Raw genomic sequence first — 113,362 nt, 5'->3', positions numbered from 1 at the left:
CACCCTCTCTGGTGCCTGCTCGACATGCATGATTCCGCCGTTCTCGCCTGGGTCTTATTCGCCGTTCATGTGACCCTCCAGCTCATCTTCATCGTGCGCGCGCTGCTGCGCCCCCATCGCGAGCCGTCCTCCCGGCTTGCCTGGGTGCTGGTCATATTGATCGCGCCGCTGCTCGGTGTGCTGGCCTACATCCTGTTCGGCGAGGTCAATCTGGGCCGCAACCGCATCCGGCGATTGAAGCAGGCGTTTGCGCAACTGCCGCCCGCCGAGACGGTGGCCGGCCCTTCGGTGGAGGCGAATGTGCCCGACCGGTTCGTGCTGCTGTTCCGGGTCGGCCGTTCGGTGAGTCATTATCTCCCGGTCGCGGGAAACCGGGCGACATTGATGGCGGATTCCGCCGCCTCAATCGCGTCCATGGTGAAGGACATCGATGCCGCGCGCGAGAGCGTGCATGTGCTGTTCTACATCTGGCTGGCGGACGGCAGCGGCCTGAAGATGGTGGAGGCGCTGAAGCGCGCGGCCGCGCGGGGCGTCACCTGCCGGGCGCTGGCGGATGATCTCGGCTCGCGCGCCCTTATCCGCTCGGCGCACTGGAAAGACATGGCGGCGAGCGGGGTGAAGCTCGGTGCGGCGCTGCCCATCGGCAACCCGCTGCTGCGCCCCTTCAAGGGCCGCATCGACATGCGCAATCACCGCAAGATCCTGGTGATCGACAATGCCATCACCTACTGCGGCAGCCAGAACTGCGCCGACGCGGCGTTCGCGGTGAAGGCCAAGTTCGCGCCCTGGGTGGATGTGATGGCGCGGTTCGAGGGGCCCGTGGTGCGGCAGAACCAGCATCTGTTCGCCAGCAATTGGATGGCGCAGAGCGACGAGGACCTAAGCCCGATGTTTGCCGAGCCCCTGCCCCCGCCGGTGCCGGGTTTCATCGCCCAGGTGATCGGCTCGGGGGCGGACGTGCGCTATTCCGCGATGCCGGAGACGTTCATCTCGCTGATGAACGCGGCCCGGCACGAGCTGGTGATCACGACGCCCTATTATATCCCGGATGAGCCGATCCAGGCTGCCTTGTGCGCCAGCGCGCGGCGCGGCGTCGCCACCACCATAGTGTTTCCCAGGCGCAACGATTCCTGGATCGTGGCGGCGGCGAGCCGCAGCTATTATCGCGAACTGCTGGATGCCGGCGTCGAGATCCGCGAATATGTCGGCGGCCTGCTGCACGCCAAGACGCTCACCTGCGATGGCGAGGTGGCGTTGATCGGCTCGGCCAACATCGACCGCCGCAGCTTCGAGCTGAACGCGGAAAACAACATCCTGCTGCACGATGAAGCCTTCACCAAGACGCTGAGGGCACGCCAGCAGGTGTTCCTGGATGCCGCCCCGCCGGTGACGCGCGCGCAGGTGGACGCAACCAGCAAATGGCGCCAGCTCTGGGACAATTCCATCGCGACGCTCGGCCCGGTGCTCTGAGCGGGGATCGCTGCGGTATTCCCTCCCCGCAAGCGGGAGAGGGAGCTATCGCGCATTACGCGACGCTCCTTGAGGCCGAGATACCGGGCCAAGCATGACGCGGAAAAGGAGATTGAACCGCGAAGGCCTGACGGCGTTGTCTGGAAATGGCAGTTTTCGAGATCACCCCAGCCCAATTGGCGCCCGCAAGCTCGCATTCCCTCGCGCTGGCGCCGCCCGCACGGCTCCGGATCCTCACCTACAATGTGCGCCGCTGCTACGGCCTGGACGGGCGCTATGCCCCCGAGCGCATCGCGCAGGTGATCGCGGAGAGCGGCGCGCAGGTGGTGGCGCTCCAGGAGGTGGACGTGAACCGCGCGCGCAGCGGCGGCGTGGATCAGGCGCAGGCCATCGCCTCGGCGCTGCGCATGAATTTGCATTTCCACCCCGCTATCCGGGTGGTGGAAGAACTCTATGGCGACGCCATCCTCTCAACCCTGCCGCTCAGGCTGGTAAAGGCGGGCGCCTTGCCCGGGGGCCGCTTGCGCACCGAACCGCGCGGCGCGCTCTGGGTGGAGGCACATCTGCCGGGCGCCAGGGTGCAGATCATCAACACCCATTTCGGCCTGCTGGCGCAGGAACGTCTAGCCCAGGCGGACGCCCTGTTGGGGCCGGACTGGCTCGGCCACCCCGCCTGCACCGGGCCGGTGGTGCTGATGGGCGATCTCAATTCGCCGCCCGTCTCCCGCGCCTACCGGCGCCTTGCCGCGCAGTTACAGGACGTGCAGCGGATGAACGGGCAGAGCCCGCTGCCCACCTTCCCGAGCCGCCTGCCGGTGCTGCGTCTCGACCATGCGTTCGTGGGTGGCGGCGTGACTACCGACACCGTCAGCATCCTGCGCACCGGCGCGGCGCGTGTGGCGTCGGACCATCTGCCGCTGTGCGTCGACCTGCTGGTGCCGGCGACTGAGATGGCGCTTGGCGAAATGGCGCTTGCCGCGCCAGTCGTTGCGGGGGTTGCGATATGACGTCCTGGCAGGATCGGCGCGAGCACGCGTCATTCTGGGGCGGCACCTGGCGCCGCCTCGTTGCGCTGTTCCGGACCCGTGCGTTCCAGATCGCGGTGGCGCTGGCCGCCGTGTCGCTTGGCGTGTTCCTGCTGCACCGCTCGCTCAGCCGCTACAGCTTCAGTGAACTCCAGGCGGCGGTTTCCGCCGTCCCGGCCTGGCGCATTGCGGCGAGTATTGCGTTCGCGGCGGGAAGCTATATCTGCCTCAGCTTTTTCGACTATCTCGGCCTGCGCTATGCGGGAAAGCCCCTGCCCTATCCCAAGGCGGCGCTGGCCTCGTTCGTCAGCCTATCGCTCGGCCATAATATCGGCCTTGCCGCGCTCTCCTCGGGCGCCGTGCGCTATCGCTATTATTCCCGCTGGGGGCTCAGCGCCGGCGACGTGGCGAAGGTGATCGTGTTCTGCGGTACCGCCGTGGGCCTGGGCCTGACCGGCCTCGCGGGCATCGCCCTGCTGCTGCGGCCGGAGGCGGCGCAAGAGATGGCGGGGCTGTCCCGCGCCACTGCCTATGGCCTTGCCCTCGCCTGTCTCGCCGCGCCGGCCGGCTATGTGGCGCTGGCCGCGTTCTGGCGCGCGCCTCTGGTGATCCGGACTTGGCGCCTGGAATTTCCCTCCGTGAAGCTGGCACTGGCGCAGGTCACGGTGGGGATCGCCAATTTCGTCTGTGTCGCGGCATGCCTTCATCAGGCGCTGGCGGGGGTGCGGGAGGTGGGTTTTGCCGACGTCACCGCCGCCTATGTCATCGCCAATGCGGCGACCATGGTGACCCATGTGCCGGGCGGGCTGGGGGTGATCGAGACTGTTGTGCAACATCTGCTGCCGGGCGCCAATCTGGTGGGCGCCCTGCTGCTGTTCCGCTTCACCTATTTCCTGGCGCCGCTGGTGCTCGGCACCCTGGCCCTGATGGCCAGCGAAGCGGTGATGCGCAAGACGGACTAGGCTCCGTCACCGAACCTTGCGCTTGCGCCGCTTCAGCATCCACAGCGGCTCGAACGGGCGCGACGGGTCGAGCAGGGCCGTGGCGAACACCGGGCGCACTGGACCCTCGGTGTCGATGGCCGGGAACGCGCGAAGCCCGCGGGTACCGGTGTTCAGCCGCTCGATGGCGCGCACCAGCGAGCCCTCCTTGGCGATAACCTGCCCGACCTGCTCCGGCGCGACGCCGAGATGCTCGCCCAGCAGGCGATCGCGCACCGCCGCGATTGCGGCGCGTCCGTCTTCGTCCTGGGCCTCAATCGACATGTCCAGCTCGGTGTCGAGGCCGATGGAGCGGTTGTTCAGGTTGGAGGAGCCGACCCGCAGGAAACGATCGTCCACCAGGATCAGCTTGGAATGGATGAGCACCGCGCAGTCATTCTCCGGCGAGGGCACGACGGGGTGGTAGATGCGGAAGCGGTCATAGCGGTCGGCGCGGGTGAGGCGGCGGATCATCCGGTCGCGGTTTTCGCCCATGATGAGGCGCTCGGGCAAGGTATGGGCGGCACGGCTGACCACAGCGACCACGTCCGGCCCATCCTGCTCCCTCAGCTTCTGCTCCAGCACGTCGGCGATGAAGTCGGCGGTGAGATACTGCGCCTCAAGAAAAATCGTGTGCCGGGCCGCCCGCAGCGCGTCCGCCGTGAGGCGGGGGGATTCCCCCACCGCCTTGCGCTTTCCCCATTCCGGCATGGCGCGGGAAATGCCGACGTCCATCTCCCTGAAGTCTGGCTCAAGGCCGCGCGGCCAGTAATCCACCTCGTCGGGGCAGAAGGCGAGGTCCTCGCCCGTGCCCTCGTTCCAGCGGATGTGGGCGAGCGTGCACACCGCACGCGCCGCCTCGCCGTCCACCAATAATTGGGTGTCATGCACCGGCCCGTAGGGGGCGCCGGAGGGGGTCATGCGGCGCGGGTCCTGGTAGATGTGCTCGGGGGTGTCCCAGCGGTCCACCGTCAGATCCATGCCGCCCACGAAGGCCAAAGCGCCGTCGATGCAGACCACCTTCTGGTGGTGCGCGGCGTAAAAGGGATGCGTGGTGTCGAGGCGAAGCTGGATGCGCGGATGCTCCTGCCAGGTGTCGCCGATCAGCAGTTCTGAAGGCGCGCTCGGGGCGTGCACCACCGCGCTGCTCCAGACCAGGATGCGCACCTCAAGCTCGGGCCGCGCCTCCACCAACTGGCGCAGAAGCTGCCCGAGGGTGATGTCGTTGTCGGGGTGAAGCCGGATCCGCCCGTCGAAATCCCAGCCCAGGATCATGATGGACCGCTGCGCCTCCTGCAGGGCCTTCTCAAGCTGGGCGAAATAATTGCAGCCGTCGACCAGCACACTTGCGCGGTGCGCCCGCGCGAGGCGCCAGCAATTCCAGCCGGGGGAGAGGATCGGCCCGTCGAGATCGCGCGTCCGCACGGGCGCCGTCCCCTTCAGAACCTGTGGCGCGAGGGCGGGGAAGGTTTCCTGGGTCCGTCGCAACAGGGGAAAATTCAGGAACGAGGAATGCGCCACGGATCGCCTCCGGCAAAGTGCCCATAAAAAGGTGTCATGGGGGGAAGTCGGGAATTGCGGCTTGGTTCCAGGTCGGCGATTGGCGGCGCGGCGTGGAACGGCGAACGCCCCACGGTTGTTGTCACGCTCGTCGCGTCCTGCGCCCCGCGCGGATGGACGCGCAAATCCAGGGATTGAAGCGATGGCGTCGCGAGCGATTTGGAAGGGCTTTCTCAGCGTCGGCGCACTGACCTGCGGCGTGGCGCTCCATGCCGCCACATCCGCCTCGGAGCGTATCTCGCTGCACATGGTGTCCCGCAAGACCGGCGGGCGCCTGCGCCGTCAATATGTCGACGCGGAGACCGGGCAGCCGGTAGAAAGCGACAGTCAGGTGAAGGGCTACGAGGTGGCGACCGGCGAATACATCGTCATCGAACCGGAAGAAATCGCCGACATGGTGCCGGAGAACACCAAGACCATCACGGTGGACGCCTTCCTGCCCTGCGCGGAGATCGACGAGGCCTATCTGGACCGGCCCTATTTCCTCTCCCCCGCAGACGCCGCCAGCGCCGAGGCATTCGACCTGATCGCCGCCGGCATGGCGGAGAAGAAGGTCGCGGCGCTGGGCGAGGCGCTGCTGTTCCGACGCCTGCGCCGGCTGCTCATCCGGCCCGGCGCGGACGGCACCTTGATCGCCGAGACCCTAAACTTCGACTATGAGGTCCGCCGCGCCGAAGAGGTGTTCGCGGACATTCCGAAGGTCAAGGTAACGGGCGAGATGCTGAAGCTCGCCACCCACATCATCGGCACCAAGAAGGGCAAATTCGACCCCTCGGCGTTCGACGATCGCTATGAGGCCGCCTTGGCGGAACTGGTGAAGGCGAAGCTCGAAGGACGGAAGATCCCGCCGCCCAAGAAGGCGCCGCGCGGCAAGGTCGTCGACCTCATGGCGGCCCTGCGCGAAAGTGCGAACCTCAAGGACGAGCCCGCCGGCAAAACCGCAGCAGCATCGAAGCGCACACCGAAAAAAGCGGCAGCGAAAAAGCCCGCCATGCCGCATCGGAAGGCGGGCTGACAATGGCGCTCGAACTCTACCGCAAGAAGCGGAATTTCTCTGCCACCGCCGAGCCGAAGGGCGGGCGGGCGCGCAAGCACGGCAACAGCTTCGTCATCCAAAAGCATGACGCCACGCGCCTGCATTACGATTTCCGCCTGGAGATGGACGGCGTGCTGAAAAGCTGGGCCGTGACGCGCGGGCCAAGCCTCAACCCCGGCGAGAAGCGGTTGGCGGTGCATGTGGAAGATCACCCGCTGGAATATGGCGGGTTTGAAGGCACCATCCCCAAGGGGGAATATGGCGGCGGCACCGTCGTCCTGTGGGATCGGGGCACCTGGACGCCGATCGGTGATGCCCAAAAGGGCTACGCCAAGGGCCATCTGGAATTCGAGCTGAAGGGCGAGAAGCTCGGCGGGCTCTGGCATCTGGTGCGCATGCACGGGAAGCCCGGTGAGAAGCGCGAGAACTGGCTTCTCATCAAGGGCGAGGATGCTTTCGCCCGCCCCGATGATGCCGGCGATATTCTTGAAGAACGCCCGGAATCCGTGAAGACCGGCCGCGACATCGCCGATATCGCCGGCGAGACACCCGGCTGGTCCTCCAAGACCGGCCGGATCATCAAGGCCAAGGCAAAGACCACGACCGAACCAAAGCCCGCCGCCAAGACGGCCATAGCGAAAGCCGCGCCCTCCCCCGCGAAGATCAAGGGCGCGAAGCAAGCCGCCATGCCGGAATTCATCGAGCCCGCTCTGGCGACGCTCGCCACACACCCACCCGCCGGCGCGCGCTGGCTGCATGAGATCAAGTTCGACGGATATCGGCTTCAGGCGCATATCGCGGACGGCGGCGTCAAGCTTCTCACCCGAAGCGGGCGTGATTGGACCGACAGATTCGGCAAGGCCGTGATCGCCGCCCTGCTGGAATTGCCTCTGGAAACCGCCATCATCGACGGCGAACTCGTGGTGGAGACGTCCACCGGCGCATCGGACTTTTCCGCGCTTCAAGCCGACCTCAGCGAAGGCCGGAGCGACCGCTTCAGCTTCTACCTGTTCGATCTGCTCTATCTCGACGGCGACGACCTCACCGCTGTGCCGCTCGTGGAGCGCAAGGCATCGCTGGAGCGGATGATGCCGGCGCACAAGAGCCTGCTTCGCTACAGCGGCCACTTCGAGGAAAGCGGCGACATGGTGCTGCGCCATGCCTGCCGGCTGAGCCTTGAGGGCGTGATCTCAAAGGTGCGCGACGCGCCCTATCGCGGCGGCCGCGGCAAGACCTGGATCAAATCGAAATGCACGGCGCGTCAGGAATTCGTGGTGGCCGGCTTCGTGCCCTCCACGGTTGCGCCCCGGACCATCGGCTCGCTTCTGCTCGGCGTGTATGAGGGCAAGACGCTGCATCATGTTGGCCGCGTCGGCACCGGTTTCACCGACGCCCTCGCCAAGGATCTGTTCAAGACGCTGGAGCCCCTCTCCCGTGCCTCCAGCCCGTTTGGCGCGCGCCTCACCGCCGAGGAGGCGCGCGGCGCGCGCTATGTGCGGCCCGAACTGGTGGCGGAGGTGGAATTCGGCGCCTGGACCGCCAGCGGCCATCTGCGCCATGCGGCCTTCCGTGGGCTGCGCGAGGACAAGGCTGCGGAGGAGATCGTGCACGAAACCCCGAAAGCGCCAGACAAGGCTGCTGCGAAACCGGAAGCAGCGCCCGCCAGCAAGGTGAAGCTCACCCACCCAGATCGTGTCTATTGGTCCGATGCCGGCGTCACCAAGGCGGGGCTTGCCGATTATTATTCCGGGGTGTGGCGGCGCATCGCGCCATTCATCGTCAACCGGCCCTTGGCGCTGGTGCGCTGCCCCGAGGGGACCGCCGGGCAATGCTTCTTCCAGAAGCATGTGTGGCGCGGCGCCAGCAAAGCGATCCAGCTCGCGCAGGACCCCAAGGATAAGGCCGCAGAACCGCTCATCACCGTGATGGACCTCGACGGCCTCATCGGCCTGGTTCAAGCCGGGGTGCTGGAAATCCACCCCTGGGGATCGACCCTCGATGCGCTGGAATTACCGGACCAGATGATTTTCGATCTCGACCCCGGCGAGGGCGTCTCTTGGCAAGAGGTGATCGACGCCGCGCTCGATGTGCGCGCGCGGCTCAAGGCACTGGGGATGGAAAGCTTCGTGAAAACCTCTGGCGGCAAGGGACTTCACGTCGTCTCGCCCCTGAAGCCCAAGGCGGCGTGGCCGGCGGTCAAGGCGTTCACCAAGGGGCTCGCGGAGGAGATGGCCTCGGACGATCCCGAGCGTTATGTCGCGACCATCGCCAAGGCGAAACGGCGCGGCAAAATCCTGATCGACTATCTGCGCAACCAGCGCGGCCAGACGGCGGTGGCGCCCTATTCCACCCGTGCGCGGGCCGGCGCCAGCGTCTCCATGCCGCTCGCCTGGGATGAATTGTCAGGGGACATCGGGCCGGCCCACTTCACGGTAATGAACGCCCCGGCGCGGCTTTCGCACCTGGATCAAGACCCTTGGGGCGAGTTCCGGACCCACGCGAAACCATTGCCGGCCGCACGCCGTAAAGGGAGGGCATGATGGCGCCACGGGCATTCTGGAAAGGCTATCTGAGGCTATCGCTGGTGACTTGCCGCGTTGCCATGACCCCCGCGACCAGCGACCGGGACAAGGTGCGCTTCCACACCCTCAACCGCGACACCGGCAATCGCATCGTCACGCGTTATATCGACGAGACCACCGGCAAGCCGGTGCGCGAGGAAGACGAGGCGCGCGGCTACCAATCCGGCGAAGATAATTATGTGCTGATCGAGGACGACGAGCTGGACGCCATCGCCCTTGAAACCGTGCGCACCATCGATATCGAAAACTTCGTCCCGCGCGACAGCGTCAGTTGGCTCCATCTCGACAAGCCGCATTATGTGGTGCCCGACGACAAGGTGGGCGCGGAGGCATTCGCGGTGATCCGCGACGCCATGACGAAGACCGGCACCGCCGCCCTCTCCCGCCTTGTCCTCTATCGGCGCGAGCATGGCGTGATGCTGGAACCGCGCGACAACGGCTTCATGCTCTGGACCCTGCGCGATGGCGACGAGGTTCGAGACTTCGAGGGGGAAGTGGACGCGGGCGGTCTGCCCGACACGGCGTCCCTGGAGCTTGTGCGCAAGCTCATCGACAGCCGGACCCGCGCCTGGTCTCCGACCTTGGTGAAGGACCCCATGCAGGAGGGCATGAAGGCCCTCATCGCCTCCAAGAGCCGCAAGCGCCCTTCCCGCGCGCGCAAGGCAAAGCCGAGCGAGCCGCCGCAGGACAATGTCGTGAACATCATGGACGCCCTGCGCCGAAGCCTCAAAAGCGGCGACGGCAAGCGGTGATTTCAGACGTCTTGGTGTTCACCCCGGCGGCGGACGAGACACCACGGCCGGCCACATGATCGCGGCTCGGTGGTGATCGAGGCCGTGTGCTCGCGCTCCGGCACCCGCCTTCTCATGGTGAAGACCCTCACGTTCCAGGACATCCTATCGTTCTTGTCGCGAGCGGCCCGTCGCATATCTTCTACGACGCCGACATCACACAGTCAGCGTCCCGGCATCGTGCCGGCCGATCCGCCTGACGCTTTGGCACGTAACGTCAATCCTGGCCGACGCGCGCTCCGCGTCGGCCTTTCAATTGTTTTTGAAACAACGACCCGCTTGGAGTGCGCCGGGCGATGTGGCAGTGGTGCTCTCCGCGTGGCATCGCCCTGCATGATCGACGAGAACTCGGAGCTTTGAAAATGGCCGGTTCATCCGAATACACACCGCCGAAGACCTGGACCTGGAACAAGGCCAGCGGCGGCCAGTTCGCGAACATCAATCGTCCGATCGCCGGCCCGACGTCCGACAAAGACCTGCCCGTCGGCAAACATCCGCTTCAGCTCTATTCGTTGGCGACACCGAATGGCCAGAAGGTCACGATCATGCTGGAAGAGCTTCTGGCGCTCGGCCACAGCGGCGCAGAATATGATGCCTGGTTGATCCGGATCGGTCAGGGCGACCAATTCGGCAGCGGGTTCGTGGAGGTCAATCCCAACTCAAAGATTCCGGCGCTGATGGACCGCAGCGGCCCCGAACCGGTCCGCGTCTTCGAATCCGGCGCGATCCTCATGTATCTCGCCGAGAAGTTCGGCTCGCTTCTGCCCACACAAGGCGCGGCGCGCGCGGAGTGTCTCTCCTGGTTGTTCTGGCAGATGGGGAGCGCGCCGTATCTCGGCGGTGGTTTCGGCCATTTCTACGCCTATGCTCCAACCAAGATCGAATATGCCATCGACCGGTTCGCCATGGAGGCGAAGCGGCAGCTCGACGTGCTGGACCGCCGCCTCGCGGAGAGCGAATATCTGGCCGGCAGCGAATATACGATCGCCGATATCGCGGTGTTTCCCTGGTACGGCGGCATCGTCAAAGGCTGGCTGTACAACGCGGCCGAATTCCTCTCGGTCGAGGAGTACACGCACATCCAGCGCTGGGCCGACGCCATCCTCGAACGACCCGCGGTGCGGCGCGGCCGTATGGTGAACCGCACCTCCGGCGATCCTTCCAGCCAGTTGCACGAGCGCCACGACGCCAGCGACTTCGAGACCCAGACCCAGGACAAGATCGGCGCCGCGACATAAACTGACAGCCTCTCCCTGCCAGCTTGATCTGGAGTAGCGCCGGAGCATCGAGCAGCCGGCCGCTCCGGGCGTCCAGAAGGCTCCCTTCCGGCAGGCTGACGCGATCGAACCCAAAGGCGTGCAGCAGCCACCAGAAACGCGTCGCCCACGAAAGCTTGCCGCGATCGCCAGACTGACGTGATCGCCCTCATCGATGCCGAGCGTCCGCAAGGCCGCCGCAAACGCGGCGAAGGTCGGCCGCATCAGGGTGAGACATGGCCGGGTGCAGAGCCTTTTCTTAAGGCTCCTGCCCCCTCCCCAGCCCTCCCCAGCAAGCGGGAGAGGGAGCCACCGCGCATGACGCAACACGCCCGCACGGGGTCGCCGTTTCGCGCTGAGAAAAAGCGCGACCTTTCGGGCCGGCCGTCACGCCATCCTGCCAGGAGAAAGTTTAAGCTAGGAAGGCCGCTGGCGGTGCGTATGCTCGCGCGCTCCCCGGATGGCACGAAAGCCGATTCACACCTGATGCCTATGAAGACGATCATCATCATCGGCGCCGGCTTCAGCGGTGCCATAACGGCGGTAAATCTCGCCCGATTGAGCACGGTTCCGCTGCACCTCATCGTCATCGACAAGAGCGATATCCTGTGCCGGGGCATCGCCTACCACACCCGCAGCGGTAGCCACCTTCTCAATGTCGCCGCGCGCAATATGTCGGCGCTGGCGGACCAGCCCAACCATTTCGTCGAGTGGCTACAGACGCGATCCGAATATCTCGACGTTCCGCCTGCGGAGCTTCGCGAGAAGTTCATTCCGCGCCGCGTTTATGGCGACTACATCCAGGGTCTTTTCCAGGCCTACTCTTCTATCCTCTCAGCCCAGAAGGGGATGTCTTTCGAGGTGCACCGCGAAGAGGCCACGGCACTTGCGCTGGACGGCGACGGGGCCAGTGTCACCCTGCGGTCCGGCGCCGTCCTGCACGCGGATCACATCGTGCTGGCGGTGGGCAACAAACCTCCAACCGACTTCCCGCTACGCGGCCTGGATCCCCACAGCAAGCGCTACATCGCCAATCCCTGGATCGGTTGGGAAAAGCATCTGCCCGCAATCGAAGACGATGTTTTGCTGGTCGGCACCGGCCTGACCATGGTCGACACGGTCTTGTCGTTGCTCGACATGGATTGGCAGGGAAAAATCCGTGCCGTTTCGCGCAACGGCCTGCTTCCGCTGCCGCATTTTCGTGGATTCGATTACCCGGATTTTCTCGACGGGCACGACATGAACATCTCCCTGCGGGAGATGTTCACCCTGTTCAAGACGCATTATCGCGCACTTAAGGCCCAGGGTCTCAACCCGGCCATTCTGGTCGACAAGCTGCGCGCCCGAACCCAGCAGATCTGGCAGGGCTTTTCCTTGGCCGAGAAAAAGCGGTTCAACCGCCATCTGCGGACCCGCTGGAATGTGAACCGACACCGCATCGCGCCGGACGTGCATGACCGCCTTCAGCGGGCTATCGCGGATGGCCGGCTGGAGATCATCAAAGGACGCCTAAAATTTGCGGTGGAAGTCCCTGAGACCCTGTTCGTCACAGTCGAAAGCCAAGGGTGTCAACGCGCCATCGGCGCCGGCACGGTGATAAACTGCACGGGCCCCCGAGAGAGCTTGCTGCCCCCGGAGAACCCGCTGTTCGCGGCACTCCTGGCGAATGGGATGGTTCAGCCGGATGAGTTGAACCTTGGGATTCGCGTGGCATCGAATTACGCGGTCATTGATGCCAACGGCGTGCCGTCCACGGTTCTTTTCGCCATCGGCTCGATCCTGAGGGGAACCCTTTGGGAAAGCGTCGCAGTCCCGGAGCTGCGCCTTCAATCATTCCGAGTATCCGAGCATATTGTCATGCATGAAAGCATCTCGGAAATATTGGACGATACGATCGAATACCAGATCTAAAGAAGGCCTTCGGCGCGACTAATAAAATGCGCTGCCTTCTTTAGATTTTTTATTCGTGATCTTCCGGCTCTATTTCCTGGTGCCGGCGGTGTTTCACCAACCTACCGGACACCCTGACCGTGGTGCTCGCCATCGCCTGGTTCACCTCGGCGGCGGTGATGTATTCAACCCTCTCGGGGCTGAACTCCCTGTCCACCGGGCAGGCAGAGGCGGGCCTATCCGCCCGCTTTTCGCGCGCCCCGACGCTCCTTGATTTCGCCGGCGCCTCCCAGCGCCCTGGCCGGTTTTCAGAAGCCGTTCTCGTGCTCATCGATTACCCAGCTTGAATATACCGTCGGCGCTCTGGCGCTTCCGGGAGCGGCGCCCGCCTTGCAGGAGGCCCAGCGGCTATTGGAAGCCTTGCCGCCCTGGGAGACCGCTTCGCCATTGTCGTGCGTGACACGGAAGCTTTGACCGCGGCCGCGTGACTATCCCGAGCAAAGGTCGGTGCGATCGTCCCTAACTGGAGATCCCGCATCGCATCGGCGCCTCAGTCGCACTTGAAATCATGCTCGCAGAGCAGGCTTCGGGCGGTCAGTTCCAGGATTTGGCGGCGCTCTTGCGCCGTCAGGCGCGGCACCTTCTCAAGCTCGGCGATGGGGTCGGCATAGCCCATGTCGAAGGGGTTGTCGGAACCGATCGTGACACGATCCGCGCCCACGAGATCGATCAGGAACCGCAGCGACTGGGGATGGTGGGTGATGGTGTCGAAATAGAACCGCCGCAGCAGGTCCAGAGGATCGGTTTTGGAATGCTCGCGGACCATCGGCCGGTTGGCGTGGGCGCACTGGAAGCGGCCCATTTGGTATGGGACGTAACCTCCCGCGTGGGCGATCAGCATCTTCAGGTCCGGCAGGGCATCCAACGTTCCGCTGAACATCAGATGCGCCACCATGATTACTTCGTCGAGCGGAAAGCCGATGGTGTTGAAAAGCTGATAGCCCTCCATGCCGCCCTTCGCGGTGCAGGCATAGGGATGAGCAAAGATGAAGCAGCCCAGCCGCTCCACCGCCTCAAGCACCTTACGGAATTTGGGGTCGGCCAAAAGCTCGCCCTCAATGGACGTGCCAAGCTCAACCCCCTTGAAGCCCAGTTCGGTGACGGCACGCTCAAGCTCCGCGACCGCCAGATCGGGGTCCTGCATCGGCAGGGTCGCAAGGCCCCTGAGACGGTCCGGATAGCGCGCGACCATCTCGGCGATGCCGTCGTTCTGAAGCCGAGAGGCCTCGCGCCCGATCTCCGGGGTGAGCCAGTAGAAATAGGTGGGCGGGGCGACGGAGATGGCCGACACCGCGACCTTCATGCGGTCCATAGCGGCGATCTTCGCGTCGATATCGTAAAGCTCCCGCTCGATCTCGGTCAGGCGCCCGTTATTGTCCCAGTAGAGTATCCCGTCCTGCTCGCGCACCTTGATCCCGTTGCCGGACTTCGCCTTGGCGCCATAGCGTTCCGGATCGCGCAGCATGGCGTCGAGGACGCGCTTTGGAAATACGTGGCTGTGCAGGTCTATGGCGATCATGGAACATGCTTTCGCGCCGCGGCGCTGCTTGGGGGCACCTCCTTGCGGAGGGCGCGCTATGCCTCGTTTGCCTTGGCGCTCGGGCGATGCGCATCTGCGCCCGGCACCCGGCGTGCGAGAAAGTCCGTAACGAGATCGCAGAACGCCTCCGGTGCCTGGAACGGCGGGAAGTGCGCGGCATCTTCCATCACCACGAATTCGGACTGCGGCACGAGGTGGTGCACCGCCTCCGACATGGACGGCGGCAGGAGACGGTCGTGCCCGCCCGCGACCACGAGCGTCGGGCAGGTGATGCGGGGCAGAAGCGCCCGGTTGTCGGTGCCCATCATGCCGGACGCGATGGAGATATAGCCCTTGGGATCGTTGGCGGCGAACATGGCGAGGTAGCGGTCGTAGCGGGCATCGCGCGGCTGGCCCTCGAACGCCATGTCCACCACGGTGGGCAGCAGGACCCCGATGCCCTTCTCCGCCACCTGATCGAGCCGGGCCTGGGTCCGGACCCGCGACTCCTCTCCCAGGACCGGCGCGGTGCCGCAAAGAATGAGCCCCGCGACCCGATCCGGCTCGAGCGCCGCATAACGCGCGGCGATGAGCGACCCTATCGCGCATGCGATGATGATCAACCGCTCTACGCCCAGATTAGCCACTAGATCTACCAGTTCGTCGACATGGTCGTCCACTGTCCACGGCCCCTCGGCGACGGGCGTTTTTCCGGCCCCGCGCAGATCGCATGTGACGCAACGGAAGTCTTTCGACAATAATGGAATGCAGTCATCCCAGAACTCGGAGCGCGCGCCCCAGGGATGAATCAGCAGCATCACCGGTGCGTCTGGCGGCCCGACAGAATTGGTATGTATCGCTGGCATATCCCTTAACCCAAGACCCTGCTTCGCTAATGCGAGGCGCACCTAAACACTATTGTGTACCACTGCATACAGGAAAAATGTCTGACCCAGATCGCGGGACGGATATGAGCCGTGAGAGCCGACCCGGCCCGGTTTCCGCCAACGCCCAAGACGCGCCGGGCAAGACTTGCGGGGGCATGCATCCGATGCGTGTAAGCGATTAGGAAAACGACCCGCCCTGATCGCCTCTAGCCGAATGAATCAAGCAACACTCGGGTGTATTCATCCGATTTGCAGCCGCATCATTCTGCCAACAGCTGCAACCCCTTATAGAGATAGATTTTATTGAATTTTATCCAATGGTCACGTCCACTGCCTGGCTCAGGAAAGCATGCGATTACGTGTCAAATCTGCACCATGTAGGGATAAAATTGCCGCCGCGCGCTTGAGTCTGTGGCCAGCGTTTACTAAGGGGTAGCGCGTCGCGTATTTAGAAAGATGACATTCTAAATCCGGCCAACGGATTCGTCGCGGGGACATTTCATGCGCCAGGACCTCTTTTGCCGTCGTTCGCGTGTAGCCCGCGCGAGCCTTCTTGGCGGCGTCTCGCTCTTGGCGACACTCGCGAGCCTGGCCAACCCCACACTCGTCCAGGCCCAGGCTTGCATGGTCTCAACCGGCGGCTCGTTCGCCGCAACCGCAGCCTGCATCGATTGGACTGCCGGGAATTTGTCGATCACCAGCGCCGGCACGCTGACCGGCGCCACGTTGACGTCCTCCCCGACCATCACGATGGCGGATGTGTTCACAAGCGCCAACGTCGGGACTTTCATCAACAGCGGATCCTTGACCCTCAGCGGAGTCACCGGAACGTCTGACGCTGCAATACCGTCGGTATTTGCTGGCCTTCTGAACAACGGTGGATCGATCTCTTCGGCCACGAACACCGGAAACATCACCGTTACTGCGAGCATGTACTTCGGAACCTTCAAGGTTGCCGCGGCAATCGCCAATCTTGGAGGGACGATTCAAGCTGTCAGCAACGCTGGCTTGCTCCGCAGCGACGGAAATATGGACGCGTTCGGCGGCGGCGGCGGGGGCGTCAATGTCGGTATGATGGGGATTTATAATTCCGGCGTCATTGGCATCCTTACAAATGCAACCGGTGGAACCATTACCGCCGTCAACTCTTTCGATTCGAATCAGTCGGACACGAGGGGAATAGTGAATGCCTCGGGCGGCACCATAGCCGCGCTCGTAAATGAAGCAGGGGCGACGATTACCGCTGCCATCGGCATCCTCAGCGCCGGCGCGATTGGAACCTTGACGAATGTCGGCCTGATCAATGCGGTTGGTAGTAGCCCAACGGAAGTAGCGGCGATTAAGATTGCTGTCGGTGGCACGATCGGAACAATTGTCAATGATGGTACGCTGATCGCCAACACAGGTATCCTTATCGAATATCAGCCCGGCGCTCAAAGCGTCGGTTACATTGAAAACAATGGTGTTATCCAGGGTGAAAATTCTGGAATCTATATCGGTGCGAATGCGGGAACGTTGACGAACAACGGAACGATCAGCGCTGGCGCCGATATTGTGCGCGTGGATACAAGCATATCCCTCGGCACCCTAGTCAATAACGGACTCATGCAGTCTGCATTTTCGTCGGCCCTTCATGGTCAAGGGTCTATCGGCACAGTTACCAACAACGGCACCATCACTGCCCAATATTACGCGGTATTGCTGGATAACACATCGACGATTCAAAGCTTTTCCAACAAAGGGGCAATTACCGCGATTGGGGGAACTTATACCGCCCCCTCGTCCGGCGCGTTTTTTGCCACTGGCGTCGTTGGGGCTCTGACGAACGAAGGCTTGATTTCGGGTGTCAGCCAAAACGGCGTGGCAAATTTTGGGTCCATCGGAACGCTGAACAATAGCGGCACCATCGAGGGGATCGGGACGATCGCCGGCGTGAGCGGCGGCGTCTGGAACGTCGGAACGATTTCAAGCCTGACCAACGAAGCCGGCGGCGTGATCTTGTCCGACTTTGCCGCAGCTATTCGGAACTCCAGTACTTCGCCGAGCGACAACGGCACCATCGGCACGCTTACGAACAGCGGCATGATCCGCAGTGCGAACGCCACCGCCATCGAGAACTTCGGCACCATCGGCCTGATCGACAACCGCGGTACAATCCAGGGCGCTGTAAGTGCCATCTACAACGAGGCTATCCTCGGGCAGCTTACGAACAGCGGACTGATCGCCGGCGATATCGTCAACAACGCGGCGAGCGACCTCACCATTAGTGGCGGAACCGGCACGATCTTCGGTACGCTGACCGGAGCAAGCGGGAGCGTCACCTCCTCCGCCATCGGCAACATTTCCAGCACGCAGGCCAACATCGTGTTTGTCGGCGGCAACCTGTTGCTGAACGACAGCATCGACGTCACCGGCCATTCGGCAATCAATTCCGGCGCAACGCTCAAGATCGCCAATGACCTCACCCTTCAAGGGACATATGAGCAGACCGCCGGCCTGCTGGATCTCAACGGTAAGACACTGAACCAGGGGGACGTGACGTTCTCTGGCGGAACCATCACGTCCGGTCTTTCGAACGCCACCGGTCTGTTCGCGCAGTCGGGCGGTGTCCTGAGCGCAAGCGTCTCTGCCGACACCTACCAGTTCACTGGCGGCACGGTCACTGCCGGCGGCACCATCACCGCCAGTACGGATTTCGATTTGCAGGCGGGCGGCGACATGACCGCCGTGCTGGCGGGCAGCGGCGACCTGACCAAGTCCACCACCAGCACGCTGATCCTCTCGTCAGCCAACACCTATACCGGCACAACGTCCGTCACATCCGGCATCCTGCGCGCCACCAATGCTTCCAGTCTCGGCGCCACGTCATCGGGCACGACGATCAGCGATGGCGCGACCCTGCAATTGTCCGGCGGCATCGCCATCGGCACTGAAAACCTGACCCTTTCGGGCACCGGTGCCAGCGGGGCAACGGGTGCGCTCCAGAGCATGAGCGGCATCAACAGCCTGGCAGGCGACATTGCGCTGGCCGCCAACAGCCGGATTTCGGTAGATGCCGGCACGCTGACCCTGTCGGGGACATTCTCCCAGATCGGCGCCACTCCGCTGGGACTTGATATCCTCGGGGCCGGCACGCTGGTCCTGTCGGGCCAGAGCACTCTGGCCGCCAATGAACTGAGCGGCGACAGCACCGTCACGGGCGCAAAGCTGGTGGTGAACGGGTCGTTCGGCAGTGCTGCGAGCCTTCTGACCGTCAGCGGCGGCGGCACCCTTGCGGGCGCGGGCACCATCGGCGGCTCGGTGAACATCACCGACGGCAGTCTCGCACCCGGCAACAGCCCCGGCACGCTGACCATCAACGGCAACCTCTCGCTTGCCAGCAGCTCGGTTCTCAACTTCGAGTTCGGGCAGGCCGACACGGTCGGCGGGTCGCTCAACGATCTCGTCGTGGTGCAGGGCAACTTGACCCTGGACGGCACATTGAACGTGAGCCAAGCCCAGGGCGGGACGTATGGGCCGGGCGTCTACCGGGTGATCAGCTACAGCGGCACGCTCACCGACAACGGTCTGGATTTGGGAACCATGCCCGTGGGATCCACCAATACGGTGCAGACCTCGGTCGCCGGACAGGTCAACCTGCTTACCACCGGTTCCATTACTCTGAATTTCTGGGACGGCGATCTCGGCCCCAAGAACAACGGCGTGATCAACGGCGGCAACGGCACCTGGACCGCGGCGACCAGCGGCCCCCATTCGGACAATTGGACCAACGACGACGGAACGGTAAACGGCGCTTATTCTTCGCCCTCTTATGCCGTGTTCATGGCGACGCCCGGTGCGGTAACGGTTGATACCACGGGCGGTCCGGTGACGGTCTCGGGCATTCAGTTCGCGGTGGGCGGATATCAGGTATCCGGCGGCGTCATCACTCTTGCTGCATCGTCCGGCCAGACGGTCATCCGCGTGGGTGACGGAACCGCCGATGGCGCGAGCTATGTCGCGACGATCAGCTCCGTCCTTGCGGGCACGACCGGGCTGGAGAAAACCGATCTCGGCAAGCTCGTTCTGACCGGGGCCAACACCTTCACGGGAGCGACGACGGTTTCGAGCGGCGAGCTGGCGATCGGCGGCGGCGCCTCATTGTCCGACACGGCCGCCCTCACGGTCGCCGCAAGCGCACTGCTGACGCTGATGAATGCGAACGAGACGGTCGGCTCGCTCGCCGGGGCCGGCGATGTGGCCCTGAACAGCTATTGCCTGATCACCGGCGGGTCCGGGGGCAGCACGAGCTTCTCGGGCGCCATCAGCGGGTCGGGCTGCCTGGAGAAGACGGGCGCGGGCGTGATGACGCTGTCGGGTGCCAACACCTTCACTGGCGAAACCACGGTTTCGGGCGGCGAGCTGGCGCTGAGCGGGGGGGCTTCGCTCTCCGACACGGCGCTGCTGACCATCGGCGTGGGTGCGCTCCTGACGCTGACCGACGCCGATGAGACGGTGGGGGGGCTGGCCGGGGCGGGTGATCTCGCGCTCAACGGCTATTGCCTGACCACCGGCGGCAGTGGTGCGTCCTCGAGCTTCTCCGGCGGGATCAGCGGCTCGGGCTGCGTGACCAAGACCGGGACCGGGACGCTGACGCTGACCGGTGTGAACAGCTATAGCGGCGGCACCACGATCTCCGAGGGTGCGATCGAGATCGACAACGCGCTGGCGCTCGGCACCGGTGCGCTGGCGCTCCAGGGCGCGGGCGCGCTGAACGTCACGACGAGCTTCGCCTATGCCAGCGCGATCTCGCTGACCCCCATCGAGGGGTCGGGCGGCGGCACGCTGGGCGTGGCCGAGACCCAGACGCTGACGCTGACCGGGGTGATCTCGGGTGCGGGCGATCTGACCAAGACCGGCGCCGGCATCCTGCTGATGACCGGCCTCAACACCTACACCGGCGCCACCAATGTGGCGGACGGGGAGCTTCGGATCGGCGGCGGGTCTTCGCTGTCCGACACCGCGCGGCTGAGCGTGGCGGCGGGTGCGCTGCTGTCGCTGACCGATGCCAACGAGAGCGTGGGCTCGCTGGCGGGCGGCGGCGAAGTGGCGCTGAACGGCTATTGCCTCACCACCGGCGGGGACGGCAGCTCGTCCAGCTTCTCCGGTGCCATCACCGGCGCGGGCTGCCTGACCAAGACCGGTGCCGGCACGCTGACGCTGACCGGCGACGGCAGCAATTATAGCGGCGGCACCAATGTGGCCGAGGGCACGGTGCAGGTGTATGGCGCCTCGGCGCTGGGCACCGGCCCGCTGGCCCTGACCGGCTCGGGCGTGCTGCGGGCCAGCAACACCTTCACCTATGCCAGCGCGATCAGCCTGGCGACCGGCCTGACCGGCGGGTTCGAGGTGGACGGCACGGCGGAGAACCCGGCGGTCGAGACGCTGACCCTGACCGGACCGATCACCGGGCTGGGCAATCTCAACAAGACCGGCCTCGGCACGCTGGTGATCTCCGGCATCAACACCGGGTCCGGGGCCACCAACGTCACCGCCGGCATCCTGATCGCCGAGGGCGGCAACGCGCTCGGCGATGCCAGCGCGGTGAGCGTCGCGCTCGGCGCGCAGCTGATCATCCGGCCGAGCGGGGCGACCGAGACCGTGGGTTCGCTCGGCGGCGCCGGCGCGATCACGCTGGACGGGGCGACCCTGGCGGCGGGCGGCGACAACAGCAGCACCACTTTCTCCGGGGTGATCTCGGGGTCCGGCGGCCTGACCAAGGCGGGCACCGGGGTGATGACGCTGTCGGGCGCCAACGGCTACACCGGCGACACCAATGTGACGGGCGGCGGCCTGGTGGTGGCGGGGAGCCTGGACAGCGACGTCTATGTCTACGACCAGGCGACGCTGTCGGGCTCGGGCAGCATCAGCAAGACGGTGCATGTGCTCTCGGGCGGCACGTTGGCCGGGGTGCAGGGCAGCGGCCTGAGCATGGGCGCGCTGGACCTGCAGGGCGGGTCGAACGTGAACGTGACGCTGGGGGCGCCGAGCGAGGCGACCACGGTGTTCACGGTGGCCGGCAATGTGACGCTGGACGGCACGCTGAACGTGACGCCGACGCCCGGGTTCGGGATCGGCATCTACCGCATCATGACCTATGGCGGGACGCTGACCGACAACGGGATGGAGGTCGGCGCGCTCTCGGGCGGTCTGTCGGGCGGCATCCAGTCGAGCATCCAGGGGCAGGTGAACCTGTTCGTGGAAGGCCCCGACAGCCCGATCCTGTTCTGGAACGGGTCGAACACGACGCCGACCCAGAGCGTGCTGGGCGGCACGGGAACCTGGACCGCGGGCAGCCAGACCAACTGGATCAATGCCAGCGGGACCATTCCGCGGGCGTGGAACGGCGGGTTCGCGGTGTTCCAGGGCGCGGCCGGCACGGTGACGGTGGACACCACCGATGGCCCTGTCATGGCCATCGGCATGCAGTTCGTGGAAACCGGCTATGTGGTGACCGGGGGTCCGATCGCGCTGACCGGCGGTGCGCCGGTGATCCGGGTCGGCGACGGGACGGAAAGTGGCGCCTCGACCGTTGCCACGATCCAGAGCGTGCTGACCGGCGTGGCCGGTCTTGAGAAGGCGGACTTCGGCACGCTGATCCTGACCGGCGCCAACAGCTATACCGGCGGCACCACGATCTCCGGCGGCACGTTGCAGCTGGGCGACGGCGGCACCTCGGGCGCGGTGCTGGGCGACATCGTCAACAACGCCGCCCTGGTGTTCAACCGGAGCGACGATACCAGCTTTGCCGGCGTGATCTCGGGCACCGGTTCGGTGCTGAAGACCGGCGCCGGCACGCTGGCGCTGACCGGGACCAACACCTATTCCGGCGGCACCAGCATCAACCAGGGCACGCTCCAGGTGACGAGCGCATCGGCGCTCGGCACCGGCGCCCTGACGGTGGGCGGCACCGGCGTGCTGCGCGCCAGCGGCAGCTTCGCCTATGGCAACAGCGTGACGCTGGCGGCGAGCGTCGGCACGTTCGAGGTCGATGCCAGCCAGGCGCTGACCCTGTCGGGCGTGGTGGGCGGCACGGGCGGCCTGACCAAGACCGGGGATGGTCTGCTGATCCTGACCGGCGCCAACACCTATAGCGGCGTCACGACGATCTCGGCGGGCACGCTGCAGATCGGCAATGGCGGCGAGACGGGTGCGATCGTCGGCGACGTGGTGAACAATGCCAACCTGGTGTTCAACCGCTCCGACACCTATGCCTTCACCGGTGCGATCACCGGCGCCGGCCAGGTGACCTTCACCGGCGGGGGCACGGTTGAGTTCTCCGCGCCCTACCAGGGCCCGGTGGCGGTCGACAACAGCTTTGTGCAGCTCCAGGCGGGCTCAACCACGGTCTCGCCGTTCACGGTGAACGCGGGCGGCGTGCTGGGCGGGACGGCGACCATCGGCGGACTGACGGTGAACACCGGCGGCACGGCGGCGCCGGGCTACTCGCCGGGCACCCTGACGGTCAACGGGGCGGTGACCTTCAACGCCGGCTCGGTCTATGCGGTCGATGTGAACACGGCGGGGGCCCACGACCTGATCATCGCCACCGGCACCGCGACCCTGTCCTCCAGCGCCCATGTCGAGGTTCTGGCGGAATACGGGCGCTATCCCGCGCTGAGCCAGATCACCATCCTGACCGCCGCGGGCGGGGTGAGCGGCACGTTCAGCGAGGACGTGACCTCCAACTTCGCGTTCCTGACGCCGCAGCTGACCTATGACGCCACCAACGTCTACCTGACGCTGACCTATACCGGCATCGACTTCGTGGAATACGCGCAGACGCCGAACCAGGCCAACGTGGCTGTGGCGGCGCAGGCGCTGGGCGCGGGAAGCCCGGTGTTCGAGGCGATCTTCGGGCTGGCGGCGAACGAGGTGCCGGCGGCGTTCAACCAGCTCACCGGCGAGATCTATCCCTCGATCAACACGGTGATCCAGCAGGAATCCACGTATCTCAGGGATGCGGTCGGCGCTCGGCTGCGCCAGTCGGTGACGCCGCAGGGCGCTTCCGCGCTGAGCTATGCGGCGCAGGCGGCGGGCCCGGCCAACACCAAGCTGAGCCAGGACCTGACCCCGACGCTGTGGATGCAGGGCTACGGCGGCTGGGGCAATGCCTTCGGCAACACCAATGCGGCCTCGATCTCCAGCACGGTGGGCGGGTTCTTCGCCGGTCTCGACGTCAGCGTGCTGGACAATGTGCGGGCCGGCGTGGTGGCCGGGTTCAGCCAGACCCAGTTCGACGTCGACGCCCGCAACTCCTCGGGCACGATGGATAATTACGACATCGGGTTCTATGCCGGCGGGCAGTTCGGGGCGTGGGCGCTGCGCGGCGGAGCGTCCTACACCTGGCACGACATCAGCGTGTCGCGCTCGATCGTGTTCCCCGGCTTCTCGGGGTCGACCAGCGCCGGCTACACGCTGGGCACGACGCAGGTGTTCGGCGAGGTGGGCTACGACTTCAACATCGGCGCCTATGCGTTCGAGCCGTTCGCGGGCCTGGCCTATCTCAACATCTCGGGCGGAAACCTCGCCGAGAGCGGCCTTGCCAGCAACGGCGCGGGGCTGAACGTGAGCACCGACAGCCAGAACACGCTCTACACCACGCTGGGCATCCGCGCGGCGACCTCGCTGTCGCTGGGCGGGCGGACCCTGACGCCGAGCGCCACTCTGGGCTGGCAGCACGCCTTCGGCGACACCACGCCGACCGCCACCATGTTGTTCCAGAGCGGCGCGACGCCGTTCGCCATCTCCGGCGTGCCGATCGCCGAAAACACCCTGCTGCTGGGCGCGGGCCTCGCCTACGCCCTCTCCGACCTTGCCACCTTGCAGGTCAACTACACCGGCCAACTCGCCGGCGACGCCTCCCAGAACGCCTTCACCGCCCAGTTCTCACTCAAGTTCTGAGCGGGGCGACACAATCTCAATACAGACCCGCCGTGGAAACACGGCGGGTCTGGCAAACAGCCGATACAATTATCGTCTCATGACCCGCAAATTTTGAGACGCTTGCGACCAATAATAAACCAAACACTTAATCGTCTCATTTCTTTTTCTGTATAGCGATTGGCGTATCGCCGGACTTGAGGCCGCTTTGACGTTCGTCTTGCCCTTGAGCGGACCAGACAGGAAGCGCGACCGTTCTCGGAACAGAACCTTTTATTATTGCTGACGCAATTATTGATCCCGCCGACCATGCGGCGCCGAGATCGTTTCCGACCTCACTTGGGCGTCTCTTTTCATCGGACATGTCGGCATGAGCCGGACTGGGACGTCCTCGTCTCAACGGATGGCAAAGGCCGTGCTCTTGCCTTCGCTGGGCCGCGATGGGTCCAATCAGATGAAGCCGGACTTAGAGGAACACCCATGGCAAAGAACACGATCTGCGTCTGGTATGACAAAGACGCCGAGGCTGCGGCCCGCTTTTATGCCGAGACCTTTCCCGACAGCGCCGTGAGCGCCGTCCACCGTGCGCCCGGTGATTTTCCCTCCGGCAAGCAGGGGGATGTGCTCACCGTCGCGTTCACGGTGGCCGGCGTCGCGTGCCTCGGCCTCAACGGGGGTCCCGCCTTCAAGCACACCGAAGCCTTCTCGTTCCAGATCTCCACCGATAGCCAGGAAGAGACCGATCGATACTGGAACGCCATCGTCGGCAATGGCGGGCAGGAGAGCGCCTGCGGCTGGTGCAAGGACAAATGGGGCATATCCTGGCAGATCACGCCGCGTGTGCTGATGGAGGCGCTGGCGGCCGGCGGCGACGAAGCCAAGCGAGCATTCGCGGCGATGATGGAGATGGGGAAGATCGACGTCGCGGTGATTGAGGCGGCCCGGCGCGGTTGAAACCGGCCTTAGATTACGGAGCGATCGCGGCGCCCGCCGGCCGGCGGTTGTCGTTGGCGCCGTAGATCGTATCGGGCGCCGGGCTCCAGAGCCGCAAGGTGTCGGCTCCGGACCCGGGATGCTGCTGGCTGTGGACGCCGGGCCTTGGAAATTGAATGGCCTCCACGGCGCTCCAGGGCCGCTGCACCACCACCTCGTGCCCCTTCTCCCTGAGCAGGCGCACCGTATCGGGCGACAGCGCATAGGGCTCCGCGTAGATCACGTTCGGCAGCCATTGGTGGTGGATGCGCGGGGTGTCCACCGCTTCCTGGATGTTCATGCCGTGGTCGATGACGTTGACGATGGTCTGAACCACCGCTGAGATGATGCGCGAGCCGCCCGGAGACCCCAGCACGAGGAAAGGCTTGCCCGCTTGCAGGACGATGGTCGGGCTCATGGAGGAGAGCGGCCGCTTGCCGGGTGCGATGGCGTTGCGCGCACCCTGGACCAAGCCGAAGGCATTGCCGGTGCCGATCTTGGTGGTGAAATCATCCATGGTGTCGTTGAGGAAAACCCCGGTGTCCGGTGCCATCACCCGCGCCCCGAAATAGGCGTTGAGCGAGGTCGTGACGGCAACCGTATTCCCCGCCGCATCCGCGACCGAATAATGCGTGGTTTCGGTGCCCTCGTGGGGTGCGGCGCCCATGTCGTCCTGCGATGAGGCCGCCGCCCGCTGCGGGTCGATGCGGGCGCGGATCGCCGCCGCATAATCCTTTGACAGAAGCCGATCCAGCGGATTTGTGCCAAAGGCCGGATCGATCAGCACGGAATTGCGATCGATGAAGGCGTGGCGCATGGCCTCCGCCATGAGATGGACCGTATCCGCCGCGCCGTGGGTACCGGTAAGCTTGTAGCCTTCGAGGACGCTCAATATCTCGCAGATCGCGGTGCCTCCCGCGCTGGAGGGCGCAGCGGTGAGGAGTTCGTAGCCGCGATAGGCACAGCGCAGCGGCGGCCCGACCCGCACCGCATAATCGTTGAAATCCTTTTCGCCCAGTATGCCCCCCGCCGCCGTGCTCGCGGCGGCGACGCGGCGCGGAAATTCCCCCGCATAGAAGGCGGAAGGCCCCTGCGTAGCAATGCTGGACAGGGTCTGCGCGAGGTCGCTCTGGACCAGACGGTCACCGGCTTTCAGCGGCTCGTCATTGCGGAGGAAAATCGCCGCGAGAACCAGATTGGCGCGAAAATCCGCCGTTCCCGTCCTGAGGATGGCGGCATCGCCGGGCGAGAGCAGGAAGCCCTCTCGTGCCAGCGCGATGGCGGGCGCCATGACTTGTGCGCGGGACATCGAACCCCACCGCTCAAGCGCCGTGTCGAGCCCGAGCACCGTGCCCGGCACGGCCACCGCCCGCCACCCCCTGAGGCTGGCACCGGGGATGATGTTGCCATTTCCGTCGAGATACATGCCGGGCCGGGCCGCGCCCGGAGCGGTCTCGCGGAAATCGATGAAATTTGCAGTGCCGTCTGCCTGCCGCACCACCATGTATCCGCCGCCGCCGAGATTGCCGCAGCAGGGATGGACCACGGCGAGCGCGTAGCCCATGGCCACGGCGGCATCCACCGCATTCCCGCCCTGGCGCAGGATATCCGCCCCTACCTTCGCCGCCAGCGCCTGCTCGCTCACCACCATGCCGTCTCGCCCCTCGACCGGAACCGGCGAGACGGCAAAAGCCTGGAGGCTTGAGGCGAGCAGGATGACCGCCACGCGGACGAAATGGAGGATGGCGCTGAAACACGTCATGAGGAAAACCGTCGCGGAAGGCCCGATGCCTTGGAATGTGATGATCGCCTCAGCCCTTCGGGGACCGTTGCGTTATTCCCTCTCCTGCTTGCGAAAGGTTGGCTTGCGCTGGCGGCTGGTGTTTGTGCGGACGTCATAGGGGTGTATCCCCCGCCACGGAGCCGGGGGCTGAGGCGGCAGGCGGATTTTCCGTAGGGGATAGGCACGTTGCTGGTGCTCGCATCAGGCAATGCGCGCAGCGCGCTGTGCGCAGGTTGTAGGCGATGGCAATGAGGTGGAGGTGGAAAGCGCCTTCTGTAAGGCCTCAATAGCGCATGCGCCGCAGCCCAATGCCCTTTGAGGACCGCGAATGTCCGCCCGAGGATGCGCCCGATCAGCCGGTTGCGCACCCTCTGCCAATGCGGCAGCGCCGCTTGGTGCTTGTTGCGGCGATGCTGCATGCGGTCCTTGATGTCGGGGATCTTCAGCTCTGCACGGCGCGCATGCTTGTCATAGGCCTTATCGGCGTAGACCGCGCCCTCGTCGCCCAGCACCACATCGTCCGCGACCTCGCTCTCCACCGCCTTGGCCGGCGCTAGACGGCGGCTACACTCGATCAGAGCCAGGATGCGCTCCAGCCGCCCATTGCGCCCAAGTCCCGCTGCAAGAAATCCATCCGCAAAGCTCAACTGCTAAATCCCATCCACTCCCGTTGGCGCGGAAGTGAATCATAAATCAAAGAAAAAACCAGTCTTCCAGAGATCTCGCTTGCGGGAGAGGCGATGGCAAGCGTGGTCAATTCCCCTCACACCTTCACAGGCTTGCGCGGACGCTTTGGGGCGCCGCTTGATCCCGGCACGGGGCCACCGATCTTCGCGGGGCGCTGGGGGCCGCAGGCCCAGTCGCCTTCTGGGATGCCGATGTCGCTGCGCTTGAGGAGATAATCCAGGCCGCCGATCCGGTACCAGCGATAGCCATAGCCTTGCAGGCACAGGCGATGGCGACCGTTCTTGCCCGCGGTGGAATGATCGTCGGAGCGCACCTCGATCAGCGAGTTCGCCTCCGGCTCATTACCGACCTTGATCTCCACCTCAAGCGGCGCATGGGCGAAATTGTGCACCAGTAAGACGCCGTTGTTGCGCCAGTCGTAGCGTATGGCCAGAACCGAGGGGTGCCCGGTATCCAGGATGGTGAAGTCGCCCCAGCCGATCTCCGGCATTTCCTTGCGCATGCGGATCATGCGTTCCATCCAGTTGAGGAAGGAGTTGGGCTGGCGCCGCTGCTCGGCGACGTTCACATGCTTGAACCCGTAGGGTCCCTCTGAGATCACCGGCAGCAGCGGCGTGTCGCCTCGGGTGAAGCCGGCCTGCGGCTCGGCGGACCACTGCATGGGCGTGCGGGCGCCGTTGCGTTCCGGCAGGGTGAGGTCGTCGCCCATGGCGATCTCGTCGCCATAGCGCAGCACCGGCGTGCCCGGCAGCGAGAACATCATGGAATAGGCCAGTTCCAGCCGTTCCCGGTCGCCGTCCAGCATGGGCGCGAGGCGGCGGCGGATGCCCCGGTCGTAAAGCTGCATGTCCTTCTCGGGGCCGAATTCCGCGAACACCTTCTTCTGCTCGTCCGGCTTCAGGCGGCCGAGATCCAGCTCATCGTGATTGCGCAAGAACTGGCCCCATTGGGCGGTGGCCGGGCGCCCCTTCGTTGCCGTCATCGCAGCCTTCAGCGGGCCGGCGTCGCCAGAGGCCAGTGCATAGAAGGAGGACTGGTTGACCTGGAAATTGAACATCATGTGCATGCGGTCGCCGTCGGCGCCGAAATAGTCGAAGTTCACCTCCGGCAGCACGTTGGCTTCGGCCAGCACGATGCAATCGCCCTGGCGCCATTGCAGAAATTCGCGAAAGGTCCGCAGCAGGTCGAAGCGTTCCTTCGCCTTCTTCACGTCCGCGCCCTTCTCGGCGATCACGAACGGCACGGCATCCATGCGGAAGCCGGAGACTCCAAGCTCGATCCAGAACCCCATGATCTTCAGGATTTCCGCCACCACCTGCGGGTTCTGCGTGTTGAGGTCCGGCTGGAAATCGTAAAAGCGGTGGAAATAATAGGCACCGGCCTGTTTATTGAGGGTCCATGTGGACTTTTGCACGCCGGGAAACACCATGCCCTCTTCGGCGTTTTTGGGCTTGGTCTTCGACCAGACATACCAGTCGCGATATTGCGAGGCGGGATCGGCGCAGGCCTGCCTGAACCAGGGGTGTTCGTCGGAGGTGTGGTTCACCACCAGATCGATCAGCACCCGCATGCCGCGCTGCTTGGCGGCGTGGGTGAATTCCACGAAGTCGCCCAGAGTGCCGTAGCGCGGATCGACGCTGTAATAGTCTGAGATGTCGTAGCCGTCGTCGCGGCAGGGCGAGGCCTGGAACGGGGCGAGCCAGACGGCATTGACCCCGAGGCCCTGGAGATAATCCAGCCGGCGCATCAGGCCGGGGAAGTCGCCGATGCCATCGCCGTTGGAATCCATGAAGGTCCCGACATTCAGCGAGTAAAGAACAGCGTTCTTGTACCAGAGGTCGTTGATCATGAACCGCTCCCTGTGTTGCGCCGCAACGGGCAACACGGCGGGGCGGGCCAGGGTTCCGCGAAGGGTTCCTGCGGGGTGGGAAGAAGGAACGGGGGTGGGTCGCTCCAGGCCCCCGCAATGCCCCCTCCCAACCCTCCCCCGCAGGCGGGAGAGGGCTTTCGCGTTGGTCTGGCGGTGAGTGCGTCCCCTCTCCCGCTTGCGGGGGAGGGCTAGGGAGGGGGGCTGCGGTGCGCTAGAGAATGCGCCCGCGCAGAGCTGGCAACAGAAGGATCACATGGCCTTCGGCAGCACCGCGATGTCGCGGACGGTGCCCTTCACGCCGGTGATCTTGGCAGCGGCCGTGCCCTTGCCGGTGGCGAGATCGACGCTGTAGAGCGTGTCGCCGGACATCAACCACGCGGAATTACCGCCATTGCCGTCCGAGACGATATCGAACGCCGCGCCGGTGCCGGACATGCCGAGCTTGCCGACCGTGTTGAGCACGCCGTCATTCGGCGGGGCCTGCTTCAGCACCGTGCCGGTGGCGTCGATGTCGAACAAGGCGGTTTCCTTCGCGCCCTTCATGGAATTTGTGTAGGCGCCGGCGACCACGCTGGGCTTCATCTCCTTCATGGCATCGGTGCCGGCGAAGTTGAGATTGCCGTCGCGCGTGACCTTGCCGTCATCCACATTGGCGCGGAGATTGGTGCCGTCGCTGCCCATGATGCGCAGGCGGTCGGCCACCGGGTTGAAGTCCACCGTCGCCATCACGCCGGCCGGCAGCATGCTTTCCAGCTTGGACTTCTGCGTGGCCTTGCCCGTGGCGGTGTCTACCGTGACCACGGCGCCGTCGTCGATCACCGCATAGAGCATCCCGTCGGCGGGGCGCACGTCGATGCCCACGACCTTGCCGGAAATGCCGGTGATCTTCCAGGTCTTCTCAACCTTCTTGGCGCTGGTATCGACGATGGCGATGGTATCGTCGCCCACCAGGGCCGCGACGGTTTCGGCGCGTGCGCCGGCGACAGCCACGGTGGCGAGCAGCGAAGCGATCAGGGTCTGTCTCAGCATGTTCGTGTCTCCCGAAATGATGCCGGCCTGTTCGCCGGTCAAAGGGGTTACACAGCGAGACGGCGGGCGGATGCAGCTGAGGTGAAAAAAACTTCGATTAAAAAATTCACCGCGAAAACCGCTTCGTGATGCATCCCGCGCGCCCTCTCGCGTGTAGGATTCCGCAGAGGCAATAAGGACGACATATGCAGATGGCATCGGCGAGCGCGACACCGGAGGGCTTCGACATCGAGGCCGCGCTCCTGGCATGCGCGCGCGGCGAGCGGACCGCGCTGCAATCCATTTATCAGCGCGAAGCCGCCCAGATGCTGGGCGTGGCACGCCGCCTGCTGCGCCGGCAGGCGCTGGCGGAAGAGGCGGTGCATGACGCCTTCGTGCTGGTGTGGCGGCAGGCGGCGAGCTTCGACCGGACGCGCGGCGGCGGGCGCACCTGGATCTACGCGATCCTGCGCAACCGCTCGCTCAACATCCTGCGCGGCGAGAAGCGCACCGACCTGATCGAGGATTACGAGCCGCTGGGCCTGGAAAGCGAGGACGAGAGCCCGGAGGGCACCGTGCTTCGCCTCTCCGAGAACGGCCGCCTCAAGACCTGCCTTGAGACGCTGGAGCCGCTGAAGCGCACGGCCATCGTGCTCGCCTATACCAACGGCCTGACCCACGGCGAACTGGCGGGGCGCTTCGGCGTGCCGCTCGGCACCATGAAATCCTGGATGCGCCGCTCCCTCCTCTCGCTCCGGGAGTGCCTGGCATGAGCGCGCAGAGCCTCTCACCGGATGATTTCGATCGCCTCGCCGCCGAGCATGTGCTGGGCCTGCTGGGCGCCGACGAGGACAGCTTTGCCGAGACCCTGCTGGCGTCGGACCCTTTGTTTCGCGCGGCGGTTGATTCCTGGCGCCAGCGGTTCGCAGAACTCGACACCACCGCGCTGCCGCTTGAGGCCCCCGACGCGCTGCTTCAGCGCATCACCGCCACCCTCGACACGGTGCCGGCGGCGCCGCAATCGGCGGCTGAACAATCCATTTCCCAACCCGACATCATTGTCGGGACGCGGACTCCTGCGGTGCCGCCGCCCCCCGCGGCCCTTCTGCCGCCGATCCCACATCCCGCCGGCGCGTTCGCCGCTTTGTGGCGCAGCCTCGGCTTCTGGCGCAGCGCCGGATTTGCTGGCGCGGCGGCGACCGTTTTGCTGGCGCTTGGCGTGACCATCGGGCCGCTCGGCAAGGGACCGGCGCCGACCTTCGTCGCGGTGCTGATGAGCCCGCAGGGCGAACCGGCGGCCGTGGTGAACGCATTCGCCAATGGCACGGCGGAACTGATTCCCTTGCGCACCATCGCCGTGCCCGAAGGCCGGACCCTTGAGGTCTGGACCCTGTGGGACCCCGCGCGCGGCCCGGTCTCGCTCGGACTGAGCGGCGAGGCGCGCACCATCCGCCTCGACCTCAAGAACCTTCCGCGCACCGCACCGGACCAATTGTTCGAGATCACCCTGGAACCGAAGGGCGGCTCACCCATCGGCCGACCCACCGGGCCGGTGCTGATGAAGGGGACCACCAGCGTGGCGCTCTGAGGCGTGCTTGCGTGATGCGGGCTCCCTCTCCCGCTTGCTGGGAGAGGGAATGACGCAACGGTTCTCGATGGCCCAAGCGGGCCTTCTTATAGGTGTTGATCCGAAAGCGGGCTCAGGGTTGGTGGGTCCACAATCTGACCTCTCCCGAAAGCAACGCACGCATCCAAGGCAGAGACGTGGTCTACGCCTCCATCACCAGGCAGCCCCTGTCGTCGAAAGCGACGAACGGGTTGAACGCCACTTCCCAGATATGCGCGTCAAGGTCGGCGAAATAGCCGGCGTAGCCGCCCCAGAAGGTCTTTTGGGCGGGCTTCACGATGCGCGCGCCGAGCGCTGCGGCGCGGGCGAGAAGCGTGTCCACATCCGCTTCGCTGTAGAGGTTGCAGGCGAGGGAGATGCCGGCGAAAGCCGTCGGCGGTGTATCCGCTACACCCGAGTCGGCGGCAAGGTCGGCGCGCGGAAACAGCGACAGGATCACCCCGCCCGCTGCGAAGAAGGCGACGCCTTTCGAGTCCCAGGCGCGGCGCGGCAGGCCGAGGCCGGTATAGAAGGCGATGGCCCGCTCAAGGTCCGCGACGCCCAGCGTTACCAAAGTGAGCCCAAGTGTGGGCGCCGGAAGTGTGGGCACCGGATTGGCGGAAGACGGCGTTTCCTCCATTTGAAATCCTTTCAGAACAGGGACAATTGCTCGCCCGGTTGGGCCGGCATGCGGAAATGCGCGGTGGTCAGCTTCAGCCCCCGCCCGGTGAGGCCGAGCCGGCGCGCCGCGATTTCGAAGCGCCGGCCGATGGTCCAGGCATAGGGGCCGATCCCGCGCCCACGCGTACCGAAGCTTGAATCATAGTCCTTGCCACCGTGCATTTCGCGCACCAGCGCCATCACATGACGCGCCTTGTCGGGAAAATGCGTCACCAGCCATTCGCGAAACAGGTCCGCGATCTCCAGCGGCAGGCGCAAGGTCACATAGCCGGCCTCTGTGGCGCCGGCAGCGTGGCCCGCGTCGAGAATGCGCTCGATCTCCATGTCGTTGAGCGCGGGGATCAGCGGGGCGCTGAGAATGGCGGTGGGGATGCCGGCATCGCTGAGCCGGCGGATGGTCTCCAGGCGGCGGCCGGGCGAAGCGGCGCGCGGCTCCATCAGCCGGGCCATCCTGTGGTCCAGCGTCGTCACCGAGATCGCGACCTTCACCAGCCCGCGCTGCGCCATGTCGGAGAGAATATCGATGTCGCGGGTGATCAGCCCTGACTTGGTGACGATGCCGACGGGATGGCCGAACTCGCGCAGCACCTCGAGGATGCGCCGCGTCACCTCGTATCGCTTCTCGATCGGCTGGTAGGGGTCGGTATTGGTGCCGATGGCGATGGTGCGCGGCTTATAGGCGGGATGGGCCAGTTCGCGTGCCAGCAATTCGGGCGCATCGGGCTTCACGAACAGCTTGGTCTCGAAGTCGAGCCCGGCGGAAAGCCCGTGATAGGCGTGGGTCGGACGGGCGAAGCAATAGATGCAGCCGTGCTCGCAGCCGCGATAGGCATTGATGGACCGATCGAAGGCAATGTCGGGGGACTGATTGCGGGTGATGATGGTGCGGGCGCGCTCCTCGGTCACTTCGGTCGTGAACGGCGGCAGGTCTTCCAGGCTCTGCCAGCCATCGTCGAACAGGATGCGCGCGGCGGGCTCGTAGCGCCCCGCTGCGTTCGAGGTTGCGCCCCGTCCGCGCCGCCGCTCCACCTCGACGCTGCTGCCCCGATCCGGGCTGCCGCCGGGGTCTTCCAGCGGTGGCTTGGGCGGCACAATGGCGCGCTCATCCCTAAGCCGGCCAAGGATGCGCTCCGCCTGCGTCTTTTTTTTCGGATCCGGCGTGGCAGGGCCACGCAGGCGTGCAGTTCCGTTGCGTTGCAACAGAGGTTGGGCGACCTTTACGGTGCGCGCAGTGAAATGCTTCGATTCATGAGGTGAATCCATGATTTCAATGTAATGGAAGGATCGAACAAAACAAGAACAAACAGATAAAATCGCGGCGCCCAGACGCGCTTGAAATCACTTGGATTTGGTATACTGTCGACCAGAGCGAGTTGCCACAGGTGCCCTTCTCAGCTAAAGGGCCAGAGCGACCGCACGCTAGGGGAAATGCCGCAATGTCCGATCACGGCACGCTGGAATATGCCACCGCCGAAGGCAATGATTACGAACAGCACCTTCGCAGCTATGAGTTGTTCATCAGCCTCACGAAATGGTGCACCATTTCGATCGTCGTGCTGATGGTGCTCATGTGGATCTTCCTCCTCTGAGAAGCGCCCCTCGGGCTCCGGAGACGTTTTCATGAAAATCGCTGTCCCCGCCGAGGTGGATCTCGGCGAGCCGCGGGTCGCTGCGACCCCGGATACGGTCAAGCGCCTGGTTGCCCTTGGGGCGACCATCGCGGTTCAGACCGGCGCCGGCCTCAACTCAGGCATCGTCGATGCGGATTATGTTGCCGCTGGCGCGGAAATCGCCCAGTCGGCACAAGACGCGCTGTATGGCGCGGACGTCGTGCTGAAGGTGCGCCGGCCGACCGAATCGGAAATTTATGCCTATAAGCCCGGCGCGATCGTGCTCGGCATCATGGACCCCTATGGCAATGAGTGGGCGCTCCAGTCGCTCGCCAATGCGGGCCTCTCGGCCTTCGCCATGGAACTGATGCCCCGCATTACACGCGCGCAGGTCATGGACGTGCTCTCGTCCCAGGCCAACCTTGCCGGCTATCGTGCCGTCATCGATGCCGCCGCCGAGTTCGGGCGCGCGCTTCCCATGATGATGACGGCGGCGGGCACCATCCCGGCCGCGCGCTGCTTCGTCATGGGCGCGGGCGTCGCCGGCCTCCAGGCCATCGCCACCGCCCGCCGCCTCGGCGCCGTCGTGACCGCGACCGACGTGCGTCCCGCCTCCAAGGAGCAGGTGGAATCGCTCGGCGCCAAGTTCGTCGCCGTCGAGGACGATGAATTCAAGCAGGCTGAGACCTCCGGCGGCTACGCCAAGCCCATGTCGGCGGAATATCAGGTGAAGCAGGCCGCCCTGGTGGCCGAGCACATCAAGAAGCAGGACATGGTGATCACCACCGCCCTGATCCCCGGCCGCCCGGCGCCGAAGCTGATCTCCGCCGCCATGGTGGCCAGCATGAAGCCCGGCTCGGTGCTGGTGGATCTCGCGGTGGAGCGCGGCGGCAACGTCGAAGGCGCCGTCGCCGGCCAGATCACCTACGTGAACGGCGTGAAGATCGTCGGCTACCTCAATGTCGCCGGCCGCATCGCCGCCTCCGCCTCCCAGCTCTATGCCAAGAACCTCTATGCGTTCCTGGAAACCATGATCGACAAGTCGTCCAAGACGCTTGCCGTGAAGTGGGACGACGAACTGGTCAAGGCGACGCTGCTCACCCGCGACAACGCCATCGTCCACCCGAACTTCGCCCCCAAGGTTGAGGGAGCCGCACAATGACCACCGTCGCAGCCCAGACAGCGGTGGATGCCGCTTCCCAGGCCCGTGCCGCAGCCGATATCGCGCGGCAGGCCGCCGAGGCCGCGCAGATTTATGCCGACCAGGCCGCAACCGCGTTGGGCGCCGCCGCCCACGCCGCCACCGGCGGGGCGATCGACCCGTTCGTGTTCCGCCTCTCCATCTTTGTGCTGGCGGTGTTCGTCGGCTATTACGTGGTGTGGTCCGTGACCCCCGCGCTCCACACCCCGCTGATGGCCGTCACCAACGCCATCTCCTCGGTGATCGTGGTCGGCGCGCTGCTTGCGGTGGGTGTTTCCACCGTCGGCACCGACGGCCACTCCTGGGGCGCGCGCATCTTCGGATTTATCGCCCTTGTCTTTGCCTCGGTGAACATCTTCGGCGGGTTCCTCGTGACCAGCCGAATGCTCGCCATGTACCAAAAGAAAAAGTGAGGATCGCGCGATGAACGCAAATATCGCCGCCCTGCTTTATCTGGTCTCGGGCATTCTGTTCATTCTGGCGCTGCGTGGGCTCTCGCATCCCACGACGTCGCGCCAGGGCAATATGTTCGGCATGGTGGGCATGACGCTCGCGGTGCTGACCACCCTCGCACTCTCGCCCCCTTCCGACCTGTTCGGCTGGGTTCTGGTGATCGCCGGCATCGGCCTCGGCGGTGCCATCGGCGCCGTGGTGGCGCGGCGCATCGCCATGACGCAGATGCCGCAGCTGGTCGCGGCCTTCCACTCGCTGGTCGGCCTCGCGGCGGTGCTGGTGGCGGCGGCGGCGCTCTATGCCCCGGCGGCGTTCGGCATCGGCGTGCCCGGCGACATCCATGGCGCGAGCCTGGTGGAAATGTCGCTTGGTGTCGCCATCGGCGCGATCACCTTCACCGGCTCGATCATCGCCTTCGCCAAGCTCAACGGCAACATGTCCGGCAAGTCGATCATGCTGCCGTCGCGGCACCTGATCAACATCGGCCTCGCCGTCCTGCTGGTGGTGCTGATCATCGCCTTCGTGAAGACCGGCTCGATCACGCTGTTCTGGATCATCACCATCGTCTCGCTGGTGCTGGGCGGCCTGCTGATCATCCCGATCGGCGGCGCCGACATGCCCGTGGTCGTCTCCATGCTCAACTCCTATTCGGGGTGGGCGGCGGCCGGCATCGGCTTTACGCTGGGCAACACGGCGCTGATCGTCACCGGTGCGCTGGTGGGCTCCTCGGGCGCCATCCTGTCCTACATCATGTGCAAGGGCATGAACCGCTCCTTCATCTCGGTCATCCTCGGCGGCTTCGGCGGCGAGGTTGCCGGCGGGGCTGCGGGCGCGGTGGAAACCCGCCCGGTGAAGCATGGCTCGGCGGAAGATGCCGCCTACATCATGAAGAACGCCCAGAAGGTCATCATCGTGCCGGGCTACGGCATGGCGGTGGCCCAGGCTCAGCACGCCCTGCGCGAGATGGCCGACAAGCTGAAGGCCGAGGGCGTCGAAGTGAAGTACGCTATCCATCCGGTGGCGGGCCGCATGCCGGGGCATATGAACGTGCTGCTGGCGGAAGCCCAAGTGCCTTACGATGAGGTGTTCGAGCTTGAGGATATCAACTCGGAATTCGCCCAGGCGGACGTGGCCTTCGTGATCGGCGCCAACGACGTCACCAACCCGGCGGCGAAGACCGACCCCACCTCCGCGATCTACGGCATGCCGATCCTGGATGTGGAGAAGGCCAAGACAGTTCTGTTCATCAAGCGCGGCATGGGCTCGGGCTATGCCGGCGTGGAGAACGAACTGTTCTTCCGCGACAACACCATGATGCTGTTCGGCGACGCGAAGAAAGTCACCGAGGAAGTCGTCAAGGCGTTCTGATCACGCCCTCATAGTACCGCCTCAAGAAAAGGGCCGCCCGGCAACACGCCGCGCGGCCCTTTTTTATGCGGCTTATGCTGGTTTCCGATAGAGGGACTCTTTTGCGGTTGCGCGGCCCGTGTAAGATAAACGAATCACTGCATTCGACGAGGGGGACTCGCGATGGCAAACATGAAGATCCACAGCCTGAGCATAGACGTGGTTCAGGACAAGGCGGTGATTTCCTTCGTAAAACCTGGCGTGACGCCAAGTCTTCTGAAGTTGACCAATGTGCATGTCAGTTGCCCGCTTCCCGCCGCCGGCGAGCAAGATGCCGACCTGCGGCAAGCGACAATCGCGCAGGCGCGCCTCGCCCTTCAGGAAGCCATCCGCATCCTGGACCATTCGCACGCCTGAGGCTTTTCAGGCTGCCTGAGCCGATCATCGCTGCGGCGCGGTTCGGCTCGCCTGCGAGCGCCCCGACGGGTGGGCTCTGCAAAAACCGATCACGCGTCTTCAGCTTTCAAGCCACCTTCAGCTTGCGCTCGACATAGCGGCTTTCCTGCGTGCGCCCACCGTAGCCGTAGGCGTCCGCCTTCACCTCGCGCACATAGATGTAGCTCTCGTGGTGAAGCGGGCCGAGCAGCCCTTCCATGGCAGCGAAGACTGCGGCGAGATAGGCCGCCTTCTCATCCTTGGTATTGGTGCCGTCCACCACCACGATATCCAGCCAGAAGCTCGCCAGGTTCGCCGCCGCAAGGCTGCGAACACCGACGAACCAGTGTTCCGCCGGCTGGAACGCGATGGCGATGGAGGTGAGGGTCGGGTCCTTGCGCAGATGCTGCGCCGTAAGCTCCGAAAGCGTCTGCGCCACCTGCTCGGCGCGGGCCGTATCTGATGTGCCTGAGAGGGTGACTTGAAGAATGGGCATCGGTGCGTCTCCGTTTGTGTGAGAGAAACCTAAGCCCGGCACACACTTGAGAAAAATTGATTTATTGAAATCGACGATTTCGATATGCTCATAGAATGATCCGCAATCTTGATCTCGATCTGCTCCGCAGTTTTGCCGCCGTCGCGGAGCTGGGCTCCATTTCCGCCGCCGGCCAGCGGGTCGGGCGCACCCAGTCCGCCGTCAGCCTGCAGATGGACCGGCTCGCGGAATCCCTCGGCTTCGCCCCGCTGGAACGCAAGGGGCGCGGCGTGGTGCTCACCGCCCGAGGCGCCTCCTTCCTGGACGATGCGCGACGCCTGCTGGACCTGAACGACAGGATCTTGGGCCAGCATGTCCATGGCGCCTATGCGCAGCCGCTGCGGCTCGGCTTCCTTCAGGATCTTGGGGAAGTGGCGATGCAGCGCATCCTGGCGCGGCTCGGCGGGCTGTTCCCGCAGGCGCCCATAACCGTCCGTGTCTGCTCCACCATCATCATGCTGGACAAGCTGCACGCCGGCGATCTCGACCTCGCGGTGGGGTTCCGGATGGACACAGATCTACCCACCACTATTCTCGCCCGCGAGCCGATGCACTGGATCGCCGCCCGCCACCTGCGCCTCGCGCCGGAGGAGCCGGTGCCGCTGCTGCTGTTCGAGGCGCCTTGCGTGTTCCGGGCCGCCGCCGTGTCGTCGCTGACCGCTGCGGGACGCGGGTTTCGCGTCGCCTTCACCAGCCCGAGCCTTCCGGGCCTGATGGCGGCGGTGGGCGCGGGGCTCGGCGTCACCGTGCGCTCGCCGCGCGCGCTGCGGCCGGATCTCGCCATCATTACCGATCAGAGCATGCCGGTGTTGCCGGACGTCGAGTTCGCCCTATACGGCCGCACCGAAGTCGCCTCCCCCGCGCTCAGGCAGGTGGAAGAGGTGATTTTCGAGGAAGTGAAGCGGGAACGTACGCTGTTCGCGGCGGCGTGAGGCTGACTGGGTACTGCTCCCCGGCTGCCCCTCCCCACCGCTCCCCGCAAGCGGGAGAGGGTTGGGAGGGGCGAAGCGCAGCGCGGAGAGCCTGCAGACTACCGCCGGCGCACCATGCCGACGATGTCCTTCACGTCACCGATGGTCTTGTCGGCGATGGCACGGGCACGGTCGGCTCCGTCGAGCAGGATCGCGTCGATGGCGGAGACGTCACCCATCAGGCGCTTCATCTCGCCGCCGATCGGGCCGAGCTTTTCCACGGCGAGGTCGACCAGCGCCATCTTGAAGGTCGAGAATTGCCCGCCGCCGTACTGGTCCAGCACGCTCTGCTTGGACGCATCCACCAGCGCGGCGTAGATGCCCACCAGATTGTCCGCCTCCGGCCGCGCCTTGAGCCCAGCCTCCTCCGAGGGCAGCGCGTCGGGATCGGTCTTCGCCCGGCGCACCTTGCCGGCGATGGCGTCGGCATCGTCGGTGAGATTAATGCGGGAGAAATCCGAGGCGTCGGACTTGGACATCTTCTTGGCGCCGTCGCGCAGGCTCATCACCCGCGTCGCCGGGCCGGCGATCAGCGGCTCGGTGAGCGGGAAATAGCTGTCCCCCAGTCCGTTCGCGGCGATCGAGGGCGCGAAGTCGGTGTTGAACTTCTGCGCGATGTCGCGGGTGAGTTCCAGATGCTGCTTCTGGTCCTCGCCCACCGGCACATGGGTGGCGCGATACAGCAGGATGTCGGCGGCCATCAGGTCAGGATAGGCGAACAGGCCCACGGAGACGTTCTCGCGGTCCTTGCCGGCCTTTTCCTTGAACTGCGTCATGCGGTTCAGCCAGCCCATGCGGGCGACGCAGTTGAAGATCCACGCGAGTTCCGCGTGGCCCGACACCTGGCTCTGGTTGAACACGATGTGGCGCTTGGGATCGATGCCGCAGGCAATGAACGCGGCCGTCACCTCGCGGGTGTGCCGCTTCAGCTCCTCGGGGTCCTGCCATACGGTGATGGCATGCAGATCCACGACGCAATAGATGCAGTCGTGGCTGTCCTGAAGCGCCACGAACCGCTTGATGGCACCGAGATAATTGCCGAGGTGCAGGTTGCCCGTGGGCTGAACACCGGAAAAGACGCGTTCCGCGACCGCCGCCATGGCGACCTCCTCAAAGGCAGCCGGGTTGGATGCGGCCGCCGGTATCTGTGACATGGGCCGGACGACCCGAGGGCCGCCTCATGCCATGCGCGATGCAGTGCGGCAAGGGGCGCCCCATCTGGCTGCCACAACTGGGAGGAACGGAACGCCTAGCGGGCGCGATCGGCGCGATCGAAGAAGTCACCGATAACCTTATGAGAGCGCATGTCCCAAAGCAGCGGCGCGTGGCCCTGGTCGTCGATGGTGAACACGTCGAGGCCCCGTCGCCGCTCAGCCATGACTTCCACGGTGGTCGTGGACAAAACATCCGAAAGGGCGCCGTGGATCACCATCACCGGATGGCTGGCCATCGCATCGAAACCGGGCCAGAATTCCGGCAGCGGCTTGGTGGGATCGAAGCTCTTGAACGCGTCCGCCATGGCCGGGTCATAGGCGAGGCGCGGAACGCCGGCATCGTCGCGGTAGATCTGGCGGGCGTACCGCTCCCAGTCGGCGGCCTTGAGATTGGGAAACAAGAAGCCCTGATTGGCGATGAGTTCCGCCGTCAGCCCCTCCCAACTGGGCGCCGGAGCCTGGCCGACATAACCGGAGATGCGGGCGATCCCGGCGGTTTCCACCACCGGGCCGATATCGTTGAGCACGCAGCCGGCCATGAGGTCCGGCTGGGTCAAGGCAAGCTGCATCATCACCAGCCCGCCGCGCGACGTGCCGATGAACAGCGCCCGCGAGATGCCGAGCGAGGTGAGGCCGGCGATGGTGTCCTGCGCCTCCTGCACGATGTTGTAGCTGGCGAAAGAGGCATAAGCCGACCCGCCGCGCCCGCGAAAATCGAAGGCGAGAACCTGCCGGCCGCGCGCCGCGAGCGCCACGCCCAGCGCCTCGAAATCGGTGGAGGAGCGGGTCAGGCCGGGCAGGCAGACCACCGGCAGGCCCGGGCCGGGCTCACCCCATGCGCGACCGAACAGCGCCCGCGCATCGGCGCTGGGATAAGCGAAAAAGCGGCAAGGGCTCATCGACGGCCTCCCATTATGATTGCGTTTATCGCCCGCCCTATTCGGGCCGGCTTGCACGCCGCAGCGCGAGCCACGCGACACCATAGGTCGCCATGCCCGCCGCCACCAGAACCCCGAGGCGCACCGCAACGAGAACGCCCCCCGCCGGGGCCGGGGCCGGCCAGGCGAGGCCAAGGCCCGCCACCACCGCCGCCATGAGAAAGCTGGCGCCCAGCAGGCCCAGCATCTGCCACCATTCCCCCGCACCCAGCATGAGGTGGCCGCGATGGTGCAGCACAAACGCCATCCGCAAGGAGGAGGCGCCGGACGAAATCGCCAGGCCGAAGGCGGCGGCGGCCGGGCCGAACGCGAAGCCTAGGCCAGCCGCCAGGGCCAGGGTGGCAACGAGCGAGGCGAGGCCCACGCGCTCCACCTGCCGGGTCAGGCCATGGCTCACGGCGGTGGCGCTCAACACCTTTTCCAGGCCCTGCGCCGGCAGGGCGAAGGCCAGGGCGGCAAGCAGCGTTGCCGTGACCTGCGCCTCCTCCCCCGTGAAAGAGCCGCGCTGGTAGAGCACGGTGACAATGGGATGGGCGAGCACGATCAGACCCGCCGCCGCCGGCAGGGCGAAGGCCAGCGCGGCGATCATGGCCCGCGTCGCCTCCAGCGCCGCCCCGCGCGCGCCGTTCGCTGCCGTGGTGAGAAGCGGCACCAGGATCGCCCCCGCGCTTGCCCCGACGAGGCCGAGCGGCAGGTCCACCAGGCGCTGAGCATAGGTGAGCGAGGAGACCGCGCCGGGGATGGCGGACACCACCGCCGCCACCAGCAGCAGGCGCATCTGCGGCAGGCCGGCGAACAGCAGGGCCGGGCCGGAGGCGCGCAGCACGGCGCGGGCAGAGGGCCAATCGAAGCCGGCACTTATGCTTAGCGCGGCGGGCGCACCGCGCGCGGCGATCATCATCAGCCCCAGTTGCGCCAAACCCGCCAGCACGGCGCAGGCGGCCATCACCATGGCGGCCGTCGGGGTCGCCACCAGCCCTTCCAACAGCAGCGCTGCGATGGCGAACAGCACCACCGCATTTCCCAGCAGGGGCGCCAGGGCCGGCAGAAACACGCGGTGCGCGGCATTGGCGATGCCGCCCAGCACCGCCGCCGCACCGGCGAGCGGCAGATAGAACAAGGCGATGCGCCCGCAGGCGGCGGCAAGATCAGCGCGCGGCCCGTCGATGCTGAAGCCGGGGGCCAGCACCAGGATCAGCAGCGGCATGGCAAGCGCACCGGCCACCGCCGCCGCCAGCAGGATCAGGCACAGCAGCACCAATGTCGCGTTGGCGCGGGCGGCGGCGGCGCGGTCATCGGGCGCGGAGGCCAGCGCCGGCAGCAGCGCAGCGTTGAACGCGCCCTCCGCCAGCAGGCGGCGGGCCAGCAGCGGCAGCGACAGCGAAGCCATCAGCGCGTCGGCCAGCGGCCCCGCCCCCAGCACCGCCGCAGTGCCGATATCGCGCGCGAAGCCGAACAGGCGCGAGCCGAGGGTGGCGGCGCTGACGGTTGACGTTCTGGCGATCAGCGAGCGTTTCGTGGCGGCCATGACGATCCCAGGGCGCGCGATCCCGGCACGGGGGCGGATCGCCCTGATAGAGCCCGGTCCCCAACGGGGCAAGGCTTCAGCGCATGCGGCGCGCCAGCCGTGGCGTTTACCGCGAGCGGCGCGCAGACTCTTGCGTTGACCGGGCTCGGCGCGGCATGGGGCGGCCGCTGAGGGCGCGCACCAGGCTGGTCTTCACGCTCGCCACATGCTCGCGCATCAGCACTTCGGCGCGATAGGCGTCGCAGGCGAGGATGGCGTCGTAGATGCGGTGGTGGTCGTCGTGCCGCCGCCGCACATCCATATGCTCGAACGACACCACATTGCGGTGGGAGGAATGCGGCACGCTGTGGCACAGCCGGATCATGTCACCCAGCATGCGGCAGCGCCCGGCACTGTGGATCGCCTCGTGGAAGGCGGTGTTGATGGCGCTGTAGGCGATGCGCTCCGCTTCGCCCAGTTCGGCGTGCGCCAGCAGATCATCGCCCTCCGCCAGCGCCCGCTCGATGGCCGCGCGCTCCGCCTCCGGCAGGTCGCGCTCGGCGGCGAAGCGGGCCGCCAGCGCCTCCATCATGGCGCGGATTTCATAGGCATCGACGATCTCGGCGGTGGAAAAGCGGCGCACCGCATAGCCCCGGTTCGGGGCATATTCCAGCAGGCCCTCGCTGGCCAGCGACTGAAGCGCCGAGCGCACCGGCGTGCGCGACACCCCGAGCAATTCGGAAAGCCGAACTTCGTGCAGCCGGCTGCCGGCCTCGAACTCGCCCCCCAATACGGCGGTGCGGATGCGCTCCGTAACGGACAGCGAACGCGTGGCCGCACGCGGCTCTGCGTCCTCGTCGACGTCCACATTGGGGAGGGCGGCGTCCGTCATGGCCGGCGTGTGTCCATTTCCGCTCCACACGCAAACATCGCGGCGAAGCGATTTGAAGCATACAATCATGCCATCGCGATGCACCCGTCAAGCAGGATTGGAACCGCCATTTTCCATACAGCTTATGACCTGGCGGCGCCCAACAGGCCCAAAAATATGGCACACACAGCATATTAAACGAGCCCATTTTGTATACATTATGACTTGACCTAGCTCTGATTGTACTCAAAATTCACGTCCTCTCGGTGCGACCTGGACGAAAGCGAATGGCTGAACACCCGCAAGCCGCTCTCCCGACGAAACGCGACTGCCCGACCAGATGGGGCTCGCATTCGCTTCGGTTTGTGGTTCGGCTTGCGCTGGCGGGCGGCATCAACCAGCCTGTGGGCCTCACGGCCCCATCGATGCTGCCGGTCTGAGGTGATGCCTGTGCCCCCGCCATCGGGCGTCCCCTCACGACGGCCCGAACCAGCAAGACGGGGCGACACCAGCGGGTGCGAGGAACGCACGGCATGAACCGTCGCGCCAAGACCGCCATCGAGGCGGGAAAGCCTGTCATCGCCGTCAATCCGGGCGGCTTCGCCCTGCCCGCCGTGGATGCCATCGCCGCCTGCGGCGCAGACTGCCTGTTCATCGATTGCGAGCGCACCGCGGTCAGCATCGAGAGCGTGCCGATGCTGGCCCGCGCCGCCCAGGCGCACGGCATGAGTGCCATCGTGCGCTCCTATTCCAAGGATGCCGCCACCCTCACCCGCTATTTCGACTGCGGCATCGACGGCCTGGTGCTGCCGAATGTGGAAGCTCCGGAGGAATGCGCCCGCCTGCGCGCCATCGCCCGCGCCGCCACCAAGGGGCGGGAGGGCACGCTGCTGCTGATCGCCCAGATCGAGAGCGTGGAAGGCCACAAGCGGCTCGATGAAATCGCCGGCGCGCCGGGCATCGATCTGATCCTGGTGGGGCCGAACGATCTCGCCCATTCCATGGGCTATCTCGGCGATCCCGCGCGCCCCGAAGTTGTCGCCGCCCTGGACGACATCACCAGCCGCCTCGCAGCCGCAAGCGTGCCCTATGGTCTCCCGGCCACGGCGGAAACCGCCGGCTATTGGACCAAGCGGGGCGCGCGCTTCTTCTACACCTCGCTGGAAAACCTGCTGCGCCCGAGCCTTCAGGCGCTGCGCGCCGCCGCCACGCCTTAAATCCTGTTTCCTCATCTGCATTGCGGAGAACAAGAATGACAATGGAACCTAAGGATCGCGCGCCGTATTCCGCGGTCGTGGACCGCCCGCCCCTGAAGCTGCCGGGGAATGCGCGCGTCGTGCTGTGGACCATCGTGAATTACGAGGTCTGGGACATCAACCGTCCCATGGCACGCCAGATCATCACCCCGCCCACCGGCCAGACCATGCTGCCAGATGTTCCGAACTGGAGCTGGCACGAATACGGCATGCGCGTCGGCGCGTGGCGCTTCTTCAAGCTCTACGAGAAGCTCGGTATCCGCCCCACCCTCTCGATCAACGCCCGCGTCTGCGAGGATTATGAACGCGTGGCGCGGCAGGCGGTGGACGCCGGCTGGGAATTCATGGGCCACGGCTATGACCAGATGCCCATGGCCAAGCACGAGAACCCGCGCGACATGATCTTCCGCTCCATGGACATCCTGGAGAAGTTCACCGGCAAGCGCCCGCGCGGCTGGCTTGGACCGGGCCTGACGCAGATGATGGACACGCCGGAAATCCTGGTGGAAGCGGGCGTGAAATATATCGGCGACTGGGTGTGGGACGACGAGCCAGCGACCATTCAGACCGCCAAGGGGCCGCTGGTGACGCTGCCTTATACGGTCGAGCACAACGACATTCCGATGATGGCGATCCACCACCACGAATCGGAATATTGGTTCACCCGCTTCAAGGACGCCATCGACCGGCTGCACGCCGAGGGCGAGGAACGCGCCAAGGTGCTGGCGGTGGCGATCCACCCCTACATCTCCGGCCAGCCGCACCGCATCAAATATCTCGAAGCCATCTACGACTACGCCGCCAGCCTCGGCGGAGTGCTGATGTGGAACGGCGACGATCTTTTGGACTGGTACACGGCCGAGAAGGCGAAAGGTTACCCGGTATGAGCGTTTCGTCTTCCTTCGTCATTCCTGTTCCCGAAACGGTCTCGCTGCCGGTTGTCGGCAGCGCGGCGCGCTTTCCGGTGCGGCGCGTCTATTGCGTCGGCCGCAACTATCTCGCCCATATCCGCGAGATGAAGGAGGCGGACGACGAGCGCGACCCGCCGTTCTTCTTCCAGAAGCCGCGCGATTCCATCGTCGAGGACGGGGCGAGCGTGCCCTATCCGCCTGACACCGAGGATTTCCAGTACGAGATCGAACTGGTGGTCGCCATCGGCACGGCGGCGCGGAACATCAGCGTCGCCGACGCCTTCGGCGCGATCTACGGCTACGGCATCGGCATCGACCTGACCCGCCGCGACCGCCAGCGCGAATGCGGCAACAAGAAGCTGCCGTGGGAACGCGGCAAGGGCTTCGACCGCTCCGCGCCGTGCGGCCCGATCTATCCCGCCGGCACCGGCGGCGACCCGATGGCCGGGCTCATCACACTTGCGGTGAACGGCGCCGAGACCCAACGCGGCGACCTGGCCCAGATGATCTGGAACGTGCCGGAGATCGTCGCGAACCTGTCGCTCTCCTATGATCTGGAACCGGGCGACATCATCATGACCGGCACCCCCGCCGGCGTCGGCCCCGTGGTGCCCGGCGACGTCATCGTCGGCGCCATCGACGGCTTTGGTACGCTGACGATCACGATCGGTGAGCGGGAGATCTGATATCTGCTAATGGTCCCACCCGGTATGCCGGGTGGGATGCGGCGCTGGATTTAAGACGCACACCTGCGGCTTCATGTACCTCCATTCCGGCGTTCCGCTTCAGTAGGCTCGCGCATGCCGTTCAGTCGGCGCGCGGCCAAATGCGGGGAAGCACATGAAGGTCGTCATTCTGGGCTCGGGGGTCATCGGCGTCACCCTTGCGTATTATCTCGCCGAGAGCGGCCACGAGGTGGAGGTGTTGGACCGGCAGAGCGGGCCGGCGCTGGAAACCAGCTTCGGCAATGCCGGCGAGGTTTCTCCCGGCTATTCCGCCCCCTGGGCCGGGCCCGGCATGCCCTTCAAGGCCATCAAATGGCTGACCATGGAGCATGCGCCGCTGGTGGTGCGCTGGACCCGCATGAACCCGGCCATGGCGATCTGGGGGCTCAAGCTGCTCCGCAATTGCACCTCCCATCGCTATGAGGTCAACAAGGGCCGCATGGTGCGCCTCGCCGAATATAGCCGCGACTGCCTGATGGCCCTGCGCCAGCGCACCGGCATCCATTACGACGAGCGCATGCAGGGCACGCTCCAGCTGTTCCGCACCCAGGCGCAGCTCGACCATATCCATGGCGACACCGAGGTGCTTGAGCGCTACGGCGTGCCCTATGAGGTGCTGGACACGATCGGCTGCATCGCGGTGGAGCCGGCGCTGGACCGGGTGCGGCACAAATTCGTCGGCGGCCTGCGCCTGCCCGGCGACGAAACCGGGGACTGCTTCAAGTTCACCAATGCGCTGGCGGACCTGGCGAAGGCGAACGGCGTCACTTTTTCGTTCGGCCGCACCATCACCGGCATCGAGCATGCGGCAGGCAAGATCACCGGCATCGCCACCGACAAGGGGCGGGTGACGGCGGACGCCTACGTGGCGGCGCTCGGCTCCTACTCCACGAAAATGCTGAAGCCGCTGGGCATCTCCGTGCCGGTCTATCCGGTGAAGGGCTATTCGCTCACCGTGCCCATCACCAATCCCGACGCAGCGCCGGAATCCACCATCATGGACGAGACCTTCAAGGTGGCGGTGACGCGCCTTGGCGACCGAATCCGGGTGGGCGGGACCGCGGAACTCGGCGGCTTCGACCTGACATTGCGCGAGGAGCGCCGCGCCACGCTCGAGCATGTGGTGGGCGACCTGTTCCCCGATGGCGGCAATGGCAAGGAGGGCAGCTTCTGGACCGGCCTTCGCCCCATGACGCCGGACGGCCCGCCGATCCTCGGGCACAGCCGCTATCCCAACCTCTACCTCTCCACCGGCCACGGCACGCTGGGCTGGACCATGGCCGCCGGCACCGGGCGCCTGATGGCGGACGTCATCTCCGGCCGGAAGCCGGAGATCGACACGGACGGCCTGACGCTCGCCCGCTATGGGTGAGGCGAGGCACGGTCCCTTCCAAGCCCTTCCCGCTCGCGGGGAGGGCTATCGCACTGGTTTCTGCTTGTGGTCCCTCACTTCGCCCCCGCCCCGCGCACCATGCCCCGGCTGACGTGCCTTTCCGCCCACTTCGCCAAACGCACGAACGGCAGGCCGAGCAGCAGATACATCCCGGCGACCAGCAGGCCGGTGCCGAAATAATCGTAATAGGTGGTGGAGATCTGCTCATAGGTCTTGGTCAGCTCCACCAGCGAGATCACGGAGACCAGGGATGAATCCTTGATCAGGGAGATGAAGTCGTTGGTGGTGGGCGGCAACACGATGCGCGCGGCCTGCGGGATCACCACATGGCGCAGCGACTGGCGCTCGGTCATGTTGAGGGCGATCGCCGCTTCCATCTGGTGGCGCGGAATGGCGAGCAGGCCGGCGCGGTAGTTCTCCGCCTCATAGGCGGCATAGTTCAGCCCCAGCGCCATGACGCCGGCGACGAACGGATCAAGCTGGAGGCCGACCTTCGGCAGACCGTAATAGATGAACAGCACCTGGATTAGCAGCGGCGTGCCGCGCACAACCTCGATGTAGATCTGTGCGAGCCGGTCCAGCGCCGTCCCGCCATAGACCCGGCAGAGCGCCAGGGTCGCGCCGAGGCCGACCGCGATGAACATGGCCAGGATGGAAATCTCCATGGTCATCACCGCCGCCCAGAGTAGCTGCGGCATGAAGCGCATGTAGCGGCCGATCTGCGCCTGCCAGCCCTGGGGCTGGGTGGCCTCGACGAAATGGTCGTAGGCCGTGGGCTGCGCCTGCATCGACCGGGTGTCGCCGGTGATCTGCGCCATCATCGGGGTCCAAAGCGCCCATTTATCGAGGATCTTGCGCATCTCCCCGTCCTGGATCATCTGCGACAGGCCGGAATTGAGCGAGGCGAGAAGCTGCGGGTTTCCGCCCTTCTTCACCGCGATGCCGTATTCGATGCGCCCCACCGGCGCGCCGGTGAATTGCAGTTCGCGGTCGGGCTGGGCGTAATAAACCGCGATGGGGAAATCCATCACGGTCGCATCGATGCGCTTGAGCTTGAGGTCGGTGTAGGCGTCGATTTCCTGCTCGTAGGAGCGCACGTCGATGCCGCCGTAATTGCGCAGCACATATTCCATCTGGCTGGACTTGAGCGTGCCGACGCTCTTGCCCTTCAGCGCCGCGATGTCGGGGATTTCCGGGTCGCCCCGGCGGATCACGATCTGCCCGTAGGTGGTGTAGTAGGGAATGGTGAAATCCGCAGCCGCCTGGTGCTCGGCGGTGATTTCCAGGCCGTTGATGACCGCATCGTACAGGCCGGCATTGAGGCCGGGGATGAGGTTGCTCCAGTCGTTCTGCACGAACGCGGTCTTGCGGCCGAGTTCGATGCCGATCTGGGTCATGATGTCCACCTCGAACCCGACGACGAGGTCCGGGTCCGCGGGGTCCTTGAAGGTGTAAGGCGCGCCGGAGGTGGCATCGCCGCCATAGCGCAGCGGCGGCCCGGAGAAGGGCGCAGTGCCCTGGGCGAACGCACTTCCTAGGGAGAAGCACACGGAAACAAACGTCAGCAGAGCAGCGAAGGCGAGGCGCATGGCGATCCCCGGATCAGGAAAGGACAGGACGAGATGTCAGGCGAAGCGGCGCAGGAACTGCCGGGTCCGGGGATCTTTGGGATTTTCAAAGATCTCGTCCTCGTCTGAGATCTCGATGATCTCGCCCTTCTCCATGTAGACGATGTAGTCGGAGGCATCGCGCGCGAAGCGCATTTCATGGGTGACGACGATCTGCGTCATCCCCTCCTCGTCCAATTCCTTCATCACGTCGAGAACCTCGTCCACCAAGCCGGGATCGAGGGCGGAGGTGGGCTCGTCGTAGAGCATCACCTTCGGGGACATGGCGAGCGCGCGGGCGATGGCGCCGCGCTGCTGCTGGCCGCCGGACATGTTGATGGGGTAGCGGTCCTTCTGCTCATGCAGCCCGACCTTGCGCAGCAGGCGGTCGGCGATCGCCTCGGCCTCTTCCTTCTTCGTCCCCTTGACCACCATGGGCGCCATCATGACGTTCTGGATCAGGGTCTTGTGAGGGAAGAGGTTATATTGCTGGAACACCATCCCGACATTGCGGCGCAGCCGGTGGGCGATTTCGCCGGGCAACGGGGGGGAGCCTTCCTTGCGTTCCATGCGGACGCCGCAGGCTTCCACCACCCCGGAATCGATGGTTTCCAGCCCGTTGAGGCAGCGCAGCAGCGTGGACTTGCCGCACCCCGACGGGCCGATAATCGACACCAGATCGCCCTCGGCGATCTCGAAGCTGACCCCCTTGAGGATCGGCGTCGTGTCGAACGATTTGCGCACGTTCTCCGCGCGGACGATCGGCTGCATGATTTTGTCCCCCCTTGCGGCTCTGAAGCCGCCCGGCATCACACGGCGTATCCACGCCGTATGACACTGAGGTGACAATCTCCCCGTACCTCTCTCTCAAGGCAAGGCCGCGTCTCTTTCACCCATCGGCGCGTCAGGCTGCGGGCATGCGGACCGGCGCGCGGGCCTCCAGGCGCACCGCGCCATAGGCAACCCCGATCGCGGCAAGCGGCACCAGCGCCGCGACCCAGGGGATGGCGGCCAAGCCCGGGCCGTGATCGATCACCGCGCCGCCCAGCCACGCGCCGATGGCATTGCCGAGATTGAAGGCGGCGATGTTGAAGCTGGAGGCGAGGCTCTGCCCGGCCCCGCTGGCCTTTTCCAGAACCCATATCTGCAGCGGCGCGACGGTGGCGAAGGCTGAGGCACCGAACAAGGCGATGCCGATGACGGCCGCGACCTGGCTGTGGATCGCGAAGCTCATGAGCCCCAGAACCACGGCGAGCAGCAGCAGCGTGCCGAACACGGTGGGCACGAGGCTTCGGTCCGCGAGGCGCCCGCCCACCAGATTGCCGATCACCAACCCGCCGCCGAACACCAGAAGGATCGGCGAGACAGCAGCTTCCGAGAAGCCGGTGATGCGGGTCAGGATCGGGGCGATATAGGTGAAGCCCGCGAACACGCCGACCCAGCTCAGCACCGTGGTCAGCAGGCCGAGCAGCAGCGCCGGGCGGGCAAGGACCGCGATGTCGGCGCGGAAATTGCTCGGCTCCTCCTTCGCGGTATCGCTCGGGACCAGCAGCGCGATCACCGCCACCGCGAGGATGCCGATGGCGGCCACGGCCCAGAAGGTGGCGCGCCAGCCGAACGCCTGCCCAAGCCACGTACCGAGGGGCACCCCGAGGATGTTCGCGACCGTCAGGCCGGTGAACATGATGGCGATGGCGCTCGCCTTGCGCTCCTTGGGCACAAGGCCGGTCGCCACCACCGAGCCGACGCCAAAGAAAGTGGCGTGGGCGAAGGCGGTGAGCACCCGCGCCGCCATCAGCGTCGCGTAGTCCGGCGCCAGGGCGCAGGCGAGATTGCCCAGCGTGAACACCACCATCAGCCCCACCAGCACCGCCTTGCGAGGCCAGCGGGCGGTGAGCACGGTGAGCAGCGGTGCACCCACCACGACACCCAGGGCATAGCCGGAGATCAGCAGGCCGGCGGCGGAAATGGAGACATGCAGGTCCGCGCTCATGTCGAGCAGCAGGCCCATGATGACGAATTCGGTGACACCGATGCCGAAGGCACCGGCGGTGAGGGCGTAAAGCGCGATAGGCATGGACGTCGTCCTGGGTCAGCACGGGACCGTTCGATCCCTTCGCGATGCTACATGGACGCGCCGTCGCCTCTGATCTAGCCTGATGGAATGCACATCATTTATGATTTGAATTCATAATGGCCCGCCTCGACGTCAATCGCTCCGGCGAGTTGGAGGTGTTCATCCGGGTGGTGGACCTCGGTGGCTTCTCCGCCGCCGCCCGCGCGCTGCGCATGAGCCCATCGGCGATCAGCAAGCTGATTTCACGGCTGGAGACGCGGCTGGGCGCGCGGCTGGTGCAGCGCTCGACCCGGCGGCTTCAACTGACGCCTGAGGGCCGCGCCTTCTACGAGCGCGGCATGGGCATCCTGGCGGAACTCGATGCCGCCGAGCGCGCGGCATCCGCCAGCGAACTGGCCGCCGGGCACCTGAAGGTGAGCGCCCACATGCCGTTCGGCATCGGCTTCCTGCTGCCCGCCTTGCCGGCGTTTCTCGCCGCCCATCCGCGCGTGACGGTGGAGGCGGTGCTTACGGACAAGGTGGTGGATCTGCTGGAGGAGCGCACCGACGTCGCGGTTCGCTCGGGGCCGCTGAAAAGCTCCCGCCTCGTGGCCCGCAAGCTGGGGGAGACCCGCATGGTGATCGTCGGCGCCCCCGGCTACCTGGAGCGCGCGGGCATCCCGCAAGTGCCGGAGGATCTCGCCCGGCACAATCGCCTCACCTTCTGCTACGCCCGTGAGAATGACGGCTGGCCGCTGCGCACAACGGCGGGCGAGGTGCGCCACATGCCTGCCGGAAACGTCCAGGTCAGCGATGGCGAAGCCTTGCGGCATCTCGCCGTCGAAGGCATGGGCCTGGCGCGTTTCGGGGTCTTTCAGGTGGCGGACGATATTGCGGCGGGGCGGCTGGTTCCGGTTCTGGAAGCGTTCAATCCCGGCGATACCGATCCGCTTCATGCGGTCTATATGGGCCAGGGCGGCCCGCTTCCCGCACGGGTGCGCGCCTTCCTCGATCATTTGGCCGCCGATGTCGCGCCCCGCTTCAGCGCGCTGGGCCTCGCCGACCCTGAGACGCTAGCGCGCCAAGCGCCGCGCTAAGGTGCGAATTGCACTTGGGAAAGCAAAACATCAGGCGCAACATTACGTAACGTAATAAAACTTCTGACGTTGCCCAGCATATCTGGTGCGCATCGTGGCGCGGAAATCATTATTACGGGTCGGACCGCCCTACTCCTACACTGATGCGATGAGACTTCGGCGCGCCGGCACGGTGTGACCGGAGCGGGACGACTGTGGCCATCAGAGCCCAGCGTTCATTTGGGAGGACACGCCATGTTCATTCGCGACACTTTCATTCGCGCCGCATTCTTTCGCACCGTCAGCGCCCTGGTCGCGGGCCTTGCGCTTTTCGCTGCCGTACACGCCGCCCGCGCGGAGCAGCCGGTCTCCATCGTCGTCGGCTACACCGCCGGCGGCACCACCGACACCATCGCCCGCGTCATCGCCCAGCGGCTCCAAGAGAAGCTGGGCAAGACGGTGATCGTGGAGGACAAGCCCGGCGCCGCCGCGCAGATCGCCTCGCGCTATGTCGCCAAGTCGGCCCCGGACGGTTACACGATCCAGATCGCCACCCAGACCTCCCACGCCGCCGGCCAGCGGCTCTATGCCAACCCCGGCTATGATCCGCTGAAGGACTTTACGCCGATCACGCTGGTCGCCTACACGCCGCTGGTTCTGGTGGCGAACAAGCAGTTCGCGCCCAATTCGGTCGCGGAACTGGTCGCCTACATCAAGGCCCATCCCGGCGCGGTGAACTATGCCACCGGCGGGCGGGGCGATGGCGCCGACATCGCCGGCGTGTTCTTCAACAAGACGGCGGAGGTGAACGCCCAGGCCGTGCCCTATCAGGGCGACGGCGCCGCCATGCCGGCGCTGCTGGGCAATCACGTCTCCTACATGTTCGTGAGCGCGCCCACCGCCATGTCCGGCATCGAGACCGGCCTGATTAAGCCGTTGGCCGTGACCGGAACCTCGCGTATCGCGGCGCTGCCCAACACGCCGACCATGCAGGAAGCCGGGATCAAGGATTTCGACGTGGAACTCTGGTGGGGAATGTTCGGCCCCGCCGGCATGGCACCGGATCTGGTGGTTTCAATCAACAAGGCGGTGAACGCTGTACTCCAGGAGCCCGAGACCCTGAAGAAGCTCAATGACCTCGGCTACGTGGTGAAGGGCACCACGGCGCCGGAATTCGCAGACTATGTGAAGTCCGAGAACGTGAAATGGGCCGAAGTCCTGAAAAACCAGGGCATCGCTACGAAGTGATGGAAAGCTCCAGGATGCGGCTTCGCAGCTGGAGCCTTCCACCTCAATGTATCCCATACAAACTGCGCACATCCCGCCGGCATCACATGAGGTGCCAGACGGGGAGCGATTTCCCCGGCGGCGAGATCACCCCTCCCTCGGGTGAGGCGGCGGGGCGAACCCAGCAAAAAGCCCTGTCCTCCCGCCTAAACGCTAGTCTGCGGAACGCGCGCGAGCGGGAGAGATGGCGCCCGCGTTTACGTGAAGCCGCAGCGCCGGGCGACGGCGGGCGGCGATCCAGGCGCCGTCGGCGTCGATGAAGCCGGGACCCGAGGTGAAGCCGGCGGTCGCCAGACGGCGGCGTACGCTCTCGAGGCTGTCTTTCGCGGAACGCGTGATGCGCACGATCAGCCATCCGCCGACCCGCAGGACGCCGCACGCCGCCTCGATCGACCTTGCAAGCCGCTCGCCGTCTCCCTGCACGATTACCGCGTCCGCCGCGCCGCCCGCCGGGCGGCTGAGACGGTCCGCCGCCACATCCACATGCACGAAGCCGGCGCGCCACAGTTCGAGCGCAGTCTCGAGGCCGCCCCGGCCGATCACGGCCACATGGGCCTGCACACCCAGCCGCGTCAGCGCCGCAATGGCGCGGACCGGGAGGCGGGCGTCCTGAACATCAGCGTGAGGCCGTACTTCCTGGCTGCGGGAGCCTAACCGGGACACTCGGGGCATTGCGCCCATCTCCTCTTCAGCGACGCGCACCAGCGCATCTCAGGCCGCAAGCATGCAGGCAAGGGCGATAAAGCCGCCATCGGAGAGCCGGCCCCGCGCCATAAGAAGCCCATAAGGACCACGCTGCGCGCAGAGGCACTATGCGCAGGCATGCTGCACGGCGCCTGCCTTTGGCCGCGAGCTATGCTAAGGAGCACATATCAAACGTGGACACCGAATGCCTGCCACCACCCTGCCCCGGCACGTCCTGATTCCGCTCATCGTCGCCTGTGCGCTGTTCATGGAGCAGGTGGATTCCACCGTCATCTCCACGTCCCTGCCGGCCATCGCCAAGTCGCTCAATGAAGATCCGGTTTCGCTGAAGCTGGCGCTGACCTCTTATCTGCTCAGCCTCGCGGTGTTCATTCCCGCCAGTGGGTGGGCGGCGGACCGCTATGGCGCGCGAACCGTGTTCCGCGCCGCCATCGTCATCTTCACCATGGGCTCGGTGCTTTGCGGGTTCTCCACCAGCCTCGCGGATTTCGTGCTCTACCGCGTGATCCAGGGCATGGGCGGGGCGATGATGGTGCCGGTGGGGCGGCTGGTCATCCTGCGCTCGGTGCCGAAGGCGGAACTGGTCTCGGCGCTCGCCTGGTTGACCGTGCCGGCGCTGCTCGGGCCGGTGCTTGGCCCGCCCTTGGGTGGCTTCATCACCACCTACTTCGACTGGCGGTTCATCTTCTTCATCAACGTGCCCATCGGCATTCTCGGGGTCGCTCTCGCCACCCGCTTCATCGAGAATGTGCGGGAGGAAGACGTTCCACCGCTCGACCTCAAGGGCCTGATCCTCTCCGGCATCGGCCTGTCCGGCATCGTGTTCGGGCTCGCGGTGATGGGCGAGGAGATGGTGCCGTGGTGGATCGCGATCCTGGTCACTGCGATCGGCATCGCCACCTTCGGCCTCTACATTCTGCACGCCCGCCGCACCCCCCATGCGGTGCTAGACCTGGGGCTGCTGCGCTTGCCGACATTCCGCTGCGGCGTCATCGGCGCCTCGGTGTTCCGCATCGGCGTCGGCGCCATGCCGTTCCTTTTGCCGCTGATGTTGCAGGTGAGCTTCGGCCTGTCCCCGCTCGCCTCCGGCCTGCTGACGTTTGCGGCCTCGGCGGGGGCGATGATTATGAAGGCGACCGCCGCCCCGATCATCCGCCGGTTCGGCTTCAAGCGCGTGCTGGTCTACAACAGCCTGATCGCCTCGGCCTTCCTGGCGACGACGGCGTTTTTCACCCCCAGCATGCCGCATCTGGCAATCACCGCCATCCTGCTCGCGGGCGGCTTCTTCCGCTCTCTGGAATTCACCGCGCTCAACGCCATCGCCTATGCCGACGTAGACCAGCACGACATGAGCCGCGCCACATCCTTCGTCAGTGTGGCCCAGCAGATTTCCTTCTCGATGGGCGTGGCGGTGGCCGGCATGATCCTGGAGGCCATGCGGTTTACCCGGGGCGGGTCGCAGGAACTTATTCTGTCGGACTTCGTGCCGGCGTTCCTGATCGTCTCCTTCATCAGCGCCACATCGGTGTTCAGCTTCCTGATGTTGCCGAAGGACGCCGGGGCGGAGATGGCCGGCCGCAAGGCGAAGCGGGAAAACACCATGCCCGACCCGCGCGGCGAACTCCCCGACCACTGATCTCGCGAAACTCAGTGGCGCTTGGAGGTGTAATAATCGCCCCAGGCGAGCACGCCGGCGAACGAGAGGAAGGTCGCGACGATCGCGGCGCAGATGATCATTGTGGAAGCGGGCATGGCGGTTCTCCTGTCGCCAATAGCTTTGGCCCGCGCAGGCGCCGCGTCGTTGATCTGTCTCAATTCGCAGCCTGACGCAGCGATATCCCCTGGCGAAGCAACCTTTTGCCCCCCATGTTCATTGTATTGGGGGAAAGCAACAAAGGAGGAGCGCAATGAACGCTTCGCATACGCCAGAACTCACCCGGAAAGCGGCCAAGAGGCCGGCCACACCAGCCTCGGCCGAGCCGCTGATCCCGCCGATCCACAGCACGCCGAGCGGCGGCATGACCGGCGCGACCGGGACGCCCACCGGCATGTCCGGCGGCATTTCGAGCCGCGATCTTGAGAACACCCAGGGCGGTTCGGTGAAGATTTCGGGCGGCGTCGGCTGACGCCACCCAAACCGGTCTTACAGGTACGTCTCATATTCAAGCGGGAGGATGGTGCGCGAAAACGCGGCCAGCTCCTCCTGCTTCATCACACCATAGATGCGCCGATATTCCGCCCCGAACGCCCGCTCGATGAAGGGCGAGGCGCTGAAGCGCGCCACCGCGTCCGCCATGGACGGTGAGAGGCTCGGCGCGTCGTGATCATAAGCATTGCCGGTGAGCGGCTCGGGCGGCTCGATGCCGGCCTCGATGCCCTCCAACATGCCCGCCAGAATAGCAGCGAGCACGAGGTGCGGATGCGCTTCGGCGCCGGCAATGCGGTGTTCCAGGCGGGTCGCTTCGGGCGGGCCGTTGGGTACGCGCACCGCGACGGAGCGGTTGTCGTAGCCCCAGGTGATGCCGGTCGGGGCGTAGCTGCCGGGGACGATGCGGCGATAGCCGTTAAAGCTCGGTACAAACAGCAGGGTCGAATCCGCCATGGTCGAGAGCAGGCCGCCGGCGGCATGGCGCAGCAACCGCTCACCCACGCCGTTGCCTGCCGCGAACGCATTGGCGCCGGACTGATCTTTCAGGCTGACGTGCACATGCATGCCGTTGCCGGCGAAATTCAGCAGGGGCTTGGCCATGAAGGTTGCGCGCAGGCCGTGCCGCCGCGCCACGCCGTCGATCAGGCGGCGCAGGAGAATGGCATCGTCCGCCGCCCCCAGCGCGTCGTCCTTATGATAGAGATTGACCTCGAACTGGCCGGGCGCCGCTTCCGAAATCACCGTATCCGTCGGGAGCCCCTGGGTCGCCGCCGCCGTGCGCATGTCGTGCAGCAGGGGGGCGAATTCGTCGAGGTCAGACATGGAATACATGTTTTGCCGCGCCTGGCCCTCGGTGGAGAACACCGGCTGGGGCGGCAGGCCGGGCTCGCCCGGCTTCATCAAATAGAATTCCAGCTCGAACGCGGCGCAGGCGGTGTAGCCGCGTGCCGCCAGCCGATCCACCACGCGGGCCAGTTGCTGGCGCGGGTCGAGCATCCACGGGGCGCCGTCCGGCTTGTGCATGGTCATGAGGACCTGGGCGGAGGGGCGCGGCGACCAGGGCACGGGCTTCAGGGTTCCCGGGATCGGCCAGCACAGGCCGTCCTTGTCGCCAGTCTCGATGTGAATTCCGGTGTCCATCACCTCACAGCCCCAGATGTCGAGGCCGAAGATGGACAGGGGAATCGGCACGCCGCTTTTCCACACCTTGCTCATGGTGTGGCCGGGCAACCATTTTCCGCGCAGCACGCCGCTGGTGTCGGGCAAGAGCACTTCGACGATTTCCGGCATTCCGAAAGTCTTCAAGTAAGCGGCGGCTTCGTCGCCCCCATTGCTCTTATCCATGTCCTCAATGCGCCGACTGCGTTCCGATAGATGCATGATACTCCAACACGTCCAATTTCGAAGCCTATATCCAAGCGCGTCCCAGACTCAAGGACAAGCTGTAGCTATGCTTTTATTTTAACCGATTGGCTTGATTTCAGCGGAATGTTGTTTGATGCCTGCGGTTCAAGCTATTCTTACCCCTCGTCAAGCCGAGAGTCGGTCGGTTCGATCTCGCTCTTCTCCAAAAGCGTTTCCAGGCCCTCGGAGCTTATTCCCCGCATGGTGTTACGTGACTCGAAACAGACGTCGTTCCTCGCGCGTCTGAGCCAGCCCGCACTTCTGGGTGTCGGCTTCGCCATACTGATTGCCATCAGCGCTGCGTCCATCTGGCTGGTGAATCAGGCGCGCAGCGATGCCACCGAGGTTGCCCATACGCTGGAGGTGCAGAATTCGCTCGCGGAAATCCAGATTTTCATCCGGCGGTCGGAAAGCAGCCAGCGCGGCTTCCTGTTGGCTCGCAACCCCTCGTATCTCCAGCTTTTTGAGGACTCCAAGCGAGACCTCAACCCGGAAATCGCCGCCCTCACCAAGCTGACGGCGGACAATCCGCGCCAGGTGGCCGCGCTTGCCGACGCCATTCCTAAGATTAGCACTAAGATGGACGAATTGAACCAGACCGTCGACCTTGGCCGGCAGGCGCGCTGGGACGAGGCCCTGGAGATCGTCAAGACCAATCGCGGCGAGATCCTGATGCGCGACATCACAGCGACCCTCGACAAGATGAAGGCCGAGGAAGGCCGGTTGCTTGAGGCGCGCACCGTTTCGGCCAGCGAATCAGCACAATGGCTGCTGCTGGTGAACATTGTGGGCGTCATCGCCATCATCAGCGTCGCCTCCATTTCGGTTCATCTGTCGCAGCGCACCACCAAGGAACTGCGGGCCGCGCACCGTCAGGTCGCAAGCATCAACGAAGGGCTGGAAAAGCGGGTCGCGGAGCGCACGGCAGACCTTCAGGAGGCAAACCAGGAAATCCAGAGCTTCGCCTATATCGTCAGCCACGACCTGCGATCCCCACTGGTGAACATCATGGGCTTCACCAGTGAGCTTGAAGAGTTGCGCACCGATCTGTTCTTCCGCCTCCAGACGCTGCGGGACAAGGCCGGCGACACCAACACCGCGCAGGACGAAGCGCTGGGGAAGGATTTCGAGGAGGCCTTCGGCTTCATCAAGGCGTCGATCATCAAGATGGACCGCCTCATCAAGGCGATCCTCGATCTCTCCCGGCAAGGGGGAAAGGAATTCCGTCCGGTCTCCGTGGACGTGACCGATCTGGTGAAGAACATCGCCGCCACCGTCGCCCATCAATTGATGGAGCGCGACGCCACGATCGAAATCGCCCCCCTGCCCGCCATCGTCACCGACCGGCTTTCGCTGGAGCAGATTTTCACCAACCTCATCGACAATGCGGTGAAATATCTGCGCACCGACGTGCCCGGCCGGATCTCGGTCAACGCGATCGAAACCTCCGGCTACATCACGTTTTTGGTTTCCGACAACGGACGCGGTATAGATCCCAAAGACCGTGGCCGGGTGTTTGAACTGTTCCGCCGTTCCGGCCCGCAGGACCGGCCGGGAGAAGGCATCGGACTGGCCCATGTGCGCACCCTGGTGCGGCGGATGGGCGGGTCGGTATTGCTGGATTCCGAACTGGGTCGTGGGACCACTTTCAAGGTTACGTTGCCGCGAACCATCGCCATGCAGCGTCAAGAGGACTGAGACCTATGGTTGATCATGTCACAATCATCATGATCGAGGACGATGACGGGCATGCGCGCCTGATCGAGAAGAACATCCGCCGGGCGGGCGTTCTCAACGAGATCAAGCCGTTTTCGGACGGCACCAGCGCGCTCGCCTATCTGTTCGGCCCGGACGGCTCCGGCTCGGTGAGCGCCGGGCGCGCGATGCTGGTGCTGCTGGATCTCAACCTGCCAGACATGACCGGCGTGGATATCCTCAAGCGCATCAAGGAAAACGAGCACCTGAAGCGCTCCCCGGTCGTCGTGCTCACCACCACCGACGACAAGGTGGAAATCCAGCGCTGCTATGATCTCGGCGCGAATGTGTATGTGACGAAGCCGGTCAATTACGAGAATTTCGCCAATGCGATCCGCCAGTTGGGCCTGTTCTTCTCGGTCATCCAGGTGCCCGAGGCGAAATGATGCCATTGGTTTCGGGGCAAGTTGACGAGTCGCTGGGAGAGAATGCGACGGCGCTTTCCTCGCAGGACAGCGCCGTCGCCCCCACGGTCCGCGTGCTCTATATCGACGACGATCCCGGCCTGGGGCGCCTGGTCGGCCGCAAGCTTCTGCGCCTGGGTTACGAGGTCGAACTCGCCACCTCCGGGTCGCAGGGCCTCGCCCGTCTCGCCGCCGGCGATATCCATGTGGTGGCGCTGGACCATTTCATGCCGGGACAGGACGGCCTCGAGACCCTGGCCGCGATCCGCGCCCTGCCCGATCCCCCACCCGTGGTCTATGTCACCGGCACGCAGGAAAGCCGCATCGCCGTTGCCGCCCTCAAGGCCGGAGCGGTGGATTATGTGGTGAAGGAAATCGAGAACGATTTCATCGAACTGCTGCGATCCGCGCTGGATTCCGCGATCCTCACCGTGCGCATGCGCAAAGCGCATGAAGCGGCGGAGCAGGAAATCCGCGCCGCCCGCGACCGGTTCGAGGCGCTGGCGGCGGAACGCGCGCTGATGTTGCGCGAGATGAACCACCGGGTGGGCAATTCGCTCCAGATCATCGTCTCGATGCTGCATGTGCAGGCCGCCGCCGCCGCCAACCCGGACGTGCGGGAAGCCCTCGATGCCGCGCGGGGCCGCGTCTCGGCGGTCGCGCAGGTGCACCGGCGCCTTTATACCTCCGAGCAGATCACCAGCGTCGCGGTGGACCAGTATCTCACCGCCCTGGTGGACGATCTGCAGATTTCCGCCCGGCACGGCGAAGATGGGATCGCGCTCTCGGTGACGGCAGACCCTATCAACATCGACCCGGACCGTGCGGTGGCGGTGGGCGTCATCGTCACGGAACTGGTAATCAACGCCTCGAAATACGCTTATCCGCAGGGGGGCGGCCCGGTGCGGATTGCCCTGCTGAACGGCGATGACGCCATCCATCTCTCGGTTGAAGACGACGGCATCGGCCTGCCGGAAGACCTCGACGCCAACACCGGTGGCCTCGGCAACCGGATCGTGCGCGCCATGGCCGCCAAGCTAGGCGCGGACCTCACCTTCGCGCCGCGCCACCCGGGAACCCGGGTCAGCCTGTCGTTCCCCGCTGACGCGGGCGCGTCCGGCTACTGAGCGACCGCGCCGCTCGGCGTTCAGCCTTTGCTGGTGGCGAGCCCCGCCTGCTTCCAGCCGAGAATGCCGCCCTGCATATGCTCCTCGAAATCAAGCCCGGCCGCCTGCGCCATGGCGGCGGCCCGCTGTGAACGCTGACCCGAGCGGCAGGAAAACACCAGCCGCCGGCCCTCGGGATCAGGCAGGACCGCGGCATCGAATGTTGTCAGCGGAAACGGCAGCGCGCCAGGGATGCTTTCCGCGTTGGTCTCGTCGGTCTCCCGGACATCCACCAGCAGAATGCTGCCATCGTCCAGGCCGGCCTTCACCTCCTGGGGGGTGAGATGGGTGATTCGGCCGCCGAAGGGATTGGGTTCGCTCATCTTATTGGTCCTTGGAACGTCGTTCTTGGAAGATCTCGGGCGCGACGCCGCTTTGTGCCTATCCTCACCGGGGCGCGCGCGGGCGCAAGTGCGGTGTCGCGGATGCATTGGCGCACCCACAGGATCGGCGGCACGGAGCGAAGTTCGCGGTAACAATTTTGTTATATCACGCGACCGCGCACGCACCGGCTACGCTTGGACCTGACCAAGAAGGAGGCCGCGAGCTCACGCCGCAGGATCGCAAAATTACACTTTGAAATCAGATCTTTAGAGAAAGCGGCGCGCCGTCGATGGAATACAAACGATTGTTAGATCGTATACGATGAGACCCGAATACCTCCCATGAACTCGAACTAAGCAGCGCGCTCATCTGTTGTTCATGTTCCGGTTGGTATTGGGAAAACACCAAATAGAGCAGTGCTCGACCGTTGGTTGTCGGCATTGAGGGCCTTGCAAGCATGCTTTTGGACCACCGAATGGTGGTGCTGTTTCGCATATTGTGTGGCTTCTGAAGGACTATTGATCGGTTTCGTTCCCCCGCACGGTTCCGGTCAGTGGAAAGGCGTCGGCGCAAGTCGACGCCTTTTTCTATTCTGGCGGTGCCACGAGCCGCCAATTCTTTCGTCCTTCCTGCGGGCTGTGACCTTCCGCCGTTTCCCTCCCCCGCCGAAGCCCTTTAATCTTTGCCGTATGTCCAGCATGCGCCTGAGCATTCCCAGCCTCGACGACCTTCGCACCGGCGGCAAGCGGGTGATCGCGCAGGCGCTCGCAGCCACCGAGTCGCGGCGGGGCACCACCGAGATGGTCGCCCTTCTCGACGCTGCGACACGGGCCGGAAAGGCCCATGTGCTCGGGCTCACCGGGCCTCCGGGCGTCGGCAAATCCACCCTCACCAATGCGCTTGTGCGCCGCGCCCGCGCCGACGGCGAGACCATCGCCGTGCTGGCGGTCGATCCCTCCTCACGCCGCACCGGCGGCGCGCTGCTGGGGGATCGCGCGCGCATCCAGACCGACCCGGAAGACCGAGGCGTGTTCGTGCGCTCCATGGCGGCGCGCGATCGGCTGGGCGGCCTGTCCGACGATGCGGTTGCCGCCGTCGTCCTGCTGCGCGCGGTCTTCGACCGGGTGATCGTGGAGACCGTGGGGGTCGGCCAGTCCGAGGCGGACATCGACCTTGTGGCCGATACGGTGGTGCTGTGCATCCAGCCAGCGTCCGGCGACAGCCTTCAGTTCATGAAGGCCGGTGTGATGGAACTCCCCGACATCATCGTGGTGACGAAATCAGACATGGCAGATATCGCGCGCCGCGCCGCCGCCGATGTCAGCGGCGCCCTCTCGCTGGCCGGCGGGGTGGGCGCGTGGCGTGTGCCGGTGATCCGCCTTTCGGCCGCGAACGGCGAGGGCCTCGATGAATTTTCCGCCGCTCTCACCAGCCATTGCGCGCATCTCGCGGACGCCGGCCGCCGCGATGCGAGACGCGCCGAGCAGGAGGCGCGCTGGGTCGAGGAGGCCATCCGCATCCGCTTCGGGACTGAGGGACTGAAGCGCGCACGCGGCGTCAGCCTGCCGGAGGCAGGCCCCTTTACCCGCGAGGCGGCCCTCGCGGCACGGCTCGTGCCGCAGGTTTAACGCCCTCGTAAGCTTAATGAGCGAAAACCTTTGGCAGGGCGCGCCCCGTTGCGCGCCGTGTCGAGGGCGATGTCATGGCTGTTCATTCGGCCGGCCGGTGGTCGGCATGCCTGCTTGCCATATCCTTTCCCGCGCTCTGGATGATGCCGGGCGCCGCGCTCGGGCAGTCGCTGCCCTCGGACGCCTTCCTGTCGCGGGCGGCGGTGGAGCGCGCACAGCCTCCCTTGCTCGGCGCACCGGCACGCGCACTGCGGGTCGCCACCCTGGATTGGCCGCATGCCATCTTCGATGCCACCAGCGAGGTAAATGCGGACGACGCCTATGCCTTCCCCCCGCCCTTGGTGCTGAACAGCAATCCGCAGATGGCCTCCGCCGTGGCGGCGGAAGTGGGAGCGCAAGTCGGCGCGGCCGACGAGCCGCTGATTTTCGGCCCCCCGCCCGCCAGCGATTTCGCCTATGCCGAGCTTGCGCTCGACATCGTCATGAGCCTGCCCAACATGGACAATCTCGCGGGGGAAACGGCGGAAATGGAGCCGACCCTGTTCGGCCCGGACTTCGACGGGATGGAGAGCGCGGCCCTTGGCCCCGGACTGCTGCCGGAGCCGGACGCGTCCGAGCCCACCGAAGAAGACCTGCGCCGCCTCTCACGGCAGGACATGGACGGCGCCGGCCTGTTGACGCTCGATATCGACATCGCCCCGCTCTATCACGACCCGCGCGTGGTGTTCGGCGCGGACGAGCGGCGGTTTCCGGCGCTGGCGTTCGAGTACGCCGCGCTGCCCGCCCGCCTGACCCTCGTGCCGCTGCCCGCCTCGGCGCCGCTGCGCGAGCGCGACGCGTTGCTGGAGCCCATCGGCCCCTCCCCCGCCGCGCGCCTCGGCCTTGACGGTCCGCCGCGCGCACGGGCGGAAAAGTGCCTGGCGGAAGCGATCTATTTCGAGAGCCGGGGCGAGACCAAGCGCGGCCAGATCGCGGTGGCCCAGGTGGTCATCAACCGGGTGTTCTCCGGCTATTACCCCAACGATGTCTGCAAGACGGTCTACCAGAACTCAGAGCGCCGCAACGCCTGCCAGTTCACCTTCGCCTGCGACTATGTGAAGGACGTGATCCGCGAGCCGGACATGTGGGTGCAGGCAAAGCAGATCGCCGCCGACATGCTGGACGGAAAGCTCTGGCTGGAGGGTGTGGGCCGGGCGACCCACTACCACGCCTATTGGGTGCGACCGAGCTGGGTGCGCGAGATGCGCAAGCTCGACCGCATCGGCGTGCACACCTTCTATCGCCCCAAACGCTGGACGGCTGAGGACGCCAATCTCTAAAAACACCATCGCCGGGCCTGCCCGGCAATGGCATCGCAGCAAATAAGGCACGCTATAGCCCGTACCATTGCCGGGATCCCGGCAATGGCATCGTGGCAAATAAGGCGCGCTATAGCGCGCCTTGCGCCTCAACCACCGCGACGGCGGTCATGTTGACGATGCCGCGCGCCGTCACCGAGGGGCCGAGGATGTGGGCCGGCTTCGCCGTGCCCATCAGGATCGGACCCACCGGAAGCGCATCGCCCAGCACCTTCAGCATGTTGTAGGCGATGTCGGCGGCGTCGAGGTCGGGCATGACCAGGACGTTCGCCACGCCCGACAGGCGCGAATGGGGATAAACCCGCTGGCGGATGTCCTCCACCAGCGCCGTATCGGCCTGCATCTCACCATCCACCTCGAGCGAGGAGTCCTTTTGAAGGATCAGCTCGAGAGCGGCCCGAACGCGCTTGGCGCAGGACGTGTCGTTGCTGCCGAAGTTGGAATGCGACAGCAAGGCGATGCGCGGCTCGATGCCGAAGCGGCGCACATGAGCCGCCGCCAGGATGGTCATTTCCGCGAGGTCCGACGCGGTGGGCTCGGTCTGCACCTGCGTATCGCAGAGGAAGAAATTGCCCTTAGGGGTGATGAGCAGCGACAGGGCCGCAAGCTCATGCACGCCCGGCGCCATGCCGATGATGTCGCGCACATGCCGCAAGTGGCGCGCAAAGCGCCCTTCGATGCCGCACAGCATGGCGTCCGCCACGCCCTTGCGCACCGCAAGCGCGGAAATCACCGTTGACGAGGTGCGAACGAGGGTGCGGGCGACGTCGGGGGTAATGCCGCGACGGCCGGCGATTTCCGAATAGGTGCGAACGAAGTCGCGGTAGCGCGGGTCGTCCTCGGGGTTCACCACCTCGAAATCGATGCCGGGCCGGATCGACAGTCCGAAACGCTGAAGGCGGGTTTCCAGCACACTGGGGCGGGCCACCAGAAGGGGATGGGCGATGCCCTCTTCCACCACGGCCTGGACCGCGCGCAGCACGCGCTCGTCCTCGCCCTCGGCATAGATCACCCGCTTCTTGTCCTGCTTCGCGCGCTGGAACAGCGGACGCATGATGAAGCCGGAACGGAAGACGAAGTGGTCGAGCTTGTCGATATAGGCTTCAAAATCGGCGATCGGCCGGGTCGCGACGCCGGTTTCCATCGCCGCCTTCGCCACCGCCGGTGCGATGCGCAGGATCAGGCGCGGATCGAACGGCGAGGGAATGATGGAGTCGGGGCCGAATGCGTGAGTCTCGCCGTCATAGGCCCGCGCCACAACGTCGGACGGGGTCTCGCGGGCGAGTGCGGCGATCGCTTCCACCGCCGCCATCTTCATTTCGGCGTTGATGTCGGTCGCGCCCACATCCAGCGCGCCCCGGAAGATGTAGGGGAAGCACAGGACGTTGTTGACCTGGTTCGGGAAGTCCGAGCGGCCGGTGCAGATCATGGCGTCGGGCCGCGCGGCGCGGGCTTCCTCGGGCATGATCTCGGGGGTCGGGTTGGCGAGCGCGAGAATCAGCGGACGATCCGCCATGCGCTTCACCATCTCCGCCTTCAGCACGCCGCCCGCGGAGACACCGAGGAAGATGTGCGCGCCGTCGATCACCTCACCCAGGGTGCGCTTGTCGGTCTTCTGGGCATAGACCGCCTTGTAGGGGTCCATGAGGGTCTCGCGGCCTTCATAGACCAGCCCCTCGATGTCGCAGACCCAGATGTTCTCGCGTTTGGCGCCGAGCGTCACCAGCAGGTTGAGGCAGGCCATGGCCGCCGCGCCCGCACCCGAAGCGACGATCTTCAGGTCGCCGATCTGGCGCTTGCCGATCTCCAGGGCATTGCGGACCGCAGCCCCGACGATGATGGCCGTGCCATGCTGGTCGTCGTGGAACACCGGGATCTTCATGCGGGCGCGCAGGCGCTTCTCGATCTCGAAGCACTCCGGCGCCTTGATGTCCTCAAGGTTGATGCCGCCGAAGGTTGGCTCCAGCGCCGCGATGGTCTCGACCATATGGTCGACTTCGGTCGCTGCCAGTTCGATATCGAACACGTCGATGCCGGCGAATTTCTTGAACAGAACCGCCTTGCCTTCCATCACGGGCTTGGAGGCAAGCGGGCCGATATTGCCGAGGCCAAGCACCGCCGTGCCATTCGTGACCACGGCGACGAGATTGGCGCGGATCGTGAGTTCGGCGGCCTGCATCGGGTCGGCGACGATGGCCTCGCAGGCCGTGGCGACGCCCGGCGTGTAGGCGAGTGCAAGATCGCGCTGATTGCCGAGCGGCTTGGTTGCCTGGATCTCCAGCTTCCCGGGTTGCGGGAGGCGATGATAGATCAGCGCGCCGGACTTCAGATCATCGGAAACGTTCGACATGTTCGACGGCACGTCTTCCCCCAACCTTTTTTGTGGCCACCCTGGCGTTCTCACGCCGGCCTTGGGACGCAATACTCCCAAACGGGGCGGCACGGTAGCCACCCCGTGCAGGGATGTCACTGTTGTTCCCCATGGGGATTTCCCCATTCGCAGCCATTTCGCCCGCCACCGCATTGAGCTTTCTCGTCGGACAAGGCAGGGTCTCCCCGCAGTGCGAGCCGGAGTGCGCCATGAAGAAGCTAGTCATCGGCCTTGTGGCCCTCCTCATCATTGTCGGGGGCGGCTTTTTCGGGGTCATCCAATACGGCCGCTATCGTGCGCACAGCGAAGTCGAGGCGGCCTTCAGCGCGCTGCGCGTGTCGGGCCGGCAGGCGACCCACGGCCCCGTGGGCTACGAACTCTGGTCGCGCACGCTGACCGTGCCTGATATCGCGATCCGCGAGAAGGACGGCGCCAGCCTCACCATTGCCAGCCTGATCGCCGCCGGCATCGGCCAGCCGAAGGACGGCCGTATCGCGGCGCGCAGCATCACGGCCAATGCGGTTGCCATCGAGGTGCCGGACAGCGTCTCCAGCACCAAGGCGGCCTACGCGCTGCCCAGCGTGAAGATCGAGGATTACGAGGGTCCGGCAACCCTATTGCCGCAGGACGGCACCGGCAGCACCGCCGCTTTCGCCCTTGCCTTGCGCCAGCTCGCCGCTTTGTCCGCCGCCAGCATCACCGCGCCTGAGGCCACCGCCAGCATCACCCCCACCGGCGCTGGCGCGACCATCCCGGCGACCAGCGTCACCTACACCAATCTCAAGGCCGAAGGGCTGGCGAAGGGGCGCGTCAAGGCGATCGGCTTCGACCGCATGTCGCTGGAAACCACCGCCCCCGCCGCCGCCCCGGACCAGGGCCTGAAGGGCCGGCTAGACGGGTTCCTGGCCAGCGACATCGACACCGCCCCGCTGCTCGCCCTAACCGAGAAGAAGCCGCCGCCCGCCGGAGTCGCCACGATCTATGGGCGCGTCATCGCCAAGGGCTACGCGCTCGCCCATGGGGATGGATCGACGCTTGCGGTGGGCGAAATGCTCGCGGAAAATCTGGGGTTTGATCCCTCCATGCTTTCGCTGGAGCAGATCGACCAGTTGCGCACCCTCAGCCAGCGCGGCGATGCGCTGAAGCCGGAAGAGGCTGCACGCCTCTACCGCGCCACGGCCGATCTCGCGAAAGCCGGCGCCTTCACCACATTCGCCATGAAGGACATTGTCGTCACCGACCCGCTCGGCAAGGCGAAGGTGGGCGCGATCACGCTGTCAGACTTCAAGGGTGGCCGCATCGCGAGCTTCACCATCGACAAGCTCTCCGGCGAATCCACCGGTCAGAAGCCGGTGAGCCTCGACCAGATCCTACTGCGCGGCCTCGCGCTGCCGCCGATGCTGGAAATGTCCGCCAAGTCCGCATCCGACGGCGCCGTTTCAACGCTGGATGCTGCGCTCGGCCTGTTCCGCGCCCTCGACGGCATCGAGTTGTCCGGCCTCACCGCCGGGCGCGAGGACAGCGACGTGCCGGTGACGATCCAGAGCTTCAAACTGAATTGGAGCCAGTTGATCGGCATGGTGCCGACCCGCATCGCGCTGAAAGGCACGGGCATCAGCGGGCCGGTTTCCGAGGCCGATCTTCTGCCGCTGGGATATCTCGGCAGCGCCGGCGTGACGCAGGCCACCGCCGATATCGAGTATGTCCTTGCCTATGATCCGGCGGCACGCACCGTCAGCCTCTCCCCGGCCACTGTGCGGGTCGAAAAGGCGTTCGCGGTGGGCCTGGAGATGCAGGTAACGCAGGTTCAGAGCCGCGCCTTCGAGGACCCCATCGCCGCGCTCGATGCCGCCCAGCAGATCGGCGTCGGGCCGATGAAGCTGGTGGTCACGAACCTCGGGATCGCCGATCTGATTCTCAAGCAGAATGCCGCGGCGGCCGGGGTCGAGCCGGAAGACCTGCGCACCGAGGTGATCTCAGCGATCCAGAAGACCGCGCGCGAACTCGCCCCGCTCTATCCCGATGCCGGGACGGTCGGCGACGCGCTGGCGGCTTTCGTCAAGGCGCCCGGCACGCTCACGATCACCGCTACTCCCAAGGGCGACCTGAAGGTCATGGATCTGATCGCCGCCGATCCCCTGGGCTCGGCGGCGAACTTCAAGATCACCGCGACGGCAACCCCCTGACCTCTCGGCTATCCTGCCCGGCCCAAGGCCGGGCAGGCCGGATCAGGCCGCGTCGGACGGCGCGCTGAGCGCCTCGGCGAAGCTGGAGAAGAACTGGTCCGCGAGCTTGCGCGAGGTGGCCTGGATCAGCCGGCTGCCGAGCGAGGCGAGCTTGCCGCCGATCTGCGCGTCCGCGACATAGGTCAGGAGGGTCTCTCCGTCCTGCTCCGCCAGCGTGACCTTGGCCTCGCCCTTGGCAAAGCCGGCCACGCCGCCATTTCCCTGGCCGGTGATGCGCAGGCTCTCGGGCGCCACGATGTCGAGCAGTTCCACCGTGCCGGAGAAGGTCGCAGAAACCGGGCCGACCTTGATCTGCACCTTGGCGGTGAAGGCGTTCTCGCCGGTCTGGTCCAACTCCTTGCAGCCGGGAATGCAGCGGCGCAGCATCTCGGGATCGAGCAGCGCCGCCCACACGGTCTCGCGCGGCGCTGGGATGCGGTATTCGCCTGAAATGTCCATGGTTCCTCCGATCGGTCAGACCGCGCAGTAGCGGTCCTGTATATCCTTGTCCGCGAGCAGCGCCCCGGCCGAACTCTGGTGCACGATCTCGCCCTGGTCGATGATGATGGCACGGCTCGCGAGCTTGAGCGCCCACTCCACATTCTGCTCCACCAGAACCAGCGTCGTACCCTGGTCGCGCAGCCGACGGAACAGCGCGCCCATCTCCTCCACCAGCACCGGCATGATGCCTTCGGACGGCTCGTCCAGGAGGATCATCTTCGGCCGCGAGATCATGGCGCGGGCGATCGCCAGCATCTGCTGCTCGCCGCCCGACATGGTGGTGCCCTGCTGATTCAGGCGTTCCTTGAGGCGCGGGAAGCTCTCGGCGATCTCATCGATGGCGGCGCGCTCGTCGGTGCGGCCGGCGGCGACAAGGCCGATCTGCAAATTCTCGCGCACGGTGAGGCTCGGCACGATGCGCCGTTCCTCAGGGACATAGCCGAGGCCGTGGCGGAACCGCTCGTGGGCGCCTAGCGGCAGCAGTTCCCACCCCTCGAACCGCACCGAGCCGGCGGCACGCGGCATCAGGCCCATGATGGCGCGCAGGGTCGAGGTCTTGCCGGCACCATTGCGGCCCACCAGCGCCAGGATTTCCCCCGCCTCCACATTGAACGAGAGTTGGTGGATGACGTGGCTCGGCCCGTACCAGGCGTCGAGGTTCTTGATTTCAAGCATAGCCATCGTTCTGTCCCAGATAGACGCGGCGCACTTCAGGGTCGGTCTGCACTTCGCGCGGGGTACCGTCGGCGATCAGCCGGCCGTGATGGAGCACCAGGATGCGGTCGGACAGGCCGAGGATCATCTTCATCTTGTGCTCGACCAGGAGAATGGTCCGCGCGGCCGCAAGCTGTTCCAGCAGCGCCACCATCTCCTTGGTCTCCTCCGGACCCATGCCGGCGGTGGGCTCGTCGAGCAGCAGAAGCTCGGGGTCGGCCACCAGGGCAATGGCGATCTCCAGCGCCCGCTGCTCGCCATGGGCGAGATCGCGCGCGATGCGGTGGCGCTTGCCATGCAGCCCCACCTGCGCGAGCGCCGCATCCGCCTTTTCGTCGAGTTCCGGAAAGCTTTTGCGGTTCGAGATGATGTTGTAGCGGGTGCGCAGCGCCTGGGCGGCGACGCGCACATTCTCGTGCACCGAAAGCTGCGGGAACAGGTTGGTGATCTGGTAGGAGCGCGCAATGCCGAGATGGGCAAAACGATGCTGCTTCAGCCCGGTGACGTCCTGCCCCTTGAAGTGAATGGTGCCGGTGGAGGGCGGGAGCACGCCGGAGAGCACGTTGAAGAAGGTGCTCTTGCCGGCGCCGTTCGGGCCGATCACCGCCGTTACCTTGTTGCGCTCGAAGCAGGTGGTGACGTCCGCCAGGGCGACGAAGCCACCGAAGGTGCGGCCCACATTCTCCACCGCCAGCAGCATGTCGCGGCCGCTCGCCGGTGCTGGGCGTTCGATGCTCGCCACCCCGCTTGCCAATGCGCCGGTCATTGCTTGGTCCTCCAGGACATGAAGGTGCCCCACAGCCCCTTGGGCAGGAACAGCACGAAGAAGATGAAGATCAGACCCACGAACAACTGCCAGTGGGAGGTCCAGAGCGAGGCCACGTCCTCGATCAGCAGGAACACCAGCGCCCCCACGAACGGGCCGAAGAAGCTGCCCGCGCCGCCCAGCATGGTCATCATCACCACCAGGCTGGAGCTATGAATGCCCAGCACGTCGAGCGGAACGATGGAGAGGTGCAGCGCCGAGAGCGTGCCGGCCAGCCCGCACACCGCGCCGGAGAGCACGAAGGCGAGGAGCTTGGTGCGCTCCACATCATAGCCGCAGGCGCGCGCGCGGGTTTCGTTCTCCCGCACCGCCTCGATGGCCGCACCGAAGGGAGATTGCAGCACCCGCGAGACGAACCACAGCGCGAGCGCGGCGAACACCATCAGGAAGTAGTATTTCTGAAGCGGGTCCAGCAGGTTGATGGTCAGCCCGAAGATATCGACCTTGGCGACGGTGAAGCCGCGCAGACCATCCTCGCCGCCGGTCCAGCGCGGGGTTTGCAGCGCCGTGTAATAGACGAGCTGGCCAAGCGCGAGCGTCACCATGCAGAAATAGATGCCGCGGGTGCGGATCGAGAGCGCGCCGATCACCAGCGCCAGCAGCGCCGCCCCGGTGACGGCGATCAGCATGGCGGGAAGCCAGCCCAGCCCGAAATGGACGATCGAAATTCCTGTGAGATAGGCGCCAGCGCCGAAGAAGGCGGCATGGCCGAAGGACAGCAGCCCGGTGTAGCCGAACAGCAGATTGAAGCCGACGGCGAACAGGCCGTAGATCAGCACGTTCACCGCCAGCGCCTGCGAGGGCAGGATCAGGGGCAGGATCGCGAGCACCAGGATGGACAGCGGCACGCGCCAGCGATCAAGGCGGGCGCCGATGCTGTGCGGGGTCGCTGCCGGCAGCGTGGGGGCGGTAAGGTCTTTAGCCACGAGGTCTTGGCTGGACATTTCAGGACCTCCGTTCACGCGCCGACGCCCGGGCGGCCGAACAAGCCCTGCGGCCGTATCAGCAGGATCGCGGCCATGAGGGCGAACATGACGATGGTCGCCATCTCCGGGGCGAACAGCGCGGTGAGACTGACGGTGATGCCCACCAGCAGCCCCGCCACCACGGCGCCGAGCAGCGAGCCCATGCCGCCGATGACGGTGACGACGAAGGCCTCCGCCAGCACCAGGGAGCCCATTTCCGGGCTCACATTGCGCATCGGCGCGGCCAGCACGCCGCCCATGGCGGTGATGGCGACGCCGAGGCCGAACACCAGCAGCCAAAGCTTGCCGATATCCACGCCCAGCACCTTCATGATGAGCGGATCACGGGCGCCCGCGCGGACGATGAGGCCGAAGCGGGTCTTCTCCAGCGCCAGCCAGAGGCAGAGCAGCACGACCGCCACCACGCCCATGACGAACAGGCGGTAAAGCGGGAAGTAGCCCACCCCGAGATCCACCACCCCGGACAGGATATCGGGGGTGGCGAACGGCACGCCATCGGTGCCGAACACGATGCGCACGCCTTCCACCAGCACATAGCCGAGGCCGAAGGTGAGCAGCAGCGGGTCGTCGATGGAGCGTCCGTAGAGCGGGCGGATCAGGAAGCGTTCGATCAGCATGCCGAACGCGCCCACCGCGATCGGCGCCACCAGCAGCGCCCACCAGAAGCTCCCGGTGAGGGTCGCCACATAGACCCCCGCATAGGCGCCCACCATGAACAGCGCCCCGTGGGCGAAGTTCACGATGCCGAGCATGCCGAAAATAATGGTCAGCCCAAGGGCCACCATGATGAGGATCGCCCCAAGGGCTGCGCCCGAAAAGAGCTGCATCAGGATGAGTTCGAGGTCCATGGGGCAATCCGCCTGGGAAAAATCCGCTTCGGGAACACGGCTGCGTGACGTTTCTCGCCACGGGGACGGCCGGGTTGCACCGGCCATCCCGCTTCAGTGTCGCTCGGTCATTCAGTGCTGCGCCCGGCCGAGGCGGCCGGGCGCAGGCGCGATCAGGTGGGGAAGCCGAGTTCCGCGCAGGAGCGCAGCATGCTCTCGGAGCCCGGATCATTGGCGAGAATGGCGAACACGTCGGTCTCGCCCTTCATTTCCGACTTCGCCTTCGAGCGCAGCACCAGAACCGACTGCACCGACTGGTGGTCGCAGGTGCGGAACCATTGCGGCCCCTTGGCCACGTCGTACTTAAGGGCTTCGAGCGCGGCGATCACCTTGTCGGTGTCGGTGCCGCCAGCCTTCTCGATGCCGAGCAGCAGGGCGGAGACGCCGGTGAAGCCGTAGGCGCCATAATCGGTCGGAACGGCGCCGTCATAGGCGGCCTTGTAAGCGGTGTTGAACGCCTTGGCGCTGGGAATGGTGCTCTCCAGCTCCCAATAATAATTGGCGCCGCCGATGACGCCCTCGAACACGTCAGGGCCCACCGCGAGGCGCTGATTGTAGAGCAGCACCGGAACAACGATCTGCATCTGCTTCTTCAGGCCGAAATCATTGGCCTGCTTGATCGAATTGGCCTGGTCGCGGCCGAAATTGCAGATGCACAGGATGTCGGCCTTCATGGCGCGGATGCGCGGCATGAGGGTGGAATAGTCCGCCGCTCCGATCGGGTGCAGCAGTTCGCCGACCACCTCGGCGCCGATCTCGGTGGCGGCGCGCTTGAAGCCGCGCAGCATCTCGTGGCCATAGGCATAGTCGGCCACCAGGAAGGCCACCTTGCTGCCCTTCTTGAAGGTCGCCTTCGCCACGGCCGCCGTGGTCATGTGCGGGGTCAGCGCCTCGTGGAAGGTGTATTTGGAGAAGTCCTTGACCTCGTTGATGGTGTCGGACTGGCTGATGGAGACATAGAGGACGCCGCGCGCGCGGGTCACTTCGTTCACCGCAAGCTGCACCGCGCTCGACAGCGAGCCGACCACCGCGTGGACCTTATCCTTCTCGATGAGTTCGAGGGTGCGGGTCGCGGCCTCGCCCGCGTTCAGCTTGTCGTCGCGCACCAGCAGCTCGATCTTGCGCCCGGCGATGCCGCCCTTGTCATTGGCGAGCTTCACGGCGAGTTCGGCGCTTTTCACCTGGTCCTTGGCTTCCGCGCCATAGGGGCCTGTGACCGGGACGGGAAAGCCGATGCGGATGGTATCCGCCTGGGCGCGCACGATGGCGGGCGCCGCCAGCAGCCCGATGCCAGCGCCCATTCCGGCGAGTATCGTGCGGCGTGATACGCCGAATTTCAGATCCTTGTTCGTTGTCATTGTGTCCTCCCAAGAGTGGTCTGTTTTGCTTTGTTTGACGGGGTGCTCAGAAGCGCCCCATGGCTTTGAGAATGCGCGCCGGCGTCATGGGGATTTGCGTGAGCCGCGCACCCAGCGGATCGAGCGCGTCGTTCACCGCGTTGAGCGCGGCGGCGGATGCGGCGGCGGTGCCCGCCTCGCCGCATCCCTTGGCGCCAAGCTCGGTGTCGAGGGTCGGCGTTTCCACATGGTCGATGAGGATGTCCGGCATCTCGCACGACATGGGCACGAGATAATCGGCAAGCGAGCCATTGGTGAGCTGGCCGCTCTCGCTATAGAGGCATTCCTCGAAGAAGGCGGCGCCGAGGCCCTGCACGACCCCGCCGCGCACTTGCTCCTCCACCAGGAGCGGATTGATGATCCGGCCGCAATCCTCCACCACGAAGTGCTTGAGGATCTTCACGAGGCCGGTCTCGGTGTCGACCTCTACATGGCAGCCGTGGATGCCGTTGGTGAAGGCGAAGGGGTAGCCCTTGGGCGCGAAATGATGGGCGACGGTGAGTTGCGCATCGGCGCCGTCCGGCAGCGTGTCGGAGCGGAAATAGGCGATGCGCGCCACCTCGGCGAGGCTGACACGAACCGCGCCGCCTTCCCGGTCCACCACCTCGCCATTCACCAGGTCGAGATCACCGGGTTTGGCCTGGAGGATGCTGGCGGCGAGGGCGAGCACATTGTTCTTGAGCTTGCGCGACGCCTGAAGCGCGGTCTCCCCGCCGATGCCGGCGCCCCGGCACGCCCAGGTGGCACCGCCATGGGGTGTCACCGCCGTATCGCCGGTCATCACGCGGACGATCTCGCGGGAAACACCGAGATAATCGGCGACGATCTGCCCGATGATGGTCTCGGTGCCCTGCCCCTGCTCGGTGACGGAGATCATGCACCGCACCTCGCCGGAGGGGGTGATGGAAATAACCGCCCCGTCCTGCGCGGAGATGCGGGCGCCACCGATGCCGTAGAAGGCCGGGCTCGGATTGGTGATCTCCACGAACGTGGCGATGCCGATGCCGCGCAGGATGCCGCGCGTGCGCAACTCCGCCTGTTCGGCGCGCAGGCGGTCGTAGTCCATCAGCACGCGCAGCTTAGCGATGCAGGCCTGGTGCGAAAGCTTCTCGAATTTGTAGCCGCCGAGCGAAGTGTGCGGATAGGCATCGTCCCGCAGCACGTTGCGCGCGCGGATCTCCATGGGGTCGATGCCGGTGGCCCGCGCCGCCTCGTCCAGCAGATGCTCGGTGACGGCGCAGGCGATGGGGTGGCCCACCGCGCGATACTGGCTGGTCTGCACCTTGTTCTGGAACACCACCTTCAGATCGGCGCGATAACCTTGAAGACCATAGGGCGCGCCGATCAGGCGGATCACCTGATTGCCTTCCACCACGCTGGTGCGCGGAAAGGTGGAGAAGGCGCCGATGCCGGTCTCGTCTTCCACATCCATGGCGAGGATGGTGCCGTCCGCCGCCACCGCCGCGCGGGCGCGCACCCGGTGGTCCCGGGCGTGGATGTCGGAAACGAACGCCTCCAGCCGGTCGGCGACATATTTCACCGGACGGCGGCACAGCATGGACAGGCCGATGACCGCCATGTCCTCGTTATAGACATGCAGCTTCACGCCGAAGGAGCCGCCAACGTCAGGCGCCACCACCCGCACGCGGGATTCCGGGATGCCATAGTGCCGGGCGTACAGATCCTGGAACTGGAACGGCGTCTGCGTGGCGTGATGCACGGTAAGGCGATGCTCGCTGGCATCATAATCCGCGACCAGCGCACGCGGCTCCAGCGGCACGCCGGTGTGGCGGCCGAAGGCGAGATCCGCTTCAATGACATGCGCCGCACCGGCGAAGATGTCGTCCACGCCGCCGGAATCCACCGCGCCGCGAAAGCACAGATTGTCCGTGAATTTCTCGGTGATCCTGGGAGCATCGGGCGCGAGCGCCGTGTCGAGATCGGCGAGGACGGGGAGTTCGTCATACTCGACCATGACGAGTTCGGCTGCGTCTTCCGCCTCCGCCCGGCTGTCGGCGACAATGGCGACCACCGCCTGCCCGCTCCACACCACCTTGTCGATCGGCAGGGGCAGTTGGGGGGGCGACTTCATGCCCTTGAAATGGTCGAGCGTGCCGGTCCAGGGGGTGCAGAGGCGGGCGATGTCCTCGCCGGTTGCCACCAGCCGCACGCCCGGTGCCTGCCGCGCCTCGTCAGCATCAATGGAGACGATGCGGGCATGGGCATAAGGCGAGCGTACGAAGGCGGCATGCAGCATGCGCGGCAGCACGAGATCGGTAACATAGGCGCCCCGCCCCGCCAGCAGCCGCTTGGCATTGGGGCGCGACATGGCCCGGCCCACATGGGCGGGACGATCGAAAGTTATGGGCGCGTTCATGGTGCCACCGCCCGTTCGCGCGCCGCCCGTTCGATGGCGTCGACAATGGCCTCGTAGCCGGTGCAGCGGCAGTAATTGCCGGAGAGCGCGTCGCGGATCTCCTCGCGGTCCGGAACGCCGCCCTTTTCAAGGATGGCATGGCCGGTGACGAGCATGCCCGGCGTACAGAAGCCGCACTGCAAGGCGTTGCGCTCATGGAAGGCGCGCTGCAAGTCGGCGATAGCGCCGCTTTCGGTCAGACCCTCGACGGTTTCGATTTCGGCCCCTTCCGCCTGCACCGCGAACACCAGGCAGGAATGCACCGGCTCGCCGTTCATCAGCACGAGGCAGGCGCCGCAGGCGCCCATCTCGCAGCCGGTGTGCGTGCCGGTGAGTTGGAGATCGGTGCGCACGAAATCCGCCAGCGTGGTGCGCGGCGCCACCATGCGGCTGACGCTGGTGCCGTTGACCGTGAGGGTGAGGGGCAGATGCGCGCTCATGCGGCCTCTCCCAGGCGCTGGAGCAGGCGGCCCAGCAGAACACGGGCGAGGTGGCGGCGCATGGCGGCGGGTATCTGCTCGTCGTCCAGCGGGGCGATGTCGTCCTCCAGCGCGTTCTGCGCGGCGATAATGGTCTCCGCATCGAGCGGGCGGCCGGTGATTGCCGCCTCGGTATTGCGGGCCCGCACCGGCGTCGGGCCGACCGAGAACAGTGCGATCCGCACCGCAACGGGCGTGTCGCCGTCCATTTCCGCGAGAATGCCGGCGCCGACCATGGCGTAGTCGCCGCGCCGGCGGGCCAGTTCATCGAACGCCCAGCGATGCCGGGGACCGACGCTCGGCACATGCAGCGCGGTGAGGATGTCGCCGGGCTCCAAGGCGGTCTGGTAGAGGTCGAGGAAGTAATCCTCGGCGGGCACGCGGCGCAAACCGCCCGCGCCGAAAATCTCCATCTCTGCGCCCATGGCCAGCATCATGGCCGGAAATTCAGACGCCGGGTCGGCGAGCGAGACCGAACCGCCAAGCGTGCCGCGATTACGAATTGCGGGGTGCGCGACGAACGGGGCGGCGGCCTTCAGCAGAGGTGCATGGCGGGCGATGAGCGGGTCGGTCAATGCCTCGGCATGACGGGTCAGCGCGCCGATGCGCAGCACGTCGCCCTCAAGAGCAACACCGCGCATGGCTGCGACGCCGGCCAGGTCCACCAGCACGGCCGGCGCCTGGAGGCGCATGGCCAATGCCGGCACCAGGCTCTGGCCGCCGGAGATGTAGCTGGCGTCGCCATCGACCGCAAGGAAGGCGGCACGGGCCGCTTCCAGCGTCGTAGGACGCTCGTAGCTGAATGCGCGGGCCTTGATCTGCCCCTCCCAAAGTTTCCTCACGCGGCATCATTTTGTGACCGCTTGGTTACAAAATTGGGCGACCACACCGATCCTGTCAATAGCGTCCGTGGCGAAATCGATTTTTTCCATGAATCATCGCTTGGTCGCTTTTTGCCGTTGCGCTATCGCAGACGGGCGGCGGGCGTATCCGGCGGTGCGTTGAAGAGGTTGAAGCTTGGACGAGGCATCGGGCGAAAATCCCGCGACGCCTGCGCGCCCCCGCCGGCGCCACATGCGCGCTGCGGACCGGGAGCAGGCGATCATCGCGGAGGCCGCGCGCTTCTTCGCCGAGCACGGCTTCGAGGGCCAGACCCGCGAACTGGCGAAGCGCATGGGCATCAGCCACTCCGCCATCTACCGGCATATTCCCAGCAAGGAGGTGCTGATCGAGCGGGTCTATGAGCACGTCTTTCTCAGCCGCTGGAAGGCAGACTGGGGGGCGCTCATCATCGACCGGACGCAGACGCTGGAGGCCCGCCTCACACGCTTCTATCTCGAATATGTGGAACGGGTGTTCGATTATGAGTGGGTGCGGATTTTCGCCTTTTCCGGCCTGAAATCCTTCAACATCACCAGCCGCTATCTGGTGATCGTGCGCGACGAGATCATCCTGCCCGCCTGCGGTGAGCTGCGCCACGAACTGAAGGCGCCCTCGCCCGAAACACTGCCGGTGAGCGAGCGGGAGGCCGAGCTGTTCTGGGGCCTGCACGGCCGCATCTTCTACCTCGCCATCCGCCGCTTCGTGTACGGCACGCCGATCCCCGAGGACCTCACACCGATGGTGCGCGATGCCGTGCGCCAGTTCCGGCGCGGCGCCCCGGCGGTGCTCAAGGACATACTCGCGGACCGCTGAGCCTCACCCCGAGAACTGCGCCCGGCTGGCCCGCACCTCGTCGACGATGAAGCGGTCGGTTTCGGCGATGCGCCGCAACTCGCGCATGTCGGCGTGCACCACCAGCCAATAGGTGCGCTCGAACCGCATCTCCGGGAGGATGCGCACCAGGTCCGGGTGCGCGGCGGCGGCATAATCGTGCAGGATGCCGATGCCGGCCCCCGCCTTGATCGCCTCCAACTGCCCCACCGCGCTTGCGCACTCAAACCTTTGGCCGGCGATGTTGGAAAGCGCGTCCATGTAGTCCAGGCCCGGACTATAGGCGAGGTCCTGCACATAGGTGATGAGGGTGCGCCCGGCGAGGTCGGCGCGGTGGTGCACTTGGCCGGTCGCCTCCAGATAGGCGCGCGCGGCGTAGACGCTGAGCGAATAGTCCGTGAGCTTGCGCCCGAACAGCCGCCCCTCCTGCGGCCGCTCCAGGATGATGGCGATGTCCGCCTCGCGCTTCGACAGCGAAAAGGTGCGCGGCAGCGGCACGAGTTGGAGCAGCAGGTCGGGATGCTGCGCGGCGAACCGCGCGAGGCGCGGGGCGAGGAAATAGGTGCCGAACGCATCCGGCGCGCCAACCCGCACCGTGCCCTCCAGCTTCAGGTCGGCGCCGCCAAGCACCGACTGCGCCTGGAGCATTTCGCTTTCCACCCGCTCGGCGATCGGAAGGAACCGTTCGCCCACGGCGGAGAGGGTGCATCCGGTGGGCCGACGCTCGAACACCTTGGCGCCGAGGTCCGCCTCCAGCGCGTTGAGGCGCCGTGTGACCGTTGCGTGGTCGAGGTCGAGACGTTGGGCGGCCTGGAGAATCTGTCCGGCGCGGGCAACCGCGAGGAAGATCCGGGCATGGTCCCAATTCATGGTGAGCCTATTTTCGCGGAATGAATGCTCTTTGTTAGGCGTTGATATGCGTCGTTTCTAGAGCTTTTGTGCGCCGTCCCAGGGAGAGAAACAATATGCAGACCATCGGCCACTTCATCGCTGGCAAGCCCGACGCCGCGCCCGGCGCGCCGTCCGCCGCCACGTTCAACCCCGCGACCGGCGAACAGATCGGCAATGTGCTGCTGGGCGATGCCGCCGTGGTCGAGCGCGCGGTCAGCGCCGCCGCCGCCGCGTTTCCTGCCTGGGCCGCGCTTCCCGCGCCCGCCCGCGCCCGCGTCATGTTCAAGTTCAAGGATCTTCTCGATCGCCACCTGGACGAACTGGCCGCTCTGATCACCCGCGAGCACGGCAAGACCTTTGACGATGCCAAGGGCGAACTGATGCGCGGCATCGAGGTGGTGGAATTCGCCTGCGGCATCCCGCATCTCCTGAAGGGCGAGTTTTCCGACCAGGTCGGCCGTGGCATCGACACCTTCTCCATGCGCCATCCGGTCGGCGTATGCGCCGGCATCACGCCGTTCAATTTCCCCGCCATGGTGCCGCTGTGGATGTTCCCGGTGGCACTCGCGTGCGGCAACACCTTCATCCTGAAGCCCTCGGAGAAGGACCCCTCCTGCGGCCTGCGCCTCGCAGAACTGCTGACGGAAGCCGGCCTGCCGGCGGGCGTGTTCAATGTGGTGAACGGCGGCAAGGCGGCGGTGGACGCCCTGCTTTCCCACCCGAAGGTGGCGGCGGTGAGCTTCGTCGGCTCAACCGCCGTGGGCGAATATGTCTATCGCACCGCCACCGCGCACGGGAAGCGCGCCCAGGCCCTGTGCGGGGCGAAGAACCACATGGTGGTGATGCCCGACGCGGACCTCGACAAGACCGTGGATGCGCTGATGGGCGCGGGCTACGGCTCGGCCGGTGAACGCTGCATGGCGGTGTCGGTCGCGGTCGCGGTCGGCGGCGTCGGCGATGCACTGCTGGAAAAGCTGGTGCCCCGCGTCCAGGCGCTGAAGGTCGGCCCCGGCATGGACAAGGACAGCGAGATGGGCCCGCTGATCACCAAGGAGCATCTCGCCAAAGTGACCGGCTATGTCGCCGATGGTGTCGCGGAAGGCGCCGATCTGGTGGTGGACGGTCGCGGCCTGAAGCTTCAGGGCCACGAGGACGGCTATTACATCGGCGGCTGCCTGTTCGACAACGTGACGCCGGACATGAAGATCTACAAGGAAGAGATCTTCGGCCCGGTCCTCGCGGTGGTGCGCGCCGACACGTTCGAGGAGGCGCTCAACCTCGTCAACGACCACGAATACGGCAACGGCGCCGCGATCTTCACCAATGACGGCGGCGCGGCCCGCGCGTTCGACTATGGCGTGGTCGCCGGCATGGTGGGCATCAACGTGCCGATCCCGGTGCCGATCGCCTACCACTCGTTCGGCGGCTGGAAGCGGTCGATCTTCGGTGATCGCAATGTCTATGGCGTGGAGGGCGTGGGCTTCTACACCCGCGTGAAGACCACCACCGCGCGCTGGCCCTCGGGCGTGCGCACCGGCGCCGAGTTCGTCATGCCGGTTCTGCGCTGATCGCTTTTCCGGTGCTAAAATAGAAAAGGGCGAGCGTTTCGGCGCTCGCCCTTTTTCTTTGTTCTTCGAGCCGCTTGGCCCGCTCCCTAGCCCTCCCCGCAAGCGGGAGAGGGGACAGGCCGCGCTCGCCCGCACGCTACACAAAGCCCTCTCCCGCTTGCGGGGGAGGGTTGGGAGGGGGAACGCGGCGCCGCCGAAGGCGCTATTTCTGCGGCAAATTCAGGCGGATGTGCAGGTCGCGCAATTGCTTGGGCGCCACGTCCGAGGGTGCGCCCATGAGCAGGTCGAGGGCCTGTTGGTTCATGGGGAACAGCGAGATTTCGCGCAGGTTCGTCACGCCGCACAGCAGCATCACCATCCGGTCGATGCCCGCCGCCATACCGCCATGGGGCGGGGCGCCGTACTGGAACGCGCGATACATGCCGCCGAACCGCTCCACCACCGTCGCCTCGTCATAGCCGGCCAGTTCGAACGCCTTGACCATGGTCTCGGGCCGGTGGTTGCGGATGCCGCCGGAGGCGATCTCGTAGCCGTTGCAGGCGATGTCGTACTGGAACGCCTTGATGGTGAGCGGATCCTGCCCGTTCAGCGCGTCGAGGCCGCCCTGCGGCATGGAGAAGGGGTTGTGCGAGAAGTCGACCTTCTTCTCCTCGTCCGACCATTCGTAGAACGGGAAATCGACGATCCAGGCGAGTTCGTACCGCTCGGTGTCGATCAGCTTCAGCTCCTCGCCCACCTTGGTGCGGGCAAGGCCGGCGAACTTGTAGAATTTGGCGGGATCACCGGCGACAAAGAAGGCGGCATCGCCTTCCTTTAGGCCGAGCGCCTGCCTGATCGCTTCTGTGCGTTCAGGACCGATGTTGTTTGCGAGCGGCCCAGCTCCAACGATTCCGGGCTCAACTTGCACGCCGCTGGCGGCTTCGGGCCCGCGGGACTTTTCGATTACATCTTTGATAGTCTTTTCACCGTCGGCGGCACTATCGGCAGATAGCTCGCGCCACATGATGTAGCCCAACCCCGGCTGGCCCTCGCCCTGGGCCCAACTATTCATACGATCGCAGAAAGCCCTCGAACCACCCTTTGGCGCAGGGATGGCCCACACCTGGTTCTTCGGGTCTTCGAGCATGCGCGCGAATACCTTGAAGTTGGAACCGCGGAAATGCTCGGAGACATCCTGCATCACCAGCGGATTGCGCAGGTCCGGCTTGTCGGTGCCGTATTTGCGCAGCGCCTCGGCATAGGGAATGCGCGGCCAGTCCTTGTTCACCGGCTTGCCCTGCGCGAATTCCTCGAACACGCCCGTGATGACCGGCTGCACGGCGGCGAACACGTCTTCCTGCTCGACGAAGCTCATTTCCAGGTCGAGCTGGTAGAACTCGCCCGGCAGGCGGTCGGCGCGCGGGTCCTCGTCGCGGAAGCAGGGGGCGATCTGGAAATAGCGGTCGAAGCCGCTCATCATGATGAGCTGCTTATACTGCTGCGGCGCCTGGGGCAGCGCGTAGAACTTGCCGGGATGGATGCGCGAGGGCACCAGGAAGTCGCGCGCGCCCTCGGGCGAGGAGGCGGTGAGGATCGGCGTCTGGAACTCGAAGAAGCCCTGCCCCTTCATGCGCTGGCGGATGCTGTCGATGATCTGCCCGCGCTTCATGATGTTGCCGTGGATGCGCTCGCGGCGCAGGTCCAGGAAGCGATAGCGAAGGCGGATGTCCTCGGGATAATCCTGGTCGCCGAACACAGGCAGCGGCAGTTCGGCGGAGGGGCCGAGCACTTCAAGCTCCGCGGCGTAGATCTCGATCTTGCCGGTGGGCAGGTCGGCATTCTCCGTGCCCTCGGGGCGCAACCGCACCTTGCCGTCGAACTTCACCACCCATTCGGCGCGGACCTTCTCGGCCTGGGCGAAGGCCGGGCTGTCGGGGTCGATCACCACCTGGGTCAGGCCGTAATGGTCGCGCAGGTCGATGAACAGCACGCCGCCATGATCGCGAATGCGGTGACACCAGCCGGACAGGCGGACGCTCTCGCCCACATGGGCGTCGGTGAGCGAACCGCAGGTGTGCGTGCGGTAGCGGTGCATGGGGCGGCCTTTCGGACTGCTGAAAATCTAGCGCGCGGGCGCCACCGGGGGCGCCTGCGCAAGCCGGCGGAAGGTGCATGTGAGGCTTGCCTTGTCAAGGGCGGCGGGCATTTCGCAGCCCGGCCACCCTGCCCGCTATGTCCGCCTGGGCATTGTGTATAACCTCATTATCAAGGTGTTGGATCGAGGGGGGCCTCATGGAAGACGCTCCTGGCGTGCGGGGCAGGCATGCCGTGGGTTCGGCCGGCCGGCCGCCGAAAGGTGCGGCGGACGGCACCGCCTGGGTGCGCATTATCGGTGCCCTGTTCGGCCTCGCGGTGGTTGCCGCCGCCAGCATACTGGCGCTGCGGATCAGCGACCGCGCGCTCGCCGACCGGCAACGCGAGATGGAAAATCTCTCCCTCGCCCTGGCCGAGCAGACCGAGCGCGCATTTCAGGCGCTTGAACTGGTCCAGATCTCCATCATCGAGCGGATATCGGCGGCGAAGATCGCCGACAGCGCCCAGCTTGCCGCCACCATGGCCACCGAGGACGTGCACCGCATGCTTCGGGACAAGATCGATGCCCTGCCCTATGTCGACGCGGTCACGCTGATCGACGAGACCGGGGCGTTGATCAATTTCTCCCGCTTCTGGCCGATCCCCGCGGTCAACGTGTCGGATCGGGACTATTTCCAGGCGCTCAAAGTGCCGGGCAGTCCGGACGTCTTCATTAGTTCCCCGGTCCCCAATCGCGGCACCGGGACCATGACGATCTATCTGGCGCGGCGCTTTACCGCCCCGGACGGGCATTTCCTCGGCCTCGTGCTCGGTGCGATGGAGCAGTCTTATTTCGAGGCGTCCTTTTCCGCGATCAATCTCGGGCGAGACGGCGCGATCGCCATGTTCCGTGACGATGGTGCCTATCTCGCCGGCCATCCCCACGCAGCGCCCGATGCCAAAGGGGCATCTGAACGCAAGCAGGCCGCCAGCCTCCTCATCGCCCACCCCTCCGTCGACGACCTCGCGCCGCCGGGGCTCATCGACGGAAAGCCGCGCCTTTATGCCGAAACCCGGCTCGCCAAATATTCCGTCACCGTATTCGTCACCGACAGCCTGCCCGCCGTGCAGCGCCGGTCCTGGGCGCAGGTGCTGCCGATCATCGTCTTCGCCGGCCTGATTTGCCTGAGCATCCTGGCGGTGGTGGTGATGGCCGGGCGACATCTGAAGGCGCAGCGGGCATTCGCCGAGAGCGCCCATCATTTCGCCCGTCACGACGCCTTGACCGGCCTGCCGAACCGCCTGCTGTTCGCCGAGCGGCTCGATGCACTGCTGGAGGCGCGCTCCGGCAATCAGCAGATCGCCTTGCTGTTCCTCGACCTCGATTACTTCAAGTCGGTCAACGACACGCTCGGCCACGCCATCGGCGATGCCTTGCTGAAGGCGGTGGCAGAGCGCCTGCGCCGCTGCGCCGGACCGCAGGCCGAGGTGGCGCGGCTCGGCGGGGACGAGTTCGGCATCGTCCTGCCCGGGGTGGAGGAGCCGGCGGCCCTCCAGACAGCCCAGCGGATTATTGAGGCGATCCGCGAGCCGTTCGAGTTGGAGCATCACCGGGTGATCGCCGGCGGCAGCATCGGCATCGCCGTGGCGCCCGAACAGGGCGGAACCACCCCTGACATTCTGAAAAGCGCGGACCTCGCCCTGTTCCGGGCGAAGAGCGATGGACGCGGGCTGGTGCGGGTGTTCCAGCGCGAGATGGAGCGCGCCGCCTTGGCGCGGCGCAACCTGGAAATGGACCTCGACACCGCCTGGCGCGAGGGCCAATTCTTCCTGATCTACCAGCCCATTTTCGAGTGCCACGACAGGCGCGTCGTCGGGTTCGAGGCCCTGCTGCGCTGGCGCCACCCGACACGCGGCGTGGTGCCTCCGCCCGCCTTCATCCCGGTGGTCGAGGAGACGGGCCTGATCTTCCCGCTCGGCGCCTGGGTTCTGGAACAGGCATGCCGCGCCGCGAGCCGGCTGCCGGACCACATTTTCGTCTCCGTGAATCTCTCGCCGATCCAGTTTCGCGGCAATGTGGTGGAAGCCCATGTGACCGAGGCGCTGCGCGTGTCCGGCCTCTCCCCCCACCGGCTCGAACTGGAGATCACCGAAACCGCGCTGATCCAGGAGGGGCCGACATTAATGGCGGTGATGGAGGGCTTCCGCGCACGCGGCATCCGCGTCGCCCTGGACGATTTCGGAACCGGCTATTCCTCCCTCGCCTATCTGCGCACCCTGCCTATCGACCGAATCAAGATCGACGCCGCTTTTGTCCGGGGACTGGGGATAGACCACCACAGCCTGCCCATCCTGCGCGCCATCATCGCCCTCGCCGATGCCCTGCCGCTGGTCACCACCATCGAGGGCGTGGAGACGGAAGCGCAGTTGAAAATCCTTCAGGCAGAAGGCTGTACGCACGTTCAGGGCTATCTGCTGGGGCACCCGCTCCCGTTCGAGGATGCACTGGCGCTCACCGCGCGGGAGCCGATCCGGGCGTCGTAGCAATCGGGCTCTTTCAAGGCAGCCTCCGAGCGCGCTATTGTCGCGTCATGGATCCGATCACCTCTACAGAGGCGCTGGCGGCTGCCTGTGCGCGCCTCTCCCGCCACGACTTCATCACCGTCGACACCGAGTTCCTGCGCGAGACAACGTTCTGGCCGAAACTCTGCGTGATCCAGGCGGCATCACCGGACGAGGCGATCATCATCGACGCCTTGGCGCCGGATATCGACCTGCGCCCGTTCTTCGAGCTGATGGCGAACCCGAGTGTCACGAAGGTGTTCCACGCCGCGCGGCAGGACATCGAAATCGTCTGGCACCGCGCCGGGCTGATCCCCCATCCGGTGTTCGACACCCAGGTCGCGGCCATGGTGCTCGGCTATGGCGACAGCATCTCCTACGACCAACTCGTGCAGCGGGTCTGCGGCCATGCGCTCGACAAGTCGTCGCGCTTCACCGACTGGTCGCGCCGCCCGCTGAGCCAGGCGCAACTCACCTACGCCATCGCCGACGTGACCCATCTGCGCGACATCTATCTTGCGCTGCTCACGGATCTGGATGCGCGCGGTCGTGGCGAGTGGGTCGGGGAGGAGATGCATGTGCTCACCTCGCCGGCAACCTATCGGCAGGACCCGGATTCCGCGTGGGAGCGGCTGAAGTCCCGCGTCCGCAAGCCGCGCGAACTGGCGGTTCTGGTTGAGGTGGCGGCATGGCGCGAGCGCGAGGCACAGTCCCGCGATCAGCCGCGCGGCCGCATCATCAAGGACGAAGTGATCGGGGAGATCGCCCTCCAGGCGCCGCAGACGCCGGAGAAGCTTGCAGAACTGCGCTCCCTGCCCAAGGGCTTTGAGCGTTCGCGTTATGGGGAGGCGGTGCTGGAAGCGGTGAAGCGCGGCCTTGAGCGTGACCCCAAAACCCTCCCCAGGCTGGAACGTGACCGTCCACTGCCGAACGGCGCCAATGCCACGGTGGAGCTGCTGAAAGTGCTTCTGCGCATGACGGCCGAGCAGAACGCGGTCGCCGCGAAGGTGATCGCAACCACGGAAGATCTGGAGCGGATCGCGGTGAGCGACGAGGCCCCGGTGCCGGCCTTGTCAGGCTGGCGGCGCGAACTGTTCGGCGAGCGGGCGCTGGCCCTCAAGGCCGGCCGTCTTGCCCTCGCGGTGGAGCGCGGGCGGGTGGTGGCGGTGGACCGGACCGTGGAGCCTCAGGCCGACTGAACCCGTTACTTCAGGGCCTTGGGTCGGTGTCCTCTGCCGCCGCCCGGCCCCGGAATCCGGTGGCAATCACATAAAGCTCGGCGGAATCCGCCCGGCTGGCGGCGGGCTTCAGGTGTTTCACCTGGGCGAAGTCCCGCTTGAGGTCCGCCAATAGCACGCCCTCGGTGCCGCCCTGGATCACCTTGGCGATGAAGGCCCCGCCCGGCGCCAGAACCTGCCGGGCGAAATGGGCGGCAAGTTCCACCAGCGCAACGATCTTCAGATGGTCGGTCTGGCGATGGCCGGTGGCATTGGCCGCCATGTCGGACAGCACAACATCCGCCTGCCCGCCCATCATGTCCATCAACTGCGCGGGCGCTTCCTCGGCCAGAAAGTCCAGCTGGGCGAAGGTCACGCCGGGAATATGCTCCATCTCCAGCAGGTCGATGGCGACGATCTTGCCCTGCCCCTCCTCGAGGCCGATGCGCTTGGCCGCCACCTGGCTCCAGCCACCGGGCGCGGCGCCGAGATCCACCACCCGCATGCCGCGCTTCAGCACATGGATCCTGTCGTCCATCTCGATCAGCTTGAACGCCGCGCGCGAGCGCCAGCCTTCCCGCTTGGCGCGGGCGACATAGGGGTCGTTAAGCTGGCGCTGAAGCCATTTCTGCGAGGATGTGGTGCGGCCGCGCGAGGTCTTCACGCGGACTTTGAGCGGGCGTCCGTCCGGCCCTCGGGTCGGCGTGCTCACGCGCGCGCCTCCACCGGGGCGGCGGTTCCGGCCCGGCGCCAGACGCCGTCGGCGCGCATCAACTGCACAAGCATTCCCTCTCTCAGGCCACGATCGGCAACCCGCAGCCGATCCGTGGGGAACGCCTCGCGCACCGCTTCCATGATGGCGCAGCCCGCGAGCACGAGGTCCGCCCGCTGCGCGCCGATGCAGGGATTGGATACCCGCTCCTCAAACGACATACCGACCAATTGATCCACCACCCGGCTGATATCCTTGGCATGCAACCAGGCGCCGTCCACCCGGGTGCGATCATAGCGTTGCAGTCCGAGATGGATACCGGCCACCGTCGTCACGGTACCGGACGTACCCAGCAGATGCATGCGGCCCGGCCCGCGCAGGCCCCAGCTTTGGCGCACGCCGTCCAGCATGTCCGCCACCTCGGCGACCATGGTCTCGAATAATTCCCGTGACACCTTCACGCCGCCATGGCGCTCGGCCAGCGATACCACCCCCACGGGCATGGACGCCCAGGAGCGAATGCGGGCACGCGGCGGGCCGTCGTCGCCCGAAGCGCGGCGCCCCAGCCATACCACTTCGGTGGACCCGCCGCCGATGTCGAACAAAATGGCGCCGTCGCAGGTGGGGTCAACCAAGGGCGCGCAGCCCGCAGCGGCCAGCCCCGCCTCGGTGCGCCGGTCCACCACTTCGAGCGCAAGCCCGGTGCGGGCCTCCACCTCGGCGCAGAAGTCGGCACCGTTGGCCGCAGCGCGGCACGCCTCGGTGGCGATGATGCGGGTCCGCAGAACCCCGCGCGCGGCGATCTTCGAGGCGCAGATTTCAAGCGCGCCAATGGCCCGCTCCATCGCCGCCGCACCCAGCACACCGCTGCCCGCGACGCCCTCGCCAAGGCGCACGATGCGCGAGAAGGCATCCACCACGCGGAAATTGCGCTGGGTCGGCCGGGCGATGAGCAGCCGGCAATTGTTGGTGCCAAGATCAAGAGCCGCATAGACGCGCTCGTTCCGCGCGCCCTGCCATGAGGCGGGCCCGCTGGATGCGTCCTGAGGAGCGCCGTCGCGATCCCGTACAGACGGCGCCGGGTCCCCGCAGGGCCCGTGCGTCTCGTCCCTCATCTCTGTCCCCTTGCCGCCCGGACGACAGCACCGGCAGGGGCGCTGGACGTGGGCATTCATGCGTCAATTCATTGGAAGTGTATCAGTCAGGGCGCGCGGCGCAATCATTGTGGGAATAGAGCGTGTAACCCTCTGTTCACCACAATTTCCACAAGCCTGCGATCTGGCAAGGGTTGGGAAAGGGAAACGCCTCATCATGCCGTCACGAGAGCCTGCGTGGGGACGAGATGATTGCGGCGGACATGGTGGAGCGCATGGCAATGGGCGCGCACGCGGCAGCGCGGCAGCGATACCCGTTGATCGAGCCCTGGGAGCACCTCACCGCGGATCGGCGCGCGTATCAGTGCGGGCTCATCACCAACGCGCTCTCGATGCTGACTGGCCGAGACGTCGTCAACCTCGCCAATTGCATCCCCGAAGTGGTGGTCCTGCCGGCGGAGCCGAGCCCGTTTGCACTGGCGGAACTCCAGGAGGCCGCCATCGGCGACAGCGGAACGGTCAGCGACGCAAAACGCCGCTACCGCGCGCTGCTCTCGGTGGCCGCCCAGCCGCTGCGCCGACGCGGACCCCGCGAACTTGGAGAACCGGCCGCTCAGACCTGATCGAGTGACAGCCGCGTCAGCCGCGCCTTCAGGCATTCCAGCCCGCCGATCATTCCATAGCCAGCGACGCCGCCCGCATAGGAATAAGCGACGCTCTTGTCCTTGTGCAGGTAGGTTCCCGCCAAGCCGACCAGTTCTCCGGCGCGCGCGGCTTCCAGCAGGCGCTCCAACTCCGCCACGACGGTTTGATTTGGCTCTGCCGCCTCCACCTGGAAGCTGCCTCTCAGGCTGACTACATTCTCGGACATCGCGACTCCCCTCGCCTCAATTATCTTTGAGGTTAGCAAATCTCGTGCCGGCAAAAAGAAGGGGCGCCCCGAAGGACGCCCCCAACCTCTCTCATATCTGCTTGAGGTCAGGTATTCTTGCTTGAGATGGTGCTGGACTGACCAGCGGTGATGCCGGTTTGCGTCCCCGGTGTTGCGCCGGTGCCATGGACGCGCAGATTGTTCTGCACATGATGAACGCCCGAGACGCGCTCCGCGATATCCTCGGCGCGGCGGCGCTGGAGCCGGTCGGACACGGTGCCGGCAAGTGTCACCTCGCCCTTGGACACGCTGACCTCGACTTCGGAAGCATCCACCTGACCGTCGTCGGAGAGGCGATCGCTCACGTCTTCCCGCACGCGGTCGTCGGAGCGGTTGTAGTTCTTGGGACCACGGCCGCGATGCTGGTCCTGATGACGGCGACGCTCGGCCTCCTCATCACCGAACCACGACGAGACTTCGTCGGACGCACGGTCCCAGAAGCCGCGTTCCTCGCGGTCGTAATGACCTCCGGACTGCTGTGGGCCGCTGAGGCCCCATTCCTGGCGTCCCCAATCAGGTCGGCCACGCGGGCGCTGGCCATTACCGCGTGCGAAATCGCGATTGTTGCCGCCGCGTCCATAATCACCATGGCCCGAAAAGTCATAGCCGCGCTCAGCGGTGCGGCCATATCCCGAGCCCGACGTGGGATAGCCGGCGCTCGAACCGCGCTCCGGATCCGTTCCGTAATCCTCGTAGGGGCCACGGCCATAATCGCGATAGGGCGAGCTACGATGGCGATAGTCGCCCTCGTCCGCGCCCGACCAAGACGAGCGGGCATCGAATGAACTGAAGTCGCCGCGCGGTCCCTGCTCACGGGGCTGGTTGCGTGATGCGGCGGACGGGTCGCCGCCACGGCCGTATTCGTTTCGATAGCCACCGTCTCGGCCATGGCCGGAAGACGAGTCATTCCCATAAGTGTCGGAACCACTGCGATAAGCGCGGTCCTCAGGCCGATCAGACCTGGCATCCTGCTCGCGGTCGTTGCGGCTATATTCATCGTTGCGCCAATTCTGGGCCATTCATTCCTCCTGCATTGGGCAAAAGATAGCGCCCCCTCGCAAGACAAACGTCGTCCCCGGATTGCCGTTCCTCTGAATTAAGGCAAATGTGCACAAATGATAATCATGTGCAAAAAGTATAAACACGCCGATGAATTGAGCAAAGCGCACACCCGCAAAGATGCGAAAAACGGCAAAGCTCAAGATCGATAACTCTGAAGCTTGGCGATTACAGACCGTCGAACGATCACACGATTGCGGGGCGCGCCTGTTGGGGGCCGACCTTGAACAGCCGCTTGTAACGCTCGATCTCTTCCGGCGGCCCCATCGCCTTGGTGGGATTGTCGGACAACTTCACCGTCGGGTGCCCATCTGCGGAAATCACCTTGCAGACGATGGAAACCGGGTCGAGCGCCCCAGCCGGCGCAAGGCCCCTGAAATCGTTGGTCAGGAGGGTGCCCCAGCCAAAGCCGAGGCGCATGCGCCCGGAGAAGCGGGCGGTGATGCGCGCCACCTCCTCCGCATCCAGCCCATCGGAAAAGATGGCGAGCTTTTCGGCCGGGTCCTGGCCGCGCGAGCGCCACCAGGCGATCGCTTCTTCCCCGCCTTCCAGCGGGTCCTTGCTGTCGATGCGGATGCCGGTCCAACCCGCCAGCCAGTCGGGCGCATCGGCGAGGAAGCCGGTGGTGCCGTATGTGTCCGGCAGCATGATCCTGAGATTGCCGTCGTATTCTTCCTGCCAGTCCGCCAGCACCTCATAGGGCGCCTGGACCAATTCCTCGTCGGTCCGCGCCAGGGCGGTGTAGACCATCGGCAATTCGTGGGCGTTTGTGCCTGCCGCCTCCACTTCGTGCCGCATGGCGATGAGGCAGTTGGAGGTGCCGAGGAAGGTTTCGCCCAGCCCCTCGATCAACGCCTGCACGCACCAATCCTGCCAGAGGAAACCGTGGCGGCGGCGCGTACCGAAGTCGGCGAGGTTCACCGGGCCAAGGGTCTTGAGGAACGCGATCTTCTCCCACACCCGCGTCATGGCGCGGGCATAGAGGATTTGAAGCTCGAACTTTCCCAACCCCTTCAGCACCGCACGCGAACGCAGTTCGTTGAGGATGGCCAGAGCGGGGATTTCCCACATGGTGGTTTCGACCCACGGTCCCTCAAAAATCAGCTCGTACTGCCCCTCGCGCTTCTCCAGATGATAGGCGGGGAAGCGGAACTGCTCGAGCCAGGCGATATAGTCCGGCGAGAACATCTGGCGCTTGCCGTAGAACATGTTGCCGCGCAGCCAGGTGGATTCACCGCGTGTCAGCGAAAGCGAGCGCACATGGTCGAGTTGCTCGCGCAGCGCGCCCACGTCGATGATATCGGCGAGCCTGATGTGGCTGGTGCGGTTGTGAATTCCAAACGTGACCTCGACATCCCGGTGGCGCCGGAAAATCATCTGGCCCATGAGCAATTTGTAGAAATCGGTGTCGAGCACCGAGCGGACGATCGGGTCGATCTTCCAGGTGTGATTATAGACGCGGGTGGCAATGTCGATCATGGCAATGTCTCAGGGATCGGCGAACTCTCGGCCCACGCATCCCAGCGGCAGATAACGAATCGTCCCTACAATGACGCCTTGCTGCCCCGTGGGGAACCGCACGATCCGAAGTTGCAGCCGCTTACACCTGAACCCGCAACCTTCCAAGGCCTTCTCCAGCGGAGCAATGGCGTGGGACGACAACCCCACCGCGCGCCGCTGGCAGCGACGTTGGGGAATGGGCAGAGTGCCGAAAAACGCCGTGGCGGCGCCTCGGTGCGAAAGCACAGTGCATCAGGTGTGAAGAGATGGCAGCTGAGATTCACACGCGCACCTCAACGGACTTAAGCGGAACGTTAAGTACAGTTATCGCCGTCGTCTAACGCGAGCGGCTCTGTTATCCTAACATATGTCGAGTGTATACAATTGAGCGAGCGGAAACCATGAAGCGGGTCCCCGGCGGCTCAACGGCCGTTGAAAAGGGTGACTGGGCGCAGGCGCTTCAGTCGCTGAAACATTTGCTCACTCTCAGCGATGTCGGCCTTGAGCAGCTTTACGATGCCTATCTCGGGGCCGCGCGCGAGGTGTTCGGCCTGAAGATCGGCGTCATCGGCACGCTGGATGCAGGCGTCTACACGTTCGCGAAGATCCAGGCGGAGGCTCAGTTTCCATACCGGGAGGGCGATACACGGCCGATCGCAAACCTGTTCGCAGCTGAGGCGATGAACACCCAGGCGAGCCTGTTTTGCCACGACATCGGGCGCGATCCGCAGCTTAGCGCCCACCCCCTCTATCACGAGGGGCATTTTGAAACCTATGCGGCGGCCCCGATCCGGGTCGCCGGCACCACCTTCGGCGTCATCAGCCTGTTGGATCCGGATCCTCGTCCGGAGCCCTTCACGTCCCAGGGCCGTATCTATCTCGAACTCCTGGCGGACATGCTCGGCCAGGCCATCGGCAGGCGTGAGTTGGAGGCGCGTCGCCTCAGTGCTGAACAGAAAAGCCGAGACGCCAATGTCCTGTTCGGGACCGCCTTCGCCAATGCGCCCATTGGCATGTCCCTTGTAGGCCTGGATGGACGGTTCTTGAAGGTGAACGCGGCGGCCGGACGGCTTTTCGGCTTCACAGAGGCCGATTTGCTGAAGCGGGATTTCCAGTCGATCACCTACCCCCCAGATCTCGACGCCGACCTCGACCAGATGCAAGCCCTGTTGGCCGGTGACACCACAGATTACGAGATGGAAAAGCGATATGTGCGGCCCAATGGCGAAATCGTCTGGGCCCAGCTTGATGTCGCGCTGGCGCGCCACGACGACGGCACCCCGCGCTGCTTCGTCTCCCAGATCCAGGACATCAACCCGCGCCGCGCCCTGATGAGCGAACTGGACCTGCGGCGGCGTGAATTGGAAGACGCCAACCGTAAGCTCATCCAATTGGCCGCACTTGATCCTCTGACCGGAATGCTGAACCGGCGCGCGCTGCGCCAGCGGCTCGATGAGGAGATGGCGAATGCGGTGAAGGCCGGAACGCCCCTCGCCTTCGTCATGGTCGATGTGGATCACTTCAAGGATTACAACGACCGCCACGGCCATCTTCAGGGCGATGTGGCGCTGAAACAGGTAGCCCATTGCCTCAAGGGCGCCGCGCGGGGGGGCGACACCGTGGGCCGCTTCGGCGGCGAGGAGTTCATGCTGCTGTTGCCCCAGACCGGGGAGAAGGATGCCTTTAGCGTGGCCGAGCGGGTGCGCACGCGGGTCGCCACCTCCAAGGATTTGCGTTGGCCGCTGACCGTCAGCGCCGGCGTGCATGTGTTCCAGCCGGAGGGCGTGGCAATCCCCGTGGACCGCCCCATCGCCCAGGCGGATGTGGCGCTCTACAAGGCCAAGCAGCTTGGCCGGAACCGCGTCGAGGTCGTCTGAGCCCCTGTAATTTACTTTTAATTACAACATATTAGACCCATTTCCCATCGTCTTTATCCCCTCTGCCGCTTGCAGGGGAGGATTAGGGAGGGGGAATGCGTGAGGCATGGTTGGGGGCGAAGCGTCCGTAGAGGCTCCTGCCCCCTCCCCAGCCAGCGGGAGAGGGGGCAAGCATCGTTTCAAGCGCCGGAACGCGCCTTTTGATTATTTCCAAAAAGGCATCAATGTACTTCCAATTCTTCCCATAGAAGCAAATGAGGCTTCAGCGCATCCTCTTCTAAAGTCTAATAGAGGGGAGGTTGTCATGGCTCGCATGCGTGCTGTCGATGCTGCTGTCCGGGTTCTTGAAAAGGAAGGCATCACCTGCGCCTTCGGTGTTCCTGGCGCGGCGATCAATCCGCTTTATTCCGCGCTGAAGGCGCGCGGCTCCATCCGCCACGTCTTGGCGCGCCATGTGGAAGGCGCCTCGCACATGGCCGAGGGCTACACCCGCGCGGTTGCCGGTAACCTCGGGGTCTGCATCGGCACCTCCGGCCCCGCCGGCACCGACATGATCACCGGCCTGTATTCCGCCCAGGCGGATTCGATCCCGATCCTGTGCATCACCGGCCAAGCGCCGCGTTCCCGCCTCTACAAGGAGGATTTCCAGGCGGTGGACATCGAATCCATTGCCAAGCCCGTCACCAAATGGGCCGTCACCGTGCGCGAGCCCGCGCTTGTGCCGATGGTGTTCCAGCAGGCATTCCACGTCATGAAGTCGGGGCGTCCCGGCCCGGTGCTCATCGACCTGCCGATCGACGTGCAAATGGCCGAGATCGAGTTCGATGAGGACACCTACGCCCCCCTGCCGGTCTACAAGCCCAAGGCGACCCGCGCACAGGCAGAGAAGGCCCTGTCCTTCCTGCTCGCCAGCGAACGCCCGCTGATCGTCGCCGGCGGCGGCATCATCAATGCCGATGCCGCAGACCTGCTGGTGGCGTTCGCGGAAATCACCGGCGTGCCTGTCATTCCGACCCTGATGGGCTGGGGTGTCATCCCCGACGATCATCCGCTGATGGCCGGCATGTGCGGGCTCCAGACCTCGCATCGCTATGGCAATGCGAACATGCTGGCGTCCGATTTCGTGCTGGGCATCGGCAACCGGTGGGCCAACCGCCACACCGGCTCGGTGGAGGTCTACACCAAGGGCCGCAAATTCGTCCACGTCGACATCGAACCGACCCAGATCGGCCGGGTGTTCGGGCCCGACTTCGGTCTCGTCTCCGACGCCCACGCGGCGCTCGAACTGTTCGTCGAGATCGCCCACGAATGGAAGGCCGCCGGCAAGCTGCCGGATGTCTCGGCCTGGGCGGACGAATGCCTCGCCCGCAAGCAGACCATGCTGCGCAAGTCGCATTTCGACAACGTGCCCCTCAAGCCCCAGCGGGTCTATGAGGAGATGAACGAGGCGCTCGGCCGCGACGTGACCTATGTCACCACCATCGGCCTTTCGCAGATCGCGGGCGCACAGTTCCTGAACGTCTACGAGCCGCGCAACTGGATCAATTGCGGACAGGCCGGACCGCTCGGCTGGACCCTGCCGGCGGCGCTCGGTGTGCGCGCGGCGCGGCCGGAGGCGAAGATCGTCGCCCTTTCGGGCGACTATGATTTCCAGTTCATGATCGAGGAACTGGCGGTGGGCGCCCAGCACAAGCTGGCCTATCTCCATGTTGTCGTGAACAATTCCTACCTCGGGCTGATCCGGCAGGCGCAGCGCGGCTTCGAGATGGATTTCGAGGTGTCGCTGGCCTTCGACAACATCAATTCCGAGGAGGCCGGCGGCTACGGGGTCGACCATGTGGCGGTGGCGGAAGGGCTCGGCTGCAAGGCGATCCGGGTGCGCACGCCCAACGAGTTCAAGGACGCTTTCGCCAGCGCCGAAGCCCTGATGAGGGAACATCAGGTGCCGGTGGTGATCGAGTTCATCCTGGAGCGGGTGACCAATATCGCCATGGGCGTGGAGATCGACAAGATCAACGAGTTCGAGGAAATCCTCGACCTGCCGGCGGTGAAAGTTCGGCAGGTTGAACCGGCGGAGTAGCGTCCGTCCCTCTCCTCTAGCGGGACCGTTGCGTTATTCCCTCTCCGCTTGCGAGGGAGGGCTGGCGTGGGGTTATGGTCCCGCCTGGATCACACCCGCCGGATCAAATCGAGATATACCCGCCACCGCGCCCCTCCCCCTCAACGGGGGCGGGGCGAAAAGCAGGAATTCGTGCCTCCTTTTTCTAACGGATTGCATTACCCTCCGGCACAAGCCGGGGTTCGTCACGACCGGGCCGGTCCCACCGGTCCTTCCCCCAAAAAATTCAAAAGGCTCAGCCAGCGGAGAGGTGAATGCCCAAGTTCGCAGCCAATCTGACCATGCTCTGGAACGAGATCGACTTTCTCGATCGGTTCGACAAGGCGGCCAATGCCGGCTTCACCGGCGTGGAATATCTCTTTCCCTATGCCTACCCCGCCGATCAACTGGCGGAAAAGCTGGCGAAGAACGGCCTTGAGCAGGCGCTCCACAACCTCCCGGCCGGCGACTGGGCCAAGGGCGAGCGCGGCATCGCGGTGCTTCCCGACCGGGTCGGCGAGTTCCAGGACAGCGTCGGCAAGGCCATCGAATACGCCAAGGCGCTGGGCACGCAGACCATCAACGTTCTGTGTGGACTCACCCCGCAGGGCGTGCCCGCTGAGAGGGTCCACGAGACGCTGGTGAAAAACCTGAAGTTCGCCGCCGCCGAATTGAAGAAGGCCGGCATCCCGTTCGTCGCAGAGGCGATCAACACCCGCGACATGCCCGGCTTCCACCTCACCGGCACCAAGCAGTCCATGGCGCTGTTCGACGAGGTCGGCGCCGACGACATCTTCCTGCAATACGACATCTACCATATGCAGATCATGGAGGGGGACCTCACCCCCACCATCCGGGCGCTGCTGCCGCGCATCAAGCATATCCAGCTCGCGGACAATCCGGGGCGCGGCGAGCCGGGGACTGGCGAGATCAACTATCCCTTCGTGCTCAACGCCATCGACGAGGCCGGCTATATCGGCTGGGTGGGCTGCGAATACAAGCCCAAGACGACCACGGACGAGGGCCTGGGCTGGCTCAAGGCATACTGAGGCGTGCGCCTCTCCCGCCGTTGTTCCCTCTCCCGCTTGCGGGGGAGGGTCAGGGAGGGGGAATTGGTGAGACATGGTCAGGGGTGAAGCTTCCGTCGAAGCTCCTAGCCCCCTCCCCAGCCCTCCCCCGCAAGCGGGAGAGGGGGCCGACAGCGCATAACGAAACGGTCACCTTGCGGGCGAGGGTTCAACCGCAAGAACACATCAAGCGCGCGAACGCGCCGCTCATATTGGGGAGATAGACAATGAACGTCGGTTTCATCGGCCTCGGCATCATGGGCCGTCCCATGGCGGGCCATCTCATCGACGCGGGCCACACCGTGTTCGTCCACAACCGCTCCAAGCCGGCACAGGACCTGCTCGACAAGGGCGCGATCGATGCCGGCTCGGCCGCCGAAGTGGCGCGGCGCGCGGACATCATCATCACCATGGTCCCTGATACGCCCGATGTGGAGAAGGTGCTGTTCGGCACGGATGGCGTGGCCGAGGGCCTGACCGCAGGCAAGACCGTGGTGGACATGAGTTCCATCTCGCCGGTCGCGACCAAGGAGTTCGCCGCGAAGATCGCCGAACTCGGCTGCGACTATCTCGATGCGCCGGTCTCCGGCGGCGAGTTGGGCGCGAAGGCGGCCTCCCTCACCATCATGGTCGGCGGCACTGATGCCGCCTTCGAGACGGTGAAGCCGCTGTTCGAGAAGCTTGGCAAGAACATCACCCTGGTGGGCGATGTCGGCTCGGGACAGGTCACCAAGGTTGCCAACCAGATCATCGTCGCCCTCACAATAGAGGCCGTGGCGGAAGGTCTGGTGTTCGCATCCAAGGCCGGGGCGGACCCCGCCAAAGTTCGCCAGGCGCTCATGGGCGGCCTTGCCACCTCGCGTATCCTCGAAGTGCACGGCGAGCGCATGATCAAGCGCACGTTCGATCCCGGTTTCCGCATCGAGCTGCACCAGAAGGATCTGAACCTCGCGCTGTCGTCGGCGCGCGCGCTCGGCATCTCGCTGCCAAACACGGCTATGGCGCAGGAATTGTTCAATTCCGTCTCGGCCAATGGCGGGGCGAAACTGGATCACTCCGCCATGGTGAAGGCCCTCGAAATGATGGCCGCCCACGACGTGGCTTGAGTGAGACCGCCCTCCCCGTCCCGGGCAGGGCGGTCGCAAATGGCGAGCGAAGTTGTTCCCCCTCTGACTGACCGTCATGCCCGGGCGTATCCGGGCACTTCCGCAAGGGCACCCGTTCCGGTTGCCGGAGTCCACCGGCCCCTCCTGCATCACGCGGCAAATAGCCCCATGCCGAGGTCTTCCCGGCCCGGCATCAGACTTGGCGCTGTCCCGTGCTGCCTCTACCATTCCTTTGACGCGAGGGCCGGTGCTCCTGCGTGGCAGTCGGGCGAATGCATGCCGGTTGAGATCGAACGGAAGTTTCTCGTGAGTTCCGATGCCTGGCGCGAAGGCGCGCGGGGCCAGCGTTTCAGCCAGGGCTATCTCTCCATATCCAAGACCTCCACGGTGCGGGTGCGGCGCGCCGGCGCCCGTGCCTTCATCACCGTGAAAGGCTCGACGGCGGGCCTCAGCCGGGCGGAATTCGAGTATGAAATTCCGGTCGAGGATGCGGACGTGCTGCTGCGCGACCATTGCCTCAAGCCGCTGATCGAGAAGGTCAGGTACGACGTGCCCTACGGCGGGAAGACTTGGACAGTGGATGTGTTCGAGGCCGCCAACGCGGGCCTGATCGTCGCCGAGGTCGAACTCGCCCATGCCGAGGAGCAGGTGGCCATGCCTCCCTGGGCCGGCGAGGAGGTCACAGACGACCCGCGCTACCGCAACTCCTCGCTCGTCAGCGAGCCGATGAACGGTGGCGAAGGATGACTGCCCTCACTTGATCGCCAGCGCCGCCTCGACCTCCAGCAGATCGCGCCATACCAGCCGCTTACCCAGCGGCGTGCGCAAGAGATAGGCGGGATGGAAGGTCGGCAATGCGCGGATGGTACGCGTTCCCGTGTCATAGGAAACGAAACGCCCGCGGGTCTTGGTGATGCCTTCCGTGGTGGCAAGGAGCGTTTGCGCCGAAGGGCCACCCAGGCAGACCAAAATGTCCGGGTCCGCCAGCTCGATCTGCCGGCGGATGAACGGCAGGCAGATGGCGGTTTCCTGTGGTGTCGGCGTGCGATTTCCCGGCGGACGCCAGGGGATGACGTTGGCGATATAGGCGCTGGTTCGGTCCAGGCCGATTGAGCCCATCATCAAATCCAGCAGCCGGCCCGAGCGGCCGACGAAGGGTAGCCCCTGTGCATCCTCGTCCCGCCCCGGCGCCTCGCCCACGAACATCACGCGGGATTTCGGGTTGCCGTCGGCGAACACCAGCCGGGTGGCGGTGCGCTTCAGCGGGCAGCCGTCGAACGCATCCAGCAGGGAACGCAATTCCTCAAGGCTTGCCGCCGCGCGCGCGGCCTCGCGTGCCGCCATCACCGCCTCGTCCGGCGGCTGCGCGGCCATAATAGGCCCCGCGACACGGGCGGGCGCCGGCACGGGACGCGGCGGAACCGGGCGCGGGGACGGCGCGGGTGAGGATGGACGCTCGGTTTGCGCCTCGGCGGGACGCGCATCGCGGGCCTGGCCGGCGACGAAGCGATTCACCGGCGCATCGCCCAAGGCAACGTCCACCCCGGCTTCCAGTTGGAAGGCCAGTATGTCGCGGAGATGTGGAATTGGAAAAGTCATGATTAGCCGTGGCGCCCGACTTCGATCATAGAGCAACTCGGCGCCCGCAGCGATGGCGCACACGCACAAGGTTCAGTGCATGTGCAGCAATCGAATTGTCAGGACGGCCCAAGCGTGGAAAAACTCCAAGGACGAATAATGCCTAGGGACGATGGAATGACCGACGCCGAACTGCCGGAACGCGAAGGCATGGATTATGACGTGGTGGTGGTGGGAGCCGGACCCGCCGGCCTCGCCACAGCCATCCGCCTGAAGCAGCTGGCCGAGGAGCGCGGGGAAGATATCTCCGTCGTGGTGGTGGAGAAGGGCTCCGAGGTCGGCGCCCATATTCTTTCGGGCGCCGTGATCGACCCCTCCGGCCTCGACATCCTGATTCCCGGCTGGCGCGAAGAGGCCGACGCCCCGCTGGTAACCCAGGTCGATGACGATCAGTTCTATCTGCTCGGACCGGCCGGCGGGGTACGGCTGCCGAACATCCTGATGCCGCCGCTGATGAACAACCACGGCAATTATATCGGCTCGCTGGGCAATGTGTGCCGCTGGCTTGCCACCAAGGCCGAGGCGGTCGGCGTCGAGATCTATCCGGGCTTCGCCGCGTCCGAAATCCTGTACGACGAGAACGGCGCGGTGAAGGGCATCGCCACCGGCGACATGGGCGTGGGGCGCGAAGGCGTGCCGAAGGGCGAGTTCACGCGCGGCATGGAGCTGCGCGGGCGCTACACCGTGTTTGCCGAGGGCGCGCGCGGCCATCTCACCAAGCAGCTCATTGCCAAATATGCGCTCGATGCCGGGCGCGAGCCGGGCAAGTACGGCATCGGTCTCAAGGAGCTGTGGAAGGTCAAGCCGGAGCATCACCATCCCGGCCTGGTCCAGCACGCCTTCGGCTGGCCGCTCGGCCACAAGACCGGCGGCGGGGCGTTCCTCTACCACATGGAGGACTGCCAGGTGATGGTGGGCTTCGTGGTCCACCTGAACTACCAGAACCCCTATCTCTCGCCGTTCGACGAGTTCCAGCGGTTCAAGACCCACCCGATCTTCCGCGACACGTTCGATGGGGCGAAGCGCCTGTCCTACGGCGCGCGCGCCATCACCGAGGGCGGCTGGCAGAGCGTGCCGAAGCTCACCTTCCCCGGCGGCCTGCTGGTGGGCTGCGGCGCCGGCTTCGTGAACGTGCCGCGCATCAAAGGTAGCCACAATGCGGTGCTCTCCGGCATCCTTGCCGCCGAGCAGCTGGCACCTGTTCTCGCCGAGGGCCGCGCGCAGGACGAAGTGACCGCCTATGAGGCGATGTGGCGGTCCTCCGCCATCGGCGCGGACCTCAAGAAGGTGCGCAACGTGAAGCCCCTGTGGTCCCGGTTCGGCACCTTCATCGGCATCGGCCTCGGCGCGCTGGACATGTGGACCAACACGTTCGGCTTCTCGCTGTTCGGCACGCTGAAGCACGGTAAGACCGACGCCGCCAGCCTGAAGCCCGCCGCCGGCTTCAAGCCCATCGTCTATCCCAAGCCTGACGGGGTTCTGACCTTCGACAAATTGTCGTCGGTGTTCATTTCCAACACCAATCACGAGGAGGATCAGCCGATCCACCTCAAGGTGAAGGACATGGCGCTACAGAAGACCTCCGAGCACGATGTCTATGCCGGGCTCTCGAACCGCTATTGCCCGGCCGGGGTTTATGAATGGGTCGAGGAGGCCACCGGCCCGCGCTTCCAGATCAACGCGCAGAACTGCGTCCACTGCAAGACGTGCGATATCAAGGACCCGAACCAGAACATCGTCTGGACCGCCCCGGAGGGCGGCGGCGGGCCGAATTATCCGAACATGTGAGTGAGAGGGCTTCGGCCCTCCCTAGGAGTGAGGGCGGCTGGGCTTTCAGTCGCCCTTGAAGGCGATCAGCGTGCGCACCGGCACGTCCATGGCGCGCAACTTGTCGGCCCCGCCGAGATCCGGCAGGTCGATGATGAAGCAGGCAGCCTCCACCTTGGCGCCGATGTTGCGCAGCAGCTTCACCGCACCCTCTGCCGTACCGCCGGTGGCGATCAGGTCGTCCACAAGGATCACCCGCTCGCCCGGCGCGATGGCGTCCACATGCATCTCCATTTCGTCCTCGCCATATTCCAGGGCGTAGGCCATGCGCACCGTCTGGTGAGGGAGCTTGCCTTTCTTGCGGATCGGGACGAAGCCGGCGGAAAGCTGGTGTGCCACGGCGCCGCCGACAATGAAGCCGCGCGCCTCTATGCCCGCGACCTTGTCGATCTTGGCGCCCGCCCAGGGCTGCACCAATTCGTCGATCGCCCGCCGAAATGCCCGTGCGTTGCCGAGCAGGGTGGTGATGTCCCGAAACTGGATGCCCGGCTTGGGATAGTCCGCGATGGTGCGGATCGCGGCTGCGAGATCGGTATCTGGATAAGAAGGCATGGGTACCGATCCGTGAGAGAGGCTATCGTCCGCCTAGCATCCAGAAAGCGACACCGCCAGGGGCTGCGTCGGGGGGCGTGCAGGGACTGGTTTGTTCGTGCGGCCTTGCGCCGTCTATAGCCCGCTGCAGGAAGCCCCGAAAACGAAAATGCCCGGGCAAGCCCGGGCATTTGTGTCTCGAAACATATGACCGCGTTCGCTCAGTGCGACACGTTCTTCCAGACCTTCTTCTTCGTGAAGTAGAGCAGGCCGGACAGGATGATCAGGAAGATGAAGACCTGAAAGCCGATGCGCTTGCGTGCATCAAGATGGGGCTCGGCCATCCACATCATGAAGGCCGAGACATCGCGGGAATACTGTTCCACGGTCTGCGGCGCGCCGTCGGTGTATTCCACCTGTCCGTCGCTCAGCGGCTTGGGCATCGCGATCTGATGGCCGGGGAAATACTGGTTGTAATGCAGCCCGGGCTGGACCTTCGTGCCCGCCGGCGGCTCGACGTATCCGTTCAGCAGCGCGTGGATATAGTCCACCCCGTGCTCCTGATACTGGATGAAGGCGTCGGTGATGAAGCCGGGGAAGCCCACATGGTAGGAGCGGGCCTTGGCCAGAACCGAAAAGTCCGGCGGCAGCGCGCCGCCATTGGCGACGCGGGCCGCCTGATCGTTCGGGAACGGCGCGGGCCAATGGTCGGACAGGCGGCCGGGACGCTGGAACATCTCGCCCTGGTCGTTGGGGCCATCAGTGACCTGATAGGCGCTCGCCACCGCCTTGGCCTGGGCCTCGGTGTAGCCGGGTCCACCCTCCTGCGCGAGGTTGCGGAACGAGATGAAGTTGGCCGAGTGGCACGAGGCGCACACTTCGCGGTACACCTTGAAGCCGCGCTGGAGCTGGCCTTGATCGTATCCGCCGAACGGGCCGGCGAACGACCAGGATTCACGATGCGGCCGGTCGTCATGGCCACCTTCCGCGGCCTTGACGGGGGCTCCGAAGAGGAGCGCCGCCGCCAGGGCACCGAAGAGAATGCTGCGATTGATCATCTCTCTCTCCGCGCCCATCAGCCCTTCGCGCCCTTGGCCAAAACCGCGTCCGCGATCGACGCGGGCAGGGGCTTGGGCCGCTCGAACAGGCCGAGCAACGGCAGAATGACCAGGAAATGAATGAAGTAGTAGGCCGTCAGGATGCGCGAGGCGATTACGTAGCCGCCCTCGGCCGGCTGCGAGCCCAGATAGCCGAGGCCAACCGCCACCACCGCGAAGATCCAGAAGAACTGGCGGAACAGCGGGCGATAACGCGCCGAGCGCACCTTGGACGTATCGAGCCAGGGCAGCATCGCCAGCATCACGATGGCACCGAACATGGCCAGCACGCCGCCGAGCTTGTCGGGGATCGACCGCAGGATCGCGTAGAACGGCAGGAAGTACCATTCAGGAACGATATGCGCCGGGGTCGAGAGCGGATTGGCCGGGATGTAATTGTCGGAATGGCCGAGATAGTTGGGGATGTAGAAGATGAACCAGCTGAAGAACAGCAGGAACACCACCATCGCGAACACGTCCTTGATGGTCGCGTAGGGCGTGAACGGCACGGTATCCTTGGCGACGCTCTTGACCTCGACGCCGGTCGGATTGTTCTGGCCAACGTGGTGCAGCGCCCAGATGTGCAGGACGACCACGCCGGCGATCATAAACGGCAGGAGATAGTGCAGGGAGAAGAAGCGGTTCAGGGTCGGGTCGCCGACCGAATAGCCGCCCCACAGGTACAGCACGATGGTCTCGCCGATCACGGGGATGGCGGAGAACAGGTTGGTGATAACCGTGGCGCCCCAGTAGGACATCTGGCCCCACGGCAGCACGTAGCCCATGAAGGCGGTCGCCATCATCAGCAGGTAGATGATCACGCCGAGCACCCAGAGGATTTCGCGGGGCGCCTTGTAGGAGCCGTAATACATGCCCCGGAACATGTGAATGTAGACCGCGACGAAGAACATCGACGCGCCGTTGGCGTGGATATAGCGGATCAGCCAGCCATAGGACACATCGCGCATGATGTGCTCGACGCGGGCGAACGACAGGGTCGCATAGGCGACATAGTGCATTGCCAGCACGACGCCGGAGATGATCTGCACGCCCAGCATAAGCGTCAGGATGGCCCCGAAGGTCCATAAATAGTTCAGATTCTTCGGCGTGGGATAAGCCACCGCCGAAGAATGCAGCAGCCCCACGATCGGCAACCGGCTCTCGAACCAGCGCGCGATCTTTCCCTGGGGCTGGTAGGTGGAATGTCCTTCCATGGGGTCCAACCTTTATTGAGCGAGGCGACGCGCGCGCGTCAGCCGATCACGATCTTGGTGTCGGAAACGTACGTATACGGCGGCACAGCGAGATTCAGCGGCGCGGGGCCGACACGCACGCGCCCCGAGGAATCGTACTGCGAACCGTGGCACGGGCAGAACCAGCCGTCGTAGTTACCCTGGTGGCCCAGCGGCACGCAGCCGAGATGGGTGCAGATGCCGACGACGACGAGGAAGTTGTCGTGGCCCTTCTTGACGCGGTCCTGGTCGGGCTGGGGGTCGATAAGCTGGTTCATGGGAACCGCCCGCGCCAGCTCGACGTCCTTCGGCGCCCGATTGAAAATGAAGATCGGCTTGCCGCGCCACTGAACGGTGACGATCTGCCCCTCGGCGACGGGGGACAGGTCCACCTCGGTGGTCGAGAGCGCAAGCACCGACTTATCCGGCTGCATCTGGGAAACAAAGGGCCACACCATGCCGGCAACGCCGACAGCGCCCACCGCACCCGTGGCGATGTAAAGGAAGTCTCGACGGTTGGTTCCCGAGGTCTCCGTATGTGCCACGGCGCTTGTCCTCACTCGTCTGTCCGGCCCCAGACCGTCGCGGCGCGCTTTACTGCGGTGGGAAGCTCCGTGCGCGGGAACCACCATTCCGCGCACGACGCGAGGCCTTGCGGCATCTCCGCTGCCCGCGGAACGCCACATTCGATTGCCTCTAATTGCACCCTCTTTTGCCCTTGTCCAGATCGAGCCTGTGCGGCACGCGGTCCTGCGGTAGCGGCATGAACGCGCAATACGAGGTTTACCCCCGCAAGCACCTCCAGCGCGGCCGCCCGGTTCAACGATCAGGCGGCAAAACGCCGACGGCGGCGTGCCCGCGCGGATGCACCGCTTGAAACGCGCGGCGTTTACACGCAAGGCTCCGGCATCATGATCCTTGCCCTGTTTTGCCCCGATATCGCCCAGAACGCCGGCACCTGCCTGCGCACCGGCGCCTGCCTCGGCGTGCCGGTCCATATCATCGAGCCGGCCGGCTTTCCGATCGGCAGCGCCGCCTTCCGTCGCGCCGGCATGGATTATCTCGACCATGTGGACTTCGTGCGGCACGCGTCCTTTAGCGCGTTCGATGACCGGCGCCGGCTAGAGCGGCGGCGTCTGGTGCTGTTCACGACACGGGGGGCGCAGCCGTTCCACGACTTTGCGTTTCACCCGAATGACGCGCTCCTGTTCGGCCGCGAATCGGCTGGCGTGCCGGAAGAGGTCCATGCGGCAGCAGATGCCAGGGTGGTGATTCCACTTCGCCCCGGTTTGCGTTCGCTCAATGTCGCAGTGACGGCCGGCATGGCATTGGCTGAGGCGCTGCGCCAGACCGGAGGTTTTCCGGGCGCCGTTCCCGCAGCGGTGGAACGGGGATAGAAGGCGCGAAGGTCAAGGAAGGATGGTCCATGCTCTCCCCCGACATCGAGGACCGTAAGGCGCAGGTACGCCCCTGGTTCGAGGCGCTCCAGGCGCGCATCATCTCCGCGTTCGAGACGCTGGAAGACGAGGCGCCGGACGCGCTTTATCCCGGAACGCCCGGCCGCTTCGAGCGCACGCCCTGGCAGCGCACCGACCACACCGGCGCCCCAGGCGGCGGCGGCACGATGGCGCTGATGCGCGGCCGGCTGTTCGAGAAGGTGGGCGTGCACACCTCCACGGTCCACGGCGAGTTCGCGCCCGAGTTTCGCGGCCAGATCCCCGGCGCGTCCGAAGACCCACGCTTCTGGGCGTCGGGCATTTCGCTTATCGCCCACATGAGCAATCCCCATGTGCCCGCCGTACATATGAACACGCGCTTTGTCGTGACAACCAAGAGCTGGTTCGGCGGCGGTGCTGACCTCACCCCCGTGCTCGACCGGCGGCGGACGCAGGACGACCCTGATACCATCGCCTTTCACGCCGCCATGGAGGATGCCTGCACGCCACACGCGGTGGCCGACTACCCCAAGCTGAAGGCGTGGTGCGACGAATATTTCCACTTGAAGCACCGCAACGAGCCGCGCGGCATCGGCGGCATCTTCTACGACTGGCTGGACAGTTCGGACTTCGCGGCGGACTTCGCCTTCACGCGGGATGTTGGTCTCGCCTTCCTCGACATCTACCCCAAGCTGGTACGGGCGAACCTCGCCACCCCCTGGAATGAGGCAGAACGCGAGGAGCAGCTGATCCGGCGCGGGCGCTATGTGGAATACAACCTGCTCTATGACCGGGGCACCATCTTCGGGCTGAAGACGGGCGGTAACGTCGCCTCCATCCTTTCCTCAATGCCGCCCGTGGTGAAGTGGCCCTGAGCGCACAAGCTGCCACCCGGGTGTGATCTAACTGTCATGGAACCCAGCTAAGCCGACATCTGCCCTCACAGGAGATGTTCCAATGGTGTTCGCACCCGGCGAAATTGCTCAGCTCAAGTCTGGAAGCCCGGCTTTGACGATCATCGCCGTCGAGGGTGAGATTGTCGAAGTGCTTTGGTTCGCCGAGGAAGTCGCCGAATTCCGCACCCAGAAAATCCCCGCCGTCGCCCTCGACGCCCTTGAGATCGAGGAATTCACCGACGCCGACGAAGACGACGAGGAAGAAGAAGAGGACTGAGTGCCTCGGGGCTCAACCCGCCCCCATCGCCTCCGCGACCAGCCGTGCGACGGCCGCCTCCCCCATCGGAAAATCGGCGGCGATCCATAACGCCTCCGCTCGTCCCAGCGCGGCACCCAAGGCCGGGCCCGGCTTCAGGCCGTGTGAAATGAAATCCGCCGCCCGCACAGGCAGGGTCGGCGGCACCCACGCCCGTGCCATCTCCAGCGCGGCGCCCACGGCGCCAACCTCCGGTTCCGCACGCGCAGCGCCCAGCAGAACGCGATCCGCGAACGTCGCCGCCCCGAGGCGATAGATAAGCGTGCGCGCCGCCCGAGCGCCGATGCCGGGAGAAATCGGCCCATCGGATAAGGCCCGCAGCCGGCGATGCTCCGCGTTTGTGAGGCGCAGGCGATCACGCAGACGGTCCGCATCTTCCCGCACCCGCACCGCGAGCACACCAAGACGCAGCACCGGATCGGGCATCTGCCCGAGGTCGACTTCAAGCTCCGCAAGGCGCGACAGGGCGGCCAAGTCGCCCACCACGCCGCCCACCAGCGCCAGGAACCCGACCTCGCTCAGCACCCTAACCGTTGCCGGCGCGGTGGGAGCTGCCAGCAGTTTCAGGATTTCCGCGCGGACCCGCTCGCGGGACAGGCCGCGAAGGCCTTCCCGGCAGCGGACGGCGGCGGTGAACGCCGCCGGATCAAGTTCGCCCGCGCCATAGATCGCGTGGAAGCGGAACAGGCGCAGGATGCGCAGATAATCCTCGCGGATGCGCCGTTCGGCATCGCCGATGAACCGGACCCGACGCGCCCGAAGGTCTTTCAGGCCGTCGACGAGATCGATCACATTGCCATCGGGCGTGGCGAACAGGGCGTTCATGGTGAAGTCGCGCCGCTCGGCATCGCGCCGCCAATCGCGGCCGAAACGCACCACCGCGTGGCGTCCGTCGGTGTCCATATCCTCGCGCAGGCTCGTCACCTCGAACGGCGCGCCCTGCACGACGACCGTGACAGTGCCGTGGAGAATGCCTGTCGGCACCGGCTTCAGCCCGGCCGCCACGGCGCGCCGCATCACCTCTTCCGGCAGCGCCGTGGTCGCGAGGTCCACCTCCCGAACATCGACACCCAGAAGCGCGTTGCGCACCGCGCCGCCGACAATGCGCGTTTCCTCGCCCCTGCCGTTCAGAACCTCAAGCAGACAGGTCAGGCGCGCGTCCTTGAGAAAAGGCGCACTGGCAATCGTGGTCATTCAAACCGGCCGGGCTGGAACACCCCGTCCTTCATCTGCGCCGGAACATAGCGGCTGCCGGGCGACGCGCTGCTTTCGGCCTCGAACAGGAACAGCCCGCCCGCCATGAGCGCGACGGCGAGAACCGAGCACGCCACGACCGCGCGCGGAGACCAGTTGGCCGGCACAAGGGAGCCGCGCGTGGCGAGGAGGATCACCGCGTAAATGACGAAGGGGGCGAGAAACAGCCCACCCTCGATAAGGATTGTGCGGATCATGTTCGGTATATCCGCTCATAGAGGTTGCGCAGCATGCCTGCCGTGGCGCCCCAGATGAAACGCTCCTCATAGGGCATGGCGTAGAAATGCCGCATGACGCCGTCCCGCAATTCGGAATGGCGCTGGTGGTTCGCGGGCGCCATCAGGAAATGCAGTGGCACCTCGAATGCCTCCTGCACCTCCGCCGGATTGATGGTGAGCGTGTAGTGCGGCGACACCATAGCGACCACCGGTGTGATCCAAAAGCCGCTGCGCGCGAGATAGCCGTCGAGGAAGCCGAGCGGCGTCACGAAGTTGGAGGCAAGCCCCACCTCTTCGCGTGCCTCCCGCAAGGCCGCCGCCACTTCGTCAGCATCCTCCGGGTCCAGCCGGCCGCCGGGGAAAGCGATCTGGCCCGCATGGGTGGAGAGCGAGGTGGAGCGCAGCGTCAGCAGAACGGTCGGCTCGGGCCGCGCCACCACCGGCACCAGCACCGCGGCGTGGCGCGGCTCCCGGTCGAAGGCATCGGCGGCAGGGTCGGGCGAGAGCGCATGGTCCCCGTTCAGCCCGCCGACGATGGCACGGGAAAAGGTGGTCGGCGGATTGGGGAGCAGCCCGGCACGGGCGCGGTCGAGAAAATCCTGCAGCGGCATCACAGTCTCAATGACATTCATGTGGACGCCCGCTCAAGATCGGCCGCCGGCATCATGGGATAAAAGCGCCCGCCCGAGGCAATGCCGAACATGGGGATATCCGCCATCTCCCGCACCTGCGCCACGTCCACCAGTTCCATGAAGACCGCGCGCGTCAGCCGAGCCTCCAGCCCGCGCCTGACATGGATATAGGGGATCACCTCGCCCGCGTCCCCCCCGGCCGCGAATCGCAGATCGTGCCCCTCCCCGCAGCGCACGAGATCGTCCAGATTGGTGCGAAACACCAGAACGGGGCCGGCATCGCCCTCTTCAAGCGCCATGTCCACCGCAAGAAATGGCGCGTCGTCCACTTTTATGCCGATCTTCTCCGCCGGGGTCTTGAGAACGAACCTGTCCCCCTCCCGCGTCAGCACGGATGCAAAAAGTCTGACCAAGGCCGGCCGGCCGATCGGCGTTCCGGCATAAAACCAGGTGCCATCGGCGGCGATCCGCATGTCCATATCGCCGCAGTCCGGCGGGTTCCAGCGTTCCACGGGCGCCGGCCCACGGCCTCCCGCAGCGGTAGCAGCAGCAATCAAACTGCCCAGTCTCCCGCCCTCCTCCGGCATGCTTTCACCTTCTGCCACTGTCGCAACCTCGCAATGAGTTGAGCGCCCTGCCCGGTGGATGAGCATGTGAGCGGGTCGACGTCGCCTCAACATATCGTAAGCTGATCATTCCGCCGCCATGCGCCGCTTCTTGCATGGATGGCTGACCGGCCTTGTTCCGCCCTCTTCCGGTGCGAATAAGGTGGTCCAAGTGGAGATGCGTTGATGTCGGCACCGAGCGAGACGTTCGATCTGGACCAGATGATCATCCGCAATGCGGAAACCGCCGCAGCCACCGTGAGGACCGCGCGGGCGGCGGTGGGCAATGTGATCTTCGGCCAGGAAGCGGTCGTCGACCGGGCGCTCATCACCATCCTGGCCGGCGGTCATGCGCTTCTGGTGGGCGTGCCCGGCCTCGCCAAGACCAAGCTTGTGGAAACCTTGGGCATCGTGCTCGGCCTTGATGCACGCCGCGTCCAGTTCACCCCGGACCTGATGCCCTCCGACATCCTCGGCGCCGAAGTGCTGGAGGAAAGCGCCGGCGGCAAGCGCGCATTCCGCTTCATTCGCGGGCCGATCTTCGCCCAATTGCTGATGGCCGACGAAATCAACCGCGCAAGCCCGCGCACCCAATCCGCCCTGCTTCAGGCGATGCAGGAATATCATGTGACCATCGCCGGCGAGCGGCACGACCTGCCCAAGCCGTTCCACGTCCTCGCGACCCAGAACCCGCTGGAGCAGGAGGGCACTTATCCCCTGCCCGAAGCCCAGCTCGACCGGTTCCTGATGGAAATCGACGTGGACTATCCCGACCGCGACGCGGAACGGCGCATCCTGTTCGACACCACCGGGGCGGAAGACACCAAACCGCGTGCCGCAATGAGCGTGGAAGACCTGCTGGCGGCCCAGCGGCTGGTGCGGCGCCTGCCGGTCGGCGAATCCGTGGTCGAGGCGATCCTCACCCTGGTGCGCTCGGCCCGTCCCGGCGCTGAAGGCCCCGAGCAGCGGCTGATCGCCTGGGGCCCCGGCCCGCGCGCCAGCCAGGCGCTGATGCTGGCGGTGCGCGCCCGCGCTCTGCTGGACGGGCGATATGCCCCCTCCATCGATGACGTCGTGGCGCTGGCGGAACCGGTGCTGAAACACCGCATGGCCCTGACCTTCGCCGCCCGCGCCGAGGGCGAAAGTATACCGCGCATCGTGCGGCGGCTCACGGAACGGCTGGGCTGAGGCGCCCGCGTGGAGGATCTGGCAAAACAGGATCAGGCAAAACAGGCCGTCGAACGTGCCGCGCGGGATTCCGCCGGCCTTGCGGCGGCGATGCCCCGCCTCGTGCTGGAGGCGCGCCGCATCGCCTCCAGCGTCCAGCATGGTCTGCACGGCCGCCGGCGCGTCGGCACCGGCGAGAACTTCTGGCAATACCGCCACTTCATGGACGGCGAGCCCGCCGCCCGCGTGGACTGGCGCCGCTCCGCCCGTGACGACCATCTTTATGTGCGCGAACGTGAGTGGGAGGCCGCACACACGGTGTGGATCTGGCCGAACCTCTCGGCCTCCATGGATTACGCCTCAGGCAAGCTGGCGCCGAAGCGCGAGCGTGCCCTCATCATCGCCTTCGCGCTGGCGGAACTGCTCGTGAAAGGCGGCGAGCGGGTGGGCATGCCCAATCTCATGCGCCCCTCGGCCTCGCGTCGCATTGTCGAGCGCATGGCCGAGGCGGTCTTGCACGCGCCGGAAACGCCCGCACTGCCCCCCGGCTTCAATCCTTCGCCTTTGTCCGAACTGGTGTTGCTGGGTGATTTCTTCAGCCCCACCGGGCAGGTGTGCGAGCGCATCTCAGAACTCGCGGGCACCGGCGCACACGGCCAGGTGGTGCAGATCGTCGATCCCTCCGAAGAGACCTTCCCGTTCTCGGGACGGGTCGAATTCCATTCGCCCTCCGGCGGGCCGATGGTCACGGTGGGGCGCGCCGAGACTTGGCGCGCGGATTATCAGGGGCGCCTCGCCGCGCATCGCGCCGCCATCCGCGCAGCCGCCGAGCGCACCGGCTGGGGCTTCGCCGTGCACCGCACCGACCGGCCGGCGAGCGAACTGCTCCTGGCCCTCCATGCCCGCATGGGTTCCGGCGACATCGCCGTGCCTGACATGCGAACCGACGCGGAGGCGCGTTCATGATGGGATTGCCCCTGGGCTTTGCCACGCCGCTGATCCTGACCGCCTTCCTCGCCCTGCCGCTCCTATGGTTTCTCTTACGCGTGGTGCCGCCCAAGCCACGCGAGATGGTATTTCCGCCCACCGGCCTGCTGCTGGAGATCGACCCGAAAGAGGAGACGCCCGCACGCACGCCGTGGTGGCTCACCGTTCTGCGTCTTCTGCTCGCCGCCTTGATCATCCTCGCGGCCGCCGGGCCGATCTGGAATCCGCCCGCCCCGGCGCCCGGCGCGCACGGGCCGCTGGTGCTGCTCATCGACCAGGGCTGGCCCGCCGCCAGCACCTGGGAAACCCGTATGGACGCCGCCGCCGGCCTGGTGGACCAGGCGGAGAGCGAGGGGCGCGGTGTTGCGCTCATTCCCACCGGCGATGTGCCGAAGGATGTCTCGCT

96 protein-coding genes and 1 pseudogene (1 of these 97 running past the window's edge) are annotated in these 113,362 nt (G+C 65.5%); 50 read left to right on the top strand and 47 right to left on the bottom strand.

The window, feature by feature from the left end; genetic code table 11:
- The first annotated feature begins 24 nt into the window (after window positions 1-24).
- From cls to ADADO0_RS10060, 3 genes are all read left to right on the top strand, one after another.
- Window positions 25-1,470, top strand: a complete 1,446-nt coding sequence (gene cls, locus ADADO0_RS10070) for a cardiolipin synthase (RefSeq protein ID WP_511304996.1) — start codon at window positions 25-27, stop codon at window positions 1,468-1,470.
- Window positions 1,471-1,616: 146 nt separating this feature from the next.
- Complete coding sequence (locus ADADO0_RS10065; protein ID WP_511304995.1) at window positions 1,617-2,477, top strand: endonuclease/exonuclease/phosphatase family protein; 861 nt, start codon at window positions 1,617-1,619, stop codon at window positions 2,475-2,477.
- A complete protein-coding gene (locus ADADO0_RS10060) occupies window positions 2,474-3,457 on the top strand; it encodes a lysylphosphatidylglycerol synthase domain-containing protein (protein WP_511304994.1) in 984 nt (327 codons plus the stop codon). Before ADADO0_RS10065 ends, ADADO0_RS10060 begins: the two co-directional genes overlap by 4 nt.
- A gap of 6 nt (window positions 3,458-3,463) precedes the next feature.
- On the opposite strand, the gene ADADO0_RS10055 is transcribed toward ADADO0_RS10060, so the two are convergent.
- Window positions 3,464-4,996 carry a phospholipase D-like domain-containing protein gene (locus ADADO0_RS10055; RefSeq protein WP_511304993.1) on the bottom strand — a complete coding sequence of 511 codons (1,533 nt, stop codon included), beginning with the start codon at window positions 4,994-4,996 and terminating at the stop codon, window positions 3,464-3,466.
- A 181-nt stretch (window positions 4,997-5,177) separates the two neighbouring features.
- On the opposite strand from ADADO0_RS10055, the gene ku (ADADO0_RS10050) reads away from it, so the two are divergent.
- The 6 genes from ku (ADADO0_RS10050) (at window position 5,178) to ADADO0_RS10025 (ending at window position 12,937) form a co-directional block, all read left to right on the top strand.
- On the top strand, window positions 5,178-6,050 hold the full coding sequence (gene ku, locus ADADO0_RS10050; RefSeq protein WP_511304992.1) for a non-homologous end joining protein Ku: 873 nt from the start codon (window positions 5,178-5,180) through the stop codon (window positions 6,048-6,050).
- A 2-nt stretch (window positions 6,051-6,052) separates the two neighbouring features.
- Window positions 6,053-8,611 carry a DNA ligase D gene (gene ligD / locus ADADO0_RS10045; protein WP_511304991.1) on the top strand — a complete coding sequence of 853 codons (2,559 nt, stop codon included), beginning with the start codon at window positions 6,053-6,055 and terminating at the stop codon, window positions 8,609-8,611.
- Window positions 8,611-9,405 (top strand): non-homologous end joining protein Ku, encoded by a 795-nt coding sequence (gene ku / locus ADADO0_RS10040; RefSeq protein WP_511304990.1) that lies wholly within the window; start codon window positions 8,611-8,613, stop codon window positions 9,403-9,405. Before ligD ends, ku (ADADO0_RS10040) begins: the two co-directional genes overlap by 1 nt.
- A gap of 401 nt (window positions 9,406-9,806) precedes the next feature.
- Window positions 9,807-10,682 (top strand): glutathione-dependent disulfide-bond oxidoreductase, encoded by an 876-nt coding sequence (yghU, locus tag ADADO0_RS10035; protein ID WP_511304989.1) that lies wholly within the window; start codon window positions 9,807-9,809, stop codon window positions 10,680-10,682.
- A gap of 336 nt (window positions 10,683-11,018) precedes the next feature.
- Window positions 11,019-12,611 (top strand): FAD/NAD(P)-binding protein, encoded by a 1,593-nt coding sequence (locus tag ADADO0_RS10030; protein WP_511304988.1) that lies wholly within the window; start codon window positions 11,019-11,021, stop codon window positions 12,609-12,611.
- Between the two features lie 119 nt (window positions 12,612-12,730).
- On the top strand, window positions 12,731-12,937 hold the full coding sequence (locus ADADO0_RS10025; RefSeq protein WP_511304987.1) for a hypothetical protein: 207 nt from the start codon (window positions 12,731-12,733) through the stop codon (window positions 12,935-12,937).
- 203 nt (window positions 12,938-13,140) lie between these two features.
- On the opposite strand, the gene ADADO0_RS10020 is transcribed toward ADADO0_RS10025, so the two are convergent.
- The 3 genes from ADADO0_RS10020 to ADADO0_RS10010 all read right to left on the bottom strand — a co-directional run bounded on the left by ADADO0_RS10020 (window position 13,141) and on the right by ADADO0_RS10010 (window position 16,006).
- Entirely contained in the window at window positions 13,141-14,169 is a 1,029-nt protein-coding gene (locus ADADO0_RS10020) for an amidohydrolase family protein (RefSeq protein WP_511304986.1), read from the bottom strand.
- A 56-nt stretch (window positions 14,170-14,225) separates the two neighbouring features.
- The gene (locus ADADO0_RS10015; protein WP_511304985.1) at window positions 14,226-15,035 is read right to left on the bottom strand and encodes an alpha/beta fold hydrolase; all 810 of its coding nucleotides are present in this window, start codon (window positions 15,033-15,035) and stop codon (window positions 14,226-14,228) included.
- A 485-nt stretch (window positions 15,036-15,520) separates the two neighbouring features.
- Window positions 15,521-16,006, bottom strand: a complete 486-nt coding sequence (locus ADADO0_RS10010; protein ID WP_511304984.1) for a hypothetical protein — start codon at window positions 16,004-16,006, stop codon at window positions 15,521-15,523.
- Window positions 16,007-16,916: 910 nt separating this feature from the next.
- On the opposite strand from ADADO0_RS10010, the gene ADADO0_RS10005 reads away from it, so the two are divergent.
- Together ADADO0_RS10005 and ADADO0_RS10000 are read left to right on the top strand one after the other, a co-directional pair.
- A complete protein-coding gene (locus ADADO0_RS10005; protein WP_511304983.1) occupies window positions 16,917-23,999 on the top strand; it encodes an autotransporter-associated beta strand repeat-containing protein in 7,083 nt (2,360 codons plus the stop codon).
- 459 nt (window positions 24,000-24,458) lie between these two features.
- Window positions 24,459-24,932 (top strand): VOC family protein, encoded by a 474-nt coding sequence (locus ADADO0_RS10000; protein ID WP_511304982.1) that lies wholly within the window; start codon window positions 24,459-24,461, stop codon window positions 24,930-24,932.
- A 13-nt stretch (window positions 24,933-24,945) separates the two neighbouring features.
- Here the strand turns inward: ADADO0_RS10000 and ggt are convergent, their stop codons facing one another.
- The 4 genes and pseudogenes from ggt to ADADO0_RS09980 all read right to left on the bottom strand — a co-directional run bounded on the left by ggt (window position 24,946) and on the right by ADADO0_RS09980 (window position 30,319).
- Window positions 24,946-26,712 (bottom strand): gamma-glutamyltransferase, encoded by a 1,767-nt coding sequence (gene ggt, locus ADADO0_RS09995; protein ID WP_511304981.1) that lies wholly within the window; start codon window positions 26,710-26,712, stop codon window positions 24,946-24,948.
- Window positions 26,713-26,953: 241 nt separating this feature from the next.
- Window positions 26,954-27,299, bottom strand: a pseudogene (locus ADADO0_RS09990) (transposase); the annotation flags it as partial.
- 197 nt (window positions 27,300-27,496) lie between these two features.
- Window positions 27,497-29,269: an alpha-amylase family protein gene (locus ADADO0_RS09985; protein ID WP_511304980.1), complete on the bottom strand. Its 1,773-nt coding sequence runs from the start codon at window positions 29,267-29,269 to the stop codon at window positions 27,497-27,499.
- A gap of 270 nt (window positions 29,270-29,539) precedes the next feature.
- The gene (locus ADADO0_RS09980) at window positions 29,540-30,319 is read right to left on the bottom strand and encodes a DUF4394 domain-containing protein (RefSeq protein WP_511304979.1); all 780 of its coding nucleotides are present in this window, start codon (window positions 30,317-30,319) and stop codon (window positions 29,540-29,542) included.
- A 191-nt stretch (window positions 30,320-30,510) separates the two neighbouring features.
- On the opposite strand from ADADO0_RS09980, the gene ADADO0_RS09975 reads away from it, so the two are divergent.
- Both ADADO0_RS09975 and ADADO0_RS09970 read left to right on the top strand, forming a co-directional pair.
- The gene (locus tag ADADO0_RS09975; RefSeq protein ID WP_511304978.1) at window positions 30,511-31,071 is read left to right on the top strand and encodes a sigma-70 family RNA polymerase sigma factor; all 561 of its coding nucleotides are present in this window, start codon (window positions 30,511-30,513) and stop codon (window positions 31,069-31,071) included.
- A complete protein-coding gene (locus tag ADADO0_RS09970) occupies window positions 31,068-31,886 on the top strand; it encodes an anti-sigma factor (protein WP_511304977.1) in 819 nt (272 codons plus the stop codon). The genes ADADO0_RS09975 and ADADO0_RS09970 overlap by 4 nt, the downstream gene beginning before the upstream one ends.
- A gap of 181 nt (window positions 31,887-32,067) precedes the next feature.
- On the opposite strand, the gene ADADO0_RS09965 is transcribed toward ADADO0_RS09970, so the two are convergent.
- Complete coding sequence (locus tag ADADO0_RS09965) at window positions 32,068-32,544, bottom strand: VOC family protein (RefSeq protein WP_511304976.1); 477 nt, start codon at window positions 32,542-32,544, stop codon at window positions 32,068-32,070.
- An 11-nt stretch (window positions 32,545-32,555) separates the two neighbouring features.
- Window positions 32,556-33,677 carry a PA0069 family radical SAM protein gene (locus ADADO0_RS09960; protein ID WP_511304975.1) on the bottom strand — a complete coding sequence of 374 codons (1,122 nt, stop codon included), beginning with the start codon at window positions 33,675-33,677 and terminating at the stop codon, window positions 32,556-32,558.
- 344 nt (window positions 33,678-34,021) lie between these two features.
- Between ADADO0_RS09960 and ADADO0_RS09955 the strand changes: the two genes are divergently transcribed.
- From ADADO0_RS09955 to ADADO0_RS09935, 5 genes are all read left to right on the top strand, one after another.
- Window positions 34,022-34,174, top strand: a complete 153-nt coding sequence (locus ADADO0_RS09955) for an aa3-type cytochrome c oxidase subunit IV (protein WP_511304974.1) — start codon at window positions 34,022-34,024, stop codon at window positions 34,172-34,174.
- Window positions 34,175-34,205: 31 nt separating this feature from the next.
- Window positions 34,206-35,357, top strand: coding sequence for a Re/Si-specific NAD(P)(+) transhydrogenase subunit alpha (locus ADADO0_RS09950; protein ID WP_511304973.1), 1,152 nt, complete (start codon window positions 34,206-34,208; stop codon window positions 35,355-35,357).
- A complete protein-coding gene (locus ADADO0_RS09945; RefSeq protein ID WP_511304972.1) occupies window positions 35,354-35,809 on the top strand; it encodes a proton-translocating transhydrogenase family protein in 456 nt (151 codons plus the stop codon). Before ADADO0_RS09950 ends, ADADO0_RS09945 begins: the two co-directional genes overlap by 4 nt.
- A gap of 10 nt (window positions 35,810-35,819) precedes the next feature.
- Entirely contained in the window at window positions 35,820-37,217 is a 1,398-nt protein-coding gene (locus ADADO0_RS09940; RefSeq protein WP_511304971.1) for an NAD(P)(+) transhydrogenase (Re/Si-specific) subunit beta, read from the top strand.
- A 171-nt stretch (window positions 37,218-37,388) separates the two neighbouring features.
- Entirely contained in the window at window positions 37,389-37,613 is a 225-nt protein-coding gene (locus ADADO0_RS09935) for a hypothetical protein (protein ID WP_511304970.1), read from the top strand.
- A 106-nt stretch (window positions 37,614-37,719) separates the two neighbouring features.
- Here the strand turns inward: ADADO0_RS09935 and ADADO0_RS09930 are convergent, their stop codons facing one another.
- The gene (locus ADADO0_RS09930; protein WP_511304969.1) at window positions 37,720-38,127 is read right to left on the bottom strand and encodes a tautomerase family protein; all 408 of its coding nucleotides are present in this window, start codon (window positions 38,125-38,127) and stop codon (window positions 37,720-37,722) included.
- Window positions 38,128-38,222: 95 nt separating this feature from the next.
- On the opposite strand from ADADO0_RS09930, the gene ADADO0_RS09925 reads away from it, so the two are divergent.
- On the top strand, window positions 38,223-39,098 hold the full coding sequence (locus ADADO0_RS09925; protein WP_511304968.1) for a LysR substrate-binding domain-containing protein: 876 nt from the start codon (window positions 38,223-38,225) through the stop codon (window positions 39,096-39,098).
- Window positions 39,099-39,196: 98 nt separating this feature from the next.
- Here the strand turns inward: ADADO0_RS09925 and trpS are convergent, their stop codons facing one another.
- The 4 genes from trpS to ADADO0_RS09905 form a co-directional block, all read right to left on the bottom strand.
- The gene (gene trpS, locus ADADO0_RS09920; RefSeq protein WP_511304967.1) at window positions 39,197-40,237 is read right to left on the bottom strand and encodes a tryptophan--tRNA ligase; all 1,041 of its coding nucleotides are present in this window, start codon (window positions 40,235-40,237) and stop codon (window positions 39,197-39,199) included.
- Window positions 40,238-40,386: 149 nt separating this feature from the next.
- Window positions 40,387-41,250 carry an alpha/beta fold hydrolase gene (locus ADADO0_RS09915; protein WP_511304966.1) on the bottom strand — a complete coding sequence of 288 codons (864 nt, stop codon included), beginning with the start codon at window positions 41,248-41,250 and terminating at the stop codon, window positions 40,387-40,389.
- A 37-nt stretch (window positions 41,251-41,287) separates the two neighbouring features.
- Window positions 41,288-42,817, bottom strand: a complete 1,530-nt coding sequence (gene murJ, locus ADADO0_RS09910; protein WP_511304965.1) for a murein biosynthesis integral membrane protein MurJ — start codon at window positions 42,815-42,817, stop codon at window positions 41,288-41,290.
- A 106-nt stretch (window positions 42,818-42,923) separates the two neighbouring features.
- On the bottom strand, window positions 42,924-43,688 hold the full coding sequence (locus tag ADADO0_RS09905; protein WP_511304964.1) for a GntR family transcriptional regulator: 765 nt from the start codon (window positions 43,686-43,688) through the stop codon (window positions 42,924-42,926).
- A 512-nt stretch (window positions 43,689-44,200) separates the two neighbouring features.
- On the opposite strand from ADADO0_RS09905, the gene ADADO0_RS09900 reads away from it, so the two are divergent.
- The 4 genes from ADADO0_RS09900 (at window position 44,201) to ADADO0_RS09885 (ending at window position 47,931) form a co-directional block, all read left to right on the top strand.
- Window positions 44,201-44,884, top strand: coding sequence for an HpcH/HpaI aldolase family protein (locus ADADO0_RS09900; RefSeq protein WP_511304963.1), 684 nt, complete (start codon window positions 44,201-44,203; stop codon window positions 44,882-44,884).
- Between the two features lie 35 nt (window positions 44,885-44,919).
- Window positions 44,920-45,810, top strand: coding sequence for a polysaccharide deacetylase family protein (locus tag ADADO0_RS09895; RefSeq protein WP_511304962.1), 891 nt, complete (start codon window positions 44,920-44,922; stop codon window positions 45,808-45,810).
- Window positions 45,807-46,520 carry a fumarylacetoacetate hydrolase family protein gene (locus ADADO0_RS09890; protein WP_511304961.1) on the top strand — a complete coding sequence of 238 codons (714 nt, stop codon included), beginning with the start codon at window positions 45,807-45,809 and terminating at the stop codon, window positions 46,518-46,520. Before ADADO0_RS09895 ends, ADADO0_RS09890 begins: the two co-directional genes overlap by 4 nt.
- Before the next feature lie 154 nt (window positions 46,521-46,674).
- Entirely contained in the window at window positions 46,675-47,931 is a 1,257-nt protein-coding gene (locus tag ADADO0_RS09885; protein WP_511304960.1) for a D-amino acid dehydrogenase, read from the top strand.
- Between the two features lie 74 nt (window positions 47,932-48,005).
- Here the strand turns inward: ADADO0_RS09885 and ADADO0_RS09880 are convergent, their stop codons facing one another.
- The 3 genes from ADADO0_RS09880 to ADADO0_RS09870 form a co-directional block, all read right to left on the bottom strand.
- Window positions 48,006-49,541, bottom strand: a complete 1,536-nt coding sequence (locus ADADO0_RS09880) for an ABC transporter substrate-binding protein/permease (RefSeq protein WP_511304959.1) — start codon at window positions 49,539-49,541, stop codon at window positions 48,006-48,008.
- Between the two features lie 36 nt (window positions 49,542-49,577).
- Entirely contained in the window at window positions 49,578-50,330 is a 753-nt protein-coding gene (locus tag ADADO0_RS09875) for an amino acid ABC transporter ATP-binding protein (protein ID WP_511304958.1), read from the bottom strand.
- A 133-nt stretch (window positions 50,331-50,463) separates the two neighbouring features.
- Window positions 50,464-51,636 (bottom strand): MFS transporter, encoded by a 1,173-nt coding sequence (locus ADADO0_RS09870; protein ID WP_511304957.1) that lies wholly within the window; start codon window positions 51,634-51,636, stop codon window positions 50,464-50,466.
- 116 nt (window positions 51,637-51,752) lie between these two features.
- Here ADADO0_RS09870 and ADADO0_RS09865 point away from each other — a divergent pair, with 116 nt between their 5' ends.
- Together ADADO0_RS09865 and ADADO0_RS09860 are read left to right on the top strand one after the other, a co-directional pair.
- On the top strand, window positions 51,753-52,712 hold the full coding sequence (locus tag ADADO0_RS09865) for a LysR family transcriptional regulator (protein ID WP_511304956.1): 960 nt from the start codon (window positions 51,753-51,755) through the stop codon (window positions 52,710-52,712).
- Between the two features lie 234 nt (window positions 52,713-52,946).
- On the top strand, window positions 52,947-53,939 hold the full coding sequence (locus ADADO0_RS09860) for a Bug family tripartite tricarboxylate transporter substrate binding protein (RefSeq protein ID WP_511304955.1): 993 nt from the start codon (window positions 52,947-52,949) through the stop codon (window positions 53,937-53,939).
- A 192-nt stretch (window positions 53,940-54,131) separates the two neighbouring features.
- Here ADADO0_RS09860 and ADADO0_RS09855 read toward each other — a convergent pair whose 3' ends face one another.
- The gene (locus ADADO0_RS09855; protein WP_511304954.1) at window positions 54,132-54,650 is read right to left on the bottom strand and encodes a hypothetical protein; all 519 of its coding nucleotides are present in this window, start codon (window positions 54,648-54,650) and stop codon (window positions 54,132-54,134) included.
- Between the two features lie 217 nt (window positions 54,651-54,867).
- On the opposite strand from ADADO0_RS09855, the gene ADADO0_RS09850 reads away from it, so the two are divergent.
- Together ADADO0_RS09850 and ADADO0_RS09845 are read left to right on the top strand one after the other, a co-directional pair.
- Window positions 54,868-56,319: an MFS transporter gene (locus ADADO0_RS09850; protein WP_511304953.1), complete on the top strand. Its 1,452-nt coding sequence runs from the start codon at window positions 54,868-54,870 to the stop codon at window positions 56,317-56,319.
- A gap of 271 nt (window positions 56,320-56,590) precedes the next feature.
- Window positions 56,591-56,809, top strand: coding sequence for a hypothetical protein (locus ADADO0_RS09845; protein WP_511304952.1), 219 nt, complete (start codon window positions 56,591-56,593; stop codon window positions 56,807-56,809).
- 17 nt (window positions 56,810-56,826) lie between these two features.
- On the opposite strand, the gene ADADO0_RS09840 is transcribed toward ADADO0_RS09845, so the two are convergent.
- A complete protein-coding gene (locus ADADO0_RS09840; protein ID WP_511304951.1) occupies window positions 56,827-58,176 on the bottom strand; it encodes a glutamine synthetase family protein in 1,350 nt (449 codons plus the stop codon).
- A 261-nt stretch (window positions 58,177-58,437) separates the two neighbouring features.
- Between ADADO0_RS09840 and ADADO0_RS09835 the strand changes: the two genes are divergently transcribed.
- From ADADO0_RS09835 to ADADO0_RS09825, 3 genes are read left to right on the top strand one after another with little or no spacing between them, the layout of a single operon-like run.
- Window positions 58,438-59,934, top strand: a complete 1,497-nt coding sequence (locus tag ADADO0_RS09835) for a sensor histidine kinase (protein WP_511304950.1) — start codon at window positions 58,438-58,440, stop codon at window positions 59,932-59,934.
- A gap of 5 nt (window positions 59,935-59,939) precedes the next feature.
- Complete coding sequence (locus tag ADADO0_RS09830) at window positions 59,940-60,377, top strand: response regulator (RefSeq protein WP_511304949.1); 438 nt, start codon at window positions 59,940-59,942, stop codon at window positions 60,375-60,377.
- Complete coding sequence (locus ADADO0_RS09825) at window positions 60,377-61,522, top strand: sensor histidine kinase (protein WP_511304948.1); 1,146 nt, start codon at window positions 60,377-60,379, stop codon at window positions 61,520-61,522. Before ADADO0_RS09830 ends, ADADO0_RS09825 begins: the two co-directional genes overlap by 1 nt.
- Before the next feature lie 20 nt (window positions 61,523-61,542).
- On the opposite strand, the gene ADADO0_RS09820 is transcribed toward ADADO0_RS09825, so the two are convergent.
- Window positions 61,543-61,884, bottom strand: coding sequence for a rhodanese-like domain-containing protein (locus ADADO0_RS09820; protein WP_511304947.1), 342 nt, complete (start codon window positions 61,882-61,884; stop codon window positions 61,543-61,545).
- 690 nt (window positions 61,885-62,574) lie between these two features.
- Between ADADO0_RS09820 and meaB the strand changes: the two genes are divergently transcribed.
- Together meaB and ADADO0_RS09810 are read left to right on the top strand one after the other, a co-directional pair.
- On the top strand, window positions 62,575-63,513 hold the full coding sequence (gene meaB, locus ADADO0_RS09815) for a methylmalonyl Co-A mutase-associated GTPase MeaB (RefSeq protein ID WP_511304946.1): 939 nt from the start codon (window positions 62,575-62,577) through the stop codon (window positions 63,511-63,513).
- Window positions 63,514-63,587: 74 nt separating this feature from the next.
- Complete coding sequence (locus tag ADADO0_RS09810; RefSeq protein WP_511304945.1) at window positions 63,588-64,832, top strand: cell wall hydrolase; 1,245 nt, start codon at window positions 63,588-63,590, stop codon at window positions 64,830-64,832.
- Between the two features lie 109 nt (window positions 64,833-64,941).
- On the opposite strand, the gene ADADO0_RS09805 is transcribed toward ADADO0_RS09810, so the two are convergent.
- Window positions 64,942-67,221, bottom strand: a complete 2,280-nt coding sequence (locus tag ADADO0_RS09805) for an NADP-dependent malic enzyme (protein WP_511304944.1) — start codon at window positions 67,219-67,221, stop codon at window positions 64,942-64,944.
- 230 nt (window positions 67,222-67,451) lie between these two features.
- Between ADADO0_RS09805 and ADADO0_RS09800 the strand changes: the two genes are divergently transcribed.
- Window positions 67,452-69,428 (top strand): aq_1923 C-terminal domain, encoded by a 1,977-nt coding sequence (locus ADADO0_RS09800; protein WP_511304943.1) that lies wholly within the window; start codon window positions 67,452-67,454, stop codon window positions 69,426-69,428.
- Window positions 69,429-69,470: 42 nt separating this feature from the next.
- Here the strand turns inward: ADADO0_RS09800 and ADADO0_RS09795 are convergent, their stop codons facing one another.
- The 9 genes from ADADO0_RS09795 to ADADO0_RS09755 form a co-directional block, all read right to left on the bottom strand.
- Complete coding sequence (locus ADADO0_RS09795) at window positions 69,471-69,926, bottom strand: SRPBCC family protein (RefSeq protein WP_511304942.1); 456 nt, start codon at window positions 69,924-69,926, stop codon at window positions 69,471-69,473.
- A 15-nt stretch (window positions 69,927-69,941) separates the two neighbouring features.
- Window positions 69,942-70,643 carry an ABC transporter ATP-binding protein gene (locus ADADO0_RS09790; protein WP_511305087.1) on the bottom strand — a complete coding sequence of 234 codons (702 nt, stop codon included), beginning with the start codon at window positions 70,641-70,643 and terminating at the stop codon, window positions 69,942-69,944.
- On the bottom strand, window positions 70,636-71,382 hold the full coding sequence (locus ADADO0_RS09785; protein WP_511305086.1) for an ABC transporter ATP-binding protein: 747 nt from the start codon (window positions 71,380-71,382) through the stop codon (window positions 70,636-70,638). The genes ADADO0_RS09790 and ADADO0_RS09785 overlap by 8 nt, the downstream gene beginning before the upstream one ends.
- Before the next feature lie 62 nt (window positions 71,383-71,444).
- Entirely contained in the window at window positions 71,445-72,452 is a 1,008-nt protein-coding gene (locus ADADO0_RS09780; protein ID WP_511304941.1) for a branched-chain amino acid ABC transporter permease, read from the bottom strand.
- 14 nt (window positions 72,453-72,466) lie between these two features.
- A complete protein-coding gene (locus ADADO0_RS09775) occupies window positions 72,467-73,342 on the bottom strand; it encodes a branched-chain amino acid ABC transporter permease (protein WP_511304940.1) in 876 nt (291 codons plus the stop codon).
- A gap of 152 nt (window positions 73,343-73,494) precedes the next feature.
- On the bottom strand, window positions 73,495-74,739 hold the full coding sequence (locus tag ADADO0_RS09770; RefSeq protein WP_511304939.1) for an ABC transporter substrate-binding protein: 1,245 nt from the start codon (window positions 74,737-74,739) through the stop codon (window positions 73,495-73,497).
- 46 nt (window positions 74,740-74,785) lie between these two features.
- Window positions 74,786-77,155, bottom strand: coding sequence for a xanthine dehydrogenase family protein molybdopterin-binding subunit (locus tag ADADO0_RS09765; RefSeq protein ID WP_511304938.1), 2,370 nt, complete (start codon window positions 77,153-77,155; stop codon window positions 74,786-74,788).
- Window positions 77,152-77,634 (bottom strand): (2Fe-2S)-binding protein, encoded by a 483-nt coding sequence (locus ADADO0_RS09760; RefSeq protein WP_511304937.1) that lies wholly within the window; start codon window positions 77,632-77,634, stop codon window positions 77,152-77,154. Before ADADO0_RS09760 ends, ADADO0_RS09765 begins: the two co-directional genes overlap by 4 nt.
- Entirely contained in the window at window positions 77,631-78,491 is an 861-nt protein-coding gene (locus tag ADADO0_RS09755; RefSeq protein ID WP_511305085.1) for an FAD binding domain-containing protein, read from the bottom strand. Before ADADO0_RS09755 ends, ADADO0_RS09760 begins: the two co-directional genes overlap by 4 nt.
- Window positions 78,492-78,747: 256 nt before the next feature.
- Here ADADO0_RS09755 and ADADO0_RS09750 point away from each other — a divergent pair, with 256 nt between their 5' ends.
- A complete protein-coding gene (locus ADADO0_RS09750; protein WP_511305084.1) occupies window positions 78,748-79,368 on the top strand; it encodes a TetR/AcrR family transcriptional regulator in 621 nt (206 codons plus the stop codon).
- A gap of 3 nt (window positions 79,369-79,371) precedes the next feature.
- Here the strand turns inward: ADADO0_RS09750 and ADADO0_RS09745 are convergent, their stop codons facing one another.
- Window positions 79,372-80,256 carry a LysR family transcriptional regulator gene (locus tag ADADO0_RS09745; RefSeq protein ID WP_511304936.1) on the bottom strand — a complete coding sequence of 295 codons (885 nt, stop codon included), beginning with the start codon at window positions 80,254-80,256 and terminating at the stop codon, window positions 79,372-79,374.
- A 95-nt stretch (window positions 80,257-80,351) separates the two neighbouring features.
- Between ADADO0_RS09745 and ADADO0_RS09740 the strand changes: the two genes are divergently transcribed.
- Entirely contained in the window at window positions 80,352-81,845 is a 1,494-nt protein-coding gene (locus tag ADADO0_RS09740; RefSeq protein ID WP_511304935.1) for a CoA-acylating methylmalonate-semialdehyde dehydrogenase, read from the top strand.
- A gap of 202 nt (window positions 81,846-82,047) precedes the next feature.
- Here ADADO0_RS09740 and aspS read toward each other — a convergent pair whose 3' ends face one another.
- Entirely contained in the window at window positions 82,048-83,919 is a 1,872-nt protein-coding gene (gene aspS / locus ADADO0_RS09735) for an aspartate--tRNA ligase (RefSeq protein WP_511304934.1), read from the bottom strand.
- 197 nt (window positions 83,920-84,116) lie between these two features.
- Between aspS and ADADO0_RS09730 the strand changes: the two genes are divergently transcribed.
- Window positions 84,117-86,441 (top strand): putative bifunctional diguanylate cyclase/phosphodiesterase, encoded by a 2,325-nt coding sequence (locus tag ADADO0_RS09730; protein WP_511304933.1) that lies wholly within the window; start codon window positions 84,117-84,119, stop codon window positions 86,439-86,441.
- A gap of 47 nt (window positions 86,442-86,488) precedes the next feature.
- Window positions 86,489-87,658, top strand: a complete 1,170-nt coding sequence (gene rnd, locus ADADO0_RS09725; RefSeq protein WP_511304932.1) for a ribonuclease D — start codon at window positions 86,489-86,491, stop codon at window positions 87,656-87,658.
- Between the two features lie 10 nt (window positions 87,659-87,668).
- Here the strand turns inward: rnd and ADADO0_RS09720 are convergent, their stop codons facing one another.
- Together ADADO0_RS09720 and ADADO0_RS09715 are read right to left on the bottom strand one after the other, a co-directional pair.
- The gene (locus ADADO0_RS09720; protein WP_511304931.1) at window positions 87,669-88,388 is read right to left on the bottom strand and encodes an RlmE family RNA methyltransferase; all 720 of its coding nucleotides are present in this window, start codon (window positions 88,386-88,388) and stop codon (window positions 87,669-87,671) included.
- Window positions 88,385-89,503, bottom strand: a complete 1,119-nt coding sequence (locus ADADO0_RS09715) for a Ppx/GppA phosphatase family protein (protein ID WP_511304930.1) — start codon at window positions 89,501-89,503, stop codon at window positions 88,385-88,387. Before ADADO0_RS09715 ends, ADADO0_RS09720 begins: the two co-directional genes overlap by 4 nt.
- A 227-nt stretch (window positions 89,504-89,730) precedes the next feature.
- On the opposite strand from ADADO0_RS09715, the gene ADADO0_RS09710 reads away from it, so the two are divergent.
- Window positions 89,731-90,105, top strand: coding sequence for a hypothetical protein (locus ADADO0_RS09710; protein ID WP_511304929.1), 375 nt, complete (start codon window positions 89,731-89,733; stop codon window positions 90,103-90,105).
- Here the strand turns inward: ADADO0_RS09710 and ADADO0_RS09705 are convergent.
- The 3 genes from ADADO0_RS09705 to pncB all read right to left on the bottom strand — a co-directional run bounded on the left by ADADO0_RS09705 (window position 90,096) and on the right by pncB (window position 92,951).
- The gene (locus tag ADADO0_RS09705) at window positions 90,096-90,353 is read right to left on the bottom strand and encodes a hypothetical protein (RefSeq protein WP_511304928.1); all 258 of its coding nucleotides are present in this window, start codon (window positions 90,351-90,353) and stop codon (window positions 90,096-90,098) included. The genes ADADO0_RS09710 and ADADO0_RS09705 overlap by 10 nt on opposite strands.
- A 107-nt stretch (window positions 90,354-90,460) precedes the next feature.
- Complete coding sequence (locus ADADO0_RS09700; protein ID WP_511304927.1) at window positions 90,461-91,432, bottom strand: BON domain-containing protein; 972 nt, start codon at window positions 91,430-91,432, stop codon at window positions 90,461-90,463.
- A gap of 226 nt (window positions 91,433-91,658) precedes the next feature.
- Window positions 91,659-92,951, bottom strand: coding sequence for a nicotinate phosphoribosyltransferase (pncB, locus tag ADADO0_RS09695; protein WP_511304926.1), 1,293 nt, complete (start codon window positions 92,949-92,951; stop codon window positions 91,659-91,661).
- A 422-nt stretch (window positions 92,952-93,373) separates the two neighbouring features.
- On the opposite strand from pncB, the gene ADADO0_RS09690 reads away from it, so the two are divergent.
- The 5 genes from ADADO0_RS09690 to ADADO0_RS09670 all read left to right on the top strand — a co-directional run bounded on the left by ADADO0_RS09690 (window position 93,374) and on the right by ADADO0_RS09670 (window position 99,867).
- Window positions 93,374-94,849 (top strand): sensor domain-containing diguanylate cyclase, encoded by a 1,476-nt coding sequence (locus ADADO0_RS09690; protein WP_511304925.1) that lies wholly within the window; start codon window positions 93,374-93,376, stop codon window positions 94,847-94,849.
- Between the two features lie 304 nt (window positions 94,850-95,153).
- Entirely contained in the window at window positions 95,154-96,929 is a 1,776-nt protein-coding gene (gene gcl / locus ADADO0_RS09685; RefSeq protein ID WP_511304924.1) for a glyoxylate carboligase, read from the top strand.
- A 293-nt stretch (window positions 96,930-97,222) separates the two neighbouring features.
- Window positions 97,223-97,996, top strand: a complete 774-nt coding sequence (gene hyi / locus ADADO0_RS09680) for a hydroxypyruvate isomerase (RefSeq protein WP_511304923.1) — start codon at window positions 97,223-97,225, stop codon at window positions 97,994-97,996.
- Window positions 97,997-98,241: 245 nt separating this feature from the next.
- Window positions 98,242-99,120, top strand: a complete 879-nt coding sequence (locus tag ADADO0_RS09675) for a 2-hydroxy-3-oxopropionate reductase (RefSeq protein ID WP_511304922.1) — start codon at window positions 98,242-98,244, stop codon at window positions 99,118-99,120.
- 276 nt (window positions 99,121-99,396) lie between these two features.
- Window positions 99,397-99,867 (top strand): CYTH domain-containing protein, encoded by a 471-nt coding sequence (locus tag ADADO0_RS09670; RefSeq protein WP_511304921.1) that lies wholly within the window; start codon window positions 99,397-99,399, stop codon window positions 99,865-99,867.
- Window positions 99,868-99,873: 6 nt separating this feature from the next.
- On the opposite strand, the gene ADADO0_RS09665 is transcribed toward ADADO0_RS09670, so the two are convergent.
- Complete coding sequence (locus ADADO0_RS09665) at window positions 99,874-100,722, bottom strand: uracil-DNA glycosylase (protein WP_511305083.1); 849 nt, start codon at window positions 100,720-100,722, stop codon at window positions 99,874-99,876.
- 153 nt (window positions 100,723-100,875) lie between these two features.
- Here ADADO0_RS09665 and ADADO0_RS09660 point away from each other — a divergent pair, with 153 nt between their 5' ends.
- Window positions 100,876-102,546, top strand: coding sequence for an electron transfer flavoprotein-ubiquinone oxidoreductase (locus ADADO0_RS09660; protein WP_511304920.1), 1,671 nt, complete (start codon window positions 100,876-100,878; stop codon window positions 102,544-102,546).
- A gap of 45 nt (window positions 102,547-102,591) precedes the next feature.
- Here ADADO0_RS09660 and ADADO0_RS09655 read toward each other — a convergent pair whose 3' ends face one another.
- The 4 genes from ADADO0_RS09655 to petA form a co-directional block, all read right to left on the bottom strand.
- The gene (locus ADADO0_RS09655) at window positions 102,592-103,137 is read right to left on the bottom strand and encodes an adenine phosphoribosyltransferase (RefSeq protein ID WP_511304919.1); all 546 of its coding nucleotides are present in this window, start codon (window positions 103,135-103,137) and stop codon (window positions 102,592-102,594) included.
- Between the two features lie 200 nt (window positions 103,138-103,337).
- The gene (locus tag ADADO0_RS09650; protein ID WP_511304918.1) at window positions 103,338-104,174 is read right to left on the bottom strand and encodes a cytochrome c1; all 837 of its coding nucleotides are present in this window, start codon (window positions 104,172-104,174) and stop codon (window positions 103,338-103,340) included.
- Window positions 104,175-104,191: 17 nt separating this feature from the next.
- Window positions 104,192-105,427 carry a cytochrome b gene (locus ADADO0_RS09645; RefSeq protein WP_511304917.1) on the bottom strand — a complete coding sequence of 412 codons (1,236 nt, stop codon included), beginning with the start codon at window positions 105,425-105,427 and terminating at the stop codon, window positions 104,192-104,194.
- A 38-nt stretch (window positions 105,428-105,465) separates the two neighbouring features.
- Entirely contained in the window at window positions 105,466-105,990 is a 525-nt protein-coding gene (gene petA, locus ADADO0_RS09640) for a ubiquinol-cytochrome c reductase iron-sulfur subunit (RefSeq protein WP_511304916.1), read from the bottom strand.
- 366 nt (window positions 105,991-106,356) lie between these two features.
- Between petA and ADADO0_RS09635 the strand changes: the two genes are divergently transcribed.
- The 3 genes from ADADO0_RS09635 (at window position 106,357) to ADADO0_RS09625 (ending at window position 108,054) form a co-directional block, all read left to right on the top strand.
- Window positions 106,357-106,842 carry a tRNA (cytidine(34)-2'-O)-methyltransferase gene (locus ADADO0_RS09635; protein WP_511304915.1) on the top strand — a complete coding sequence of 162 codons (486 nt, stop codon included), beginning with the start codon at window positions 106,357-106,359 and terminating at the stop codon, window positions 106,840-106,842.
- 29 nt (window positions 106,843-106,871) lie between these two features.
- Window positions 106,872-107,756, top strand: a complete 885-nt coding sequence (gene hemF, locus ADADO0_RS09630; RefSeq protein WP_511304914.1) for an oxygen-dependent coproporphyrinogen oxidase — start codon at window positions 106,872-106,874, stop codon at window positions 107,754-107,756.
- An 82-nt stretch (window positions 107,757-107,838) separates the two neighbouring features.
- Window positions 107,839-108,054, top strand: coding sequence for a DUF2158 domain-containing protein (locus ADADO0_RS09625; protein WP_511304913.1), 216 nt, complete (start codon window positions 107,839-107,841; stop codon window positions 108,052-108,054).
- A 12-nt stretch (window positions 108,055-108,066) separates the two neighbouring features.
- Here ADADO0_RS09625 and ADADO0_RS09620 read toward each other — a convergent pair whose 3' ends face one another.
- Genes ADADO0_RS09620 through ADADO0_RS09605 form a run of 4 tightly spaced genes read right to left on the bottom strand, consistent with a single transcriptional unit; the run spans window position 108,067 to window position 110,784 of the window.
- Window positions 108,067-109,287, bottom strand: a complete 1,221-nt coding sequence (locus ADADO0_RS09620) for a CCA tRNA nucleotidyltransferase (RefSeq protein WP_511304912.1) — start codon at window positions 109,285-109,287, stop codon at window positions 108,067-108,069.
- A complete protein-coding gene (locus ADADO0_RS09615; protein ID WP_511304911.1) occupies window positions 109,284-109,544 on the bottom strand; it encodes a DUF6111 family protein in 261 nt (86 codons plus the stop codon). The genes ADADO0_RS09620 and ADADO0_RS09615 overlap by 4 nt, the downstream gene beginning before the upstream one ends.
- Complete coding sequence (locus ADADO0_RS09610) at window positions 109,541-110,176, bottom strand: CoA pyrophosphatase (protein WP_511304910.1); 636 nt, start codon at window positions 110,174-110,176, stop codon at window positions 109,541-109,543. Before ADADO0_RS09610 ends, ADADO0_RS09615 begins: the two co-directional genes overlap by 4 nt.
- A gap of 17 nt (window positions 110,177-110,193) precedes the next feature.
- Complete coding sequence (locus ADADO0_RS09605; RefSeq protein ID WP_511305082.1) at window positions 110,194-110,784, bottom strand: DUF1285 domain-containing protein; 591 nt, start codon at window positions 110,782-110,784, stop codon at window positions 110,194-110,196.
- 204 nt (window positions 110,785-110,988) lie between these two features.
- On the opposite strand from ADADO0_RS09605, the gene ADADO0_RS09600 reads away from it, so the two are divergent.
- The 3 genes in view from ADADO0_RS09600 to ADADO0_RS09590 are tightly spaced (at most 9 nt apart) and all read left to right on the top strand, a layout consistent with a single transcriptional unit that may run on beyond the window.
- Entirely contained in the window at window positions 110,989-111,990 is a 1,002-nt protein-coding gene (locus tag ADADO0_RS09600) for an AAA family ATPase (protein WP_511304909.1), read from the top strand.
- A 9-nt stretch (window positions 111,991-111,999) separates the two neighbouring features.
- Window positions 112,000-112,935, top strand: a complete 936-nt coding sequence (locus ADADO0_RS09595) for a DUF58 domain-containing protein (RefSeq protein ID WP_511304908.1) — start codon at window positions 112,000-112,002, stop codon at window positions 112,933-112,935.
- Window positions 112,932-113,362, top strand: the beginning of a protein-coding gene (locus tag ADADO0_RS09590; RefSeq protein ID WP_511304907.1) for a DUF4159 domain-containing protein. Its footprint extends 2,407 nt past the window's final position; the window shows 431 of its 2,838 coding nt (coding positions 1-431); it begins with the start codon at window positions 112,932-112,934; its stop codon lies beyond the right edge, outside the window. Before ADADO0_RS09595 ends, ADADO0_RS09590 begins: the two co-directional genes overlap by 4 nt.

This window comes from Aquabacter sp. (assembly GCF_965279295.1).
GTDB lineage: Bacteria > Pseudomonadota > Alphaproteobacteria > Rhizobiales > Xanthobacteraceae > Aquabacter.
Note: the sequence above shows the minus strand (reverse complement) of the source record. Positions and strands in the feature narration are given on the sequence as shown.

Excerpts from the sequence above, each read along its gene's own strand:
- cls (WP_511304996.1), top strand. The coding sequence starts at position 25 with ATGCATGATTCCGCCGTTCTCGCCTGGGTCTTATTCGCCGTTCATGTG.
- ADADO0_RS10065 (WP_511304995.1), top strand. The coding sequence starts at position 1,617 with ATGGCAGTTTTCGAGATCACCCCAGCCCAATTGGCGCCCGCAAGCTCG.
- ADADO0_RS10060 (WP_511304994.1), top strand. The coding sequence starts at position 2,474 with ATGACGTCCTGGCAGGATCGGCGCGAGCACGCGTCATTCTGGGGCGGC.
- ku (WP_511304992.1), top strand. The coding sequence starts at position 5,178 with ATGGCGTCGCGAGCGATTTGGAAGGGCTTTCTCAGCGTCGGCGCACTG.
- ligD (WP_511304991.1), top strand. The coding sequence starts at position 6,053 with ATGGCGCTCGAACTCTACCGCAAGAAGCGGAATTTCTCTGCCACCGCC.
- ku (WP_511304990.1), top strand. The coding sequence starts at position 8,611 with ATGGCGCCACGGGCATTCTGGAAAGGCTATCTGAGGCTATCGCTGGTG.
- yghU (WP_511304989.1), top strand. The coding sequence starts at position 9,807 with ATGGCCGGTTCATCCGAATACACACCGCCGAAGACCTGGACCTGGAAC.
- ADADO0_RS10030 (WP_511304988.1), top strand. The coding sequence starts at position 11,019 with ATGACGCAACACGCCCGCACGGGGTCGCCGTTTCGCGCTGAGAAAAAG.
- ADADO0_RS10020 (WP_511304986.1), bottom strand. The coding sequence starts at position 14,169 with ATGATCGCCATAGACCTGCACAGCCACGTATTTCCAAAGCGCGTCCTC.
- ADADO0_RS10015 (WP_511304985.1), bottom strand. The coding sequence starts at position 15,035 with ATGCCAGCGATACATACCAATTCTGTCGGGCCGCCAGACGCACCGGTG.
- ADADO0_RS10000 (WP_511304982.1), top strand. The coding sequence starts at position 24,459 with ATGGCAAAGAACACGATCTGCGTCTGGTATGACAAAGACGCCGAGGCT.
- ggt (WP_511304981.1), bottom strand. The coding sequence starts at position 26,712 with ATGACGTGTTTCAGCGCCATCCTCCATTTCGTCCGCGTGGCGGTCATC.
- ADADO0_RS09985 (WP_511304980.1), bottom strand. The coding sequence starts at position 29,269 with ATGATCAACGACCTCTGGTACAAGAACGCTGTTCTTTACTCGCTGAAT.
- ADADO0_RS09980 (WP_511304979.1), bottom strand. The coding sequence starts at position 30,319 with ATGCTGAGACAGACCCTGATCGCTTCGCTGCTCGCCACCGTGGCTGTC.
- ADADO0_RS09975 (WP_511304978.1), top strand. The coding sequence starts at position 30,511 with ATGGCATCGGCGAGCGCGACACCGGAGGGCTTCGACATCGAGGCCGCG.
- ADADO0_RS09970 (WP_511304977.1), top strand. The coding sequence starts at position 31,068 with ATGAGCGCGCAGAGCCTCTCACCGGATGATTTCGATCGCCTCGCCGCC.
- ADADO0_RS09965 (WP_511304976.1), bottom strand. The coding sequence starts at position 32,544 with ATGGAGGAAACGCCGTCTTCCGCCAATCCGGTGCCCACACTTCCGGCG.
- ADADO0_RS09955 (WP_511304974.1), top strand. The coding sequence starts at position 34,022 with ATGTCCGATCACGGCACGCTGGAATATGCCACCGCCGAAGGCAATGAT.
- ADADO0_RS09950 (WP_511304973.1), top strand. The coding sequence starts at position 34,206 with ATGAAAATCGCTGTCCCCGCCGAGGTGGATCTCGGCGAGCCGCGGGTC.
- ADADO0_RS09945 (WP_511304972.1), top strand. The coding sequence starts at position 35,354 with ATGACCACCGTCGCAGCCCAGACAGCGGTGGATGCCGCTTCCCAGGCC.
- ADADO0_RS09940 (WP_511304971.1), top strand. The coding sequence starts at position 35,820 with ATGAACGCAAATATCGCCGCCCTGCTTTATCTGGTCTCGGGCATTCTG.
- ADADO0_RS09935 (WP_511304970.1), top strand. The coding sequence starts at position 37,389 with ATGAAGATCCACAGCCTGAGCATAGACGTGGTTCAGGACAAGGCGGTG.
- ADADO0_RS09930 (WP_511304969.1), bottom strand. The coding sequence starts at position 38,127 with ATGCCCATTCTTCAAGTCACCCTCTCAGGCACATCAGATACGGCCCGC.
- ADADO0_RS09925 (WP_511304968.1), top strand. The coding sequence starts at position 38,223 with ATGATCCGCAATCTTGATCTCGATCTGCTCCGCAGTTTTGCCGCCGTC.
- trpS (WP_511304967.1), bottom strand. The coding sequence starts at position 40,237 with ATGGCGGCGGTCGCGGAACGCGTCTTTTCCGGTGTTCAGCCCACGGGC.
- ADADO0_RS09915 (WP_511304966.1), bottom strand. The coding sequence starts at position 41,250 with ATGAGCCCTTGCCGCTTTTTCGCTTATCCCAGCGCCGATGCGCGGGCG.
- murJ (WP_511304965.1), bottom strand. The coding sequence starts at position 42,817 with ATGGCCGCCACGAAACGCTCGCTGATCGCCAGAACGTCAACCGTCAGC.
- ADADO0_RS09905 (WP_511304964.1), bottom strand. The coding sequence starts at position 43,688 with ATGACGGACGCCGCCCTCCCCAATGTGGACGTCGACGAGGACGCAGAG.
- ADADO0_RS09900 (WP_511304963.1), top strand. The coding sequence starts at position 44,201 with ATGAACCGTCGCGCCAAGACCGCCATCGAGGCGGGAAAGCCTGTCATC.
- ADADO0_RS09895 (WP_511304962.1), top strand. The coding sequence starts at position 44,920 with ATGACAATGGAACCTAAGGATCGCGCGCCGTATTCCGCGGTCGTGGAC.
- ADADO0_RS09890 (WP_511304961.1), top strand. The coding sequence starts at position 45,807 with ATGAGCGTTTCGTCTTCCTTCGTCATTCCTGTTCCCGAAACGGTCTCG.
- ADADO0_RS09885 (WP_511304960.1), top strand. The coding sequence starts at position 46,675 with ATGAAGGTCGTCATTCTGGGCTCGGGGGTCATCGGCGTCACCCTTGCG.
- ADADO0_RS09880 (WP_511304959.1), bottom strand. The coding sequence starts at position 49,541 with ATGCGCCTCGCCTTCGCTGCTCTGCTGACGTTTGTTTCCGTGTGCTTC.
- ADADO0_RS09875 (WP_511304958.1), bottom strand. The coding sequence starts at position 50,330 with ATGCAGCCGATCGTCCGCGCGGAGAACGTGCGCAAATCGTTCGACACG.
- ADADO0_RS09870 (WP_511304957.1), bottom strand. The coding sequence starts at position 51,636 with ATGCCTATCGCGCTTTACGCCCTCACCGCCGGTGCCTTCGGCATCGGT.
- ADADO0_RS09865 (WP_511304956.1), top strand. The coding sequence starts at position 51,753 with ATGGCCCGCCTCGACGTCAATCGCTCCGGCGAGTTGGAGGTGTTCATC.
- ADADO0_RS09860 (WP_511304955.1), top strand. The coding sequence starts at position 52,947 with ATGTTCATTCGCGACACTTTCATTCGCGCCGCATTCTTTCGCACCGTC.
- ADADO0_RS09855 (WP_511304954.1), bottom strand. The coding sequence starts at position 54,650 with ATGCCCCGAGTGTCCCGGTTAGGCTCCCGCAGCCAGGAAGTACGGCCT.
- ADADO0_RS09850 (WP_511304953.1), top strand. The coding sequence starts at position 54,868 with ATGCCTGCCACCACCCTGCCCCGGCACGTCCTGATTCCGCTCATCGTC.
- ADADO0_RS09845 (WP_511304952.1), top strand. The coding sequence starts at position 56,591 with ATGAACGCTTCGCATACGCCAGAACTCACCCGGAAAGCGGCCAAGAGG.
- ADADO0_RS09840 (WP_511304951.1), bottom strand. The coding sequence starts at position 58,176 with ATGGATAAGAGCAATGGGGGCGACGAAGCCGCCGCTTACTTGAAGACT.
- ADADO0_RS09835 (WP_511304950.1), top strand. The coding sequence starts at position 58,438 with ATGGTGTTACGTGACTCGAAACAGACGTCGTTCCTCGCGCGTCTGAGC.
- ADADO0_RS09830 (WP_511304949.1), top strand. The coding sequence starts at position 59,940 with ATGGTTGATCATGTCACAATCATCATGATCGAGGACGATGACGGGCAT.
- ADADO0_RS09825 (WP_511304948.1), top strand. The coding sequence starts at position 60,377 with ATGCCATTGGTTTCGGGGCAAGTTGACGAGTCGCTGGGAGAGAATGCG.
- ADADO0_RS09820 (WP_511304947.1), bottom strand. The coding sequence starts at position 61,884 with ATGAGCGAACCCAATCCCTTCGGCGGCCGAATCACCCATCTCACCCCC.
- meaB (WP_511304946.1), top strand. The coding sequence starts at position 62,575 with ATGTCCAGCATGCGCCTGAGCATTCCCAGCCTCGACGACCTTCGCACC.
- ADADO0_RS09810 (WP_511304945.1), top strand. The coding sequence starts at position 63,588 with ATGGCTGTTCATTCGGCCGGCCGGTGGTCGGCATGCCTGCTTGCCATA.
- ADADO0_RS09805 (WP_511304944.1), bottom strand. The coding sequence starts at position 67,221 with ATGTCGAACGTTTCCGATGATCTGAAGTCCGGCGCGCTGATCTATCAT.
- ADADO0_RS09800 (WP_511304943.1), top strand. The coding sequence starts at position 67,452 with ATGAAGAAGCTAGTCATCGGCCTTGTGGCCCTCCTCATCATTGTCGGG.
- ADADO0_RS09795 (WP_511304942.1), bottom strand. The coding sequence starts at position 69,926 with ATGGACATTTCAGGCGAATACCGCATCCCAGCGCCGCGCGAGACCGTG.
- ADADO0_RS09790 (WP_511305087.1), bottom strand. The coding sequence starts at position 70,643 with ATGCTTGAAATCAAGAACCTCGACGCCTGGTACGGGCCGAGCCACGTC.
- ADADO0_RS09785 (WP_511305086.1), bottom strand. The coding sequence starts at position 71,382 with ATGCTGCTGGCGGTGGAGAATGTGGGCCGCACCTTCGGTGGCTTCGTC.
- ADADO0_RS09780 (WP_511304941.1), bottom strand. The coding sequence starts at position 72,452 with ATGTCCAGCCAAGACCTCGTGGCTAAAGACCTTACCGCCCCCACGCTG.
- ADADO0_RS09775 (WP_511304940.1), bottom strand. The coding sequence starts at position 73,342 with ATGGACCTCGAACTCATCCTGATGCAGCTCTTTTCGGGCGCAGCCCTT.
- ADADO0_RS09770 (WP_511304939.1), bottom strand. The coding sequence starts at position 74,739 with ATGACAACGAACAAGGATCTGAAATTCGGCGTATCACGCCGCACGATA.
- ADADO0_RS09765 (WP_511304938.1), bottom strand. The coding sequence starts at position 77,155 with ATGAACGCGCCCATAACTTTCGATCGTCCCGCCCATGTGGGCCGGGCC.
- ADADO0_RS09760 (WP_511304937.1), bottom strand. The coding sequence starts at position 77,634 with ATGAGCGCGCATCTGCCCCTCACCCTCACGGTCAACGGCACCAGCGTC.
- ADADO0_RS09750 (WP_511305084.1), top strand. The coding sequence starts at position 78,748 with ATGCGCGCTGCGGACCGGGAGCAGGCGATCATCGCGGAGGCCGCGCGC.
- ADADO0_RS09745 (WP_511304936.1), bottom strand. The coding sequence starts at position 80,256 with ATGAATTGGGACCATGCCCGGATCTTCCTCGCGGTTGCCCGCGCCGGA.
- ADADO0_RS09740 (WP_511304935.1), top strand. The coding sequence starts at position 80,352 with ATGCAGACCATCGGCCACTTCATCGCTGGCAAGCCCGACGCCGCGCCC.
- aspS (WP_511304934.1), bottom strand. The coding sequence starts at position 83,919 with ATGCACCGCTACCGCACGCACACCTGCGGTTCGCTCACCGACGCCCAT.
- ADADO0_RS09730 (WP_511304933.1), top strand. The coding sequence starts at position 84,117 with ATGGAAGACGCTCCTGGCGTGCGGGGCAGGCATGCCGTGGGTTCGGCC.
- rnd (WP_511304932.1), top strand. The coding sequence starts at position 86,489 with ATGGATCCGATCACCTCTACAGAGGCGCTGGCGGCTGCCTGTGCGCGC.
- ADADO0_RS09715 (WP_511304930.1), bottom strand. The coding sequence starts at position 89,503 with ATGAGGGACGAGACGCACGGGCCCTGCGGGGACCCGGCGCCGTCTGTA.
- ADADO0_RS09710 (WP_511304929.1), top strand. The coding sequence starts at position 89,731 with ATGATTGCGGCGGACATGGTGGAGCGCATGGCAATGGGCGCGCACGCG.
- ADADO0_RS09705 (WP_511304928.1), bottom strand. The coding sequence starts at position 90,353 with ATGTCCGAGAATGTAGTCAGCCTGAGAGGCAGCTTCCAGGTGGAGGCG.
- ADADO0_RS09700 (WP_511304927.1), bottom strand. The coding sequence starts at position 91,432 with ATGGCCCAGAATTGGCGCAACGATGAATATAGCCGCAACGACCGCGAG.
- pncB (WP_511304926.1), bottom strand. The coding sequence starts at position 92,951 with ATGATCGACATTGCCACCCGCGTCTATAATCACACCTGGAAGATCGAC.
- ADADO0_RS09690 (WP_511304925.1), top strand. The coding sequence starts at position 93,374 with ATGAAGCGGGTCCCCGGCGGCTCAACGGCCGTTGAAAAGGGTGACTGG.
- gcl (WP_511304924.1), top strand. The coding sequence starts at position 95,154 with ATGGCTCGCATGCGTGCTGTCGATGCTGCTGTCCGGGTTCTTGAAAAG.
- hyi (WP_511304923.1), top strand. The coding sequence starts at position 97,223 with ATGCCCAAGTTCGCAGCCAATCTGACCATGCTCTGGAACGAGATCGAC.
- ADADO0_RS09675 (WP_511304922.1), top strand. The coding sequence starts at position 98,242 with ATGAACGTCGGTTTCATCGGCCTCGGCATCATGGGCCGTCCCATGGCG.
- ADADO0_RS09670 (WP_511304921.1), top strand. The coding sequence starts at position 99,397 with ATGCCGGTTGAGATCGAACGGAAGTTTCTCGTGAGTTCCGATGCCTGG.
- ADADO0_RS09660 (WP_511304920.1), top strand. The coding sequence starts at position 100,876 with ATGACCGACGCCGAACTGCCGGAACGCGAAGGCATGGATTATGACGTG.
- ADADO0_RS09655 (WP_511304919.1), bottom strand. The coding sequence starts at position 103,137 with ATGCCTTCTTATCCAGATACCGATCTCGCAGCCGCGATCCGCACCATC.
- ADADO0_RS09650 (WP_511304918.1), bottom strand. The coding sequence starts at position 104,174 with ATGATCAATCGCAGCATTCTCTTCGGTGCCCTGGCGGCGGCGCTCCTC.
- ADADO0_RS09645 (WP_511304917.1), bottom strand. The coding sequence starts at position 105,427 with ATGGAAGGACATTCCACCTACCAGCCCCAGGGAAAGATCGCGCGCTGG.
- ADADO0_RS09635 (WP_511304915.1), top strand. The coding sequence starts at position 106,357 with ATGATCCTTGCCCTGTTTTGCCCCGATATCGCCCAGAACGCCGGCACC.
- hemF (WP_511304914.1), top strand. The coding sequence starts at position 106,872 with ATGCTCTCCCCCGACATCGAGGACCGTAAGGCGCAGGTACGCCCCTGG.
- ADADO0_RS09625 (WP_511304913.1), top strand. The coding sequence starts at position 107,839 with ATGGTGTTCGCACCCGGCGAAATTGCTCAGCTCAAGTCTGGAAGCCCG.
- ADADO0_RS09620 (WP_511304912.1), bottom strand. The coding sequence starts at position 109,287 with ATGACCACGATTGCCAGTGCGCCTTTTCTCAAGGACGCGCGCCTGACC.
- ADADO0_RS09615 (WP_511304911.1), bottom strand. The coding sequence starts at position 109,544 with ATGATCCGCACAATCCTTATCGAGGGTGGGCTGTTTCTCGCCCCCTTC.
- ADADO0_RS09610 (WP_511304910.1), bottom strand. The coding sequence starts at position 110,176 with ATGCCGCTGCAGGATTTTCTCGACCGCGCCCGTGCCGGGCTGCTCCCC.
- ADADO0_RS09605 (WP_511305082.1), bottom strand. The coding sequence starts at position 110,784 with ATGCCGGAGGAGGGCGGGAGACTGGGCAGTTTGATTGCTGCTGCTACC.
- ADADO0_RS09600 (WP_511304909.1), top strand. The coding sequence starts at position 110,989 with ATGTCGGCACCGAGCGAGACGTTCGATCTGGACCAGATGATCATCCGC.